Annotated in this window: 98 protein-coding genes, 2 pseudogenes and 2 riboswitches (1 of these 102 running past the window's edge); of the genes and pseudogenes, 75 read left to right on the forward strand and 25 right to left on the reverse strand. The window is 38.0% G+C overall.

Annotation, left to right across the window (positions count from 1 at the left end):
* Nucleotides 1-544 precede the first annotated feature (544 nt).
* Nucleotides 545-652, reverse strand: coding sequence for a YjcZ family sporulation protein (locus FZF09_RS00005; protein WP_158734532.1), 108 nt, complete (start codon nucleotides 650-652; stop codon nucleotides 545-547).
* A 374-nt stretch (nucleotides 653-1,026) separates the two neighbouring features.
* Here FZF09_RS00005 and FZF09_RS00010 point away from each other — a divergent pair, with 374 nt between their 5' ends.
* From FZF09_RS00010 to FZF09_RS22720, 13 genes are all read left to right on the forward strand, one after another.
* The gene (locus FZF09_RS00010; RefSeq protein ID WP_233269348.1) at nucleotides 1,027-2,022 is read left to right on the forward strand and encodes a tripartite tricarboxylate transporter permease; all 996 of its coding nucleotides are present in this window, start codon (nucleotides 1,027-1,029) and stop codon (nucleotides 2,020-2,022) included.
* A 207-nt stretch (nucleotides 2,023-2,229) separates the two neighbouring features.
* Complete coding sequence (locus FZF09_RS00015; RefSeq protein ID WP_158734534.1) at nucleotides 2,230-2,847, forward strand: recombinase family protein; 618 nt, start codon at nucleotides 2,230-2,232, stop codon at nucleotides 2,845-2,847.
* 285 nt (nucleotides 2,848-3,132) lie between these two features.
* Nucleotides 3,133-3,870 (forward strand): GntR family transcriptional regulator, encoded by a 738-nt coding sequence (locus tag FZF09_RS00020; RefSeq protein ID WP_158734535.1) that lies wholly within the window; start codon nucleotides 3,133-3,135, stop codon nucleotides 3,868-3,870.
* A gap of 172 nt (nucleotides 3,871-4,042) precedes the next feature.
* Complete coding sequence (locus FZF09_RS00025; protein ID WP_158734536.1) at nucleotides 4,043-5,203, forward strand: mandelate racemase/muconate lactonizing enzyme family protein; 1,161 nt, start codon at nucleotides 4,043-4,045, stop codon at nucleotides 5,201-5,203.
* Between the two features lie 133 nt (nucleotides 5,204-5,336).
* A complete protein-coding gene (locus tag FZF09_RS00030) occupies nucleotides 5,337-6,128 on the forward strand; it encodes a fumarylacetoacetate hydrolase family protein (protein ID WP_199256734.1) in 792 nt (263 codons plus the stop codon).
* A gap of 312 nt (nucleotides 6,129-6,440) precedes the next feature.
* On the forward strand, nucleotides 6,441-7,721 hold the full coding sequence (locus FZF09_RS00035) for a dicarboxylate/amino acid:cation symporter (protein WP_199256735.1): 1,281 nt from the start codon (nucleotides 6,441-6,443) through the stop codon (nucleotides 7,719-7,721).
* Between the two features lie 140 nt (nucleotides 7,722-7,861).
* Nucleotides 7,862-8,095 (forward strand): SLC13 family permease, encoded by a 234-nt coding sequence (locus FZF09_RS23240; RefSeq protein ID WP_370514404.1) that lies wholly within the window; start codon nucleotides 7,862-7,864, stop codon nucleotides 8,093-8,095.
* Nucleotides 8,096-8,659: 564 nt separating this feature from the next.
* Nucleotides 8,660-9,301: an NAD(P)-dependent oxidoreductase gene (locus FZF09_RS00045; RefSeq protein ID WP_483296077.1), complete on the forward strand. Its 642-nt coding sequence runs from the start codon at nucleotides 8,660-8,662 to the stop codon at nucleotides 9,299-9,301.
* Between the two features lie 435 nt (nucleotides 9,302-9,736).
* Nucleotides 9,737-10,756, forward strand: coding sequence for a Gfo/Idh/MocA family oxidoreductase (locus FZF09_RS00050; RefSeq protein ID WP_158734537.1), 1,020 nt, complete (start codon nucleotides 9,737-9,739; stop codon nucleotides 10,754-10,756).
* Between the two features lie 86 nt (nucleotides 10,757-10,842).
* Nucleotides 10,843-11,850: a LacI family DNA-binding transcriptional regulator gene (locus FZF09_RS00055; protein ID WP_158734538.1), complete on the forward strand. Its 1,008-nt coding sequence runs from the start codon at nucleotides 10,843-10,845 to the stop codon at nucleotides 11,848-11,850.
* A gap of 66 nt (nucleotides 11,851-11,916) precedes the next feature.
* Complete coding sequence (locus FZF09_RS00060; protein WP_158734539.1) at nucleotides 11,917-12,747, forward strand: sugar phosphate isomerase/epimerase family protein; 831 nt, start codon at nucleotides 11,917-11,919, stop codon at nucleotides 12,745-12,747.
* A 138-nt stretch (nucleotides 12,748-12,885) separates the two neighbouring features.
* Entirely contained in the window at nucleotides 12,886-14,337 is a 1,452-nt protein-coding gene (gene xylE, locus FZF09_RS00065; protein WP_158734540.1) for a D-xylose transporter XylE, read from the forward strand.
* Between the two features lie 1,330 nt (nucleotides 14,338-15,667).
* Nucleotides 15,668-15,799, forward strand: a complete 132-nt coding sequence (locus tag FZF09_RS22720) for an HTH domain-containing protein (protein WP_233269379.1) — start codon at nucleotides 15,668-15,670, stop codon at nucleotides 15,797-15,799.
* 265 nt (nucleotides 15,800-16,064) lie between these two features.
* On the opposite strand, the gene FZF09_RS00075 is transcribed toward FZF09_RS22720, so the two are convergent.
* A complete protein-coding gene (locus FZF09_RS00075; RefSeq protein ID WP_158734541.1) occupies nucleotides 16,065-16,709 on the reverse strand; it encodes a glycosyltransferase in 645 nt (214 codons plus the stop codon).
* Between the two features lie 299 nt (nucleotides 16,710-17,008).
* Here FZF09_RS00075 and FZF09_RS00080 point away from each other — a divergent pair, with 299 nt between their 5' ends.
* Entirely contained in the window at nucleotides 17,009-17,344 is a 336-nt protein-coding gene (locus tag FZF09_RS00080) for a hypothetical protein (RefSeq protein WP_158734542.1), read from the forward strand.
* Nucleotides 17,345-17,381: 37 nt separating this feature from the next.
* Here the strand turns inward: FZF09_RS00080 and FZF09_RS00085 are convergent, their stop codons facing one another.
* Nucleotides 17,382-17,798, reverse strand: a complete 417-nt coding sequence (locus FZF09_RS00085; protein WP_158734989.1) for a MerR family transcriptional regulator — start codon at nucleotides 17,796-17,798, stop codon at nucleotides 17,382-17,384.
* A gap of 375 nt (nucleotides 17,799-18,173) precedes the next feature.
* On the opposite strand from FZF09_RS00085, the gene FZF09_RS00090 reads away from it, so the two are divergent.
* A complete protein-coding gene (locus tag FZF09_RS00090) occupies nucleotides 18,174-19,214 on the forward strand; it encodes an NAD(P)-dependent alcohol dehydrogenase (RefSeq protein WP_158734543.1) in 1,041 nt (346 codons plus the stop codon).
* A 420-nt stretch (nucleotides 19,215-19,634) separates the two neighbouring features.
* Here the strand turns inward: FZF09_RS00090 and FZF09_RS23245 are convergent, their stop codons facing one another.
* A complete protein-coding gene (locus tag FZF09_RS23245) occupies nucleotides 19,635-19,709 on the reverse strand; it encodes an Arm DNA-binding domain-containing protein (RefSeq protein WP_158734990.1) in 75 nt (24 codons plus the stop codon).
* Nucleotides 19,710-20,048: 339 nt separating this feature from the next.
* On the opposite strand from FZF09_RS23245, the gene FZF09_RS00100 reads away from it, so the two are divergent.
* The 6 genes and pseudogenes from FZF09_RS00100 to FZF09_RS00120 all read left to right on the forward strand — a co-directional run bounded on the left by FZF09_RS00100 (nucleotide 20,049) and on the right by FZF09_RS00120 (nucleotide 29,342).
* Nucleotides 20,049-20,957 (forward strand): AraC family transcriptional regulator, encoded by a 909-nt coding sequence (locus tag FZF09_RS00100; protein ID WP_158734544.1) that lies wholly within the window; start codon nucleotides 20,049-20,051, stop codon nucleotides 20,955-20,957.
* A 362-nt stretch (nucleotides 20,958-21,319) separates the two neighbouring features.
* A complete protein-coding gene (locus tag FZF09_RS00105; protein WP_199256743.1) occupies nucleotides 21,320-22,285 on the forward strand; it encodes a sugar phosphate isomerase/epimerase family protein in 966 nt (321 codons plus the stop codon).
* Nucleotides 22,286-22,357: 72 nt separating this feature from the next.
* The gene (locus FZF09_RS00110; protein WP_158734546.1) at nucleotides 22,358-23,536 is read left to right on the forward strand and encodes a Gfo/Idh/MocA family protein; all 1,179 of its coding nucleotides are present in this window, start codon (nucleotides 22,358-22,360) and stop codon (nucleotides 23,534-23,536) included.
* 1,083 nt (nucleotides 23,537-24,619) lie between these two features.
* On the forward strand, nucleotides 24,620-26,065 hold the full coding sequence (locus FZF09_RS00115; protein WP_158734547.1) for a sugar porter family MFS transporter: 1,446 nt from the start codon (nucleotides 24,620-24,622) through the stop codon (nucleotides 26,063-26,065).
* 182 nt (nucleotides 26,066-26,247) lie between these two features.
* Nucleotides 26,248-26,442, forward strand: a pseudogene (locus FZF09_RS23250) (inositol 2-dehydrogenase); the annotation flags it as partial.
* Between the two features lie 431 nt (nucleotides 26,443-26,873).
* Nucleotides 26,874-29,342, forward strand: a complete 2,469-nt coding sequence (locus FZF09_RS00120; RefSeq protein WP_158734548.1) for a penicillin acylase family protein — start codon at nucleotides 26,874-26,876, stop codon at nucleotides 29,340-29,342.
* 318 nt (nucleotides 29,343-29,660) lie between these two features.
* Here the strand turns inward: FZF09_RS00120 and FZF09_RS00125 are convergent, their stop codons facing one another.
* Complete coding sequence (locus FZF09_RS00125) at nucleotides 29,661-30,443, reverse strand: ZinT family metal-binding protein (RefSeq protein WP_158734549.1); 783 nt, start codon at nucleotides 30,441-30,443, stop codon at nucleotides 29,661-29,663.
* A gap of 212 nt (nucleotides 30,444-30,655) precedes the next feature.
* On the opposite strand from FZF09_RS00125, the gene FZF09_RS00130 reads away from it, so the two are divergent.
* The 13 genes from FZF09_RS00130 (at nucleotide 30,656) to FZF09_RS00185 (ending at nucleotide 43,493) form a co-directional block, all read left to right on the forward strand.
* Nucleotides 30,656-31,015, forward strand: a complete 360-nt coding sequence (locus FZF09_RS00130; RefSeq protein WP_158734550.1) for a DUF1516 family protein — start codon at nucleotides 30,656-30,658, stop codon at nucleotides 31,013-31,015.
* A 223-nt stretch (nucleotides 31,016-31,238) separates the two neighbouring features.
* Nucleotides 31,239-31,703 carry a nucleotide-binding domain containing protein gene (locus FZF09_RS00135; RefSeq protein ID WP_199256736.1) on the forward strand — a complete coding sequence of 155 codons (465 nt, stop codon included), beginning with the start codon at nucleotides 31,239-31,241 and terminating at the stop codon, nucleotides 31,701-31,703.
* A 142-nt stretch (nucleotides 31,704-31,845) separates the two neighbouring features.
* Nucleotides 31,846-32,355 (forward strand): AEC family transporter, encoded by a 510-nt coding sequence (locus FZF09_RS23255; protein WP_370514405.1) that lies wholly within the window; start codon nucleotides 31,846-31,848, stop codon nucleotides 32,353-32,355.
* A 28-nt stretch (nucleotides 32,356-32,383) separates the two neighbouring features.
* Entirely contained in the window at nucleotides 32,384-32,746 is a 363-nt protein-coding gene (locus FZF09_RS23260; RefSeq protein ID WP_370514411.1) for an AEC family transporter, read from the forward strand.
* A 265-nt stretch (nucleotides 32,747-33,011) separates the two neighbouring features.
* The gene (locus tag FZF09_RS00145) at nucleotides 33,012-33,236 is read left to right on the forward strand and encodes a hypothetical protein (RefSeq protein WP_158734551.1); all 225 of its coding nucleotides are present in this window, start codon (nucleotides 33,012-33,014) and stop codon (nucleotides 33,234-33,236) included.
* Between the two features lie 344 nt (nucleotides 33,237-33,580).
* Nucleotides 33,581-34,504: a 5-dehydro-4-deoxyglucarate dehydratase gene (gene kdgD / locus FZF09_RS00150; RefSeq protein ID WP_158734552.1), complete on the forward strand. Its 924-nt coding sequence runs from the start codon at nucleotides 33,581-33,583 to the stop codon at nucleotides 34,502-34,504.
* 23 nt (nucleotides 34,505-34,527) lie between these two features.
* Complete coding sequence (gucD, locus tag FZF09_RS00155) at nucleotides 34,528-35,991, forward strand: alpha-ketoglutaric semialdehyde dehydrogenase GucD (protein WP_158734553.1); 1,464 nt, start codon at nucleotides 34,528-34,530, stop codon at nucleotides 35,989-35,991.
* A gap of 164 nt (nucleotides 35,992-36,155) precedes the next feature.
* On the forward strand, nucleotides 36,156-37,238 hold the full coding sequence (locus tag FZF09_RS00160) for a tripartite tricarboxylate transporter substrate-binding protein (RefSeq protein WP_158734554.1): 1,083 nt from the start codon (nucleotides 36,156-36,158) through the stop codon (nucleotides 37,236-37,238).
* Between the two features lie 215 nt (nucleotides 37,239-37,453).
* Nucleotides 37,454-37,867 carry a tripartite tricarboxylate transporter TctB family protein gene (locus FZF09_RS00165; protein ID WP_158734555.1) on the forward strand — a complete coding sequence of 138 codons (414 nt, stop codon included), beginning with the start codon at nucleotides 37,454-37,456 and terminating at the stop codon, nucleotides 37,865-37,867.
* Nucleotides 37,868-37,880: 13 nt separating this feature from the next.
* Nucleotides 37,881-39,386 (forward strand): tripartite tricarboxylate transporter permease, encoded by a 1,506-nt coding sequence (locus FZF09_RS00170; protein ID WP_158734556.1) that lies wholly within the window; start codon nucleotides 37,881-37,883, stop codon nucleotides 39,384-39,386.
* A gap of 46 nt (nucleotides 39,387-39,432) precedes the next feature.
* Nucleotides 39,433-40,782, forward strand: coding sequence for a glucarate dehydratase (gudD, locus tag FZF09_RS00175; protein WP_158734557.1), 1,350 nt, complete (start codon nucleotides 39,433-39,435; stop codon nucleotides 40,780-40,782).
* 112 nt (nucleotides 40,783-40,894) lie between these two features.
* Nucleotides 40,895-42,421, forward strand: a complete 1,527-nt coding sequence (gene garD / locus FZF09_RS00180) for a galactarate dehydratase (protein ID WP_158734558.1) — start codon at nucleotides 40,895-40,897, stop codon at nucleotides 42,419-42,421.
* Between the two features lie 370 nt (nucleotides 42,422-42,791).
* On the forward strand, nucleotides 42,792-43,493 hold the full coding sequence (locus FZF09_RS00185) for a FadR/GntR family transcriptional regulator (protein ID WP_158734559.1): 702 nt from the start codon (nucleotides 42,792-42,794) through the stop codon (nucleotides 43,491-43,493).
* Between the two features lie 432 nt (nucleotides 43,494-43,925).
* Here FZF09_RS00185 and FZF09_RS00190 read toward each other — a convergent pair whose 3' ends face one another.
* From FZF09_RS00190 to FZF09_RS00215, 6 genes are all read right to left on the reverse strand, one after another.
* The gene (locus FZF09_RS00190; protein WP_158734560.1) at nucleotides 43,926-46,697 is read right to left on the reverse strand and encodes a sigma 54-interacting transcriptional regulator; all 2,772 of its coding nucleotides are present in this window, start codon (nucleotides 46,695-46,697) and stop codon (nucleotides 43,926-43,928) included.
* Nucleotides 46,698-46,769: 72 nt separating this feature from the next.
* Complete coding sequence (locus FZF09_RS00195) at nucleotides 46,770-47,849, reverse strand: SIS domain-containing protein (RefSeq protein ID WP_158734561.1); 1,080 nt, start codon at nucleotides 47,847-47,849, stop codon at nucleotides 46,770-46,772.
* A gap of 15 nt (nucleotides 47,850-47,864) precedes the next feature.
* Nucleotides 47,865-48,689 carry a PTS system mannose/fructose/sorbose family transporter subunit IID gene (locus tag FZF09_RS00200; protein WP_158734562.1) on the reverse strand — a complete coding sequence of 275 codons (825 nt, stop codon included), beginning with the start codon at nucleotides 48,687-48,689 and terminating at the stop codon, nucleotides 47,865-47,867.
* The gene (locus FZF09_RS00205) at nucleotides 48,689-49,441 is read right to left on the reverse strand and encodes a PTS mannose/fructose/sorbose/N-acetylgalactosamine transporter subunit IIC (RefSeq protein ID WP_158734563.1); all 753 of its coding nucleotides are present in this window, start codon (nucleotides 49,439-49,441) and stop codon (nucleotides 48,689-48,691) included. Before FZF09_RS00205 ends, FZF09_RS00200 begins: the two co-directional genes overlap by 1 nt.
* Nucleotides 49,442-49,471: 30 nt before the next feature.
* On the reverse strand, nucleotides 49,472-49,942 hold the full coding sequence (locus FZF09_RS00210; protein WP_158734564.1) for a PTS sugar transporter subunit IIB: 471 nt from the start codon (nucleotides 49,940-49,942) through the stop codon (nucleotides 49,472-49,474).
* Nucleotides 49,943-49,958: 16 nt separating this feature from the next.
* A complete protein-coding gene (locus tag FZF09_RS00215; protein WP_158734565.1) occupies nucleotides 49,959-50,360 on the reverse strand; it encodes a PTS sugar transporter subunit IIA in 402 nt (133 codons plus the stop codon).
* A 732-nt stretch (nucleotides 50,361-51,092) separates the two neighbouring features.
* Here FZF09_RS00215 and FZF09_RS00220 point away from each other — a divergent pair.
* The gene (locus FZF09_RS00220) at nucleotides 51,093-51,305 is read left to right on the forward strand and encodes an FAD-dependent oxidoreductase (RefSeq protein ID WP_158734566.1); all 213 of its coding nucleotides are present in this window, start codon (nucleotides 51,093-51,095) and stop codon (nucleotides 51,303-51,305) included.
* A gap of 382 nt (nucleotides 51,306-51,687) precedes the next feature.
* On the opposite strand, the gene FZF09_RS00225 is transcribed toward FZF09_RS00220, so the two are convergent.
* Together FZF09_RS00225 and FZF09_RS00230 are read right to left on the reverse strand one after the other, a co-directional pair.
* On the reverse strand, nucleotides 51,688-52,245 hold the full coding sequence (locus tag FZF09_RS00225; protein WP_158734567.1) for an HD domain-containing protein: 558 nt from the start codon (nucleotides 52,243-52,245) through the stop codon (nucleotides 51,688-51,690).
* Nucleotides 52,246-52,270: 25 nt separating this feature from the next.
* Complete coding sequence (locus FZF09_RS00230; RefSeq protein ID WP_158734568.1) at nucleotides 52,271-54,208, reverse strand: EAL domain-containing protein; 1,938 nt, start codon at nucleotides 54,206-54,208, stop codon at nucleotides 52,271-52,273.
* A gap of 132 nt (nucleotides 54,209-54,340) precedes the next feature.
* On the opposite strand from FZF09_RS00230, the gene FZF09_RS00235 reads away from it, so the two are divergent.
* Both FZF09_RS00235 and FZF09_RS23265 read left to right on the forward strand, forming a co-directional pair.
* On the forward strand, nucleotides 54,341-54,994 hold the full coding sequence (locus FZF09_RS00235; RefSeq protein WP_158734569.1) for a hypothetical protein: 654 nt from the start codon (nucleotides 54,341-54,343) through the stop codon (nucleotides 54,992-54,994).
* A gap of 415 nt (nucleotides 54,995-55,409) precedes the next feature.
* A pseudogene (locus FZF09_RS23265) lies at nucleotides 55,410-55,748 on the forward strand (transposase); the annotation flags it as partial.
* 262 nt (nucleotides 55,749-56,010) lie between these two features.
* Here the strand turns inward: FZF09_RS23265 and FZF09_RS00250 are convergent.
* Nucleotides 56,011-58,047, reverse strand: coding sequence for a sigma-54 interaction domain-containing protein (locus tag FZF09_RS00250; RefSeq protein ID WP_158734571.1), 2,037 nt, complete (start codon nucleotides 58,045-58,047; stop codon nucleotides 56,011-56,013).
* 278 nt (nucleotides 58,048-58,325) lie between these two features.
* On the opposite strand from FZF09_RS00250, the gene FZF09_RS00255 reads away from it, so the two are divergent.
* From FZF09_RS00255 to FZF09_RS00300, 10 genes are all read left to right on the forward strand, one after another.
* The gene (locus FZF09_RS00255) at nucleotides 58,326-59,531 is read left to right on the forward strand and encodes a M20 metallopeptidase family protein (protein ID WP_158734572.1); all 1,206 of its coding nucleotides are present in this window, start codon (nucleotides 58,326-58,328) and stop codon (nucleotides 59,529-59,531) included.
* A 73-nt stretch (nucleotides 59,532-59,604) separates the two neighbouring features.
* Nucleotides 59,605-60,522 (forward strand): ABC transporter permease, encoded by a 918-nt coding sequence (locus FZF09_RS00260; RefSeq protein WP_158734573.1) that lies wholly within the window; start codon nucleotides 59,605-59,607, stop codon nucleotides 60,520-60,522.
* A gap of 14 nt (nucleotides 60,523-60,536) precedes the next feature.
* Nucleotides 60,537-61,472, forward strand: coding sequence for an ABC transporter permease (locus tag FZF09_RS00265; RefSeq protein ID WP_158734574.1), 936 nt, complete (start codon nucleotides 60,537-60,539; stop codon nucleotides 61,470-61,472).
* 4 nt (nucleotides 61,473-61,476) lie between these two features.
* Complete coding sequence (locus FZF09_RS00270) at nucleotides 61,477-62,451, forward strand: ABC transporter ATP-binding protein (RefSeq protein ID WP_158734575.1); 975 nt, start codon at nucleotides 61,477-61,479, stop codon at nucleotides 62,449-62,451.
* Entirely contained in the window at nucleotides 62,414-63,499 is a 1,086-nt protein-coding gene (locus tag FZF09_RS00275; protein ID WP_304503047.1) for an ABC transporter ATP-binding protein, read from the forward strand. The genes FZF09_RS00270 and FZF09_RS00275 overlap by 38 nt, the downstream gene beginning before the upstream one ends.
* 9 nt (nucleotides 63,500-63,508) lie before the next feature.
* Nucleotides 63,509-64,177 carry a hypothetical protein gene (locus tag FZF09_RS00280; protein WP_158734576.1) on the forward strand — a complete coding sequence of 223 codons (669 nt, stop codon included), beginning with the start codon at nucleotides 63,509-63,511 and terminating at the stop codon, nucleotides 64,175-64,177.
* Nucleotides 64,178-64,195: 18 nt separating this feature from the next.
* Nucleotides 64,196-65,773: a C45 family peptidase gene (locus tag FZF09_RS00285; RefSeq protein WP_158734577.1), complete on the forward strand. Its 1,578-nt coding sequence runs from the start codon at nucleotides 64,196-64,198 to the stop codon at nucleotides 65,771-65,773.
* Nucleotides 65,774-65,790: 17 nt separating this feature from the next.
* Entirely contained in the window at nucleotides 65,791-67,395 is a 1,605-nt protein-coding gene (locus tag FZF09_RS00290) for an ABC transporter substrate-binding protein (protein ID WP_158734578.1), read from the forward strand.
* A 68-nt stretch (nucleotides 67,396-67,463) separates the two neighbouring features.
* On the forward strand, nucleotides 67,464-68,981 hold the full coding sequence (locus FZF09_RS00295; protein WP_158734579.1) for a gamma-glutamyltransferase family protein: 1,518 nt from the start codon (nucleotides 67,464-67,466) through the stop codon (nucleotides 68,979-68,981).
* Between the two features lie 95 nt (nucleotides 68,982-69,076).
* Nucleotides 69,077-70,339, forward strand: coding sequence for a Glu/Leu/Phe/Val family dehydrogenase (locus tag FZF09_RS00300; RefSeq protein WP_158734580.1), 1,263 nt, complete (start codon nucleotides 69,077-69,079; stop codon nucleotides 70,337-70,339).
* Nucleotides 70,340-70,602: 263 nt separating this feature from the next.
* Here the strand turns inward: FZF09_RS00300 and FZF09_RS00305 are convergent, their stop codons facing one another.
* Nucleotides 70,603-71,532: a sugar phosphate isomerase/epimerase family protein gene (locus FZF09_RS00305; protein ID WP_158734581.1), complete on the reverse strand. Its 930-nt coding sequence runs from the start codon at nucleotides 71,530-71,532 to the stop codon at nucleotides 70,603-70,605.
* A 20-nt stretch (nucleotides 71,533-71,552) separates the two neighbouring features.
* Entirely contained in the window at nucleotides 71,553-72,548 is a 996-nt protein-coding gene (locus FZF09_RS00310) for a Gfo/Idh/MocA family protein (protein ID WP_158734582.1), read from the reverse strand.
* 310 nt (nucleotides 72,549-72,858) lie between these two features.
* On the opposite strand from FZF09_RS00310, the gene FZF09_RS00315 reads away from it, so the two are divergent.
* From FZF09_RS00315 to FZF09_RS00345, 7 genes are all read left to right on the forward strand, one after another.
* On the forward strand, nucleotides 72,859-73,779 hold the full coding sequence (locus FZF09_RS00315; RefSeq protein WP_158734583.1) for a helix-turn-helix domain-containing protein: 921 nt from the start codon (nucleotides 72,859-72,861) through the stop codon (nucleotides 73,777-73,779).
* Between the two features lie 447 nt (nucleotides 73,780-74,226).
* Complete coding sequence (locus FZF09_RS00320) at nucleotides 74,227-75,540, forward strand: extracellular solute-binding protein (protein ID WP_158734584.1); 1,314 nt, start codon at nucleotides 74,227-74,229, stop codon at nucleotides 75,538-75,540.
* Nucleotides 75,541-75,615: 75 nt separating this feature from the next.
* Nucleotides 75,616-76,566 carry a carbohydrate ABC transporter permease gene (locus FZF09_RS00325; protein ID WP_158734585.1) on the forward strand — a complete coding sequence of 317 codons (951 nt, stop codon included), beginning with the start codon at nucleotides 75,616-75,618 and terminating at the stop codon, nucleotides 76,564-76,566.
* Nucleotides 76,567-76,586: 20 nt separating this feature from the next.
* Complete coding sequence (locus FZF09_RS00330) at nucleotides 76,587-77,462, forward strand: carbohydrate ABC transporter permease (protein ID WP_158734586.1); 876 nt, start codon at nucleotides 76,587-76,589, stop codon at nucleotides 77,460-77,462.
* A gap of 39 nt (nucleotides 77,463-77,501) precedes the next feature.
* Nucleotides 77,502-78,521: an inositol 2-dehydrogenase gene (gene iolG, locus FZF09_RS00335; RefSeq protein ID WP_158734994.1), complete on the forward strand. Its 1,020-nt coding sequence runs from the start codon at nucleotides 77,502-77,504 to the stop codon at nucleotides 78,519-78,521.
* 39 nt (nucleotides 78,522-78,560) lie between these two features.
* Nucleotides 78,561-79,685 carry a Gfo/Idh/MocA family protein gene (locus FZF09_RS00340; protein WP_158734587.1) on the forward strand — a complete coding sequence of 375 codons (1,125 nt, stop codon included), beginning with the start codon at nucleotides 78,561-78,563 and terminating at the stop codon, nucleotides 79,683-79,685.
* A gap of 304 nt (nucleotides 79,686-79,989) precedes the next feature.
* Complete coding sequence (locus FZF09_RS00345) at nucleotides 79,990-81,003, forward strand: LacI family DNA-binding transcriptional regulator (protein ID WP_158734588.1); 1,014 nt, start codon at nucleotides 79,990-79,992, stop codon at nucleotides 81,001-81,003.
* A gap of 126 nt (nucleotides 81,004-81,129) precedes the next feature.
* On the opposite strand, the gene FZF09_RS00350 is transcribed toward FZF09_RS00345, so the two are convergent.
* From FZF09_RS00350 to FZF09_RS00360, 3 genes are all read right to left on the reverse strand, one after another.
* The gene (locus FZF09_RS00350) at nucleotides 81,130-82,005 is read right to left on the reverse strand and encodes a sugar phosphate isomerase/epimerase family protein (RefSeq protein WP_158734589.1); all 876 of its coding nucleotides are present in this window, start codon (nucleotides 82,003-82,005) and stop codon (nucleotides 81,130-81,132) included.
* Nucleotides 82,006-82,221: 216 nt separating this feature from the next.
* The gene (locus FZF09_RS00355; protein ID WP_158734590.1) at nucleotides 82,222-83,685 is read right to left on the reverse strand and encodes a CoA-acylating methylmalonate-semialdehyde dehydrogenase; all 1,464 of its coding nucleotides are present in this window, start codon (nucleotides 83,683-83,685) and stop codon (nucleotides 82,222-82,224) included.
* Between the two features lie 248 nt (nucleotides 83,686-83,933).
* Nucleotides 83,934-84,959 (reverse strand): LacI family DNA-binding transcriptional regulator, encoded by a 1,026-nt coding sequence (locus FZF09_RS00360; protein ID WP_158734591.1) that lies wholly within the window; start codon nucleotides 84,957-84,959, stop codon nucleotides 83,934-83,936.
* A 271-nt stretch (nucleotides 84,960-85,230) separates the two neighbouring features.
* Here FZF09_RS00360 and FZF09_RS00365 point away from each other — a divergent pair, with 271 nt between their 5' ends.
* The 8 genes from FZF09_RS00365 to FZF09_RS00400 all read left to right on the forward strand — a co-directional run bounded on the left by FZF09_RS00365 (nucleotide 85,231) and on the right by FZF09_RS00400 (nucleotide 93,649).
* Complete coding sequence (locus tag FZF09_RS00365; RefSeq protein ID WP_158734592.1) at nucleotides 85,231-86,163, forward strand: aldo/keto reductase; 933 nt, start codon at nucleotides 85,231-85,233, stop codon at nucleotides 86,161-86,163.
* Nucleotides 86,164-86,508: 345 nt separating this feature from the next.
* Complete coding sequence (iolB, locus tag FZF09_RS00370; RefSeq protein ID WP_158734593.1) at nucleotides 86,509-87,321, forward strand: 5-deoxy-glucuronate isomerase; 813 nt, start codon at nucleotides 86,509-86,511, stop codon at nucleotides 87,319-87,321.
* Nucleotides 87,322-87,401: 80 nt separating this feature from the next.
* Nucleotides 87,402-88,388 carry a 5-dehydro-2-deoxygluconokinase gene (gene iolC / locus FZF09_RS00375; protein WP_158734594.1) on the forward strand — a complete coding sequence of 329 codons (987 nt, stop codon included), beginning with the start codon at nucleotides 87,402-87,404 and terminating at the stop codon, nucleotides 88,386-88,388.
* Nucleotides 88,389-88,400: 12 nt separating this feature from the next.
* The gene (gene iolD, locus FZF09_RS00380; RefSeq protein WP_158734595.1) at nucleotides 88,401-90,314 is read left to right on the forward strand and encodes a 3D-(3,5/4)-trihydroxycyclohexane-1,2-dione acylhydrolase (decyclizing); all 1,914 of its coding nucleotides are present in this window, start codon (nucleotides 88,401-88,403) and stop codon (nucleotides 90,312-90,314) included.
* 15 nt (nucleotides 90,315-90,329) lie between these two features.
* On the forward strand, nucleotides 90,330-91,220 hold the full coding sequence (iolE, locus tag FZF09_RS00385; protein WP_158734596.1) for a myo-inosose-2 dehydratase: 891 nt from the start codon (nucleotides 90,330-90,332) through the stop codon (nucleotides 91,218-91,220).
* A 281-nt stretch (nucleotides 91,221-91,501) separates the two neighbouring features.
* The gene (iolG, locus tag FZF09_RS00390; protein ID WP_158734597.1) at nucleotides 91,502-92,539 is read left to right on the forward strand and encodes a bifunctional inositol 2-dehydrogenase/D-chiro-inositol 1-dehydrogenase; all 1,038 of its coding nucleotides are present in this window, start codon (nucleotides 91,502-91,504) and stop codon (nucleotides 92,537-92,539) included.
* A 1-nt stretch (nucleotide 92,540) separates the two neighbouring features.
* Nucleotides 92,541-93,380 carry a 2-keto-myo-inositol isomerase gene (gene iolI / locus FZF09_RS00395; protein WP_158734598.1) on the forward strand — a complete coding sequence of 280 codons (840 nt, stop codon included), beginning with the start codon at nucleotides 92,541-92,543 and terminating at the stop codon, nucleotides 93,378-93,380.
* 92 nt (nucleotides 93,381-93,472) lie between these two features.
* Nucleotides 93,473-93,649: a hypothetical protein gene (locus FZF09_RS00400; RefSeq protein WP_158734599.1), complete on the forward strand. Its 177-nt coding sequence runs from the start codon at nucleotides 93,473-93,475 to the stop codon at nucleotides 93,647-93,649.
* Between the two features lie 37 nt (nucleotides 93,650-93,686).
* Here FZF09_RS00400 and FZF09_RS00405 read toward each other — a convergent pair whose 3' ends face one another.
* The 3 genes from FZF09_RS00405 to FZF09_RS00415 all read right to left on the reverse strand — a co-directional run bounded on the left by FZF09_RS00405 (nucleotide 93,687) and on the right by FZF09_RS00415 (nucleotide 95,744).
* The gene (locus FZF09_RS00405; RefSeq protein WP_158734600.1) at nucleotides 93,687-94,460 is read right to left on the reverse strand and encodes an SDR family NAD(P)-dependent oxidoreductase; all 774 of its coding nucleotides are present in this window, start codon (nucleotides 94,458-94,460) and stop codon (nucleotides 93,687-93,689) included.
* Between the two features lie 111 nt (nucleotides 94,461-94,571).
* Nucleotides 94,572-94,961, reverse strand: coding sequence for a tautomerase family protein (locus tag FZF09_RS00410; RefSeq protein ID WP_158734601.1), 390 nt, complete (start codon nucleotides 94,959-94,961; stop codon nucleotides 94,572-94,574).
* Nucleotides 94,962-94,973: 12 nt separating this feature from the next.
* Nucleotides 94,974-95,744: a DeoR/GlpR family DNA-binding transcription regulator gene (locus FZF09_RS00415; protein ID WP_158734602.1), complete on the reverse strand. Its 771-nt coding sequence runs from the start codon at nucleotides 95,742-95,744 to the stop codon at nucleotides 94,974-94,976.
* A gap of 221 nt (nucleotides 95,745-95,965) precedes the next feature.
* Between FZF09_RS00415 and fba the strand changes: the two genes are divergently transcribed.
* The 3 genes from fba (at nucleotide 95,966) to FZF09_RS00430 (ending at nucleotide 100,278) form a co-directional block, all read left to right on the forward strand.
* On the forward strand, nucleotides 95,966-96,820 hold the full coding sequence (fba, locus tag FZF09_RS00420) for a class II fructose-1,6-bisphosphate aldolase (RefSeq protein WP_158734603.1): 855 nt from the start codon (nucleotides 95,966-95,968) through the stop codon (nucleotides 96,818-96,820).
* A 410-nt stretch (nucleotides 96,821-97,230) separates the two neighbouring features.
* Nucleotides 97,231-98,142, forward strand: coding sequence for an AraC family transcriptional regulator (locus FZF09_RS00425; RefSeq protein WP_158734604.1), 912 nt, complete (start codon nucleotides 97,231-97,233; stop codon nucleotides 98,140-98,142).
* A gap of 726 nt (nucleotides 98,143-98,868) precedes the next feature.
* On the forward strand, nucleotides 98,869-100,278 hold the full coding sequence (locus FZF09_RS00430; RefSeq protein WP_158734605.1) for a sugar porter family MFS transporter: 1,410 nt from the start codon (nucleotides 98,869-98,871) through the stop codon (nucleotides 100,276-100,278).
* 76 nt (nucleotides 100,279-100,354) lie between these two features.
* Here the strand turns inward: FZF09_RS00430 and FZF09_RS00435 are convergent, their stop codons facing one another.
* A complete protein-coding gene (locus tag FZF09_RS00435; protein ID WP_158734606.1) occupies nucleotides 100,355-100,585 on the reverse strand; it encodes a hypothetical protein in 231 nt (76 codons plus the stop codon).
* Nucleotides 100,586-100,811: 226 nt separating this feature from the next.
* Here FZF09_RS00435 and FZF09_RS00440 point away from each other — a divergent pair, with 226 nt between their 5' ends.
* The 7 genes from FZF09_RS00440 (at nucleotide 100,812) to FZF09_RS00470 (ending at nucleotide 110,303) form a co-directional block, all read left to right on the forward strand.
* Nucleotides 100,812-101,000: a hypothetical protein gene (locus FZF09_RS00440; RefSeq protein WP_233269349.1), complete on the forward strand. Its 189-nt coding sequence runs from the start codon at nucleotides 100,812-100,814 to the stop codon at nucleotides 100,998-101,000.
* The gene (locus FZF09_RS00445; RefSeq protein ID WP_158734608.1) at nucleotides 100,997-101,953 is read left to right on the forward strand and encodes an AAA family ATPase; all 957 of its coding nucleotides are present in this window, start codon (nucleotides 100,997-100,999) and stop codon (nucleotides 101,951-101,953) included. The genes FZF09_RS00440 and FZF09_RS00445 overlap by 4 nt, the downstream gene beginning before the upstream one ends.
* A 3-nt stretch (nucleotides 101,954-101,956) precedes the next feature.
* Nucleotides 101,957-103,165: a DUF58 domain-containing protein gene (locus FZF09_RS00450; RefSeq protein WP_158734609.1), complete on the forward strand. Its 1,209-nt coding sequence runs from the start codon at nucleotides 101,957-101,959 to the stop codon at nucleotides 103,163-103,165.
* Nucleotides 103,165-105,309 (forward strand): transglutaminase TgpA family protein, encoded by a 2,145-nt coding sequence (locus tag FZF09_RS00455; protein WP_158734610.1) that lies wholly within the window; start codon nucleotides 103,165-103,167, stop codon nucleotides 105,307-105,309. The genes FZF09_RS00450 and FZF09_RS00455 overlap by 1 nt, the downstream gene beginning before the upstream one ends.
* Nucleotides 105,310-105,343: 34 nt before the next feature.
* Nucleotides 105,344-105,443: riboswitch (purine riboswitch) on the forward strand.
* Nucleotides 105,444-105,685: 242 nt separating this feature from the next.
* Nucleotides 105,686-107,224 (forward strand): glutamine-hydrolyzing GMP synthase, encoded by a 1,539-nt coding sequence (guaA, locus tag FZF09_RS00460; RefSeq protein ID WP_158734611.1) that lies wholly within the window; start codon nucleotides 105,686-105,688, stop codon nucleotides 107,222-107,224.
* A gap of 95 nt (nucleotides 107,225-107,319) precedes the next feature.
* Nucleotides 107,320-107,420: riboswitch (purine riboswitch) on the forward strand.
* A 157-nt stretch (nucleotides 107,421-107,577) separates the two neighbouring features.
* Nucleotides 107,578-108,891, forward strand: coding sequence for an NCS2 family permease (locus tag FZF09_RS00465; RefSeq protein WP_158734612.1), 1,314 nt, complete (start codon nucleotides 107,578-107,580; stop codon nucleotides 108,889-108,891).
* Nucleotides 108,892-109,313: 422 nt separating this feature from the next.
* Nucleotides 109,314-110,303 carry a S8 family peptidase gene (locus FZF09_RS00470; RefSeq protein ID WP_233269350.1) on the forward strand — a complete coding sequence of 330 codons (990 nt, stop codon included), beginning with the start codon at nucleotides 109,314-109,316 and terminating at the stop codon, nucleotides 110,301-110,303.
* A gap of 63 nt (nucleotides 110,304-110,366) precedes the next feature.
* Here FZF09_RS00470 and FZF09_RS00475 read toward each other — a convergent pair whose 3' ends face one another.
* Nucleotides 110,367-111,242: a YitT family protein gene (locus FZF09_RS00475; RefSeq protein ID WP_370514406.1), complete on the reverse strand. Its 876-nt coding sequence runs from the start codon at nucleotides 111,240-111,242 to the stop codon at nucleotides 110,367-110,369.
* A gap of 245 nt (nucleotides 111,243-111,487) precedes the next feature.
* Here FZF09_RS00475 and FZF09_RS00480 point away from each other — a divergent pair, with 245 nt between their 5' ends.
* The gene (locus tag FZF09_RS00480) at nucleotides 111,488-112,480 is read left to right on the forward strand and encodes an NADPH:quinone oxidoreductase family protein (protein WP_158734614.1); all 993 of its coding nucleotides are present in this window, start codon (nucleotides 111,488-111,490) and stop codon (nucleotides 112,478-112,480) included.
* A 225-nt stretch (nucleotides 112,481-112,705) separates the two neighbouring features.
* Here the strand turns inward: FZF09_RS00480 and FZF09_RS00485 are convergent, their stop codons facing one another.
* The gene (locus FZF09_RS00485) at nucleotides 112,706-112,843 is read right to left on the reverse strand and encodes a hypothetical protein (RefSeq protein ID WP_158734615.1); all 138 of its coding nucleotides are present in this window, start codon (nucleotides 112,841-112,843) and stop codon (nucleotides 112,706-112,708) included.
* Between the two features lie 180 nt (nucleotides 112,844-113,023).
* Here FZF09_RS00485 and FZF09_RS00490 point away from each other — a divergent pair, with 180 nt between their 5' ends.
* Together FZF09_RS00490 and FZF09_RS00495 are read left to right on the forward strand one after the other, a co-directional pair.
* Complete coding sequence (locus FZF09_RS00490; RefSeq protein ID WP_158734616.1) at nucleotides 113,024-114,322, forward strand: Zn-dependent hydrolase; 1,299 nt, start codon at nucleotides 113,024-113,026, stop codon at nucleotides 114,320-114,322.
* 86 nt (nucleotides 114,323-114,408) lie between these two features.
* Nucleotides 114,409-115,343: the 5' portion of a type III polyketide synthase gene (locus FZF09_RS00495; RefSeq protein WP_158734617.1), read on the forward strand. 127 nt of this gene lie beyond the right edge of the window; only the first 935 of its 1,062 coding nucleotides appear in the window; its start codon is at nucleotides 114,409-114,411; its stop codon lies off the right edge, out of view.

A 115,343-nucleotide genomic window follows, 5' to 3' on the forward strand; every position in this document is an offset into this window, starting at 1 on the left:
TCATCTGAAATCGTTTCCACAACATCGTTGACGGCATAAGCTATATCATTTTCTTGAAGTTTCATTTCCAAATCTAACGGCAAAATGACTTGATTCATGGTATAATGTTTAAACATAAGGGATACCTCCGATACTGTTTTTGTGTCGTTACTTTAACTTTATCAGAAGGTATCCTTTTTGCGTACTTTATTTTAGCATTTTATTAAAAAGAGTGGTCCTCACCAACGTATTGGCGAGGACCACTCTTTTTAATTACTGGGTTTTGTCCCAGCCTCTGTAAGAAGTTATCCAATAGGATGGTTAGGCTGTCAATTGTTGTCTTGTTCATTTGGCTCATTATTGTAGGTGTAGTTTAATATATGACTTTAAATAAGAAAAGTACTTGAAAAGGGCATGTCAATTCAAAAAAACACGTTTTCACTAGATTACTGATATAGTTTAATATTCTCCCTGCTATGATAAGTTGTTTGCTGACTCTCTTCTTCCAAAATATCCCTCATGATGAAGGAGGCAAAAGACGACGTCCTTTGCCTTAAAAAGTTTTTTAATATTTCACAAAGCTAACACCTACAATAATTAAAAGAATAAACAAGACGACAATAAGCGCAAAGTTACTCCCGCGTCCGAATCCACCACCATATCCGTCAGACATATATACCCTCCTCTCTTTTCATGTAATTTAATGAGGTAAAAAAATACAGCATAGTTGGCAATTCAAATTTAAAATTTCATTTGTATTTGGAACAACTAAACTAAAGAATTGCTTATTTTAGCTGACAGTAATTGTATATGTTAAAAAACTGATAAAGTTTGGACTAATGAGAAACACAAGACACAAATTTTCTGAGTTTTGGGAAAAGGTATAGCCGAGTTCACTCTGAAAGTTTTGCGAGAGATTTTATAATTGAAAGGGATATTAGAAAGGGCTTCTCATGAGTTCGCTGAACTTGTGGGAAGCTTTTTCTTCCATTTTTTTGGTCATGTGTGCATAAATATTCATGTATAGGAAGCTTAGCTGGTAACTCAATGTTAAAAGGCATTACCGGAGGCGTTTTCGGTTTAATCTTAGGAACAGTAGGGATAGACGCTTTTACTGGAAATCCTAGATTTACGTTTGGTGTCACAACTCTTGAATCTGGCATGCCTCTTATTCCTGCTATGATTGGTCTATTTTCTATCTCTCAAGTATTGATTCAATCAGAAAAACGGGGACATAAAGACGTTAAACAGGTGATTCAGAAAGTAACAGGAAAAGTCCTTCCGACTTTGAGAGAGTTTAAAATGATTTTCATTAATATAATACGCTCTTCAGGAATAGGAACCTTTGTTGGAATGCTTCCGGGTACTGGAGGAGATATTGCTTCTTGGATTAGTTACAATGAGGCAAAACGGTTCTCAAAAAACAAAAATGAATTTGGGAAAGGGTCTATAGAAGGTGTGGCAGCCCCAGAGGCTGCAAATAATGCGGTAACTGGTGGTTCACTAATTCCTACATTAACTTTAGGAATACCAGGCAGTGCAACGACTGCCATTCTTCTAGGTGGTTTTATGATTCAAGGACTCAATCCAGGTAGAGAGTTGTTTACAACTCATGCAAATACCACGTATTCTATTATTTTCGGTTTTATTATTGCAAATATATTCGTAGGTATAATTGGGTTACTAGGAGCGAAGTATTTTGTCAAAATTTCTAATGTTTCGTTCAAAGTGTTAGCCCCTTTAATTGTGGTGTTTAGTACTGTTGGTGCTTTTGCGATACGAAATAATATGTTCGATGTATGGATAATGGTGATTTTTGGGCTGATTGGTTATTTGATTAGAAAAACGGGTTTTCACCCTGCTCCTATTATTCTAGGTATTATCTTAGGACCTATAGCAGAAGACGGTTTTAGACAGGCTTTAATAATGAGTAACGGCAACATGATAACCTATATATTTTCAAAACCAATCTCAATTGCTCTTGTCATATTGATACTTATAGCAATGGTGTCACCTTTTTTCTCAAAAAAAGTGAAATTATAGGATGAACAGGTATATTGAAACCTAAGAATGTAAAAGCTGGGTCATCCTCAGCTTTTTTTATTTGTTTTGATTATTATTTTGATTTTAAATGAGCTTCTTTAAAAATTGTTTAAATAAAGTACACCCTGCACAAACAAATCGGAATCTGATAAAATCAGGGTATTCACGTGTTCAAACAGACTTGTTCAATGACTAGGAGGAAGGAGAATGATTTATGGGTACGCCAGAGTGAGTTCCAAAGATCAAAATTTGTCTCGGCAGATAAAAGAGCTCGAGGAATTTGGCTGCGAACGTATTTACGAAGAAAAGCAATCCGGAAAAGATCTAAACCGGCCTGTTTTTCACGATATGCGATCTAAAATGCGTTTTGGAGATGTACTCGTCGTTCACGATCTTAGTCGTTTTGGCCGAAATAAAGAAGACATTCGAAATGAATGGAAGTCTTTAATGGAAGAAGAAATTGATATTGTGGTTTTAAATATGCCGATTCTTGATACAAGAAAGTACAAAGATTTGGAAGGCGTAGGCCAGCTGGTGTCTGATATCGTACTTACTTTGTTATCATGGATGGTGGATGAAGAACGAGAACGCATTAGAGCTGCCCAACGAGAAGGAATTGAAATTGCAAAAGCGCAAGGGAAGTTTAAAGGCGGAAAGAAACGTTACCATGCCGGTGCTACGGGAAAAGACAAAATAATCTATGATCAAGTGGTACAATTGTTGATGACCGGTAAGAGTGTTATGGATATACATAGGGAAGTGGGCATCTCAAGGAATACTGTTTACAGTATCAAAAACGACTTACCATATGACATAAAAAAGTGATTCCTTTATTTAATGCTCTATTTCATATACTTATGTTTCCATTTGCTTAAAGGGTAAGGAGTTCCCATCTAAGCGCAACACGATTTTTTTTAATAAAATAAATCGTGTTGGTAGACAGAGGGTTAGATGTTTCTGTTAATGTATTTTAATGTGTCTTGTTAACGATTATCTCCCCACACCTGGACCAAAAAAACGATTGCAGAAAAGGTCTAGATTGTTGAGGGGGGGAAATAAAAGGTAATAATACTATTAAAAGATTTAATTAATTGAAATTTGGTGAGATCGATGAATGAAAAAAATGGAAATAGCAGCAATGAAAATGATTTAAAGAAAACCTTATTATCATATAAAGAAGAAGTAAATGAAGGTCGTTTGCCACAGCGAGCTTATATAATTATTCGAAAAGCGATTAGAAATCTTCAGTTACAGCCTAGCGAAGCTTTTTTAGAACGTGAAATAGCGGAAATGTTAGAAATGAGTCGTACTCCTGTTCGTGAAGCATTAATACGATTAGAAATGGATGGTTGGATTAGGTTAATTCCTCGAAAAGGGTTTAGTGTTGAACCAATAATAAAAGAAAATATTGAACAAATTTGGAAAATAGCTGAAGCTCTAGAAGGAGTGGCTGCTGAGCTAGCCACATTAAATATGGACGAGGGACATCTCGAAATACTTGATTCACTTATTGAGAGCCAAGAAAAATATATGCTTGAAAATAATCTTAAGGCTTATGCGGATGTAGATGATCAATTTCACAATTTAATAGTAGATTACTCTCAGAATAAACGGCTGAAAAGTGTAATGGATAGTCATTCTGACCAGTTATATCGTGCAAGGCTGTTTACCATTAATGATCGAGAGCTCCCTGTTCGTTCCATTAAGGAACACCGGGCAATAGTTGCTGCAATGAGAGCGCAAGATAGTAAGGCGGCCCAAATCCTAATGCATTCACACAGGCATCGAGGAGGCCAGGAGATTTTAGGAATTATTGAAAGTAAGTCCAAAAATAATAAAAAAATATAAAAAACATTGTATGACGTTTCTTAAAAAGAGGCGTCTTTTTTTATGGGATAACAGCAATAATGTATACATTATAATTAACAATTAGCTTTTTTATTTAAATTTTACACTTTTATTGACATTAACGTATACGTTAATGTATTCTTTTCTTAAATAAACTATTGGAGGTTTTAGGATGAAGATATTAGATATCAAAGAAAGAGCCGTACCAATTAGTAGTAATATCAGTAATGCATTCATTGATTTTAGTAAAATGAATGCTTCCATTGTTGCAGTCGAAACAGATGTGGTTCGTAATGGCAAACCTGTAGTGGGGTATGGATTTAATTCCAATGGTCGATATGCGCCAAGCGGTTTATTGAGGGAACGATTCATCCCCCGTCTATTAGAAGCGTCTTCGGAAGAAGTTGTCAATGATGCAGGCACGAACTTATCCCCAGAGAAAATACATCAAGTGTTGATGAAGAACGAGAAGCCCGGAGGTCATGGTGAAAGAACTGTTGCAGTGGGTACCTTGGATATGGCTGTGTGGGATGCGGTAGCGAAAATAGAGGATGTCCCTCTTTACAAACTTCTTGCGGATCAGTATGGAGATGGAACTATTGATGAAAAAGTATTTGTATATGCGGCAGGTGGGTACTACCATCCAAACAAGGGACTTACTGAATTACAAGAAGAGATGAAATCCTATTTGGATATGGGGTATTCAAAAGTGAAAATGAAAGTTGGAGGTGTCCCTCTCGAAGAAGACCTTAAACGGATCGAAGCTGTTATTGATGTTGTCGGAACTGGACAAAATCTAATGGTCGATGTGAATGGGCGATTTAATTTGGAAGAAGCTATTCAGTTTGGTGAAGCCATTAAAGACTATGATTTATTCTGGTATGAAGAAGTTGGTGATCCACTGGATTATCACTTACAAGCAGAATTATCAAAAGTCTACCCGAATGCCATTGCAACGGGGGAAAATCTCTTCTCTGTTCAGGATGCCACCAATTTAATTCGATATGCGGGCATGAATCCTAAAACAGACTTTTTACAATTTGACTGTGCACTCAGCTATGGGCTTGTAGAATACATGAAGATTCTAAAGATGCTCGAAGAGAACGGCTGGTCTTCTAGAAATTGCATTCCGCACGGAGGTCATCAAATGTCATTAAATATTGCAGCAGGTTTGAAGCTATTTGGGAATGAATCCTACCCAGGTGTTTTTCAACCCTTTGGAGGCTTTGCGGATGGTCACGCTGTAGATAATGGTTATGTTAGTCTTCCGGATGCTCCAGGTATTGGATTTGAAGCAAAAGAGGACCTATATCAACTATTAAAAACACTATAATTCAAATGAATAGATTGAATTTTTATTGAAATCTAAGTAGGGGTATATCTTCCGGGTGTGCCCCTTTTCACCTCCTTATAAAAATTTAAATAAAATTACATGAATTTGCGTAGATCAAAAAGGAGATGGTAATTTGTTTAAAACAAAAACGCATACAGTTGTTCGTTATTTAACCGACGATCGATCACATTACGGATTATGTGATGGTGACCACATCATACAATTATCAAGTGATTTTTTAGAAATTACAAAAGGAAATCTTAAGGAAGATGGAGTCGTGCATCAATACAGCAATGTGAAAATATTAGAACCTGTTCAGCCAACCAAAATTGTGAATTTTGGTTGGACATATGCTGAACACGCCATTGAAACAGGTGGTAAAGCACATCTTAAAGAACCTTTTCTATTCTTAAAACCATTATCTGCGTTAATTGCAGATAAAGAAGAAATTGTCCTTCCAGATAATAACATGACTTCCCAAGTTCAGTTAGAAGGGGAAGTGGCGCTGATCATTGGAAAGCGTGGAAAAAACATATCAGAAGAGGAAGCGATGAATTACGTTTTTGGGTGTACCATTTTTAATGATATTACCGCAAGGGACCTAACTAGAGATGACCCGCAATACACAAGGGGGAAAGGATTTGATACATTCGGCCCAATCGGTCCACATATTGTAACGGGCCTTGATCCATCCAATTTGCAAATTACAACAAAGCTAAATGATAAAATTGTGCAGAATGGTAATACAAGTGAAATGACGTTAAAAATCCCATATTTAATTAGTTGGTTATCGCAAATTATGACATTAGAACCTGGGGATGTTTTAGCAACGGGGTCCCCTTCTGGCAGCTGTACAATGCAATCTGGTGACACTGTCGAAATCGAGGTAAGCGGTATTGGAAAACTACAAAATTATGTCCGATGATCGTTTCTTATGTTGTGTTTGGGGATAAGAACAATTTTAAATAGTTGGCATGAATGAAAGGTTTATTGCTGTTGTAAGCAAGGTAAAGTGCAAGAATACTTTCCTCTATCACTTAAAAGCGTGCACATTGGCGTTTTTCATAGTCAAATTTGCCCCCATATTATATACGTTGACTATATAGACACAAAAATGTAAGCGGTTTCGAATGAAAGTAAGGAGGCCAAAATGTTTTTTGTTAACGTATATAAAAAATGTTTAATTAAATGTTGGATAATGGATTATTAACTCATTATATGAAAGGAGAGAATCATTATGGGCGAAAAGAAATCTGATGAAAAAAAGAGTTTATTTAAAAAGATTATGGAAATGAATTTATTTACGAAAATCATGATTGGTTTTGCCTTGGGTATTATAGCAGGTCTTATACTCCAAGAAAAAGCGGCAATGTTTGCGTTCTTAGGTACTATTTTAACGAATTTACTAGAGATGGTCGTTGCCCCTTTAATTTTCTGTGTGATTGTAGGTGCTATCGCAAATATAGGTAAGGGGAATAAGGTTGGTCGAATAGGATTAAAAACCGTCATGTGGTTCTTAGGAACAACGTTATTTGCAATACTTATAGGTTTATTCTTTGCTAATCTGCTGAATGTGGGAACAGGAGTAACTATTCCAACACCGGGTGATGCAGGGGAAGTAACCGAATCTGCTGAAGAATTTTCTATAGTAGATACAATCGTGAATATTGTTCCAGTTAGTATTTTTGAAGCTTTAGCAGAAAATAATTTACTTCCAATTATCTTTTTTGCACTTCTACTTGGTTTTTCAATCCACGCATTGGGCGAAAGCAAAAAAAAAGTACGAGATTTTTTCAATACAGGGCAAAATCTGATGACGAGATTAACAGAAATCGTTTTAGAATTTACTCCGATTGGAGTATTTGGCTTAATGGCAGATGTTGTGGGGAATGCTGGTTTAGATATACTTTTCCCTTATGCTAAAGCAATTATCGCACTTTTCCTGGCTTGTATTTTATTTTTAGTAATTGTACAAGCAGGAATTTTAGTAGGCGGAGTTGTTAAAATATCTCCAATAAGATTTCTACGAGAAATGAAAGATGCAATGGCTTTCGCTTTTGCAACCTGCTCTAGTGTTGCAACTCTACCTTTAACTTTAAAAGCTACTTTAAGATTAGGAGCAGATGAAGATACTACAAACTTTGCTGTGCCTTTAGGAGCAGTTATAAATATGAACGGTACAGCCATTTATCAGGCGGTTTCTGTTATTTTTGTCGCTCAAATGTATGGTGTAGAACTGTCTATAGCAACTCAATTAATGGTAATGCTTACCGCGACGTTAGCATCTATAGGTACTGCTGGTATTCCTGGATCTGGATTGATTATGTCTGTAATTGTACTTGAGGCTGCAGGTTTACCATTGGCAGGTGTAGCATTATTAGCTGGTATCGATCGTATTATGAATATGGGTAGAATTGTACCGAATATTGTTGGAGACGCTACAGCTGCTTTACTAGTTTCTAAATCTGAAGGTACTTTAAATGTTAATAATTTAGAAGAAAATAAAAAGGTAGGATGAACCAAAGTTGATGATGGAGGATTCTAAGGAAATTCCCTGGGGTGTTCTGCTTTTGTTCGGGGTGGTCTTACCATGGCTGCAGGTTTCACTGCGACCGGTCTTTCCGGTTGGATTGACAAGCAATTACAGGTATTTGAAGGATGAACTCTATTATTATTGTTCTTGTATCTACCGCTGTTGTATTGTTCCTCACAGAAATTACATCGAACATGGCAACAGCTACAATGATTCTTCCGGTGGTAGCTTCATTAGCAATTGCATTAAACATTCACCCATATGCACTGATGGTACCGTGTGCGATGGCTGCAAACCTCGCGTTTATGCTTCCAATTGGAACACCGCCGAACGCTATTATATTGGAACAGGGAAAATAAGAATTCTTCAGATAGTTAAAAATGGATTTTGGATAAACATGATTGTAGTTGTGCCAATTGTTTTATCAGTCTATTTTATCCTTCCTGTCCTCTGGGATATCAATTTACAAGAAATCCTGGATGGAATTCAATAAAATCTGTATATCAAACACATCTGATGATGTTTTGGCAACACGGTCATTTTCGGGTAAAAGATGATAGATCAGTCTTGCAACGATAGCAGTCACAAAACTCGCTTAAAATTAAAATAACGAAAGGAGGAACAGGAATGAAGATGTTTGAAATTGCAGTGTTATCCCTGGTGACGGTATTGGTAGAGTGGTAGTTCCTTTCGCTCTAAATGTTCAGAATACTCTTTCATAAGTGCATGGAGGTTTGCGATTCGAAACGACTCAATTTGATTGCAGACTCACATTAATTAAGTGAGCAGAAAGGAGAAAAAATGAGTGAACCACGATTTTTCGTACCCAATCGGATTGATGAGGAAGTCATTCAATTTTTGCAGCAAAATATGGCAACGTAGAATATCGTAATAAGGAAGAAAAGATATCTGAGGGGGAGTTTTTGGACGGTTTGAGCAAAGCAAACGCTCTTTTATGTTATTCGAGACAAAAGATTAACGATAGAATTCTTGAGCGAACTCCGCTACTCAAGGTAGTATGCAACATCGCTGTTGGCTACGATAATCTTGATCTTGGAGAATTGACAAATCGGGGAGTAATGGCAACGAACACTCCCGGCATTTTAACGGAAACGACAGCCGACCTTACTTTCAGTATTCTGATGGCAGCTGCTAGAAGAGTAGCTGAAGCGGATCATTATGTTAAATCCGAACAATGGCAGGAGTGGTTTCCTAGTTTGATGCTTGGCAAGGAAGTATTCGGGGCAACAATAGGGATTATTGGCATGGGAAGAATAGGGAAAGCAGTAGCGCGCAGGGCAAAAGGCTTTAATATGAAGATCCTTTTTTATAACCGTTCACACAAGACGGATATTGAAGAGAAGTTAGGAGCGAAGTACGTTTCACTCAAGCAGCTTCTTCAAAAATCGGACTACGTTGTTGTTTTGACCCCGCTTACCGAAGAAACAAAAAAAATTATAGGAGCAAAAGAGTTTGCTTTAATGAGGAGGGATGCAATTCTAGTCAATGCCTCCAGAGGTGCTACGATTGATGAAACAGCCTTAATCCATACCTTGCAGGAATGACGATGGATCTGTGAAAGAGGCGTTAATTAAGAAAGAGGGAACGGCAGTGAGGCGGGAGAAAGCTACTGCTGGAAAAATTGAAGAATAAGAAGAAAGAGCAGGGCTGAGGCCTTGCTCTATTTATTAATCGTACCGATATTTAGCAGTTTTTAAGGGAGCTTCTAAAGATAACAAAAGGTAAGAAGAAGGGCAGTACTTGCAGAAAAAAGGAAAGCCCTTTCTTATTTTTAAAATGGTTTAAAAAAGACATTTATCTGCTAATCCCTATAGTATAAGGAGTGTAAGAAATGGTATGCATGGGAATGGCACCTAAATTTATCAAATAATTTTAAAAACCGTTTGACTAATGAAGTGTAATGGCTTACACTCCTTAATTAAGGAAAGAACTTTCCTTTTTCATTATCAATTAAATATTCAAAATTCAGGAGGCGGGTTATGAGTGAACTTAACATAGGTTTGATCGGTGCTGGGAGAATGGGAGCTTTTCATGGAGAGACTATCACTGATCGTATTCCACAGGCTAATTTGTATGCGATTGCAGACCCAATGCTGGGCGCAGCTGAAAAGTTAGCACAACAACTAAATAAAAATTCAAAAGCATACACGGCTCCGCTTGATTTAATTAATGACGAAAATGTCGAGGCAGTAGTGATTGCTTCCCCTGCTCGTACACATGCCAGCAATGTGCTTGCTGCGATTAGACAAGGGAAAGCGGTATTTTGTGAGAAGCCGATGGCTGTCAATATGGAGAAAGCCGATGAAATTGTACAGGCTTTAGAGAAAAGCAACACGTTGATGCAAGTTGGGTTTAACCGAAGATTTGAAAAAGGTTATAATGCTGCTCATGAGGAGGTGAAAGCAGGTTATATTGGGACTCCGCAATTGTTGAAATCAATTACAAGAGACCCTAAGTTAAACGGAGCTGAATCGATTCCTGAATGGACCATTTTCTTAGAGACATTAATTCATGACTTTGATGCCTTAAGATACTTAAACCCCGGGGCAAAACCTGTAGAAGTTTACGCTGCTGCAGATGCATTGGTCCGGCCGGACCTAAAAAAGAGCGGGTTATTAGATACTGCTGTCGTGACAATAAAATTTGATAACGGAGCATTAGCTACAGCGGAAGCTAATTTCCAGGCCGTTTATGGTTATGACGTTAGAGCGGAGGTCTTTGGTTCAGAAGGCATGATGACGGCAGGAGGAATACGGGAATCTAGTATGACAAGGTATAACAAACAAGGCATCAGCTATGATACGAGCCGTTATGACCAGAATCTGCTGTTCGATGCGTATGTAGATGAATTGCGATCTTTTACAGATTGTGTCCTTAACAATAAGACACCATATGCAACGGCTGAAGATGCCAGATGGGCGTTGAAAATCGCACTGGCAAGCATAGAGTCGGTACAAAACGATCGTCCGGTTAAGATCGAAAATTATGCGTTAATTTAGTAGCATAAACTAGAACGCTGCTTTCTCCATATAGCCAAACCATTGGTTGAATGAACAAGGCAGCAAATGAAAGGGGGAAGCTTATTATGAAAGTAACGATCTATGATGTAGCGGAAAAGGCGAAGGTGGCCATATCGACTGTTTCCAAGGTACTCAACGAGAAAGGAAATATTAATGAAAAAACAAAGCAGCGGGTGTATGACGCGATAGAGGAATTAGGTTACAAACCTAGCGTTGTTTTGTCGGTAAAAAAAGCCATGAAAACAATTGGGGTATTAATACCTGATATATCTAACCCATTCATGGCTGAAGTCACTCGGGCGGTCGAAGACAGTGGGCGAAAAAGAGGATTCAACGTCATCATCTGTAGCACGGATAATGACCCTGATAAAGAAGAGGAGCATATTGCCATGCTCCAGCAAAAGTATCTAGATGGGATCATCATCGCAACAGGCTTAAAAAATAAGCGTGCACTTCAAAAGTTGATAGACAGTAAAACTCCGGCTGTACTGCTTACACGGGATGTTCCGCATCTTCCAGTACATGCGGTAATGGTTGATGACTTTCAAGGAGGGTATGAAGCAGGGACATTTTTAGCACAATCAGGCCACACAGAAGTTGCTATGATCGTTGAAAATATAGGTGTTCCTTCGATAGAGCAGCGTCTAGTAGGATTCAGAGAAGGATTGCAATCGTTAAATGTACCATTAAATGATGAGCGTGTCGTCTACTCTTCTCACAGCTTAGCAGAAAGTAAAGAGGCAGGGCTTCAATTATTGTCTGAAGCAAAGAGGCCGACTGCAGTTTTTACTTCTACGGAAATACTGGCCGTTGGCGTCATGCAGGCAGCAAAGGAATTAGGGTTAAAAATACCGGAAGATTTATCGGTTATTGGATTTGATAATAGTATCCTAGCTCAAATTACTAATCCGCAGTTGACAACTATTGCCCAGCCGGCTCAGCAAATGGGTGAGAAAGTTATTGAGTTATTTGTAGAAGAAGTGATTAATACCACTAAAACAGATAAAGTGATACAGCGCATCGTATTATCCCCATCACTCATTGTGCGGGAATCCACTGCAGAAATTGAGTGAAGCTGAAAACTTACTCGAATACTTAATTTATCGATTTAAACACTCTTAGGTGCATGGAGGGGAAAAATGATTAGAGATTATGGTCTTTGTTTATGGACGTTTGGTGAAGAAATATCCTTTGAAGAGAAATGTAAGGCTGCTAAGGAAATTGGCGTGGACGGCGTAGAAATCCAGGGGGATATATCACAAGACCCCGAAGAAGTGTTAAAAATTTTAGAAAAATATGAGCTGAAACTATTATCGGTAACGCCAGACAACGTAGACATCTCAAGTGATGATGAGAGCATTCGCTCTGAAGCAGTCCAGTATTTCCTGGATTTACTCGAGTGGGCAGCAAAACTCGGTGCTAAGAGAATTTGTTTACATGGGGAAGTCGGTAAAGTACGCGGATGCGGAGACGCAACAAAAGATTGGGATCTCCTGGTTAAAAGTTCATCGAAAGTCATGAGTAAAGCAGAAAAGCTGAAAATAGAAGTGGTATTTGAAGTATTAAACCGCTATGAAAACCACCAAATCGTAACAGCCCAGGAAGCATTAAAGCTAGTTAATGAGGTTAACAGCAAGCATCTTTATGTTCTGCTGGATGCTTATCATATGAATATCGATGAAGCATGCCCTATCCAGGCCATCAAGGATGTTGGAGAAAAACTAGGTGTTTACCATGTAGCGGATTCTAATAGACAAGCCATAGGTAACGGGCACTCCGATATAAAATGCCAAATGGATGCTTTAAATGAAATCGCTTTTGAAGGACCAATCATCATGGAAATGACGGCGGAAGGATCAGACCCATTCACGCCAATGAAGGGAGGGAACTATTTAGAAGTAGTGAAAGGATACTATAAAGAATCTTTAAGAGAACTCAAAGAATGGGAGTCAGCGTTAGCTAAAGTGTAAGAACGTCTCCATTGAAGCAGCTCTTTTAGTTAGCTGGTATAAGCTCATGGCATCCATGGCACTAGAAATCTTGAAAGGAATGTGCTAGTGCCTTCCTTGCCACAAGGGAGTTATTATAAGAAGGGAGATTGATGAAGGATGAACCAGCAAAATATGAGATATATCATATTTCTGTCTATAGTTGCCGCACTGGGTGGACTTTTATTTGGTTACGATACAGCTGTGATTTCCGGTGCAGAGCAGTCATTAGAAGTCTACTTTATAGATAGTCTTGGTTTAAGTACATTATTCCAGGGTTTAACTGTGTCTAGTGCTCTTATTGGCTGTATTATAGGCGGGTTAATTAGTGGGGTACTTTCGAATCGAATAGGCCGCAGGAATTCTCTTATCGTTGCGGCTGTTTTATTTTTTATTTCCGCCGTACTTTCAAGCTACCCCGAATTTTTATTCTTTACAAAAGGTGACCCAACGATTGGTCTTTTCATTATGTTTAACATCTATAGAATTATTGGTGGTATAGGCGTTGGGTTGGCTTCCGGATTAGGACCATTATATATTAGTGAAACATCTCCAGCAAACGTTAGGGGAAAATTAGTCACCTTAAATAATCTAGCTATCATATTTGGAATGCTGGTTGTTTATATTGTGAACTGGAGAATCGCTGCCGGGCAAAGTCTTAGCTGGATCCAAGATATTGGTTGGAGATACATGTTTGCCTCCGAAGCAATTCCAGCATTATTATTCTTTGGTCTTCTATTTCTAGTACCTGAAACTCCACGTTATTTAATAATGAAGAATAAAGATGAAAAAGCAATAAACATCTTAACGAAAGTGAACGGATCAAAAGATGCAGCAAAAGCCATTTATCAAGAAATAAAACAAACAGTGGACACTCGTAACCCTTCTAAAACCAATACTTTTTCATATGGAAAATTGGTTGTTTTAGTCGGTATTTTATTAGCTGCTGCACAACAGTTTGTAGGGATTAACGTAATTCTCTACTATGCTCCGCGTATATTCGCTAATATGGGAGCAGCGGCAGATAGCTCCATGCTGCAAACGATCCTCATTGGAGTAGTAAACTTTATTTTTGTATTGATAGCGCTGACACTTGTAGAGAAGTTGGGAAGAAAGCCCTTGCTTCTTATAGGCTCAGTTGGAATGGCTGTAGGGATGTTTGGAATAGCAGCTTTATCGTTTGTGGAATCGATGGGGTTAGGTGCTTTGCTATTTATTTTAGTGTATGTAGCTTTTTATAATTTATCTTTTGGTCCACTTGTTTGGGTGCTGGCTTCTGAGCTTTTCCCTAATAAAATAAGAGGGCAAGTGATGGCTATAACAGTGGTTGCTAACTGGGGAAGTAATTTACTAATATCATCGACATTCCCTTCTTTACTGGAAGTAGGAGCAGGAGTGGCTTATAGCTTTTATGGTATAATGTGTATTCTTTCTTTCATTTTTGTCTGGAAATTAGTTCCGGAAACAAAAGGAAAGACACTCGAAGAAATTGAAGAGTACTGGAAGGGAGCAAAAGAAACGACTTTCGTTACGAACGATAAAGGCATGAGCCAGAAAAAAGCTTCTTTGTAAGCGTATACAAATAGTGGCTCACACAAGGAAATTTCTAAGGTGGGATTACATGTATTCATATGGAGAGGTAACTCACTTCTAATGAAAAAGATAGTGAGAATGACCTGAATGAACCCATCTTCGTATGCCAGCTTCGACCAAAAAACTTGCAAACAGAAGGATTCATCCAGTGTCAAAATAATTTTAACACATGAAAATAAAAAGAAACAAAGAGTATGTGGTGAAGGAAACTAAGTCACAGTTAAACAGGTATTTAAGTAACAAATCAATCATGAGGGGTTATTATTAACCATTTGTTACGAAATGGAAGTATTAACCACAGAGGGAGCGCTCAATAATATTCGTCAACTTGGCTCTAATAGTAAACAGATTGAGGATAGGCTCAGACAGGTGAATATTCTTAATTTACCCATGCTAAATGCAGATAGAGCCATGGGGGATGTGAATTTCTCTTTAGACGATCATGTATCAAGCTCTCGTCAATCTGTTTGAAATGAGAAGGATGTCTGATACCAGCTATGAACCATGTGTATTAGGTTTAAAAATCTAACGGTGACTGACTAAATAAGCTTATTTAGCTATCAAACAATACCTGAAGCTTATTGCGGATGGGTCTATTGTAGAAGCTGATGGGTCATATAAGATGATTTACCTGAACAAGATTATAATTACTAGTGAAGTAAAGACTCAATTTCAATCTTAGGGATTGGGTCTTTTGTTTTAGAGAAAAGTTAGTCATATAATAAAACACTTCTCTAGAAAACTAAATTAGAATGAAAAAATATAAAATCACACCTTTTAAACCAATGGGTAGAGGTATAACTTTACATTCTTAAATTATTAGGAATAGTCTACTTTTAGTTTAATATCCTGCGGGTGATCCCCAAACTCCTTCCCAAAAAAATTAATCTCTCCTCTATAAAAAGCATCTTCTTTTATGCCGATCTTAAAGGTTAAAAAGTTCTCTTCTTCTAACCCAAGATCCTGAATGGTGACATCAGAATTGGAAAATAGTCGTTTTGTATATCAATAATAATTAAAGCAGTGCTCCAATATATGACAATTAATATAAATTTAGGAATTAACTTTGATTAGTATCAATTTCAAATTGAAGTTCATCATAAATTAATGTCTTTTGTGTGGGTACACCGATATGCTGCGCTTATATATTTCCGACCTTTTCATATGCGTAAGAATAAGGATTTTGTGTAACAAAATACTGAATCAGAAAGAGCTGATCCAAATAATGAAGTGGAGATTATCCTTAAAAGGAATATAACAAAATGTCTAAAGCAGACAACATGCTTGCTATATGAAAACAGAAAAACAGATGACAGCGAAGCAATTAGCGGAAAAATTGGAGACTCATATCCGGAGTATTTACCGTTATATTAATGCTTTGTGTGCAAGCAGTGTTCCCATTATAGCTGACTCAGTTTGCCGGAGTTCCATTATTTTTTGATCTGGTCGAGCAAAAAGAAGTTGTTCATGCGGTCAGATTTGCAGAAGAGGCAGGGTACCCCTTTGGTGACACATTAGATGGTTCCATCTCTAAGCTGAAAAGATATGCCAATACCGAACAGTTGAATAAAATTGAACTCCATTCGGAAGGCTTTGATGTCATCAGCCCTTTAATTGATCCGGCTTTGGAGTTTTATCAAAAAGTTGAAGGGGCTGTATCAAAGCGTCATTTTTTATAACCTTTTGATACAGCCCCTCTCTCAAGATTATTTTTTAAACTTCTCTGGAAACTGTTTCACAACTCCCTCAGATATAGCATCTGCCATTAAGATTATATGTGTAATCCCTTCATCAATCGCAACAATTCTTTCATCCCATTTTTTTTCTAAGCTTGCTAATAAGTCATCTGTTACCAATTCTAAATGCATATACAGCAATTTTTTTAAATCTTCATTTTTGAAATTTGGGTTGGCACCACTAAGGAACGCCGCTATATCATCAGCATTTCTATACCATTCTTTGTTTAGCTGATTTACCATGTCTTCGTTTCCATTTTTAGCGGCATCTACGATTTTGCCAGCAATAACAATATGTTCTTTGGGCAAATCTGTAAGTTTGTTCCCTGCGTCTTCTCCGTATACCGGTTTCACAGCATTTCCTATATCATCCTGATTTCTCAGAAGTCTTGATAGAACTTGTTCTTGATCCTCCGCTCCTGCTGTTGTTGCACTTGTAATATAATTACTGGTCCACAATACATGATCAATCCAAAGTCTCCTGAATTCATTTTTGAACTTCACCTCTGATTGACTAATACATTGTTCTTGTGTGTTAGCAGTGACACTAATTGCCCCAGGCAGCATGTTTAGCATAAATACTAAAATTAATGACGTAAACAAAAATCTTTTCATCAAATTTACTCCTTCCAGCATAACAAGTTCCTTCCTATTATTGTTTTAATGAATTTTTTCATTCGTCAAAGTCACTTTATTGGAAAGAATAATTATATATAAAATTTATTTACTATTAGAAAACTTAATGGGGTGTTCAAATATTATTTATACTAATTCTAGTAAAGGGAGCGAATATTCAATAAGGAGTTGTTTGCCTTGAGCACCATATAACAAAATAAAAATTTTTACGAACGAACAAATAGATTAGCATTCGTCTTTTTAAAAAGGGAAGAAAGCATAAATTTTTGGCGTTTTACATGTCTAGCGCAAGCGCCTACTCGCTCGAGATTCCTTCGGTCCGTCAATGGAAAGCAAAGATCAGCTTTCCATATGCAGCCTCTCCAGGACTTGTCGCTCGTGAGCAAGGCGCTTGCGCTTTTCTTATTAAAACAAGCAATTATGAAATTGATTCTAATAATAATTCTTTCTCGCTAAGATTGTCCTTATCTGGTCCAGTTCTAGGAATGTCAAAAATTTGTTGTTTTGCTACACATAAATATTTAAACAATGTAGAGAAGACATTTGATGGGAGGTTTTTAGTTCGATTTAGTTATGTAATCATTAGTAAACGGTACAAAAAGCACCACCGGTAATTCATGCACACATTTATGAATTACCGGTGGTGCTTTGTTAATTAGTAGTAGGAATTTCTATTTTTTCGTTTTTATGAATATCTTCCGTTCCAGCTTCCAATGCCGTCTTGTAGTACCAGCATTTATGCTTGATGAGTTCCATTGTCTTGTTTAGTTCTTCAAGTTGAGATTCCACCGTAGCTTTACGTTCTATAAACATCTCATACCTTTGCTGCAACGTGGAATCCCCATCAGAACACCAATCAATGAAATGTTTAATCTCCTTAATAGGCATCCCGGTGGATTTCAGACATTCAATAACTTTTAAAGCTTCGATATCTGATTCTTTAAACAATCGTGTTCGGCTGGCCGTCCGTTCCACAAAAGGCATAAGTCCCTCCTTGTCGTAGTAACGTAAAGTATATGCTGTAAGATTCAATTCTTTTGCAACTTCGCTGATAGAATACGTCTTCAACATTTATCACCCTTTCTTAATATTATAGACCTCGAGTTAACTCTATTGTTGTATGGGGATATTAGCATGGCAGTTGCTGAAAGTCAAAGTCTTTAGAAGATAGTAAAAAATCGGTCCGGTTTAATAGAGGCATACTTGTTCTTTAAAATAGCTATAGGCTAGATTGATAGATGATTTGGAACTAACGGCCGTAAAGATCTTCTAAAGAAATAATTTAATCACTTGACCTAGAGTTAACTATAAGGATTAACATGGTTTTGCAAGAGAAAAAATAAGAATAGAAATGAATGATGGGAAGTTTAATTTGAGTGATGCATTTACCTCATACCAGCATTTTCTCTTGAAAATTATAAATTTTGATAGGAGGTTTTAGGAATGATAACTGCTAAAGCAAGAGCTGTTAACGGTCCGGAAAAACCCTTTCGAGCTGTGGAAATTAAAAGACGCGATCTTGATTTTCATGATGTTCTGATTGAAATTAAATATGCAGGGATATGTCATTCAGACATCCATACTGCTCACGGCGAATGGGGTGAGGTAAACTATCCTCTCGTGCCTGGACATGAGATTGCGGGAATAGTGACTGATGTTGGAGCCGAGGTAACAAAGTATAAGGTTGGTGACCGGGTAGGGGTCGGATGTATGGTTGATTCCTGCGGTGAATGTGAGAACTGCCGTAAAGGAGAAGAGCAATACTGTCTTAAAGGAAACGTCCCTACCTACGCAGGTGTTGACAAATACGGCGAGCCCACTCAAGGTGGATATTCTACCCACATTGTCGTACAGGAAGATTTTGTACTGAAAATTCCTGATAGAATAGAGCTTGATGTTGCAGCACCATTACTTTGCGCAGGTATTACGACATATTCTCCACTAAATCATTGGGAGGCTGGACCAGGTAAGAAAGTAGCTGTTGTGGGCATGGGCGGTCTTGGTCATATGGCTGTCAAGATTGCAAACGCCATGGGTGCAGAAGTTACCGTTCTTTCACAAACATTAAATAAAAAAGACGATGGCTTGCAATTCGGTGCAGACAACTACTATGCCACCAGTGATCCAGATACATTCGAGAAACTTGCTGGCACTTTTGACCTCATCATTAATACGGTAAGCGCCGAAATTGACATTAATGCTTATTTCTCGTTGTTGACGTTGGATGGAACTCTAGTAAATGTTGGTGCGCCTGCAGAGCCATTGTCCGTAAACGTGTTCTCTCTTATTCCTCATCGCCGTTCCTTTGCAGGGTCAATGATTGGAGGCATCCGTGAGACTCAGGAAATGTTGGATTTTTGTGCAAAACATAATATTGTTCCTAAAATTGAAGTTATTTCAGCCGACAAAATTGACGAAGCCTACGAACGAGTTTTAGCTTCAGATGTTAAGTATCGGTTTGTAATTGACATTAGGACAATGTGAGTTGCGTAAGAGAATACTAATATCGAGGATATTCAAAAAGCTATGGGACGTTGCAGTTATAGTCCGAGATCCGCTCAATCCCCTTGATATATAATCTCCTGTTTGAAGATATTATTGGAGGCTTCTCATAGTTGACCAAACTTTTGAGAAGCCTCTTTTTCATTTCTTTTGTGACGTGACCGTACTTCCTCTGATTGTTTTGTCATCTGAGCGGCCAAGACGGTTCATAATATCCTCTCATGCCACCTTAGCTTCTGGGAATAAAAAAAGTGGGTAGTGAGTTCTTTGTTTAAGCCGGCCAACATTAATAAACGCCTCATTCTGTTCTCAATTATTGGATGGCAAAGTTTTTGAACAGAAAGTTTTGTTCCTCTACATAATTTCCGTGTTTTAACTCATATAGAAATCCAGTCACTGCCCCTACACATCCGATTTAGTGGTGAATCCACTTCTTTGTTTCTGCCTTCTTTTCCCTGTTCTTGAATCTGGACCAATTTCTAAAGTAAACGAAGCTTATTTATGAATTTAAAGTTTAGCATGGGGAAACTGCAGCTTCTTGTTAAAAGGCTTGAACAGTTACAAAATGGAAATTGGACGAAACAGAAGCACATGAGCAAACTTTATACTTTGTTTGAGTATTTTTTTGTTTTATCTATACTTAAAAAGAGAGTTTGTATTTATGAATTTATTTGATATTCTGATAGGTAATCAAGAATCGTCATGCACATAACTGGCAGGTACTCAATATCGTAGGTTTACCACTTTCGGCGCTATATATGAGTAATGGTGCTTCTCTTAGATGGCAATTACAATTATATGGTAGGGAGTGATTTTTTGGCACTAAGAAATTTTGTATCTGGAAAAATCTTTTTGAATGAATATGTTCATCGTTTAGAGCAGAACGGGGCTGTTTTTAACATCCACTATTGGGGAGGGATGCCTAATCATTATAATACGCTTCGTCATAAACATTCTTTTTTTGAAGTGTGTTATGTCGTAGAAGGAGAAGGGACTTATATCGATGGAAACGACGTCTACCCGCTTCAAGAACAGACAATATTTCTTTCTAGACCAGGTGTTTCGCATCAAATAAAAAGTGAACGAGGATTATTCCTTTTATATGTCGCATTTCAATTGGTTGAACCAGAATCAAGTGATGAATGGATAACGATCCTAGAGAATGCAAAGCAATGCCCAAAAATAATCTTTGAAGTAAATGAGGACACGGTTCCTGTACTACTATGGAAATCTTTACTCATCCAAGCGACAAAGCCGAAACATGATTTGTTAAAAGAGGCACTAACAAACTTAGCAGGGAACCTCATTTTTTCTATTATTCATTTTTTTGTACCTATTTTTAAGAAGGAAGAATCGGTACATTTACCTGCACCTTCTTCCCAAATTCTCAAACAGGTCATCATTTATATCCGTGATAATCTATCAGATTCATTAAAAATGAACGATATAGCCGAACATTTCCATATATCCAGAAGACATTTGTCACGTCTATTTGTATCTGAGATGGGGGTAAGTTACTCTGATTTTGTACAAAATGAAAGGATAGAAAGGGCGGCAATACTGCTTAAATCAACAAGCTTATCCATTAGTGAGATTGCTGAAGAAAGCGGTTTTTCGGAGGTTCATTATTTTACTCGTGTATTTACTTCTAAAATGCGTAATCCCCCAGGGCGTTTCCGTTCACTTTATTCCAACTTAAAAACGAAGGACTTCACAGAATATTGATTCTTTTATCGATTTTTTAATGACGTCATCTATTAAGAATTAGCAAATGATAATCTAGTCTTCATAGTATAAATCGTTACTATAAAAATGAAGAACGATTGTTCACGTATAGTAACTTTGTAATTGATTTCACATTTTTCTAAGGTTCATTGAATCACTTTGCAATATGGCCTCAAAATCCAAAATAGAGTCATCATATTTCAAATACATGTGTTTTTAATTCTCTTACAATTTAGGTATAAGTTAATGAAAAAACATTTTTTACATCTGAAAGAAAACGATTACAAAGACGATTGGGAGCTATAAAAAAGGATGATCGTTTTCTTGGGGAAATGAAATTGCCTTACGGAGGGATGGCCATGATGAAAACGGGTCTAGTCACTGATATTTTGGACTACATGACTTTTGAAGAAATGCTCGATACCTGTGTCAACCAAGGAATCGAAACATTAGAGTTTGGTTGTGGGAATTGGTCAAACGCACCGCATGTTGATTTAGATGGTTTGTTAGAAAGTGCACCGAAACGTCAGGAATTTTTAGATGAAATCCAAAAAAGAGGATTGGAAATCGCCGCTTTAAACTGTTCGGGTAATCAATTGGAACCCACAGAACGTGGAGAAGCTCACAAAGCAGTTGTTGAGAAAACTTTTAAGTTGGCAGGGTTATTAGGAGTTGAAACGGTCGTTATGATGTCTGGTTGCCCGAGCGGCGGGCCGGATGATGTGACACCGAACTGGATTACTCATCCAATATTGCCCCCGCACTTTGAGACACTAGATTGGCAATGGAATGAAGTCGCTTTTCCTTATTGGGAGAAGGCCGTTAAAGTTGCGAAAGAGTATGGTGTTAAAAAGATCGCGATTGAAAATCTAGGGTTTAATTTAGTTCATAATCCTGAGACACTTTTTAAATTAAGAAATGAAATCGATAACATGATTGGAATGAATTTTGATCCAAGTCACTTATTTTGGATGGGTGGAGATCCTATTGCAGCTGCAAGAGAATTAGGTCATGCGATGTATCATGTTCATGCGAAAGATGTAAGAATCGAAAGAGGAGTAAATGATATTCATGGCCTTATTGACGTGAAGCCTATGGAAAGGTTTACCACCCGCTCATGGAACTATGTAGCGCTCGGTCACGGTCATGATATTGGCTTTTGGAAAGAATTCTTTACAGTCGTTAAGATGAGTGGTTATGAGGGACCAATTGTTCTTGAAATGGAAGATTTAACAATGGATCCTTTTACTGGTGTGGAAAAATCAATGAATGTTTTAAAAGAATCCTTACCTAGAACTTTTAAAGAAAAAGAACTGATTACTAATTAAAAATCTTTAGATAGAAAATTTCCAATACTCAAAAGTTAAACTTGTTCATATGAAGAAAGAGAGGAATTTACTATGCTAAATGGGGAAAGATTGATTTCAAGACCACTACGTTGGGCCATGGTTGGAGGTGGACGTACTGGTCAAGTGGGGTACAAACATCGCACTGGAGCACTTCGAGATAACACAGCTTTTGAATTAGTGGCAGGTGCGTTTGATATCGACGCTGAAAGAGGCAAGGATTTTGGTGTTAACATCGGTGTTCCTGAGAATCGATGCTATTCTGATTATCAGACCATGTTTGCTGAAGAAGCGAATAGGGAGGATGGTATTGATGTTGTCTCTATCGCTACTCCTAATGCAACGCATTATGACATTTGCAAAGCTGCATTAGAAGCTGACCTGCACGTTATTTGTGAAAAACCATTGTTTTTTACTACTGAAGAAGCACAGTTTATCAAGGAGTTAGCAGAGGAAAAAGGAAAAATTGTCGGTGTGACATATGGTTTTTCCGGCCATCAGCTGCTCCTGCAAATGCGTGCAATGATTGAGCAAGGAAAAATAGGAGATGTACGTGTAGTGGATTTACAATACACCCATGGTTTCTGTGCAACGGATGAGGGAGACCAAAAAAATGATGCACAAAAATGGCGCGTTGACCCAAAAGTTGCGGGACCAAGTTTTGTTCTAGGGGATCTGTCCACTCACACATATTACATGTCTCAACTAATTTTACCTCATATGAAAATTGAAAAATTATTATGCGACCGTCAAAGTTTTGTTGGAAGCCGTGCACCATTAGAGGACAATGCTCACGTTCTGATGCATTATGATAATGGAGCAGTCGGAACGATGTGGACTTCATCTATAAACGCTGGATGTATGGATGCTCAAAGAATTCGTATCGTAGGGTCAAAGGCAAGTTTAGAGTGGTGGGATAGCAGACCAAATGAATTAATATATGAAATTCAAGGGGAGCCTTCCCAAACGCTGGTACGTGCCATGCCATATTTAGATGAGAGCTGTAATAGAGATGAACGATTAGGCGCATTACATGCTGAAGGGTTATCGGAGTCTTGGGCCAATATTTATCTTAAGTTTGCTGCTGCCATTGATGCTAAAGATCGTGGTGATGAGGAAACATTGAAAAATTTGGTGTATCCGGATATTGACGCTGGGCTTGAGGGTGTTCGCTGGGTTGAAAATTGTGTACGCTCTGCTGATCAAGGCGCAGTATGGGTAGATTTTGAATAGTATTGTAAATTTTCACGTTACTTTACGAAAAATTAAGGCTGTCTCTTTTGCTTAAAGGCAGCCTGACTTCCATTGATTAGCCATGATACAAAAATGGCCAAAAAGCGATGAACTTGCTGCTCCAATTGATTAATAAGGAAAAGATTGAAAAACATTCTTATGTAATGAAAGATAATCTTATGGTTCTAGTATATTCCACATCACATATTTGCTGTAAAGAATGATAGGTATTATTTTGTTCTATGTCTTTAAAATACAAAATGATGTCTTTATAATTCAAATACAAATTGTCTGTTATTTCTTACAATTTAAATATATTTAGAAAAGGAACTGAGCTTGTGAGAAAGCGTTTATACAATAGTTAAAGAAATATATACAGTATCACATACCTTTTGGCTCCCTCATAGGAGATCATTTTTCGTTCTTAATAGGTAAGTTAGTATTTCAACTTAGTTTATTTTAGACATCAATGATTTTAAAATAGAAAAAGGAAAACGATTACATTTGATAATTAGCAATGGAATGAAGTCGTTTGGTCTTATTGGGAAGAGGGCCTTATGACACCGAAAGAACATGGTGGGATAAGAGTGGATCCCAATTATATATTCCACCCTTAATGAGGATCCAGACGAATATAGGGGATTACGTAAACAGCACATATACTGAGAAGGCACTCAGTTTAAGTACGTACCTGCAGTAAGGCCTAGATGAGTATTTTGTAAAGTCCTAACCCCGTATTGAATGAGTTTTTCTTAATTTTGGATGGGAGGTGAACCTATTAGGCAACAAGAGAATTAGACAAGACTATGTATCATACCCAGCAAAAGATGAGAGAAATTAAAAAATTATTATACACTATCGACATATTTTTTTATATGCTTTTGAAAACGATTACAAATACTTATCTGTTCTTAATTAGTGCTCAAATTAATTTAGTACCCGCACGAAAGTCAAACGGAGCAGTCGTAAGAAATGGTTACTGCCCGCTGGAGAAATGCTCAAGGGTGCATAAAGACGTGCTCTTCCCCTTTTCTACTATGTGTACGAAAATAACTTTTCATTTAATAAAGGAGGAATAAATTTATGAAACTAAATAGCCAACTATATTATATTTTATTTATAGCAGCAGTAGCTTCTTTAGGTGGACTTCTGTTCGGTTATGATACAGCGGTTATTGCAGGGGCAGAACAATCCGTACAATTATACTTAGTGGAAAGTTTAGGGTTAAGTTCGTTTGTTCATGGTCTTACTGTATCTAGTGCATTGGCAGGATGTATTATAGGGGCATTAATTTCTGGATTGTTGTCCAATAGAATAGGACGACGTAATGCACTAATTATTGCTGCTGTTTTATTTTTTCTATCAGCTCTAGGCTCAGCTTACCCAGAGTTAATATTCTTCACTGTAGGTGAACCTAATTTTTCATTGTTGGTTACTTTTAATATTTATAGAATATTAGGTGGTATTGGTGTAGGTTTAGCTTCAGCCATAGCACCAATGTATATTAGTGAAATGAGTCCTCAGAATATCAGAGGGAGATTGGTAGTCTTATATAATATGGCTGTTGTATTTGGGCAAACTGTAGTATATGTTGTCAACTGGCGCATATCTGTAGGCAGGTCCAGTGAGTGGATTAATGAAATTGGATGGAGGTATATGTTTGCTTCAGAATTGATCCCAGCTGCATTATTTTTCTTCCTTCTCTTATTTATTCCGGAAACACCTAGATATATGGCCCTTAAACGTGACTATGATAAAGCATATAATTTATTAGAAAAGATAAATGGATCGAAACAAATAGCTAGCGAAACCCTTCAACAAATTAAACATTCATTAAATACTCAAACAGAAAAAGTAAACATTTTCTATTATGGAAAACTAGTTTTGGTCGTAGGTATGACATTGGCTGTTTTACAACAATTTATAGGCATAAATATTATTATGTATTATGCGCCGCGGATCTTTGCAACTCTTGGTGCTGATCAGTCAACATCAATGTTTCAAACTATACTTGTTGGAGCTATAGGTGTTGTTGTTTCATTAATAGCTGTAAGACTCATTGATAGACAAGGAAGAAAGTTCTTACTGCTTTTTGGTTCGGCAGGATGTGCCATTTGTTTACTTGCAGTAGCGTCACTTTTCTTTTTGGGTATCCAAGGAATTAGTACACTGATATTTATTTTAGGATTTGTAGCTGTATTTCAGATGACTTGGGGACCAGTTGCCTGGGTTGTAATCTCGGAATTGTTCCCTACTAAGATTAGAGGCCAAGCGGTTGCTATTGCTGTCACTTTAGTATGGGGGGCTAATTTAGCAGCTTCATCTACATTTCCGCCACTAAATGATGCTTTAGGTACAGGAGCTTTTATCATTTACGGTCTTATTAGCACTTTCGCCTTTTTCTTTGTATTGAAATTTGTTCCAGAAACAAAGAATAAATCACTTGAAGAAATTGAAAAGATATGGTTCGCTGGAAAAAAAGTTGAACTAGAAACAACAGATATGGTTTCTGAAAAAAAGTTGAATTAGAAATGCGTAGAAAACGCGAAAACCAAGCAGTAGGCAGGGAGGTTGAGTTCAACGTACGAACGATGAGTATATACCGCAGGGACTGCGGAGTTAGCCTGCTAAAATTACTTTCGGTTACGAGAGTGTTCGCAGGAATCCATCACTTCAAGCGTTAGCTAAGGTGGTGGTAGTTCAATGATGCATTTAATGTTGAATTTCAAGAATGGATTGATTCAACGAAAAAAGGATTAGTAAATGGTCCGTCAGCTTGGGATGGTTATGTTGTAGCCGTAACTTCGGATGCTTGTGTTGAAGCAAAAAGAACAGGACAGATTGAGCCGATCTCGATGCCTAAGCGGCCAGCGTTTTATGATAGAGGACAAAAAGTTACATTATAGTTTAAGTTTAATATCCCTATTAAATATCAACTTTTTTACATGATGATGAAAAATTGCTTTCTAGGGGCCATCCTAAAATGAAGGGATGGTCCCTTTGTTTGTTCGTCATGGGTTAGGTTGAAATTATATAGTTAATAATATATGATAAAGTATATGAATTGTTAGAATATTATTTAAATGGTTACATTAAGGCTTCGTAAGTTAGGTGAAAGTATTAAAGGGGATAAAAATATTTATGGATTCCACTAATTTTAGATGCAGATGAAGGGGGATACTTCATGATTAAACAGTTATTTTGTAAACAAAAAAGACTTAAATTAGCTTCAGCAGGAAATAGGTTTTTAGGTTCAAATCAGTGATGGAGAAAAAGCAACGTAGTTTCACGCTGCTCTTCGTATAAATGTAAGTCTAAGATATGAATGGAGGAAAATATGAGGAAATTGGTGTGTTTATTAATCACTGGACTTATGATGCTTCCCGTGATGGGGGTACAGGCAAAGGATTCATCGTCCTTTAGCCTGCCAGATCAAGAAGATCGTCACGAGGCTGCTGAGAAATCTGAGAGCGTAGGTGAAGTGGAGGTCATACGGGACGAGTACGGTGTTCCTCATCTTTATGCTAAAAACAAAGAGGATTTGTATAAGTCATATGGGTACGTGATGGCGAAGGATCGTCTCTTTCAGTTGGAAATGTTTAAGCGCGGGAATGAAGGAACAGCGTCAGAAATTTTTGGTGAGGAATACTTTCTCAGGGATCAGCAAAGCAGGCGGGATGGTTATACGGACGCAGAAGTTAAGGATATGATTGCGATCTTGGAACCAAAAACAAGAGAGTTAATTGAACAATTTGCTGACGGAATTACAATGTACATACAAGAAGCTCTACAAGCTCCCGACGAGAAGTTATCCAAAGAGTTTCATGACTATAACTTTCTGCCTGAAGATTGGACTGCTGTAGATGTGGTGCGCGTCTATATGGCTTCCATGACCTATTTCATGGATAGCCACCAAGAGTTAACAAATGCTGAGATTTTAAAGACATTGGAAAATGAATATGGAAAAGATCAGGCGAAAAAAATGTTTGATGATTTAATTTGGGAAAACGATCCGAAAGCCCCTACTAGTATCCAAGGCAGTAAAATGAACGCAGACAACAATGTGATTTCTAGTTCCATGCAGGAGATTTCACCAGGAGTAATACGTGCTGCCGAAGATGTGGAGACAGAAAGAAAAGACTTTGTAGAATCATCAGAAGAGCTTGGTCTACCTTTAAAAATTGGCAGTAATGCGGCAATTGTAAGCCCTGACAAATCAGCAACAGACAATGCTTTATTATTCAGCGGGCCTCAAGTCGGTTTCGTTGCGCCTGGGTTTCTGTATGAAGTAGGCTTGCATGCTCCAGGGTTTGATATGGAAGGCTCTGGTTTTATAGGCTACCCTTTCATCATGTTTGGTGCGAATAATTTCTTTGCTTTCAGTTCAACGGCAGGTTATGGGAACGTAACCGACATATTTGAAGAACAATTAAATCCGGAAAACCCTCACCAGTACCGTTATAATGGTGAGTGGAGGGACATGGAAAAAAGAACGGAAACCTTTTATGTCCAACAAGACAACGGGGAAAAGAAAAAGGTAGAAGAGAGCTTTTATCGTACTGTTCACGGGCCCGTTGTTAGTATAGACGAGGAAAATAACGTTGCATACAGTAAATCATATTCCTTTCGCGGCACTGAAACGCAAAGTATAGAGGCGTTTATGAAAGCCAATTGGGCAAAAAATATTCATCAATTTGAAGAGGCAGCTAGTCAATTTACGATGTCTTTAAATTGGTATTATGCCGATAAAAGAGGAAACATAGGTTACTATCATGTCGGGAAATACCCGAAAAGAAATGATGAAATGGATACAAGATTCCCAACACCAGGAACCGGTGAATATGAGTGGGAAGGTTTCTTGCCATTCCATGAAAATCCACAGACCGTCAATCCTGACAGCGGATATGTGGTGAATTGGAATAATAAACCTTCCAAAGACTGGACAAACGGAGAATTAAGCTTTAATTGGGGACAAGATAATCGAGTTCAACAGTTTATCAAGGGTATGGAAACAAGAGATGAAGTCACATTGGAGGACTTAAATGAAATCAACTACACAGCTAGTTTTGCTCAGCTTCGTACCCACTACTTTAAGCCATTATTAATAGAAACACTGGAGAAAAACGAAGATGAACAAGAATACTATTCCTACTTGAAAGAAGAACTGGAAAAGTGGAACAACCTAGAAGAGGACGTAAACAAGGATAGGGAGTATGATGCGGGTATTGCTACGTTCTTTAATGAATGGTGGAAGCTTGTTCACGATAAAATATTTGAAGCCGAATTGGGACTCATAAATGAATTAACAAAAGAAATCACTGATCATCGTTATGGGGCTACATTAGCTTATAAGGTCCTAAATGAAGAGGAAACGAATGTGGACTGGGCAGATAAAGATTCTGAAGAAATTATCCTAGAAAGTGCTGACCAGGCTTTTGACAAAATGCAGCAAGAAAAAGGATCGGCCGTGGAGGATTGGCGTTCTCCAATTCGTACCATGACATTTGGGGAAGAATCTTTAATTGGTGTCCCACATGGGTTAGGGGATGAAACACCAATCATTAGTATGAATCGAGGCAGCGAAAACCATTATATCGAAATGAAACCCAGGGCTCCACAAGGGTACAATGTCACCCCTCCAGGTCAAATAGGTTTTATCAAAAAAGATGGAACGCTCAGTCAACATTATAATGATCAACTAGACCTTTATGAAAACTGGGAGTTCAAAAAATATTTATTTAACAGGAAGGATATCCAAAAAGCCGCTTCTACTACAGAAAAAATAGATGTTCGATCGGAGAATTAAAGGTGGTTCTGTATTGTTGGGATGTTTAGTGCAATACAGCAGCAAAAGCTGCAAAGGAACTAACTGGCGGGATCGCTGCATGGAACAAGATGGAGTTTCCAACAGAAACCGTGGAAGGCGTTACGAAATAAAAAAATTGTAGGTAGATGAGAAAACGACACTCTGCTAAAGGAGTGTCGTTTTCTCTTAGTTATGGCCTTTTATCCCAAAATCTTATTTATGATAACTTTGCATAATGAGTGGTTCTCATTTACGTTATACTTAACCGTTTAAGACCTACTTACTTGTCAATGTAATAGTCACATCGTGACTTCTAATTTAATGCGCCATCATCTCATGGGCAATATCATGTCCACCCATTTCTGAAGGGTAGTAAGTAGGCCAATTTACCACTTCATCTAATAAAGCTTCGCGGTCGTCACCCCAATACAGGTGGTAGTGATCAGCTTCATTCGGATAGATACTATGATCACTAAATTGAATATATTGAGGAAGTCCTTCAGCTTCTTCTTCTAGTTTAAATATGTATCTTACTCCTCTATTTCCCGCATCATAGGTTAGAATTTCGTAACCATCATAGATATACTCACCAGAAGATTCCTCTCCATTTTTGAAGAAGGTTACAGTATTCTCTTGAATCACGATACGGTTAACATCGGTTTGGTATCCCTCGTTATAATACTCCTTGTACTCTTCAGCTGTCTTGTCACCTTCATGTTCCGCTTTATGGTCAAACACCTCGTCGAGTGTACCATCCTGTAGATATGGATATACAGATTGCCAGTCTCCTTCCCAATCGGAGAGGGAACGATCCTTCACTTGGCTGTCTTCAAAATAGCCGTCATAAATTTGTTCTGTTTCTTCATCGTGTGCATGGCTATGATCGTGCTCATGATTGTGATCGTCTTCCCTTTCATGTGTATGACTTTCTGACGTTTGCTCTTGCGTTTCAGAAGAGTCTTCTGAAACGGATGAGGATGATGATGATGATGTTTCATTCTCACTTGCCTCATCTTCGGTTGAATCTGATGTCTGGCACCCAACTACTAGCAGTGAACTGATAGCTAATATACTTACCCCTTTTGCAAATAAAATTTTCATTTGTAACACTCCTTAAATCGTAATGATTACGATTAAATATTATATATGTACTCTGTGAGAACGTCAATTAAAAATTACCAATTTTTCTTCTCGAATTTGGAGAACATTGGTCTTATTCTTTCTCATTCTTTACAAATCGTCACTATTTTCATGTTCTTTCTAGCCATAAAAACGTTAAAATAATAATATTCTTGAAGGTTTTGGAGGTATGTATGATTGTACACTACCATCTTGGCGCAATTACTCTAATTATTTTCCTTTGTATCATTGTCAATCACTTGTACACACGGCAAAAGAATAGAACAGCAGTTATTCTCCACCAAGTGCTTCGTCTCCTGTATTTGTTTGCTGCCCTGACTGGTCTTATGCTGCTTGGAATACTGCCCGTGTACTTGGGAGGCTTATTCAAGGCGTTTTTAGGCCTTGGCAGTATTGGATTAATAGAAATTTACTTTATTCACAAATTAAAAAACGACGCCCCTAAATACTTACACGTTATTCTTATTGTCATTTTACTTATTACAGTAATTATGGGATTAATGCTCCCTCAAGGTATCTCCATTTTATCTTAGAGCCGCTCGTTAAACTGTTTAAAGGCGTACTCATTTCTTTAGAAGTGAGCAGGGAAGGAAAAACCACAGTGAATGGAAAAAATAAAAAAGTTCTTTAGATGTGAAAGCAAATAAGCAAACATACATAAAGGAAAGGAAGACCAATGACTATTGCTATAGTTCTTGCCGCAATTATTTGTACTCCTTGCTCCAGCCCGTGATAACCTTAAAGTTAACTGCAGTATTGAATACACGTGCTCTATTTAATCAATCAAATAAACAAGAAATGAATGCCATCATAAATCAAGCACAACAACTTATAAGTGACGGAAAAGATTTGCTCGTATTAGCAGATAACAGGGAGGAAAGTGTTAAAGAAACAAAAGAAGCGGGTTCTAAATTAGGTATGGGTGAGCTGGCTATTAGTAAATTGGTTTCGGCGACCCTCGCTGATATAACCAAAAAAGTAGTAGATCATACTGGTTTAAAAAGGTTAATTATCGCAGGAGCCGATACATCAGGAACGATTTGCAGGGAATTAGGGATAAAAGGAAACTATGTTTTGAAAGAGATTGAAACAGGATTGCCGTCGGGTCTTGCCATAGGAAAGGAATTGTTAATTGTTTTGAAATCAGGAAGTTTTGGAGGCGAAGAATTCCTTAGCAAAGCAATTCGTCATTTAAAAGAAATATCAAATGAAGAAAAGTAACAATAGAATTACTTTTTTCTTATAATCACCCCTCTATAAATAAGGAGCATAAACCATGCGAAACATTGGTTTGTGCTCCTCTTTAGACATGTGTAGGTATAGAAGGGTACATAAATCACCAATATAGAAGTAGTGATATAATATGGAGCTGCTTTTTCAAATCTTATTACAAATTATATTTCCCGTTTTTCTCTTATTATTTATTGGTGCTTTCTTACATAGAATCTTTCAATTCGATTTAAGCACTCTTTCAAAAATGTTAACATACATATTTTTGCCGGCTGTGATTTTTTCAAACATTTACCAAAATGAAATGGAAGGAGGACTGTTACTACAAGTTGGAGGGTTTTTGGCAGTGCAGTTAGTAATACTTGCTGTCATCGCCCATATCATAGCTAGACTATTAAAAATGGATCGTAAATTGACCTCTACTTTTAAAAACAGCTTGGTATTAAACAACTCCGGAAACTTTGGTCTGCCTGTCAGTCAATTAGTATTTCAAAGCAATCCAATTGGTGCTTCTATTCAAATCATTGTGATGATGTTCCAAAACATTTTGACTTATACATATGGTTTAATGAATGCCGCTTCAGCGAAACAAACAGATTTAAGTGCATTAAAGGAACTTTTTAAGACCCCTATTCCTATTTAATCGTTTTGATATTTCTATCCCTTCTTTTATATGGTCCCCTCTTGAAAATGCAGCAAATGCTTTTCTAGCGTTTGCTCTGCTTACACTTGGAGCACAAGTTGCTTATCCTGCCCTTAAAAACTTCACCTTCATATTTTATCTCAGTGTGTTGGGGCGGCTTGTTTTTTCACCAATCCTAGCCTTGTCTATATTATTAATACTAGGGATGGATGGCACGATCGCTCAAGCTTTATTTATTGCAAGCTCTTTCCCAATGTCCCGGAACAGTGCGTTGTTTGCATTAATCTATGACAACTATCCCGATTATGCAGGACAAGGAGTGCTTGTTTCTACCTTGTTCAGCAGTATCACTGTTACTATTGTGGTTTATTTAGCAGAAGTTATTTTTTAGAAGGGCATATTTCCGTTAATGTTTGTAAATTTTAGTACAAAAAGATTGCGTTAGCAACATGCTAACGTCTTGCTAACATTGAAGATTATTATTGGAAGCTTCTCATTAGTCGACTAAACTTTTGAGAAGTCTCTTTTTTAATTTTTTTGTTACGTAATGGTAATCGTTTTTTGGTTGTTTTGTCAGAAAGCCCTGCAAAAATTTTTCGCTTAGAACCTTTCGTTTTTGAGGGAGCAATTGATACGGAATTAGTGGCAGATATGCGATGGATGAAGCAAAAATAGTTACAGCTTTAATAGATAAAGAGAATTTATCCATTGTTTCTAGAAGCTTTTTTTGGGTGGCTGGATATTGGAATTATTTTTGTATCAATCAAAACCAACCTCGACCACATTTCTCAACCTTCTGCCTTGTATTTTTCCAGAATGTTTGGGAGGAAAAAAATTATGCACTGTACAAAAAGAAGAAAGATTATGAATTAATTTCATAAGTGCTATTTTGATTATCAAAAACGGACATTATATCGATTTTTTCTCCAGGGACGACATTTATTTTATTTGTCGGACAAAAAAATAAATTTACAATTAAGCGTTGACTTATATGTTTATTTGTCTTACAATTTAAATCATCAAACAAATAAAACAATTTAACAAAAGAGGACGGATACGACCCATTAGAAGATAAAGGTTGAACTATAAATATAGAAGTCTATGAAATATTTGAAAGCGATACCATCGGTAGATCAAATAATAATTTACTGAGGAGTGGTGCTAAAACAGACTTATCCGTCCTCTGAAGAAGAAAGAAAATAAATAATGGAAAGGATTTAGTAGTATGACGAACAGACAGTCTCCTACAGGTATATCAGGGTTTCCAGTTTCGCCGTTTGATGAAAACGGAAACATTGATGAAAAAGCATTAACTGTAAATATCGAATTTTTACTTGATGAAGGTTTAGAATCAATTTTTATTGCTTGCGGTGCCGGTGAATTTCATAATCTCAGCAATCAAGAGTTCGAAAACGTAGTTAAATTAGCCTCTTCTGTTGTAGATGGCAAAGTGCCGTTTTATACCGGAGTGGGCGGGAATTTAACAGAAGCACTAGAAAAAGCAAAGATTTCAGAAAAATATAGAGCAGATGGATACTTGATCCTTCCGCCGTACTTGATTGATGGCGAACAAGAAGGGATTTACGAATATTACAGAGCCATCATAACAAGTACCGACTTAAATGCTATTCTCTATCAAAGAGCAAATGCAGTATTGCAGCTGGAAACATTAAAAAGATTGCTAGAATTCCCACAGGTTGTAGGGTTAAAAGACGGTATTGGAAACATCGAAATGAACATCGAATTCACTCAGGAAATTGGTGACCGTCTTGGATGGTTAAATGGTATGCCGATGGCAGAGGTGACGATGCCAGCTTATTTGCCACTAGGGTACAAATGCTATTCATCAGCGATTTCTAATTACATTCCGCATATTTCAAGAAAGTTCTACGATGCCCTTCTTAACGATGATAGACAGACCGTAAATGAAATCTATGAAAATGTTATTTTGCCTATTAATCGTATTAGAAGAAAAAGAAAAGGATATGCAGTTGCATTAATAAAAGCTGGAATGGAAATTGTCGGTCTTCCAGTAACAAATACGGTAAGGCCACCTGTTGTACCAGTGGAAAAAGAGCATTATGAAGAATTGAAACAAATTTTAACTCGTGCTCTTGAAAAATATCCATCAAATAAAGTATCTATTTAATTCTATATTTGGAGGGATTTATAATGGCAGTTCAAACAGAAACAAGCAGCAAATTCTTGAACTACATAAATGGAGAATGGGTTGCTTCTAACACAAATGAGGTAGTGACAAATACGAACCCAGCCAATACAGACGATGTGGTTGGACAAGTGCAAAAATCTTCGAAGGAAGATCTCGAAAAAGCAGTAGCAGCTGCAAAATCAGCAAAAAAAGAATGGAACAACTTAGCGGGTGCTGCAAGAGGCCAATACCTATTTAAAGCAGCAGACATTCTTGAAAGCCGTATAGAAGACATTGCAGAATGCATGACAAGGGAAATGGGTAAAACTTTCCCAGAAGCAAAAGGAGAAACAGCTCGTGGTGTAGCTATTCTTCGTTATTACGCAGGAGAAGGCATGAGAAAAGTTGGAGATGTTATTCCTTCCACTGACAGTGATGCGTTAATGTTTACAACAAGAGCTCCTTTAGGAGTTGTTGGTGTTATCACTCCTTGGAACTTCCCGGTGGCGATTCCGATTTGGAAATCAGCTCCTGCCTTGATTTATGGAAATACGGTAGTTCTAAAACCAGCTTCAGAGGCTGCTGTAACATGTGCGAAAATCTTCGAATGTTTTGCAGAAGCAGGAATTCCAGCTGGTGTTGTCAATATGGTTACCGGACCAGGATCTGTGATTGGACAAGGACTTGCAGAACATCCTGACGTAAACGGAATTACTTTTACTGGTTCTAATACAGTAGGTAAGCAAATTGGACAGGCTGCTCTTGCACGCGGTGCAAAGTATCAGCTCGAAATGGGCGGTAAAAACCCTGTTATTGTTGCAAATGATGCAGACATTGACCTTGCTGTCGAAGCTACCATCAGCGGGGGACTTCGTTCCACTGGCCAAAAATGTACAGCAACAAGCCGTGTGATCGTACAAAGTGACGTGTATGATAAGTTTAAAGAAAAACTTGTTGCTAAGGTTAAAGAAATTAGTGTAGGTAATGGATTAAACGATGGAATCTGGATGGGACCCAGCGCAAGCGAATCACAGCTAAATACAGTACTTTCCTACATTGAAAAAGGAAAAAAAGAAGGTACACTTCTTTGCGGCGGTAATAGACTCACTGGTGAAGAACATAATAAAGGTTATTTCGTGGAACCAACTGTTTTCGAAGATATCCAATCAGATACAGCTATTGCTCAAGAAGAAATCTTTGGACCAGTTCTTGCTCTTATGAAAGTAGATACAGTTGAAGATGCTTTAGAACTTGCAAATGACGTAGAGTACGGGTTAAGTGCATCCATCTTCACTACAAACATTCAAAAGATGCTTTCCTTCATTAATGAAATGGATGCTGGTCTTGTTCGTATCAATGCTGAAAGTGCTGGTGTGGAACTGCATGCTCCATTTGGAGGTATGAAACAATCAAGCTCCCATTCCCGTGAACAAGGGGAAGCAGCAAAAGAATTCTTTACCTCTATTAAAACAGTATTTGTTAAATAAGGGGGGACTTCCCCCTTTCATCTAAGTTATTATATGAAAGGGAGGTTATATAAAAAATCCATTGATGAAAGCGTTTTTTTATGGGGTTTTATTAACTATTTCATAATTTTTGCAAAAATGTAAGGGTTGTCATTTTAATAATAGGAAGAAGAAGAGGTGTTGATATGAAGAAATTGTTGATGGTCTTAATAATCGCATTTCTAGGTGCAATTTTGGCTGCATGTGGATCTAGTTCTGAAGAATCTTCTGGAGATGAAACATCAGAAGCCAATGAACAAAATGGAGGAGAAGAAGCCAGCGTTGATTTAAATAGAATTCGAGTATTGATCGGTTCATCCTCAACAGGCGGGGATACCTATCAAAATGCAGATGCTGTTAGCAGATATACAGAAGAAGTTTTGGATACGAACATGAAAGTAGATGCAGTTGGTGCACTCCGTGCATTTGACGAACTGGGTAAAGCAAAAGATGATGGCAGTACGATCATGTTTTTCCATGACATGGCTTATTTAGGTGTAGAATATGGAAGTTTTGATGAAAAGGACGAACTTGACAACTGGACGATTGGTCCAATGGTTTCCATCAATCCAGGGAACGCATTCTTAACTAGTGCAGACGCTCCTTATGATACAATGGCTGAATCGGCTGAATGGTTAGAAGAAAATCCGGATGAAACCATCACCGTAGCAGTTGAGGCCGGTGGTGTATCAGAAGTTACATTTGATGCTTACTACTTATGGGTAGAGCAGGAATTTGGAACTGAAATATCTGATCGTATTCATGCTTACGTAACAGGATCTCAGGAGGACAAAGACCAAGCTTTATGGGATGGAAATGCTGACATCATACATGGCTCTATTGGTGCTAATAACCAATACACGGAAGATGGGGTAGAAGATAAGATTAAAATGAAGTTTTTGGGTGTATCAGCGAGTGAAAGAGTAGAAGGATTTGATGTACCTACATTTAATGAGCAAGGAATTACAGTTGATGGCGAGGAGTTTGTGTTTGACAAAGAATTCTTCTTCTTAATGCCAAAAGACGTAGATTCTAACTTTGCAGCTGCCTTAGATAATGCAGTAGCTGAAGTTGTGGAAAACCCAGATTATGAAGAGGATTTAAATACAAACACATACATTGTTAACCATAGGCCAGCAGAAGAAGCAGAAGAATATTTACTTGAAAAAAGAGACAAAATCCGTTCTGTTATTGAACAGGCGCCAGACTTAAATGATATCGCCAAATAAGTTATTGGAACATGGGCCTGTCTCAAAAGGTTAGTTGGGTCATCTAACAACTGGGATATACTAAACTTCAACGTGATAGGCGGCACTGTTAAAACCCTGCAGTGAGCGAGTTTTCTTAAGAGGAGCTTAATAGCGTCTGTGGAAAACGAGTATATCCCAGTTGTGTTGGTCGAGAACTGCTTATGGGACAGTCCCTCTATTTTCAGAGGAGGAAGGTGAGGGATGTGAGTGATCTCTTAACTATTGAATTATCATACAACAATTATCATCTCCTTTTCCCGAGAATTATTATAAGTATTCTTCTTATTTTAGGCATGGTTCTTTTAATCACGAACATCATAAAAAGAGTAAAAAATGGGAACTTATCAACCTTTAACTTTAAGTTTTTTGTAGATAATTTTGATAAAGTAAAACTATTTGGAACGGCAGTATTATTAGTTGTCTATGCTTCAACGCTTGAAATAATTGGTTTTATACCAGCTAGTGTGATCTTTATGTTTTTAGTCACGCTCTTATATATCGGAAATATAAGAAAAAGAACTATAATGATTTCGATATCAAACTCACTGGCTACTACGATCATTGTTTGGTATGTATTTGGACAGTTGTTTGATATAACTTTGCCATAAAGGGGGGACGCCAATGTCAATCTTTGAAATACTAACCCCGTTGTCTGTTTTACTATGTTTTTTAGGTGTTTTTATAGGAATCGTGATGGGTGCCATCCCCGGGATGACCGCTACGATGGCCATTGCTATCTTTTTGCCCCTTACATATGCCCTGGACATGATTGACTCCATTGGTTTATTAATTGGTTTGTACGTCGGTGGAATTAGCGGCGGTTTAGTACCCGCTGTTTTATTAAATATTCCAGGTACTCCTTCCTCTTTATGTACAACCTTTGACGGATACCCAATGACCAAAAAAGGAGAAGGGGAAAAAGCGTTAAAAGTAGGGATCACGGCTTCTATTATAGGTGGATTTTTTAGTTTAACTATTTTATATTTTTTTGCACCGGTACTAGCGTCTGTGGCCATTGATTTCTCTTCGGTGGAAAAGTTCTTAATTATTGTTTTTGCCTTAACGGTTATTGCTTCTATATCAAAAGGAAGCTTACTCGGTGGAATTTTCAGCGGTCTTCTCGGTATGTTTATCAGTCTCATTGGTACATTTACCGATAACAATGAAATGCGGCTTGTACCCCCAGGCTTAGAAGATCAATTGGTCTACGGTTTTTCTCTTTTGCCCGTGTTGATTGGTTTATTTGCGATCGGGCAAATCTTACAAGAGTCTGAAGAAGGGATGAAAGCAGCTTCTCATCAGAAAATTGACCTTCAAAAAGGAAATAAGAACACTCAATTTAGTTTTAAACTTTTTAAAAATCAAAAAATAAATGTTATACGCTCTTCTATTATCGGAACCTTTGTAGGGATGCTGCCGGGTGTAGGTGGAAGTGCGGCTTCTATCACGGCTTATTCTCAAACCAAAAACTTCTCCAAAAACCCTGAGAAGCTTGGAACAGGAGAACCGGAAGGACTGGTATCTAGTGAGTCTGCGAACAATGGTTTAATTGGTGGTGCTTTGATTCCGCTGCTTTCTTTAGGCATACCTGGAGATAGTACCACAGCTATTTTGATAGGAGCATTTTTATTACAGGGAATTGAAATTGGACCACTATTTATTACGTCCAACCAAGATCTATGGAGCGGGATTGTTTTCTCTCTAGTTATTGCAAATATTGTTATGTTTATTTTGATGTTTTTCTCCATCAAATATTTTGCAAAAATCGTTTTCATTCCCAAGTACCTCATTTTTCCGATTATCGTTGTAGCTTGTGTGGTTGGTTCCTATGCTATTAACAACGGTGTGATGTTTGATGTTTGGACCCTTTTATTATTTGGTTTATTAGGTTACATTTTCCCTAAAATTGGTGTCCAGATTCCTTCTTTCTTAATTGGTTTTATATTAGGAACGGAAGCAGAAAAATATTTCGTTGATAGCCTAAAAGGAAGCAGTGGAGACTTAACGATCTTTTTTACAAAAGGACCTATTGCCTTAGTATTGTGGATCTTGATTATCGGATCTGTAACTTATGCCATAATCGACAGTCGCAGAACGAAAAAGGCGGCTGAACAAAACGCCTCGTAAACCATGTTTCCAAATAATAGAAAATACAAAGTAGGAGAGATTAGTTATGCAATCTCATATGAAAACAAAGAATGAAACACCGAAACTAGTTGATCTTTCTGTTTATACAGTCGCTGGAAGTGACAGTATGCTTCTTAATTTAAGCGGTGCTCATGGCCCGTTTTTCACAAGAAATGTTGTTATTTTAAAGGATAACAGCGGAAACGTTGGGGTTGGTGAGGTTCCCGGCGGGGAAGGCATACGCAAAACATTAGAAGATGCAAAAGCATTGTTGGCTGGCGAATCAATCGGTAACTATAAAAACATTCTAAAAAAGGTAAGAGAAACGTTTGCAAACCGTGACTCTTCAGGGCGCGGATCCCAGACTTTTGATTTACGAATTACGATTCATGCAGTAACTGCATTGGAGGCTGCATTGCTCGATCTGCTCGGAAAATATTTGAATGTTCCTGTTGCTGCACTGCTTGGTGACGGTCAAGAGAGAACAGAAGTGGAAACACTTGGTTATTTGTTCTATATCGGTGATCGTAACAAAACGGATTTGCCGTATGTAAGTGATCCAAATCCAGATAATGACTGGTTCCGTCTGCGTCATGAGGAAGCATTGACTCCTGAAGCTGTCGTTCGACTGGCTGAAGCGGCATATGACCGTTACGGATTCCGTGATTTCAAGCTTAAAGGCGGAGTACTTCGCGGAGAAGAAGAAATCGAAGCGGTGAATGCGTTGTCTGAAAGGTTTCCTGAAGCACGCATCACCTTAGATCCAAACGGTGCTTGGTCGTTAGATGAAGCAATTAAACTTTGTAAAGGTCAACACAATGTGTTGGCATATGCAGAAGACCCATGCGGCGCGGAAAATGGTTTTTCTGCTCGTGAAGTAATGAATGAATTTAGAAAAGCAACCGGCCTTCCAACAGCAACGAACATGATTGCGACCGACTGGCGCCAAATGGGACATGCCGTGCAGCTGCAGGCTGTAGATATACCACTGGCTGACCCCCACTTTTGGACGATGGAAGGTTCCGTTCGTGTTGCCCAAATGTGTAATGATTGGGGACTAACATGGGGCTCTCATTCCAATAATCACTTTGACATTTCGCTTGCAATGTTTACACACGTAGCTGCTGCGGCACCTGGAGACATTACGGCTATCGATACTCATTGGATTTGGCAGGACGGCCAGCGTTTAACCAAAGAACCATTAAAAATTGAAGGCGGTAAAATTAAAGTGCCAGAAAAACCTGGTCTTGGTGTGGAAGTGGATATGGAGCAAATCGAAGCTGCTCATATGGTTTATAAGAAAGAGGGGCTTGGAGCAAGAGATGACTCCATCGCAATGCAATATCTTATTTCGAATTGGACATTCGACAACAAGCGTCCATGTCTCGTAAGATAACAAGGTTCTTGCATTAATCATAATTGATGGCGGCAGCTGTTAAGGCTGCCTCATTAGTCGTTTGATAGTTGTTGCAGGTAAGTACAAACAATGACAAAAGGAGAGTGATCCGGTGTCTGATAATACAAACAACCCACGGTATATTAAACTAAATGACAAAGACAATGTCGCTATTATTGCTAACGCTGGCGGGTTGTCGGAAGGAACACTTTTTTCGTGCGGCCTTACATTAACCGAATATGTCCCGGAAGGACATAAAGTAGCTTTAATACATCTGGAAAAAGATGAACCTATTGTACGCTACGGTGAAGTGATTGGATTTGCTCATAGTACAATCAAAAAAGGCAGCTGGGTGAAAGAATCTTTAGTGGTTATGAACACTCCGCCAAAATTAGATGACCTGCCTATCGCTAATAAAGTGCCGGAGCAAGCTGAAGCGCTTGAAGGTTATACTTTTGAAGGCTATCGTAATGAAGATGGCACAGTCGGAACCAAAAATGTATTAGGAATTACCACTAGTGTTCAATGCGTTGCCGGTGTATTAGATTATGCTGTAAAGCGAATAAAAGAAGAAATTCTTCCGAAATATCCCAACGTTGATGATGTTGTTCCTTTAAATCATAATTACGGATGCGGGGTGGCTATAAATGCACCGGAAGCTGAAATTCCTATTCGGACCGTTCAAAATATGGCGGTGCATCCCAATTTCGGCGGGGAAGTCCTGGTAGTTGGATTAGGATGTGAAAAGCTTGTTCCGACCAGATTAACCCCCGATGGAAGTACGGAAGATATTGTATCCTTGCAGGATCAAATTGGCTTTACAAATATGATTGACTCTATTATGGAAATGGCAGATGAAAGACTTGCCAGATTAAATAAGCGTAACCGTGTCACATGTCCAGTTTCAGATTTAGTTATCGGAATGCAGTGCGGAGGAAGTGACGCATTTTCAGGAGTAACAGCAAATCCAGCATTGGGGTATGCTGCAGATCTTTTGGTGCGTGCAGGTGCCACCGTTTTATTTTCTGAAGTGACCGAAGTCCGGGATGCCATCCACCTGTTAACGCCAAGAGCTGTAAATGAGGATGTTGGAAAAGCCTTAATAGAGGAGATGAGATGGTACGATCATTATTTACAAAAAGGAGAAGCAGATAGAAGTGCTAACCCGTCCCCTGGAAATAAGGTAGGCGGCCTTACAAATGTTGTGGAAAAATCTCTTGGATCCATTGCTAAATCCGGAAGCAGTCCAATTGTGGATGTATTATCCCCAGGAGAGAGAGCGACGAAAAAAGGGTTGAATTTCGCTGCAACACCAGCTAGTGATTTTGTTTGCGGAACACTGCAATTAGCGTCAGGTATGCATCTACAAGTATTTACGACTGGACGAGGTACTCCTTATGGTTTGTCTATGGCTCCTGTGGTTAAAGTCGCAACTAGGAATGCATTAACCCAGCAATGGCATGACTTAATTGATGTAAATGCAGGCACCATTGCCACAGGTGAGGCTGCTATTGAAGAAGTAGGCTGGGAAATATTTGATTATATCATAGATGTAGCCAGCGGCCATAAAGAAACGTGGGCGGATCATTGGGGTATTCACAATGATCTCAGTTTATTTAATCCAGCTCCTGTAACATAAAAACAGTAATAACGCTTTTATTTGATACAATTTACGACAAGTTGAACAGCCTAATGATATAATAAAACTAGAATTAATGCAGTAAGGACAAGAATTAAGGTAACTGTGACATTTAGAGTATACGGATGGTATATACTTATAAGAGGGGGGAACTGAAGACGAGTTACCAGTTTACTCCTCTTTGTTTAATTATCGATGTCATTATAGAGAAGTGTGTTATATATATGAACCACATACCTTTTTAGGGGGTTCAGCTTACCTTGTTAAACGGTTGAGAACAAACTTGGCATGTGATGTAATAAAAATGGCTTAAAACGTATAAGAACTGAAACAAAGCAAATAGAAAATTCGAATGTTAGGAGGAAAGGATATGACTAACAAAGAGATGATGATGGATATGAAATCTCTTAGTCGAAAATCCCTTTCAAAACAAGTAATAGATGAAATTATAAATCTTCTTGTTACAGAAAAGCTTAAACCTGGGGATAAAATCCCAACAGAATTAGAACTTATGGAGATATGTAATGTAAGCAGGCCGGTCATTCGTGAAGCTCTAACTTCCTTAGAAGTTTTAGGAATTGTGAACCGTGGAACCCGTAACGGTACTTTTTTTTCTGATAAAGTAGGCAGTCAGCCTTTTGCAATGATGTTAGCTTTGTCTGCTGGTGATGTGCGGTCTATAATTGAGATAAGAATAGCCTTGGAACTTGGTTTAGTGACATTAGCAGCAGAGAAAATCACGGAACAAGAACTTGAAAAACTATGGGAAACAATTGAAGAAATGAAATCCTTGCCAACTGATGACTCTTCAAAAGTGGATAAGCAATTTCATAAAATTATCGCTCATAGTGCTCGAAACCCTCTGTTTGAAGGGATAATGGATCCACTACAAAACTTTCATGATAAAGTGTTAGATCAAATTCCTTTGGAAGATAGAGAATTAGAAAAAACAGTGAACTATCATGTTGACATCTACCATGCATTAAAGAAAAGAGATCCTATAGAAGCTTATACTAGCATGTATCGTCACCTTGACTTCGTACGAAATAAAGCACTTAAAAATATTAAATAGCACGCAAGAAAATACTATTTATCCTGAGAATATATTACATCCACCCTTCCCGAATTATTGAGTGGATGTTTTTATTTGCACTTTATCTTTATAGTGCGTGCTATGCTTTAACCGAATAACGTCTTTTAAACAATACTCAAAAGGTTTGTTGTTTCTAATTTTGAAACAACAAAAGCTATATTCCCGAGTACTTAATTAATCTGTAAAAACTTTATACTATCGTGTCTTAAACATTTCAGTTGAGACTTAGGTAGTGTCATTTACACTGCTACCTGTACAATAAGGAGTGTCTCTGCTATCAAAATATTTAAATATAATTTTATGGTAATATAAGATGTTGTAGCGTAATGGTTGAAAGCCACAACGAGCTAAAATCAACATAAAAAGCTGCCAAGCAAAACAAGGCAGCCAAAATAAAATTTACCAATAAATTTAATATTGAAAATTTAAGTTAGTGTTTTTGATAATATCATAAATATAACCAATCTCACTTGTAGGAACAGTAACTCCATAAGTAAGTTCGATGTTTTTGAAAACGTCATTGATTTTATGAATAAAGTATTGGTGTTTTAACTCTAACGCTTCCATATCGTGATACGTTTCAATAGGCTGTTTCTTTACTAATCTTTCGATTAGGCAACTTAAGTGAACGTATAGACTGATTTTGGATGAGTTCGTTAACGTCATATCTAACTCTTCCTGAAGCACTGTAATGGTTTCGTCTACATGATGAATGATTTTGTCCGGGTTAAGAATTGTTAAATGATCAATAACACTTTGAATGGAAAATAATTTTAATATATTCTTATTCAAATGTGAAATGGTTTCTTTGGGGAGTATGGGGTCTAATATTTGGTACCACTTATATTGGTTTTCCCCAGTGATAATATCTTCAATTGCCACAAATGGAATACCATGTACCTCTGGATTTACTGTACCAACGATGCCCAACACGTTGTATTGTTGAAATTGCTCTGCACTTAACCCCTTTTGTTTTAGACTTAAAAAATCATGGGCTAAAATTTTAATATTTTCGCAGTTTTCAAATCCTTTTTCCAATAACTCTCTAAACTTTACTGCTGTTCCAACTCCAGTATCGCAGGTCGTTACAATCACGTTCATTTTCTTGTCAGAAGACTTTATATACTGATAAGTTGGTACTTGGTTTACTGTTATTTTTTCTACAATTTCTTTTAAAGGCTTTTCCTGCACAATATATTCTCCGGCTTCAATGGCCATAGATGTCGTGATATTATTAACAAGTCCGATCGGCCCCATGGATACATTTTCCATACGTTCAGATAATTGTGTGAGTGACCCCATGTCAACAAAGACAATGACACCTTTACTTGTATCAACGCTTTTTAAAAATTGATTGATTTTTTTTGTGATATCCAGCATAGATACTTCCGTTGGCATATCAAAGCCCTGGAAGATGTGCCTGTTTAACAGGCGATTAGCGACACCTGCTATACTGCTTGCAGTTTTTTCCCCATGACATACAATAACTGCTTTCATTTTATTATTATCTTTTGCAGTTTCTAAGCTTCGTAAATATAAAGCTGTAATACATTGATCAAAAATATTCATTTCTATACCAAGGGCATTTTCTAATTCTTCTGCCAGTAGAAGGGTTTGATTGATTTCTCTAGGGAATAATTCATAGATTTCTTCAAATAAATTATAAAATAATTTATTGTCTATATTGACATTCATTATATATTCTGTTGAATACAAAAGATAACGGGCTAACTTAGTGACTGTTTTATTAGGGTATAATATATAGTCGGAAATTTCCATTACTCCAGATAATAATTTTTCAATAATAGTCAGACGTTGCTTGGAATCGTTTGTTAAGGATAATTCTAATAGAGCTTCTAGATGATTTTCTACTTCTTCTAATAATAGGGGCATTTTAAGCTTATCTTTATCTTTCATCCTATTTTCCAAAAGTGCTTTTAAATTATTTAAACAGTTTTCTGCTTCTGATAAAAAGCTTTCTATTGTATTTTTAGAGTAGCTTGGATCAATCCAGACATTATCGGAAATCACGCCTTGATATTGATACCTTGTCATATTCTGCTGTTCTATATATTCATTAATAAGTGACTCTGGAAGGTGTTTAATTCTTACCGATATATACGGGTTTTTATTAGTTTCTTCATCATCCTGAAATGATCTGGCGCAAGAGTACATAATAATATTCTTTAATTCTCCTGTATTACCGGGAGGGTTATAGTTAACTAATGTGTTAATAACATTTTTTTGCACCTTGATTTGTTTTTTTAATTTCTCGCTTTCATCTTTATAGAATTTCACGATCATTGATATCTTTTCACTCAAAGAGCGTTGGTCAAATGATGGTAAATGTATAACGACAGGTATTCGTCTAAAAAAGGTAGGTAAAAAAGCGTTTTTTGGAGCTTCAGTCGTAGCTAAAATAATTCGTACATTAACGTTTCTTTCAATTTGGTTATTTCCTAGTGGGTTTAACACACCTTTATCCATTAATAAAAAAAGCTTTTCTTGACTTTCTGCTGAAAGTCTATGAGCTTCATCCAGAAATAATATTCCTTCATCTGCTTCTTCAATAACTCCAGTTTTATTCGTATCAGCTCCAGTAAAAGCTCCTTTTTCATATCCGAATAACTTGGAGGTGATTAATTCAGGATTATCCGCATATTCTGCACAGTTAAAAGTAACGAACTTAGCTTTATCGGGAATTAATTTTTTATTTAATGCATATTCGTAAATAAGCTGGGCCAAATAGCTTTTTCCCACACCCGAATCTCCAGTTAGAAGTATTGGAAGTCCATTAGGAGGATAACTAATAGCTGTTTTACATTGTTCTACTATATTTATGATGTTACTTGAAGAGCCAATAAACTTTTTAAAAGGGTCTTTCATTTTCTGCTCTGGTAAGAAATAATGATGAAACTCTTCCTCATTTTTAAAAGTCGAGTGGCTGCATTTTATATCGAAAACACTTTCTAGTGTCTTTTTATCGTAAAATAGAACTGGCCGGGAATTAATCTTGATAGCTTCTCCTTTATGAACAAATTCATTCAAAAGACGGCTTGCTGCACTACGGTCAAGTTGAAAATGGTCTACAAGATAAGCTGCTGATGTCCCTTGTGGAAAATTCTTATTAGCATTGACAATCGAGTTTTTTATTAATACATTTTTTAAATGTTCTTTGTTCACTTGTATCAACTCCATATAAACAATAAACAATTCCGCATACCTGCCAAGAGGCAGGTATACGGCAAAAACCGTTTATACTTTACTTTTCATTTTTTGATGGAAATCAGGAAATTTTGGGACAGCTGGATCTACGCCTTTTTTGTTAGAAAGTAACGAAGCAAGAACTTGTAATGGTACAATATATTCAAATACACTGAAAAATGGGTCATCCTCAATCGACAATGCTAAATCTCTTTTTGAATGATTAAATGTGCTATTCTTACCAATCACATAACAATGATTAGTTATATTACCTAAAAAGTTCCGCAGTTGCAATATTCGTTCTTTATCTTTATGGTTAGCAGCAAGAAATATCAGATAGCTGTCAGCGTTAATACAATTATAAACGCCGTGCATATACTCTTCCATTTCATAGCCGATAACGGGACAACGAACTGTCTCTAATAATTTCAAAGCCCCTTCCATAGCTGTTGCATAATTAGTGCCGTAGCCAACTACCATGATTTCTTTTGCTTCTAAAAAATCATTTCCAATATCACCAAACCATCTTTCTGAAGAAGTGATAATACGATTAATATTCTCAACACTAGCTTCAATTCTATCGATAAGTTGTTGGTAGGTACGGTTATCAATGATCTTCCGGTGTTGACCAGTTTCTGTCCCTAATACCATAAGTGTTAAAACAGTAGCAACATATCCTTTTGTTTTCGCACCAGCATTTTCTCTTGAACCAACTGATATAGGTATATACTGATCTGCTAATCGGGCAAGATCGCTGTTTTCATATTCCGTCATTCCTATTGTTTTTATTCCTAATTTTTGAGCCTTTTTCAAGCCATTGATAGTTGATAAGCTTTTTCCTCCCTGAGATATTCCAATCACCACAGTACTTTTAGGAGACGGGATATTCTCTAACACAAAATGTGTTGGATACATAGTAAGAATTTGTTTTCCAGTAGTAAATCCTAATACTTCTTTTGCCGCAATAGCAGCATGATACGATGTACCCGAACCAATAATATAAATTTGTTCTACTTGTGGATCTCTTAAAATGTCAACACCATTTTTCGAAACATTCTTTCTATTTAAAATAATATTTTTTAAAATATCTTTTTCTTCTAATATATATTGATGCATTAAATTTACTGCCATTTTGTCTTCACCTCTTTAAAAAATTCCTAATGCAGATGTCAAAACACCAACAACAATAATACTTAGCATGATATAGTTTACTTTCACGTTACGTTTCAGCAAATAAAGCATAAATAATGTTAAACTAAGCGGTAGGAGTTTAGGCAATATTTCGTCTAATGTTTCTTGAATGCTTACTTCTGCTCCTTCCATGTTAAATTCAAGTGGTGTTGTTAAATCTATTAATGTTCCTGTCATTGCTCCTATTACAATAAGCCCTAAAACGGAAGCACTAAATGATAATCGTTCAAATTGGCCTTTCTCCTGCATAGTATTTAATAAATCTGTTCCTTTATTAAAACCAATAAAAGTCCCATGGTAACGAGCTAAAAAATGAGGAATGTTAAATAAGAGTAAAAATAGAATTGGGCCTAAGATATTCCCTTGATTTGCGAGAGAAATTCCAATACCTGCCGAAACTACTCGGAATGTACCCCAGAAAAAAGAATCGCCAATTCCTGCAAAAGGTCCCATTAAAGCCACTTTTATTGAATTTATGCTCGACGGATCAAAATTCTCCCTATCCTTTGCGTTTCGCTGTTCCATCGCTCCTGAAATGCCCATAATAAAACTTGAAATTGCAGGAGTCGTATTAAAAAATGCGAGATGCCTTTGATAAGCTTCGGCTCTGTCTCTTTTTTTGGGATAAATCTTCATTAATATGGGAATAAGGGAATAAAGGTAGCCTAGTGCTTGCATTCGTTCATACGTAAATGATCCCTGCAATGTAAAAGATCTCCAGAATACTTTTCGTAGATCCTTTTTTGTAATCTGTTGTTTCTGTTTTTTTTGAGAATCCATTACAAAGCGACCTCCCCTTCATCATCTTTAGACTGATCGATTTGATAGAGGATAACTGCTACAATCGCACCAATTATTGCTATCGCAGTGATATCAACCCCAAAATACACTGCCAGCACAAAACCTAGAAAGAAATAAGGTGACAGTTTCATAGAAAACGTCATTTGAAGGAGTAAAGCAAAACCTAGTGCAGGGAACATAGCTGCGGCCACTTCAAGACCTCCGGTAATAAATACGGGTATACTGTTTACAAACCGTTCTACAGTTTCAGAACCTACCATAATTCCTAAAAAGTTTGGTATAAAACCATTTAGGAAAAACAGTGATACCCCAAGCCAATGCATTAATGTAATTTTTCCAGTGTCTCCTTGTTTCGCATACGTATCTGCTCGGTGGATAAAAAAAGTGTTTACCGTTCGAACAAGGATTCCAAGAGATTGAGCTAAAATGGCAATAGGAACAGCTAAAGCTAAAGCTACTTCTGGTCCACTATCTGTCATTATTGCAAAAGCCGTACCCAAAACGCCGCCTGTTGTAACATCAGGTGGTGTTGCCGAACCAATCCCAACGATTCCCATCCACACTAATTCAAGAGTTGCCCCTACGATAATTCCGGTTTGCAAATCCCCTAAAATTAGTCCAACGACAGGGCCAAGCACTAATGGTCTTTCTATCATTGTCTGACCAAAAATTCGCCCATCTAAAATTCCAATAGCTCCTATCAGGCCTATTAGTATAGCTTCTAATAACATAAAATCCCCCTTGTTCGCTAAAAGTCTTTTTTACACTAAATCTTTAAATATTTGTTTTTTATCATTAGGCACCTGACGAATTTCAACTTCGATACCTTTATTTTCTATCTTTTGTAAAAATTGAATATCTTTTTCATTTACAGCAACAGCTCGAGAAATCATTCTTTTGCCCTCTGCCATTCGTATACCTCCTACATTTACACTAGTAATAGCATCACTAGCTAGCACCAGCTCTGCAGCATCTACTGCTGATTCTACAACTATTAACGCATTAAATTTGGGATCTAAAAGTTTTGGAAGAATATCAATCGTTTCCTTGACAGATTTTATATACAGTTTTGCACCTGTTGGTTTAGCCATTTTCAAAGCCATTTGTTTGGTAACATCCTCTGCTGCATTATCATTTGCTACAACAATAATATTGATACTGTAGTGGCTCGACCAAGCAAAGGCTACTTGGCCATGTAATAAACGATCATCAATTCTTACTAGTTTAATCAATGAAAATTACCTCCTTTTACTGATTTTTTAATGCATGATTAATATAAACGATCCCATTTTTCCCTTGAGCAACGCTATTTTCTATAAGCTCTTCTGTACTTATCCATTCACTTCCACTCATTAGTTCAATGACCATTGGAAGGTTTATCCCGGTCACTAAATATACACCTTTTTGGGTAATAAATTCGGCCATTACATTAGTAATACTTCCTCCCAAAATATCTGTTAAGACAATACAATCGGTTTTTAGAGGTTTTTTTTCAATAATCTTAACAAAAGATTTTTTGATATCTTGTATACTTGTCTCAGGTTCCATTGTGATATAATCCAAATTATCTTTTTTTCCAAGTATCATTTCCACAGAATACATCATAGCCTCAGATAAATGACCGTGGGTTGCAAATATAAAATGTCTCACTCACTCACCTCCTTTACTATTTATTAATGCAAATAACATGCCAGTTTAGTGTGATCCAATAAATGATATTGAAGTTGAGGATGAGTTATATAATAAAAGGAATCGTAAAAAGTAGGGGATAAACAAAGGTGAGAATCAATAAGTTTTTTAAGTATAAAAGCAATTAAATAGTTTGAAATGAATTGAATTTATTTATTTATAGTCATTTTATATCTGTGTATAAGGATAGATAGAAATACAAGATAGCTAAGTTATGTGCTAGGATCAAATAAATTATTAGACTTTAAAGGTTGTCTAACACACTTTTTGATTTTTGTGCTTACCTTACACCTTCATGAATGATTTTGTTAAATCCATCAAATTAAACAGGGGAGGGAGAAAGTGGATTTTAATACCTACCGAACATAGAGGTGGGAGAGCATAACTATATCGTTTTTTTAAACCTGAGCATTATTTGTTTTTAACGTGTATAAACTCCTTTAAAAACAATAATAATATTCAGAAAATATTTTAGAAAAATGACAGAACCTGGAGAATGGGAATCTGAGTAAAGAACTGTCAACACAATTTTGATGTCAGCAACATTACTGTGAAAAGGACATTTGAACTTGTAAACGAGTGGGTGCTTTATCGCCAAGACAGCAAAGGGACTCTGGTAGAAAAAGAGGAACAGGATAAATCAAAATTAGGATCCCTAAGAAATGACTAAGAAATCTATAGGGGATTGTGCTCATGAAAGTCATGGTGATTGGCAGTGGAATTGTTGGAGCGAGTGCAGTCTACCGTTTGGCTAATAAGAAAATCGAAGTCTTATTATTAGAGCAACAAGGAAATGCCAAAGCTGCTGGTGCAGGGATTGTATGTCCATGGATATCTAGAGTTGAAGATAAAAATTGGTATGAAATTGAAAAAAATGCAGAGTATTATCCAGAGCTCATGTCCTAGTTGTAAGACAATGGTGAAAAGAATGTCGGCTTTATTAAATCCACCTATTTGGAGAGGCTTGTCAAGGCCGACCAACGCGATAGCGTAAGTGGTCCTTGACAACACGGTGATCCTCCCCGAAGACAAAAGAAGAGATAAAGTATGGATTATGCTAGATAAATAGAGTATGTGTCCAAAATCAAGGGGGTTAATCCGGAACCCAACTCGAAATTGTTATTCGTCTATTGGAAAAGATAATGTTGGAGAAAACCGTATTTTTCTACAAAGAATTTAGGCACATTTTCAATTTACTATTCTTACATAAGAGCATAAATAAATGAATCTCATGTTGCCTTTATCGTTAACATCTAAAGACCAAGATTATCCTAAAGCTTATACCGTATTATTTCTTGTTAAAAAGTTTCGCCACTTCTTCTATGAGTAAAGGGTACAAAGGAAATGCCATTAATCGGTTTTCTAATACATTCACAAGGCTTTCATAATACCATTTCTGCTTCTCTTTTCCTCTGTTAAATTGGTTCCAAATGTTTTCACCAACTTGCTCAAAATCTGTAACGGTCTCTCTGATGTTATGTAATTTGTCCGCACATGTAACCATACACACTTCAATCGGGGCTGTGCTTAAAAAATCAAGCGTTTGTTGTTTTCTATCCTCCCACATCAATGATTTATTTTCTGTGCATCCCTCGACAATAGAAGTCACACGCTCACCAAATTCTCTTTGTACATCACTTTTCGTGATGGAAGTATCTTCTATCGTATCGTGCAAAATGCCCGCTATAATAATATCCTCTTCGCAGCCTGATTGACTAAGAAGCATCCCCACTGCATAAGAATGTGTAATATACGGTAACTTATTTCCTTTTCGTACTTGATTTCGATGCGCTTTAGCAGCAAAGTGAATAGCTGAATTAAGTGTATCCAGCTTTAATAAATCCATAATGACCACAACCTATTGTTTTTTATTATGATTTTATCAGTTTTGAGTGAAACCCTTTCACCCATTCCTTTACAGGTATTTCATCAACTAAACAAGGGCGAGAGAAATAAAAGCCTTGTCCATAATTTATCCCCAAGTTTATTGCTTTCTTGATTTGATCAGGATTCTCTATTTTTTCAACAATAAACTCTATCTTTTCAAACGTACTCAGGTTACTTTCTTTGTTTTGTTCTATATAATGTTTTATAGCCCTAGGACCATACTTATCAATATCATCAATAACAACTTTAATATAATCAGGTTTCATTTTTAAAACTTCTTCCATCGAAGATTGCTTTCTTCCAAAATCATCAATTGCGGTCGAAAATCCTTCTTCATCAGCCATTCCCCGCCAAATATAGGCCAGGGCTTTACGCTCATACTCGGTAACTTCAATAACAATTTGTTCTCCGCTTTTTAATAACTCTTTAATTGACTGCTCTAAGATCGGCAATGTTAAGTCTGCTTCTAAATTTACAAATATACCTTTATTTACAAAAGGTTTAATGTAATCTACTTTATCAATAAGCTTCTCACATCCAAGTATTGTTAGAGAAGAAAGTTTATTATGGTCTCTGGCTATTTGAAAAATTTCATCAGGCATAAGTATTTCCTCTGGGTCCCGGCATAAAAACTCAACGGCATCCACTTGACCCGTTTGTAAATGAACGATTGGCTGAACAGCAAAGTTAAGGTCTCGAGTTTTTAATATTTCAAGCAAACGATTTACTTTTTTGCTGTAAATATCTTTTTGCATAGAATTATCATTAGTTGGTGCCGGCTTAGGCCAATCCAACGGAATTCCCTGTTCATTAGGCAAATCTAAGTCAATTTGTTCATGTTTAATGGCAGCTTCTAAATTATAAGCTGTATATATAAATGCTGCAAATTTCTTAAGTGGATCAGGCGTTTTACGAACGAAATTCAACCCAGCAGCCACACCTGCTAAATAATAAGAAGGTTCGCATAAGGATAGGAAATGTTCATCAGTAAATTGGTGACGAAGTGCTTTTCTGATGGAAGTAAAAAAAGTCCTTAAAATGAGGCTCCCTTTCATATTCGGAATATATGGATCTTCATTTAATTTCTTCGTTAACCCAGAACATAATTGATGCCAAAATTGTCTTTCTGCCTCTGTGTTAAAAGATAAATAATCCATTAATAAATGGAGTTCTAAGTATCTTTCATCATAAAATATATTGGTGTTATTTTGGTACTCAGCAAAATCAATAATGGAAAAAGATTTATTGTTTAAAATAATAATGTTATTTCCATGAAAGTCGCCGTGACTATCAGCAATAGTACATTCAATCCAAGAGTTCTGCCATAATGATTCATGTGTAAAAAATTTAGCAGGGTTAGGAAAAATCATTCCTGATTCATTAAATTTAATAAAGTTATCGTCTGTACTGATGTTTAATTTTTTAAAAGCCTTTAATAGTTTATGGTCCATAAACCTATAACCCATTGTTTGCTTAACTAGATCAAAAGGTTTCATACTATCATCATTATGTTCTTCGTTCCAATTATATATAAATTCGGAAATTATTGGGGTTACTGACTCGAGATATTCGTCGTTTTCTTCAGTTAAAGCATTATTTAACGTATAACTTTTACTATTTCCTGCAAATTGATATAACACTCCATGCCAATTATCTACTTTTTTATAATCAATAATTTTGGGAATAAATAATTCTTTATTATTTTTTTTGGCGACAACATTTCTTGCTTTATTATGTACCTCTGCTTCTATGGTTTCATCGCTTTGTTGCTTTTCTATTTTAACAACAGCAGTACTTCTTTTCATTCTTACAATATAGACTTGGGCGCCGGATTTACCGTCGGTTAATGGAGTAATAATCCTCCTTGGTTTTGGATCAAAATTGAAACGGTCTAAAAACTCCTGCTCTTTTTCATACGGCACACCTTACACCTCCAAATTGCTCCAAATTAAAATTTATTATTAAAGATTTTTCGTGAAAAACGTTTATCTCATCATATATAATACATTAAGAGACTATAAAAATAATAAAAAAGACATATAGGAGGGGGAAAAATGGCAAAAACAACGACGATGTTTATCGAACACATTATTAATGGCTTTCATTTTTTACTATCTTTAATCTTATTTGTCCTTACCATTACAGGGTTTCAATTGATTGAACTGAACACTATTAAATCTTTTATGATGAATGGGGGACTTATTTCTCATTTCATTTTTCTTCTGCCTACCATTTATACACTAGGACTGATAATAGATAATTTAGTGGACGATAAAATTTTTGAAAAGCAAGAAAAAAAGTTGAGAAATAAGTACATTTCCGATAAATCACATTCAGGCAGAAAATTAATTATGCTGTCCAAAGATGATAATCAAAGGCGGCAGTTAGATTATATCAGAACGAAAATTAGAATTACTAGAACAGCAAGCTTTAATTTTGGTTTGCTAACATTCCTCTCGCTCTTATTTACGACCATTCATTTACGGGGGGTCCTGGATGGGTATTTAGTATTGTTTATTGGGTTAGAAGCAATAGTAGGTGGTTTATTGACCTATTTAGCTTATTGGTCTTGGAAGAGTAATACAAAAACATATTGTAATCGAGTTGTTGATGGTTTTAAAATACTCCAACTAGAGCAGCCTAAACGAGAACATAAACAAATGGAGTCAGAAGATGAAACAGATAGCTATAATTTGTTTGACGTATAAAATTTTTTCATAGGAGTAGGATAAAGCTTCTCATGAGGTTTACTTACACTTGTGGGAAGTTTCATCTTTTATTTCTTTGTTTATTCGCTTCATATTCAAAACCAAGCAAAACTTTTACCAAAGTTTATAATATAATTTACACAATTTTCTAATTCTCTAATGTTTCCTTTCCGTTTATGAAAATGATTTAAGAAACAAAATACATATTCGAACGAGACCGTTGATCATCTATCTGCAAGAAAAAGAGAGAAGGCATTTAAAGAGGATCTGAAAGGGTTACCCCGCAAGATCTCCTCTTAAAATGCTGGGGATGCGGTAAGCGTATAAAGTACAACATGATCTGGAAAAGAATGAACGCATTCGAATGAAGCGAAGCAAAAAACTATTGTGGAATTGAGTCTACAAATTATCAGAAGAAGAACGACAAAAGGTCAATCAAATACTCCAGAGCGATTCACGGTTACAGGAAGCTTATGAGGTAAATTATAGGAATGATAAATTAATGAGAGCAATAAAAACACTGCAGCACAAGGGCTTGAGGAATGTCTGTTCCCTAATGAAAGCTTCAACTATTGAGGCATTTTACAAGGTGATAAAAACATTTAAACGTTGAAAGCAAGAGATTCTACAGTCATTTATGTACCCGTTCAATAGCGGGTACATGGAAGGTTTGAACAACACCATTAAAGTGGCAAAACGTATGTCCTATGGAATTAAAGTCTTTGAACGATTGAAAAAGAAAATATTGTGGTGACAAATGGTGAGAAAGATTCTAGCCTAAATAGGAATAGTTTACCTAGTAGAGGAAATATGCGAGACTCCTGCGGAAAAATGGGTGGCCGAGACCTCGCAGCGTGGTGGTTTTTCGCGAGGAGGCTCGGGCGTTCGTCCGCGGAAAGCGAGATATTTCCCTCTGCGGCCTATATGAAATCACTATTTTTATTAAAAGAGCCTTTTAAAAAGAGATGGTCGAGTGACAATCACACCAACACATTTGACAGAAAACTAAACACTTTTCATTTCTTTATTGCTTGTATCCCTTTTTTTGTGATTGTGGTTCCGGCTCTGCCTTTTCCCACTTCAACTAAATCATCTTCTTCCATTTCTTTAAGATAATTTCTCAATTCCTGCTCAGAGATAAAAAGCTGATTTGCAAACGCTTTTTCCGCTATTTTTTTTCTTCCCATTCTTTTTTTGTTGAGATATGCTTGATAAAGCACATCTAAAATAAAATTTATTTTTTCTCCAAATTGCATCGGTTCCATATCACTTTCCATAGGGATAGATGGATCATCAACGGAATCTATCCATTCTTTGTAAATAGGTAAGTCTTTGCATTCGATAAATCTTTTTCCAAAGTTCATAATGTAATTCGCACAATTTTCTAATTCTCTAATATTCCCTTCCCATTTATGATTTATTAAAAAATTAGATGCGTCTTCACTTAATGTAATATCATGACCTTGCGTAAAAAAAGAGAATAGAGGAAGAATGTCTTCCTTTCTTTCGCGAAGAGGCGGTATATCTAATGGTAATACGTTTAATCGAAAGTATAAATCTTTACGGAAGGTCCCTCTTAATACCTCATTTTTTAAATTTCTATTCGTTGCAGCAATGACTCGTATATCTATTGGGATAATGGAGTCTCCGCCTACTCTCATGACCTCTTTTTCCTGAAGAACCCTTAATAATCTTGATTGAAGAGCCATTGGCATTTCACCAATTTCATCTAAGAAAATTGTTCCTAAATGTGCTTGTTCAAATAACCCAGGCTTGCCGCCCTTTTTAGCTCCGGTGAATGCTCCTTCTACATATCCAAACAATTCGCTTTCTAATAATTGTTCTGGGAGTGCTGCGCAGTTAAACGCTACAAATGAATACTGTTTTCTAGGTGAGTGGTTATGAATGGCTTGAGCAAACAATTCTTTTCCTGTACCGCTTTCTCCTTTAATTAGCAAAGAGGCGTCCGAATGAGACATTCTTTGTGCGATATCTTTCGATTTTAATATGGATGGAGAATTTCCAAGTATATTGAAAAAATGATATTTTGCAGCAAACCCTTTACCCGCTACTTTCGTTCGCAGTCGATGCTGCCGTTTTTCTGTTTCCTGAAATGGCACAAGAGTAGCGATAGCTCCGGTTGTTTCTTCGTCTACTTTTATAGCGTTCATTGTTAGTACCGTAGACGTTTGGCCAATTTGCATGATTTCTTCCACTGTGTCCTGTTCCTCCGTTAGAATGGTGCCAAATTGAATATTTGGAAGAACATCTTGAAAGTGGTGGCCAATTACTTCTTCTGCTTTTCGATTAATCAGCTGCTCAGCGGCGTCATTATAGGTAGTAACGATACCAGAAGAATTAACAGCAATTATTCCGTTTTGTACGATCTGAAGAAATAAATCTAATTGGTTTTCGAGGTAATCCTTTTTATCTAATATTCTCTCTAGCCCATAACTGATTGGTATGATATTAGAAAAATGCCGTTTAATCTTTCCTTCGAATTTATGATGGTCTATATCCAATTTTGCGATGATATCCATATAGGTGGTCATGTCTAAAATACGGTTTCCGATATTAATAATTTCTTTATTTTCGAGATGGTAATCAGGTTCTTCATTTGGACTGATGATCAAATCAACGTCTGGAAACGGACTCATTCCTTTATAGGCGGGAATCAGATTAATTTGTCTAACATCAAGCTGGTGAATGGTAGAGATGGTCTCTAGTGACATTTCAAGTGTTGCGTTATATAAAATGGCATTTGTTCCTTTACGTAAATTTTTAATCTTTTTCAGTCCGGTTTCGCTTAACGTTCTCTTGGCAATAATGACAGCGGCATTTACATTTTTTATATAACGACGGACTTTTTCAAATACCTTATAGTTGGGAATTAATAGTAAATCCCCTTCAATTCCTTCATAAATCGTTTCATCCTCAAAACAATAAAGGCTGGTTGTTATGTCCTTCCCAAACATATTGGTCACTTCTTCATGAAATGAAAGCATAGTGTTTTTATAAAGAGAAACAATCGTTAAATTTTTATTGCTGCTCATATTTTGCTCCTCCTCTTTTAACTAGTTCGAATTTTATAAAAAAAATGAAAAGAAAGCAATAATTATTCAAACAAAAAAACCAAAAATAATTGGTTAATTTGTAAATTAATTAACCTATTTAACCAATTGTTTTTTTAAATTGTATTCAGGGATGTATCTTTTTATTTTATATTTTTGACTATGACACTAGGATCCCTCGTTTATTTTTAATAAATTAATTACATTTGGCATGGATATTGCAATAATACTATCGCAGATAACAATAAGGAGCTGAAACCATGAGTACACTACTTACTAAAGCTATGAATCTACAAAATGAATTATCTAAATGGAGACGCCATTTACATCAATACCCGGAACTGGGCTTTGAAGAATATAACACAAGTGCCTTTATTAAAAAGAGACTGAAAGAGTTTGGAATTACTGAAATTACAAAAATGGCTGGAACAGGCCTGATGGTTTTTCTAAGAGGAAAAAAACCTGGACCGACCGTTATGTTAAGAGCAGATATAGACGCATTGCCTATTCAAGATGAAAAAACAGTGGAGTATGCCTCAAAGATAAAAAATGTAGCCCACTTGTGCGGCCATGACGCTCATACTGCAATGATGCTTGGAGCTGTGAAAATATTAAAAGATATGGAAATAGAAAAAGGTAATATTCAGGTAATCTTTCAGCCGGCTGAAGAAGGATTGAGCGGTGCTAAAAAAATGATTGAAGAAGATGTCCTTAATATTCATAATGTAGACGCTGCTGCCGCTTTACATGTTCAGCCAACATTGCCTACTGGTGAAATATCTGTATGCCCAAATTCTAGTACTGCTAATTCTGATCGATTTGTTATTAAAGTAATAGGCAAAGGCGGCCATGCTGCTCACCCTCACGTAACTGTAGATTCCGTAGCAGTAGCGGCTGAGCTCATTTCTTCGATCCAGCATATTGTTAGTAGAAAAATTAACCCGCTAGAAAACGCCGTTATATCGATAGGAAAAATCAGCGGCGGGTCCGCTAGAAACGTCATAGCCCCCTCCGTCTCCTTGATTGGGACTGTCCGAACATTAAAAAAAGATGTGCAAGTGCATGTGAAAGAAGAAATGGAACGAATAATTTCAGGGGTATGCCAAGCATTTGGCGCAGACTATCAATTTGATTATGAAAAAGGGTATCCTTCTGTAGATAACGACGAAGAAATGATTGCTATTTTTAAATCGACCGCTGCAAATATTTTAGGAGAAAATAAATTATCCGTCGTCCCTCCGTCAATGGGTGGGGAAGATTTTTCATATTATACTAAAAAAGTTCCTAGTTTGTTTTTTAGATTGGGAGTCCGTCCTAAAAACAAAGAAACGATGTATTCTCACCACCACCCGTTATTTGATATTGATGAAACGGCTATGACTTATGGGACAGCGCTCTTATCTCAGTTCGCACTTGATTTTCTGCATCATAAAAAGGTATTAAAAGAAACTGTTTTATCTAAATAATAAAGAAGTCTTCTATAATTTTTGTAATTTTTATTATAAAATGAAAACTACATTTCTATAAGGAGGGTCTTGAGTGAGCAATTATATTAGGCGAAGAATAATTCAACTGCTCCCTGTGATGTTTATCATTGTATTTATTGTTTACTGTTTAGTCTATCTTGCTGGCGATCCTGTACTGCTCATGCTGCCTGAAAACGCTACAGAAGAAGACATTGCCCGCATGAGAGCTGCATTAAACCTGGATCAGCCATTCTATATTCAATTTTTTACTTACATATCGAATGTCATTCAGGGGGATTTTGGTGAATCTTTTCGCTATAACCAACCAGCATTAGGTTTAGTATTGGAACGTTTGCCTGCCACGATTGAATTAGCTGTTGCATCAATGATTGTAGCTATTGGTATTGCTATTCCACTCGGGATATGGTCTGCTCTTAAGCGTAACTCTATCACAGATGTGTTTATAACTGGCGGTACTGTACTAGGGCAGGCGATGCCAAACTTCTGGCTGGGTATTATGCTTATTTTAATTTTTGCAGTTAACTTGCAGATTTTCCCCGTCTCAGGAACAGGTACTTACGCGCATTTAGTGTTGCCTGCCATCACTTTAGGAACAGGGATAGCAGCTCAAATTGCACGTTTAACACGTTCGAGCATGTTAGAAACGCTAAATCAGGACTATATTCGAACTGCTAAAAGTAATGGAATTAATTGGTTTTCGGTTGTGTATTTGCACGCTTTTCGGAATTCTCTGATTCCTGTGGTTACCATTACAGCAATGCAGACAAACGCTTTAATTGGCGGTGCTTTAGTTACAGAAATGATTTTTGCTTGGCCGGGTCTTGGGCAGCTGCTCATTCAAGCTATTCATGCCAGAGATATGGCTATTGTGCAAGCATCCGTCTTTATCATTGCCATAATCGTTATATTAATGAATTTTATTGCTGACATTTTATACAAAGTCCTCGACCCAAGAATTGAATATAAGTAAGGAGGTAAGGTGTTATGGGTTTACCACTTAAGAATAAGGAGCTGGAAACGGCTTCTGCCCCGTCCGAACATAAGAGGCTTTCTTCATTAAGACGATGGATTAGACTGTTATTACAAAGCAAAACAGGGACAGTTGGGCTGTTTATTGTTCTTAGTGTTTTTTTAGTAGCTGTATTTGCTCCGTGGATCGCACCGCATAACCCAGCAGAAAATAACCTGGCTTCTATGCTGCAGCCTCCTTTCTGGATGGACGGTGGATCAACCGATCATATTTTAGGAACAGACAACTTAGGAAGAGATATTTTCAGTCGAATTGTCTATGGTGCTCAAGTATCCTTGCTCGTTGGCATAACTGCGGTGTTAATTGCCGGTGCAATCGGTCTGGTAGCTGGTATTGTGGCAGGGTATTACGGAGGTTTTATAGACAATGTCATTATGCGGTTTGTAGATGCTTTTTTAGCAATACCAAGCATCCTTATGACGCTGGTTATTCTCGGAATTGTTGGTCCTGGAATGCTTACTTTGATCCTTGTACTAGGGATAACGAACTGGGTTAATTACGCCCGCATTGTAAGAGGGGAAGTTTTATCGGTTAAAGAAAGGGATTTTGTAAAAGCAGCAAACATGATGGGGGTAAATGATAAAACGATTATGTATCGTCATTTAGCGCCTAATATATTTTCTTCTTTTATTGTTATTTCTACATTAAGTGTCGCTACGACAATTATTTCTGAAGCTGCCCTTAGTTTTTTGGGAATGGGAATACAACCTCCACAAATATCCTGGGGAGGTATGCTTAGTACTGGCCGCGATTATCTAGCTGACAGCTGGTGGGTGGCAACATTTCCTGGCATTGCGATAACGATAACCACTTTAGGAATTATTTTTCTAGGGGATTGGCTTCGCGATGTACTTGATCCAAAAACGAATGTAGGCCGGAAAGGTGGATAATCCAATGGCAAATGATCAAACACTGTTAGAAGTAGAACACCTAAAGACTCACTTTTTTACAGAAAAAGGGGTAATCCCTTCTATTAATGATGTTTCTTTTTCGATAAATAAAGGGGAAATCGTAGCCTTAGTTGGCGAATCCGGTTCTGGCAAAAGCGTGACCTCCATGTCAATTATGGGTCTTATTGAATCTCCTGGAAAAATCGTCAATGGCAGTATTATATTTGATAACCAGGACTTAACTTCACTAACGCATAAAAAATATCAGAAGATTAGAAGAAATGATATGTCTATGGTTTTTCAAGAACCATTAACAGCTTTAAATCCTGTTTTCTCGATAGGATTCCAATTAATTGAAACCATAAAAGTTCAACAAAAGACAAATAAGAAGAAAGCGAAGGAAATTGCATTTGAATGGCTGGAAAAGGTGCGCATTCCTAACCCGGACAAAGTTTTTGCTTCGTATCCGCATGAATTAAGCGGAGGCATGCGTCAGCGAGTGATGATCGCTATGGCTCTTTCCTCCCGTCCGCGATTATTAATTGCAGACGAACCAACGACAGCGCTCGACGTTACTATTCAAAAACAAATATTGCGTTTGATGAAAGATCTAACAAAAGAATTAGATACAGCTATTTTGTTTATCACGCACGATCTTGGTATCGTTGCTGAAATGGTTGATCGTGTCATGGTGATGTACGGGGGTGAAATCGTAGAGAAAAGCGAAGTCAAACAGTTGTTTCATGCGCCGAAACATCCATATACAGAAGGGCTATTAAAAAGTACTCCAAAGATCAACCAATGGGGTGAAAAATTACACGCCATCAGCGGCACCGTTCCTACACCATCTAATCTGCCAAAAGGATGTAAATTTCATCCAAGGTGCCCTAAAGCATTTGATCGATGTGAATCGGAACATCCTCCATTAATAGGTCACAAGGATGGAAGCCAAGTCCGTTGTTTATTATATGAAAGATAGAAAGGTTGGTGATCCAATGGCTGCTGAACATTCTCCTCTACTAGAAATCAGCGGAATTAAAAAATATTTTGATGTTTCCAAAGGAATTTTCAAGAAAAAAAAGCAGTATTTAAAAGCAGTAGATCGGGTGAATTTAACTCTTAATAAAGGAGAAACTGTTGGCATCGTGGGAGAGTCAGGATGCGGTAAATCAACTCTTGCAAATATTGTCATGGGGGCGCTGCCTCCTGATGAAGGGAATATTATTTTTGATAACACAGATATTTATTCTCTTTCTAAAAAAGAATTAAAAGAGAAGCGAAGAGGCTTTCAAATGGTCTTTCAGGACCCTTCTTCTTCCCTAAATCCAAGGATGACTGTTTTTGATATTATCGCAGAGCCGCTAAAGTCATTCAATATAGTGAAAGGGAAGCAATTAATAGAGGAAGTAGAAAAGCTGTTATCCATTGTAGGGCTCGACATTAGTTACAAAAAGCGTTATCCGCATGAATTCAGCGGCGGGCAGCGTCAACGCATTGTTATTGCAAGAGCCCTGGCTTTAAAACCTAAATTAATAGTTTGTGATGAACCTGTCTCGGCTTTAGATGTTTCCATTCAAGCCCAAATATTAAATCTGCTGCGCGAATTACAAGATAAATATCATTTGACTTACTTGTTTATTGGTCATGGCCTTCCGTCTGTTCATTATATTAGTGACCGTATTGCTGTTATGTACTTGGGAGAGATAGTAGAAACCGGCAAAAAGGATATTATTTTTCAAAAACCTGCTCACCCATACACGAGAGCTCTTCTGTCGTCTGTACCAGTTCCGGACCCAGACTATCAAACGGAAAAACGAGAGAATACAGAGATTCTAGGGGATTTACCTAATCCTATCGATCCGCCTTCAGGATGTAAATTCCATACGCGCTGCCCTATTGCTCAAGATATTTGCAAACAAAAGCCGCCAGTTTTGTCATCTATAAGAGACAACCAACAAACAGCCTGCCATTTCCCAATAACGGAAAGCTTGGAAGAAGCAAAGGAATATAAAGCATTTATTAACTAGGAGGAAAACATGAAAAAAACACAAATACTAAATTCTTCTATGGCAGCGGAATTAGAAAAAACATTTGCAAACAATAATTATACCGGCATAACGGAAGCTGAACGACCTTTTCATACCGAAACAGGAAGTTTACCAATTTTGGTCTCAGCTCCCCATTCTACCAAACATAAAAGAAATGGTTCTATTAAAGAACAAGATGATTACACAGGAGCAATTGCATTGCTTTTGCATCAATTAACAGACTGTCATCTGATTTATACAACCAAATTAAGTGATGAAGATCCTAATTATACGAAAGGTGGTGGTGTATATAAGAAAAAAGTCGTTGATATAATTCATCGTTTTAAAATTAAATATTTAATTGATTTGCATGGGGCGTCTGAAAAAAGGCCATTTAGTATCGACATGGGGACTTGCTATGGCAAAACAATGAAAGGTGACACGCTTTGTATCATTGAAAACGACTTGGTTTCTTCATCTATGCAAGGTGTTAAACAGAATCATCATTTTCCGGCTTGTAATCCGAATACAGTTACCCATTACGCAAATGCTCAAACAGGAGTTGAATCCGTTCAATTGGAAATCAATAAAGTTTATCGTGATCCAATATGTACGGAAGAATTATTTTTAAGGTGTGTCAATGGTTTGCGGCAATCTATTATCAATCTATCAACATAAGAGGAGGAAATACTTTTTATGAAAAAGGTTATGGGTGTGTTTATGGCTTCTTTTCTTTTGGCAGCTATGACGTTTACTACTCAGCCCAACACTGGTTATGGGTCTAGTTCAGCTATTGCTACAGGAGATTCTACTGTAGATGGAAGACCGGTCGCTTGGAAGAACCGTGATCATTGGTCTACACCTGATGGATGGAAAGTGTATCCCTATTATTATGAAGCGGACTCTTCTACTTTTGGTTCGGATGACCAATTTACATCGCGATTTAATTATGTCGGAGCGACAGCGAGAGGAGAATCTGGAAAAGATCCTATAACAGAAGAACAAGTGCCTTGGGCAGGTGCAAATGAACAAGGTTTGGGACTTGTGCAAGTGCATGGACATACATTAACATCTGATTTTGCCCAAGACCATGGTTTTCCGGTGTCTCAAGACCTTGATAATGGTATTGCTGCTGGGATGATGAATCACATCATATTATCGCGAGCTGAACATGTAGATGAAGTCGAACAAATATTGCGAGACACCAATGATGGAGGCGGGTTCAATAATAGCTTCGCAAGAAACACATCAACGATTATAAGTGTATTTGACCGATTGGGAAATGCGGCTATTTTCGAAATAGACGGAGATAGTTTCACCAGGGACAATATTACAGATGAATATTATCAAGATGAAGATGGTTATTATACTAAATCACACGAAGACAGTAAAAATCTTCCTAATCCAAAAGACGGCGAGTACAGCGGTTATGATTGGCGAACAAATTTCAGTAAAGTCGATTGGACAAAGTCTAATGGATTTCCTTACTTTGTTGATGAAGAAACGACAGAAGTTGTGGATAATGAAGTAACTGCTACAGGCGATACACCAAACGGAGTACATGATTGGAATTATTCAACAAGTGCAGTAAAAAGACATACGAGGGCAGGAATTAGAATGGATGATCCTTATCCGATAGATTACCAATACTTTATTCAAAAAGATGTTGGTTCACACGCTCTTCCAACGGAATGGTATATGGAAACATTATCTAGAAATATAGGGAATCTCCCCGCTGAGGATAAACCCGTTGGCTGGCATCTTAATCGTCACGTGAGTACTTTTGGTTCCGTCATTACCGGCGCCAAACAAGATGACCCGCACGAAGGAAAACTCACAACGATGTGGATCGCCCTGGGTGAACCGTCTGTCAGTATATTTGTTCCTGTCTTTCCGTTTGCAGGCGATCCTCCAGAAGAGTTAGATGATATGTATCTAGAAACAGATGAAAAAAGACAGCAAGTATATGAATATGACGGTGTTGAGGCTTGCGGTTACAGCTGCGGCAGAAATAACAACAGCACCATAAATATTGAAGCACTTGTTGGAAAAGAAAGTGAAGGAGATGGATACTACGGAGAAGGGGGGATTCAAAAGAATATTTTTGAGGTTGAAAATTGGGTTTTTGAGGAGTATGAAGACTTCATGGATGATTTAAGAAGTAATGAATATACAGATGCAGAATTAAAACGAGAATTGTCCGATTGGCAAGCATGGATTGCCGAAGAAGCTAAAACCCATTACAGAGAAGAAACCTCGCCAATAAATAATTAAAAAAGGGGTCTGATTGTATGAAACAAAAAATATTTTTCATGTCCATTTTCTTATTATTGACGATTATGATAAGCGGTTGTGTGACTGCTAATCAAAGTTCAGGAGATGAGCCTGAGCAAGAATCATCAGCCGAAGAACAAGAAAATCAATCATCTGATTCAGAAAGTTCCCAATCAGATGATGACACCTTAACCATTGCTGTTGGAGTTGACATGGACACATTTGATATTCATGATCACAACAATACACTAACCGAAGCAATGCATATTAATATGTTCAATTATTTATTTATGAGAAACGATGAAACCGGCGAAATAGAACCTGATTTAGTAGAAGACTATGAAAATACGGATGATTTAACTTGGAAAATGACATTAAAAGAAGGCGTTACGTTTCATAATGGTGATGAACTAACTGCTGAAGACGTGAAGTATACATTAGAACGTGTTATAGAGGATGAAAGTTTAACGGAGCATGCTCAATATAACCAAATTGATGAAATCAATATTATTGATGATCATGAATTTGAAATTGTTACACACGAACCAGAACCAGTGTTGTTAAACCGTCTTTCCCGAATCGGTTCTAGCATCCTTCCAAAAAATTATATTGAGGAAAACGGCTGGGACCATTTTCTTGAAGAACCAATTGGAACCGGACCATTTCAATTTGAAGAGTGGAACCGTGACAGTCAAGTTGTCTTCTCTCGTTATGATGACTATTTTGAAGGTGCAGTGGAAGATTGGGAACAATTAGTGTTCCAAGTTATTCCTGAAACATCTACAGCGGTCGGTGAATTGCTGACAGGCGGTGTCGATATTGTCTTTGATGTACCTGACAACGAATGGGATCGTATTGATGGAAATGAAGGTACTTCTGTTGTTACCGGTCCTTCTCAACGAGTAGGTTTGCTTGGAATCCGTCATACAGAAGGTTATCCGACTTCAGATCCGCTCGTTCGGGAAGCTATTGAGCTTGCTATTGACAACGAAGCTTTAGTAGAGCATGTGTTAGGCGGGGCTGGCGTACCCACAAGAACACGGGTAACTCCTGGTAACTTTGGGGCAAACGAAGAATTGTTTAACACCTCTTTATATGACCCAGAAAAAGCTGAAGAACTTCTTGAAGAAGCAGGATATGAAGATGGTTTAGAACTAACACTTCATGCCCCGATCGGCCGGTACACAAAAGGAGAAGACATAAGCGAAACAGTAGCGGCAATGCTTGGTGAGGTAGGCATTACAGTAAATGTTGATTTTATGGAATTTAATGATTTCTTAGCAACACGCAGAGCCGGAGAAAATGAGGATATGTTTTTTGCCGCTTTTGGGAATTCCTTATTTGACGGTGATGTTGCCTTAGATGTATACAGGTCCGAGCGATCAGAAGGTGAATTAGATTATGCAAATGAAGACGTGGATCGCTTACTAGAAGAAGCATCTTCTGAAATGGACCCGGATGTTCGTAAAGAAAAATTTGAAGAAATTCAGGAAATTGTAGCAGAAGAACGACCGCATGTGTTCCTCTACCTGCAAGACAACGCATTCGGAGTATCTGATGGAATTAATTTCACCCCGAGACAAGACGAGATGTTCTATGCTCCTGATATAACCAAACAATAAATTGAAAGTTGGAGGCTGTTGGACAGCAGTCTCCCTCTTTCTTATTAAAACTGGAAAGGAGAAAAACGATGAATAATCACTACGCTGTTAGCAGTGCTCACCCACTGGCTACAGAAGCAGGAATGGACATTTTAAAAAGTGGTGGAAACGCGGTCGATGCTGCAATTAGTGTAGCTTATACTCTTGGCGTAGTTGAACCGTACGCCTCAGGGATTGGTGGAGGTGGTGTAATGATGATCTTAAAGAAGAATTGGAAAGAACCTGTTGTTTATGACTATCGAGACAAAGCTCCCCTATATAAAGAGAACATCACCTCTGAAGCAGCTGTTCCCGGTTTTATTAAAGGAATGGAAACATTGCGGAAGAGTTACGCCTCTTTGTCTATTGAAAGAATTATGAAACCAGCTATGGAATTGGCTGAAAATGGCTTTCCTATTCATGACATCTTTCAAAACAACTTAAGAAAAGCAGACCATCTAAACAAAAAAGAACTTACACACTTTTATATTGATGGCGAGCCAATAAATAAAGATAGTATTCTTATCCAAAAAAAATTAGCATCTACCCTGCGAGTTATTTGTACAGAAGGAGAAGAGTCTTTTTACATTGGAAGATTAGCCAAAGAATTAACCCAAGCTGTTCCGCAAATTACAGAAGAAGATTTGCAAAACTACAGCGTTAAAATTAGTAAACCAGTTAAAGGTTATTTTCATGAGCAATCTATTTTTTCACCTCCTCCGCCATTATCTGGTCCAGTTTTATTGCAAATTTTAAAAATGGCAGACTATTTTAAGCTAGATGAATTAAACAAAACAGACTATATGGATTATCTAGCCATAATTGTCGCTGTCGTTTCAGAAAATTACAAAGCATGTTCAGGAGATCCTGACTTTGTATCCATTCCTTCTCATTGTTGGCTGGATGAAGAAAATATGTCTTCCCTTTATGAGAAAATAAACAATCATTTAAAAACAACTCCTTTTTCTTTACAAGGAGATATCAATGATTTTAATAGCACTACTCATTTTTCTGTTATGGACAGCGAAGGAACCGTTATTGCTGCTACCCATACCATTAGTGATTTTTTTGGCTGCGGCAAATACATAAATGGATTCTTTTTAAACAATCAATTAAGAAACTTTAATGATGATGGCATTACCCTTAATTGCTATGAACCAGGAAAAAGGACACACAGTTTTATTTCACCAGCCATTATTCGGAACAAAGAGAATGATATGGTTCTCTCACTAGGATCTTCAGGCGGCAACCGAATTCCAATGATTTTAACCCACTTTCTTATTCAACTCTTAAAAAAAGAAAGGTCAATTCAAGATATTTTACATGATCCACGATTCTTCTATAAAGATGGAAAGCTTTTATTTGAAGAGCCGCTCAATAAAGAGCAGCTGCTTGCTTTTTCCAAAAAATATGCAAAAGTTCAAGTGTTAAATAATAGCCTGTATTTTGGTGGTTTGCATATGCTTTTAAAGCAAAATGGAACGATAGAAGGGGGCGCAGATCCAAGAAGAAAAGGCAGTGTTAAATTCGGAAATAGCATGACGCCTTATACATTGGAGGAAAACTAACAAAATCGGAAACTTATGGTTTTTTCAATCGTTTTTTCATAGAGTTATTTTCTTCATAAATAAATATTGAGTTTTCTTTCAAGGAGGAAGCAGTAATGACTGTTACTAGTGATAAAACTTCTTCATTATCTTCATTTCAGGCCACACAAGCACGTTTAGAAACAGCAATCGATACACTTGGTTACTCACAAGAAATGTTTGAATTGCTCAAGGAACCAATCAGGGTGATTACAGTTCGTATTCCAGTACGAATGGATAACGGCAAAACTCAAGTCTTTACAGGCTTTCGCTCTCAGCATAACGACGCAGTTGGCCCGACAAAAGGCGGTGTTCGTTTTCATCCCTCTGTATCTGAAGATGAAGTGAAATCGCTCTCCCTTTGGATGAGCCTAAAGTGTGGCATTGCTGACCTTCCATATGGAGGAGGAAAGGGAGGAATTATTTGTGATCCCCGGCAAATGTCATTTAGAGAACTAGAGCAATTAAGTCGCGGGTACGTCCGGATGATCAGCCAAATTGTCGGCCCGACAAAAGACATCCCCGCCCCGGACGTTTATACTAACTCTCAAATTATGGCATGGATGATGGATGAGTACAGCCGTATCCGTGAGTTTGATTCTCCCGGTTTTATAACTGGAAAACCTTTAATGCTCGGAGGCTCTCACGGCCGAGAAACGGCAACGGCCAAAGGAGTACTCGTGTGTATCGAAGAAGCAGTAAGCGTGTTAAATAAAAAGATTGAAAATGCTCGTGTGATCATTCAAGGCTTTGGAAACGCCGGCAGTTACATAGCAAAGTTTTTATATGACAAGGGAGCAGCAGTAGTCGGAATTAGCGATGTTCTAGGGGCTTTATATAATCCAGACGGATTATCGATTCCAGATCTGAGTGATCAGAGAGACAGCTTTGGAATGGTGACGAACCAATTTAAAAACACAATAACGAACGAAGAGTTACTGGAAAAAGAATGCGATATACTTATTCCAGCAGCTATTTCTAATCAAATCACCGCCCGTAACGCTGACTGTATTCAAGCAAAAGTAGTAGTTGAAGCGGCTAATGGTCCGACAACTCCAGAAGCCACTGACATTTTAACGAAAAAAGATGTTCTGTTGATTCCTGATGTTTTGGCAAGTTCCGGTGGTGTAATTGTTTCCTACTTTGAATGGGTGCAGAATAACCAGGGATATTATTGGTCCGAAGAAGAGGTTGAGCAGAACCTCCACCGCAAAATGGTTCAATCATTTCATAAAGTACATGAAACATCCACTCGTTATAAAACTGATATGAGAACAGCTTCCTATATTGCTGGAACAAGAAAAATGGCGGAAGCTGCCCTTTTTCGCGGGTGGGTGTAATTTCACTTTTTTCACAAGAGGGAAGTTAAACAGTTCATTGCACTACTTCAACTTTTGAAAATAAAATCAGATTAAGAAGTTTTTAACAAAACCCTTATGAGTGACCAATGAGGCTGTCTCAAAAGATTAGTCTAGGTTATGAAAATCATTTGTTGAGAACTGACTTATGCAAAAGCTCCATTGGCCCGCTTTTTGCTCATTATAAATAGATAGTTATTATAAGATTTCCATTCAAACCCTTTCAGCAATGTATAAAATTTTGATCATAGAACTTCTTTTAGTACATTCGTTGATTTATAAAAAGCAGTCAGCGGGTCCATCGTGTAGTCTTCTAATTCCAGACTGACAGGGCCGTCGTAACCATTCATCCGGAGAAGGGTAAAAAACTCTTTCCACCATGTCACATCATGGCCATATCCTAATGCTGTAAAATTCCATGATCTACCCGAAAAGGAATGAACGGATTTCGTATCAAGAGAGCCTTCCGTTTCTAAAATTCCCTTTTCAAGTCGTGTGTCTTTGGCATGAACATGATAGATGGCATTTCCTAAAGAACGTACAGCCATGATGGGATCTCCTCCCATCCAGAATAGATGGCTTGGATCAAAATTCATTCCTATCATTTCACCTACGTGATCTCTTAAACGCATTAATGTTTCTCTGTTATAAACGAGCTGTGAGCCATGGTTTTCCAATGCGATTTTTTCAATTCCATGGTTCTTTGCTTCTTGAACAGTCTTTTCCCAATAGGGAAGCGCCACTTCTTCCCATTGCCAGTTTAAGATTTCGGAGTTGATAGGAGGCCAGCTGGTTGTGATCCAATTGGGCGTTGTTTCACCAGGACCTCCTCCAGGGAGCCCTGACATCATTATTATAGTATTTATGCCTAGAAGTTCTGCAAGACGAAATGTTTTTTTTACTCCTAGCTGGTGGTGTTTCCCACTATCGTTTGGAGCTAATTGATTGCCAGAACAATTTAGAGCTTCCATTTTTAATCCACGTTTATTTAACTCATTTACAAATCGCTCTCTTTGAATGGAACTGTTAAGCAGCTCATCTACATTAAGATGAGGTGCCTCTGACCAATTTCCAGTTGCAAATTCTAAAACTTCGTAGCCGGCTGCTTCAGCCGTATCTATCATTTCTTCAAATGACATGTAACCTAAACTATCCGTAACCAAACTCATCCGCATTAGTAAAACTCCTTATATATTTAAATCGTTACTGTTAATCCTGAATCTATTGATTGGTGGCAAGCTTCAAGTGCTTTCATATTATTTATACTGCTAGATGTTGAATAAGAAGGTTTCGTACCTGTTAAAATACAATCGGAGAAATGTTCTACTCCCAATGTATATTGATTTTCAATAATGATTTCCTTCCTGCTTCTGCCGTCTTCGGTGTTAACAAGAATAACACCTTCTCCATCTGACTGAGGAACGTAAGCTTTTGTCACTTCAATCTTTCCTTTTGTCCCTATAACTTCATATGAATGCCGTTCAGCCATATTCATACTGCAGTCAAAATAGGCTTTAACTCCATTTTCTAATTCCATCATTACCACTGCTGATTGATCAACATCATAATCTTGGTAGCGTTCTTCTAAGGCAAAAACACTCTTAGGTTCCTGCTGCAGCGTATTTCTTATGGCATGTATACAATAGCCCCCAAGGTCAAATAAGCTACCTCCGCCAAGTTGTCTGCTCATACGGATATTTCCTTCTAACTGATGCAGCATAAAACTAAGACGCGTATGCATTAATTTTACGTCACCAACTTCACCTGACGCTATAATATCTTTTACTCTCTTATGCTGCGGGTGAAATTGATACATATAAGCTTCCATAAACAAAACGTTGTGATGGCTGCAAACCTCGATCATTTCTTTTGTTTCCTCCGCTGTTAAAGCAGCAGGTTTTTCACAGAGAACATGCTTTCCGTGTTTTGCAGCTTCTCTTACCCATTTAGCATGAAGGCTGTTTGGAAGTGGAATATAAACTACATTAATATCGGGATCCTGCAGCAATTCCTCATAACTATTATAGGCTTTTGGAATATTAAACGAAGCAGCAAATTCATCCGCTTTTCCGCTTCCACTTGCAATAGCTGCCGCTTTGGCATTATTTGCGCTATGCAAGGAAGGTATGACTTGTTTGCGAGCAATCTCAGCGGTGCTTAAAATTCCCCAGTTGACAGTTGATTTTTCCATTATAAAACCTCCTAATTTTGTATAATGATTTATCTTTTTGCCGATTTTCTAGAGGATGCATGAGCCCTGCACGGCAAAGCCGAATTACTGTAAATCAAATAACTTCATTAAACGTGTCTATCTTCTAGTGTGAAAATTCCAAATGTTATGGAATCAACTTAACACGTTACAAAATTAACTAAAATGCAAATCTGTGAGTAAATTTTGCACAATTGTTAGATTGATTTTGGTATTGCAAACTAAAAGAAAAAAACAATGTTATAATTTGGTTAACCGCTTTCACAGATTGGAAGGAAAGGAAGAAAATTGTATGGCTCACTATTCTCTTTCTTCGCTTTATAGTGCTATTCGAATTATGGATATTCAATTAGATTTAATTAATAAAGGGTGGAGTTGTAATAACCATCGGCATTCTTATTTTGAGTTTTTATATTGTGTATCTGGAGAAATGGAACAATGGTTGAATGGGAAAATGTATGTGTTAAAACCTGGTGATGCTGTGGTTATTAAATCTGGCATGTACCATCATACTCATACAACGGAAAAGACCAAATATTTAGACTTCCATTTTGATATTGAGATGAAAGAAATACATTCGATTTTTCAATTAGCGTCTGAACCAATTATTTCTAATAGTGAAACGATGAATGATACATTTTCTATTTCCCTTTGGGTCAAAAATTTTATTGAAGAGTTTCAAATAAAACCGCAAAGAAAAGTTCCTTACTTAGTTCAAGAGGATTATTTAGACATTGATTCGACCGTGGATATCCTTCTTCTGCATTCACGAGTCCTGGAGTTAATTAGTGTCCTGGCTAGACACTTCTTAACGAAGCAATCTCAACAGCTAACAGGTATCTCACCTTCGCAAACAAGAGTTGCTTATGAAGCTGCCAATATATTAGAAAATAGGCATAATAGTAAATTTAAGATTGAGGATTTAGCAAATGAGCTAAACTTAAACCGATCTTATCTAAGTCAATGTTTTACAAAAACGTATGGTATGTCGCCCTCAGAATACCTCATGCGTATACGAATACGTGAAGCAAGGCAGTTATTAATGGAAACAGACCTTTCCGTTGAACATATCAGCCAACATCTTGCATTTTCTTCAGCCGGACATTTCAGCCGTACCTTTCGTTCGATCATGGAGGTATCTCCCTATCAATTCAGAAAGGATAAAAAAAATTCAATCCAAAAATCTATTTCTTATAAAAACAAGATCAATTAAACTAGTTCAAAAGTATTATTAGCATAAGACAGAATGAAGAAAGAATCATTTGATGTCTTAATATCTAATAAAACTGTTAACCGCTTAACCAAAACGTTTATAAAGCAGTATTAGCGTTAATCGGCCCTTTCATAGGGTCATTGGGAAACATTTGTCAAAAAAGTGTTGCAACTTTTTGAAAATATATGCTACTATTAACTCACATAAGTGAAAGCGCTTTACCTATTTTAGGAGTGCTTGTCTTCTAGAATCAACCTCATTTTAATAGAAGGAGGGTTAAATCTTTCATTTATATTATTATGAAAGCGCTATTTTAATGTAAAACTTTTAAAAGGCAGTTTATTAAAAATTTTCTTCTATTATTTTTTTGGAATTTTTCACAAATTTTTAGTTTTTGAGAAAGCGCTTTTCTTGTTTACTGTTGATATTTTTAAGGGGGAAAGTAAAGTGAAAAAATTTAAAAAGTGGTTAGGTGTATCTTTTCTATCATCTTTACTGATTGCAGCAGGTTGTGGAGGAGACGACGATTCAGGGGCTTCCGGTGAAGGTGAGTCTGGATCAACAGAAGGTGAGTCGATTTCCGTTGCCATGGTGGCAGGGGCTGAATCGAGCTCATTAAAACAACTCGTTCCGGAATTTGAAGAGGAAACGGGTATTGAAGTGGAATGGAATGAATTCGATTACAATACGCTTTATGAAAGAATCTATAACGACTTGCGGACAGGCACTGGAACATATGATGTAATTTTTGCCGATGATCCTTGGATGCCGATGTTTGCAGGGGGTGGATTTTTAACACCGCTTGATGAACTAGGCTATGAATTAGATGAAGATTTTGCAAAGATGTCGCGTGAGGTAAGTATGTGGCCGGCACCGAGCGGACCTCGTCTTCCTGATTCTGATCCGGATGAAGAACCGCGTGCTTACGGTATACCACAAGTAGGTAATGTGCAGTTGTTCTTTTATAGAAATGATATTTTAGATGAAGCTCCAGAAACTTGGTCAGATTTACAAGCAGCTATTGAAGAAAATCAAGATGAAGTAGATTATGGCTTTATACATCGAGGTGCACGCGGTAATGCAATTGCAACCAATTTTAACGCGTTTCTTTGGTCACATGGAGCAGACTTCTTTGATGAAGAGTGGAACGTAACATTAGATAGTCCAGAAGCAATTGAAGCGCTAGAATTTTATGTTGATTTGACAGAACATGCCCCAGACGGCATTGCCAACTATAATGCCGATGAGATAGGTCGTGTAATGAGTAAAGGAGAAGGGTTAGCGTCAATTGTATGGCCGGTTTGGGGAGAAACAATGGAAGATCCTGAAAAATCCGACGTCGTTGGGGATATTGGATACTCTCTTGTTCCACGTGCAGAAAATGGGGATTTCTCCCCTATGATTGGAAACTGGATTTTAGGTATTCCACAAGCTTCTGAAAAGAAGGAAGCTGCATTAGAATTTATGACTTGGGCTTCTTCTGAAGAAAATCAAAAGCAAATGACAAAAGATGGCGGGCTTCCTAGTCGTACTAGTGTATTGACAGATCCTGAACTGACGGAAGATAAACCATATCTTGAAGCAGTGAACGAAGGTCTTGAAAACGCTAATTTCCGTCCGCGTACTCCGCTTTACTCTGAGATTGAAAATATTTACGGCACATATTTAAATCAAGCATTAACTGGAGATTTGACACCAGAAGAAGCATTGACGGGAGCAGCAGATGAAATTGAAGCACTTATGGAAGACAATGGTTACTAATAAGTTGTGGCACAGAGTCCCTCGGACTCTGTGCTCTCCCGATATATTTAATACAAACATAGGGAGTGTAAGACGATGAGTAATAATACAAATCAAGCGGCTTCTGACTTGCAGCGAAATGAATTACCGGCAAAAAAGCCGAAAAAAAGTAAAACGTTACAGCAAAGTGATAAAAAGCTTCCTTTTCTATTGTTAACACCGACATTTATTTTATTGGCTGCAGTTACTATTTTTCCGATACTATACGCATTATACGTATCCGTGATGAACTTTGATACATTTGGAAATTCTTCCGGGTTCGCCGGTTTAAAGAATTACATGGATATATTTGCAAGCAGTACGTTTTGGAATGCAATCTTTATTACTCTTCTTTATACTGCTCTTGCTGTATCCATTGAAATTTTTCTCGGGTTTAATCTAGCTCTTATGGTATCGAAAGACGGTAAAGCAATGACATACCTGCGCTGGCTGCTGATTATACCAATGATGTTATCACCACTTGTTGTAGCCGTTGTTTATTTATTGATGATGAATACAGATATGGGAATTCTCAATTATATGCTGCAAAGCATTGGTCTTCCGAAAATTAACTTTTTAGGAGAGCCAACGACTGCTTTTCTATCGTTAATATTTGTCGATGTTTGGCAATGGATGCCAATGTGTTTTTTAATTATTCTTGCTGGTCTTCAGGCACTGCCGAGAGATCCGTTTGAAGCAGCAGAAATTGACGGGGCATCTAAATTTCAAGTTGTTCGTTTTGTTACATTGCCAATGTTGAAACCGATTATAGTGGTGGCGCTTGTTATCCGGACTATGGATGCTCTTCGTACATTTGACCAGGTATTTGTCCTAACGCAGGGCGGTCCAGGCCGAGCAACAGAAACGATAAGTTTTCTCATGTATCGCGCCTCGATGAAAAATTCAGATTTTGGATTTGCATCAGCAGGGCTATTCATTGTTTTAATTATTACGATTATTATTTCGACCATGTTAATTCGATTTATGAATCGATCTCAGAGTGCTTAACTGAAAAGGGGTGACGCAGTATGGATGCTTCAGTAAAGTCATTTAAACGTAAAGAACTCGGTATGAAAATTTTCCGTGCCTGCTTTTTGACGGTGACAGTTTTATTTGTATTATTCCCTCTTTACTGGATGTTTATTACTAGTTTAAAAGGTGAAAGAGAACTGTTTTCAGATGTGCAGACATTTTTCCCAAAAGAGATTACTTGGCAGTACTATTTTGATCCAGTAAACGGAATTTTTGGTGCAAACAGTCCATTTTTAAGTTTTTTTATTAATAGTATGATTGTTTCTTTTGTTTCGATGGTTCTTTGTCTTGTTATTGGGTCGTATGCTGCCTACGCATTAGCTAGATTTAAAATGAAAAATAACAGAAATGAAAAGTTATCCTTTTTAATTTTAACGGCAAGAATGCTGCCGCCTATTGTTGTCGTTATTCCAATGTATTTGATTATGCAGAATATTGGCTTGCTCAATACTCTCTGGTCCATGTTAATTGTGTACATCGGGTTTAATTTGCCATTTGTTATATGGATGCTAAAAGCTTTCTTCGAGGAAATACCAGTGGAGTTGGAAGAGTCCGCTATGGTAGACGGATCTTCAAGAATGAGAGCTTACCACAGTATTATTTTACCGCTTGTCATTCCAGGATTTGTGGCAACATCCATTTTTACAGTTATTCTTACATGGAACGAATTTTTATTTGCCATGTTTTTGCTGAATTCCACTGACAAAATGACGCTGCCAGCTGGTATTTCCACTTTTATTACGCAGTATCAAACGAACTGGGGAGCGCTCTGTGCTGCTGCAACCGTTTCGGTTATACCGGTGCTTTTCTTCTCGCTTCTAGTTCAAAAACATCTGGTTAAAGGGATGACGCTCGGAGCAGTGAAAGGATAATGGGGCACCGTACAATGAATAAAGAGAGGGGTTAGAATGATGGACAAAGCAGTTGTTGCTATAGTTGGGGCTGGAAAAATTGGACAGATCCATATTGATAATATTCTTGGCATGAATAATGTTGAATTGAAGGCAATACTCGATGTATACACCGATCATCTGCAAGGAACGGCATATGAAAAAGCCGTTCCTATCATCACGAATAACCCGGAAGATATCACAAATGATCCGGAAATCGACGGGGTGCTCATTTGTACAAGTACAGATACCCACGCAGCATTTATCGAGCTGTTTGCAAATGCAGGAAAACATATTTTCTGTGAGAAGCCGATCAGCTTTAAGACAGAAGAGACAAAAAGAGCACTCGACGCAGTCGATAAAGCCGGGGTGAAGTTTCAAATTGGGTTTAACCGTCGTTTTGACCGTCATTTCCGCAAAGTTCAGGAAACGGTCAGAGAGGGGGAAATCGGAAATCCACATATTATTAAAATCACATCACGTGACCCGCAGCCGCCTCCGGAAGAATATGTTAAACGATCAGGCGGAATGTTTATGGATATGACGATACATGATTTTGACATGATACGATATCTTTCTGGCAGTGAAGTGAAAGAAATTTCCGTGAAATCTGCTAATCTTATAGACGATCGTTTTGAAAGAAATAACGACGTGGATACAGCAATCATTACGCTTACGTTTGAAGATGGTTCACTCGGTGTGATTGACAATAGCAGACAAGCCGTTTATGGATATGATCAGCGTATTGAAGTGTTTGGCAGCAAAGGATCAGCTGAAGCTGAAAATGAACGGCCAACCAATGTAAAGATTAGCACGAAAGAGGCCATTACTGTGGATCATCCGAAATATTTCTTTTTAGAACGATATAATGATGCATATATAGAAGAAATCAAACAGTTTGCCATAGCCATAATGAAAAACAGCCCGGTTGCTTGCAGCGGTGAAGACGGATTAAAAGCAGAGCTGCTTGCTAGGGCTGCCCAGCTTTCATTAGAAGAAAATCGGTCTGTGCCTCTAACTGAACTAACTGCAAAAGCTTAATAGAATTATAGAATATAAGATAACGGAGGAGTGACTGATATGAAAGTGAGAATTGGACTTATTGGAGCGGGTTGGATGGGGAAAGCCCATTCCAATGCTTTTCGCCACGCATCGATGCTGTTTGGACCTGAAGCAGGAGAGCCAGTATTTGAAATCGTTCAGGACATTGAGGCTGAAGCAGCACAAGCAGCCTGTCGTAATATTGGTTTTTCACGTTGGACAGAAAACTGGGAAGATGTAGTCAGAGATGAGAATGTAGATATGGTTGATATAGCAACGCCAAATGCTTTTCATTATGATGTGGCAAAAGCAGCTTTAGAAAACGGCAAGCATGTTTACTGTGAGAAGCCTCTTACTATTTCTTCGGAACAATCAAAAGAACTTGCAAGCTTGGCAAAAGAAAAAGGTGTAGTCAACTATGTTGGATTTAATAATGTCATGAACCCGGCAAATAATTATATTAAAGAGTTGATTGATTCTGGAAAATTAGGAGAAATAAAAAGATTTTCCGGCACTTATGACCAAGATGCTCTGCTAGATGAAACTATCCCAATTTCCTGGCGTCATATTAACAAATTTTCAGGATCCGGATCGTTAGGAGATCTTGGTTCTCATTTGTTAAGTGTTGCTCAATATTGGTTCGGTGATGCAAAAAAAGTTAATGCAGTTTCTGAAACCATTATTAAAGAACGTCCAAAAGCACCGAATTCCACCGAAAAAGGAAAAGTCGAAAACGATGACTTTTTCTTTTCTATGATTAAATATGAGAACGGAATCATCGGAACCATCGGATCAAGCCGAGTCGCTCCAGGAAGAAAAAATCATTTAACGTATGAGATCCAAGGTACACTGGGTACAGCTTACTATTCATTAGAAAACTTAAGTGAAGTTCATGTATATTTTCACTCTGATGAGAGTGCAGATCGAGGATTCAGGAAAGTGCTGCTAGGAACAGATCATCAAGGATATAGTGCTTTTCATCCGCAGTCGGGGATAGCCATAGGATTTAACGATTTGAAAGTGCTAGAGGTTCATGAAATCTTTACCGCCCTTAAAAAAGGAAAAGACTATACATGTAATTTTGAATTCGGCTGGAAAGTGGATCGTACAATTGACGCGATTCTCCAGTCTGCTGCTGTAGAACAATGGGTCCCTGTGGAGTAATCAATAGAGGACCTGAGGACTGAATCCACGTTTAGATAAAAAATCTCTATTTTATTTTTGAAAAATATGTAAGCTGACACTAGCCAAGTACTGGTATTTAATTTTAATAACGAAGTTCAAGTGTTACATTTTAATAAAGTAAAAAATAAAGGTATAATAGTAGAATCTAAAAAACAATAAAAATGAATGGCAATATCAAACTATTTTAAGTAATTAGTTGAGAAAGCGTTGAGTTAAATTGTATTTTCATAAAAGTATGGGGTGAACGGAATGCAGAATACAACAAACATGGATGCGGTTAATTATGAAAACAACCATATATGATGTTGCAAAAGCATCAGGTGTATCTATTGCAACAGTTTCTAAAGTTATTAATAATTCTGGGCGTATTGGTGAAAAAACAAAGAAAAAAGTACTAGAAACCATAAATGAACTAAATTATCACCCAAATATGATAGCGACAGCTTTGACTGGAAAATCTACTTTTAGTATAGGTCTTCTCATCCCGGATTTAGCGAATCCTTTTTTTGCAGAATTAGCAAGAAGCGTCGAAGACCGTGCTCATGAATTAGGATATAACCTTGTAATCTGCAGCACAGATTATAATCCGGCTAAAGAAATGAAATATGTTGATTTATTAAAAAGAAAGAACGTCGATGGCATTATTTTTGCTTCAGGTTTTGAGCAGCTAGATAAAATTGAAGAATTAAATGAATCTCTTCCTATCGCAGTAGTAGCACGAGACTTTCCTTCTTCTAATGTGAATACTGTCTCTTTTGATGATTATTTAGGAGGATTTAAAGCGACTTCCCATTTAATTGAACTAGGCCATGAAAAAATAGCGTTAATAGGACGCGATGTATGGAGCAACCGAGAGAGAAAACGAGGGTATGAAGATGCCATGCACAATAATGATTTGAACTATAAATTTCGGTTTGAGTACATCGAAGAATCTAATGTAGAATGGGGAAAATACATGGCTGGAAAGTACATGACCTCGGAAGATCCTCCAACAGCTATTGTGGCTTGTAATGATCTGCTGGCATCAGGAGCCATTCAGGCTGTTAAAGAATATGGGTTGTCTGTTCCGGATGATGTTTCTATAGTCGGATTTGACAATACAATTATTGCAACCTTGACAGATCCTTTGCTGACAACGATTGCTCAACCGATCAAAAGCATGGGCAAACATGTCATGGATTTAATGAGTAACGAAATTGAAAATAACGTCACGGATAAGTCAAGAATTACTCTTATCCCTAAGCTTGTAACTAGAGGTTCAACCAAGCAAGTAAATAAACGAATCGTTCAATCGTAAAATGAGAGCCTGCACTTCGTTTTTGTGTAAGGCTCTTATGCTTGCTTATCTGGATATAAAAAATGTCGAACTCTTGTGCCTTTTTATCTAGCTTATACCCTGGGATGAAACCCAGGGTATAAAAAACTATGAATATTGTTTTTTGTTAATGAGTTCTTCTGTTAAGCGTTCAAGCATGAAACGACTGGATTCTTCTGCTCGGTGTTCCTCTCCGAATACAGCTGATGTAACAATGCCATCGAAGTTAATGTCACGAAGTTTATTAAATAATGTATCCCATGGGATATCTCCTTTGCCGATATCTAAGTGCTGGTGAACGGTAGCGTGAACACCAGGAGGATTCACGACATAACGCAGGCATGAAGACGCTTTATGGTTAAAAGTATCCGCTATATTGATATGGCGCAATTTTTCTCCTGCGTAATCAAGCATTGCAGGAATATCTCCTTTTCCGTCATCATAGAAAAACGTATGCGGTACAGAATAGAAGTAACCGATCCAGTCCTTATCGAAGGCGCGAAGCATATCTACTGCCTCATAATTATTTTCAATAAAGTCATAAGGGTGGGCTTGAATGTGTAAATTTAGTCCTTCTTTTTCAAAGAAAGGAATCAGTTCGTCCATGGATTTCACAAATTGTTGTTCACATTTGTATGGCATGTCATTTTGACCTGTGAATTCAGAGTTTACGACGTCTACCTCTAACTCTACGGCGATTTCAATTGCACGTTTCCAATTACGTACAGCAGCTTGACGATCGTCTTCTTCTGGGCCAGCCCAATGCTGCATAGGAAGGATAGAAGAAAGTTTAACACCAGCGTCTTTACATGCTTGTTTTAGTTCTTTAATACGCGCTTTATCAACGCGCGGGTATTTATAAAAAGGCAAAAAGTCATCGCGAGGGGAAAGCTCAATGTATTTATATCCCATTTCAGCGACCTTATCAACCATTTTAGGGAGCGGTAAATGTCTAAACATATGTGGATCTAGTGTTAATCTCATAGATAATTCCTCCTTTAATAGAATAGATTAGGAGTATAAAACGTATAGGCTGTGAGAGGGACAAACTATTTTAATAGATATAAACATAATACTGTTTTTTATTTTTAGCGCAAGCGACCAGCGTTTATTCCAGGGCACTTGCGCTTTTGTTCACCTTTAGAAAAATTTATTTTCTAAAAAATTGCTATAAGAATGCGGCGGCAAACCGTTTTCTAATTACCAGCGAGCTGTTAGCATTTTCTTGCGAGTGTAAAATTCTACGCCGTCTGTTCCGTTGGCATGAAGATCTCCATAAAAGGAATTCTTCCAGCCAGAGAATGGAAAAAATGCCATAGGTGCTGGTACACCAAGGTTAACCCCGAGCATTCCTGCATCGATTGTTTGACGGAATTGACGTACAGCGCTGCCGCTGTCAGTGTAGATACACGCACCATTTGCAAATTCAGACTCGTTAGTAAGAGCAATAGCCTCATCAAGTGTGTCTACGCGTACAACAGAAAGTACAGGGGCGAAAATTTCATCTTTCCAGATTGTCATATCGGTTGTTACGTTATCAAAGACAACTGGGCCGATGAAGTAACCTTCATCTAAGTTAACAGTTTTTTCTCTTCCGTCGTATGTTAGAGTTGCACCTTCTTCTACTCCTGTTTTAATGTAGTTTTCCGTTTTTTCTTTATGAGATTGGCGAATAACCGGACCGAGGAATACTCCATCATCAAGACCATTTCCAATCGTAATGTTGTCGACTTCTTTTTTCAGCTTATCAACAAATTCGTCAGCTACGTCTCCAACTGTTACTACAACAGCAGCTGCCATACATCTTTCGCCTGCAGATCCATAAGCAGCGCTTACTACTTGAGATACTGCGTTATCAATATCAGCATCTGGCATTACGATGGAGTGGTTCTTTGCTCCAGCTAGAGCTTGTACACGTTTGCCGTTTTGAGCGCCTGTTTTGTAAACGTACTCTGCAACAGGTTGAGAACCAACAAATGAAATACCTTTTACTTCTGGATTTTCAAGAAGTCCGTTTACTACGTCATGTGCACCGTGAACAATGTTAAGTACACCATCAGGAAGTCCAGCCTCTGAAAATAGTTCTGCAAGGCGGTTAGCTAAAATAGGTGTACGTTCAGATGGTTTCAGCACAAAAGTGTTTCCGCATGCAACAGCTAATGGGTACATCCAGCAAGGAACCATCATTGGGAAGTTAAATGGAGTAATACCTCCAATTACTCCTACTGGATAACGGTACATACCGGATTCAATTCCTGCAGCAATGTCAGGAAGCTGTTTGCCCATCATTAAAGAAGGGGCCCCTGCTGCAAACTCAACGCATTCGATGCCGCGTTGCACTTCGCCGTATGCTTCGTTAAAACTTTTTCCATTTTCAAGAGTTACAAGACGAGCAAGCTCATCCCAGTTTTCGACTAAAAGCTGCTGGTACTTAAAAAGAATACGAGCACGCTTTGGTACTGCTGTATTACTCCATGTTTTAAATGCTTCTTGTGCAGTTTCTACTGCTTTATCTAAATCTTCACGGCTTGAAATCGGCACATGTGCAATAGTTTCACCAGTTGCAGGGTTAGGTACTTCATCAGACTTACCAGATGTTGCTTCTACCCATTGTCCTCCAACGTAATTTTTAAGATGTTGAACTGCTTCTGTCGTATTTGCCATTTTCTTTTCCCCTTTCAGCTTAATATATATTCATGTATGTCAGGCTGAAACAAAAAAACCTGACAGTGATACCAACTTAGGAACTCAATTGAATGAAATCGATTTCAAACAGTGATAAAAATTTACATGTCTTAGTGTAAGATATTTTTTTTGTTTTGTAAACGCTATTTTTAAAATTTTTCTGAATGTAAAAGTTGAAATCCTTCCAAAAATACTGCTGCCAAAGCCTTAAAGGAAACCTATTAAATTTAAAGACTTGCTTTTGGCGGCATAGTAGAACGAGCTTTTCCTCCACAAGAATCGCGAATGATAAGCTCATCTTTCATTACAAAAGAGCGTTTTTTAATTTGTTCTTTATTAATCATTTGTACTAAGAGGTTCATTGCTTTTTGACCAATATCATATTTAGGCTGGTCGATAGAGGTTAAGTGAGGTTCTATTACCATCGACATTTTTAAGTTGTCAAAGCCGACAATTGCAATATCTTCAGGAACTTGAAGGCCGCTTTCTTTCACAGCTTTGATTGCTCCCATCGCCATTTCATCATTGTAAACGAAGACACCGGTTGGAGGTGTTTCTAATGCTAGCAGTTTCGTCATCTGATTATAGCCTGATTCAATGGTTAACCCGCCTTCTTGTATAAAAGAGGGATCTACATCTAAATCATGACTCATCATTGCTTGGCGGAAACCGCGCAGACGGTCTCGGCTTAAAATAACATTCATTGGCCCGCAAATATGAGCAATTTGTTTATGACCAAGGTGAATCAAATGCTCTGTTGCTTTTCTTGCGGCACTTATGTTGTCGATTGATACGGTTGGAACATTTAGCCCGTCGATATATTCGCAGGCCAGGACGATAGGAAAATGTTCCGCAAGCTCTTCCAATCTTTCTTTTTCGAGTTTTGCAGTGAGAAGTACCATGCCGTCAACTTGCTTTTGAAGCAGCAAATTAACATAGTCGCTTTCTCGTTCTAAACTGTGTTCTGTGTCTCCTAAAATGACTTGATAGCCTTCATTGATTGCTACGTGCTCAATTCCCCGCAGCACTTCAGAAAAGAAATCACTTGTAATATCAGGAACCACAGCAAGAATCGTTTTTGTTACTTTCGTTCGAAATTGTCTTGCAACGATATGCGGTTGGTAATTCACTTTATCAATAACCTCTAACACCTTGTCTCTGGTTTGTTTGCTAACCAAATCCGGATTGCTTAGAACCCGGGATACCGTGGCAGGCGAGACATTGGCCATTTTAGCTACATCGCTCATTTTCATTGTAATATTCCCACTCTCTTCACGGCGATTTACCTACTTTTCAGATTAAAAAAAGTATTACATGTTATCTTAAACGTGACTGAAAGAAATTTCAAGAATAAATGTAATCGCTTTCGGTGCTGGTATTATGTAGTTTGTTAAAAAAAACGGCTCTATAAACGTAAGAATGAAAGAATTATTCAGATTATATGCTATTAAAAATTTGAAAATTCACTAATGTTATTTTAATCTAAAAGGGCATTGAAAAATATAGACGAACGAAGGAGGACTCATGATGAAAAAAGTTCAAATTGGAAAAACCGACTTACGTGTCAACCCTATAGGACTTGGAACAAATGCGGTTGGTGGACATAATTTATACAATGATCTCGATGAAGAAAAGGGAAAAGATCTTGTTCGCACCGCGCTAGATAACGGAATAGACTTTTTTGATACGGCATTTATCTATGGACCAGAGCGTTCTGAAGAATTGGTTGGAGAGGTCATTAAAGAATCTGGAAAAAGAAATGAAATCGTTTTAGCTACGAAAGGTGCACAAAAATTTGTAGATGGCGAAGAAGTGATAGACAACTCTCCGCAATTTTTACGTCAAGCTGTAGAGGACAGTCTGCGTCGTTTGCAAACGGATTATATTGATATGTACTATTTGCATTTTCCAGACGAAGAAACACCTAAAGATAAGGCTGTTGCTGCTTTACAAGATTTGAAAAAAGAAGGGAAAATTCGCAGTATTGGTGTATCAAATCTATCTTTTGAACAGTTAAAAGAGGCAAACAAAGATGGTTATGTTGACGTTTATCAAGGAAATTATAATCTTGTACAGCGGGAAGCTGAAGAAGATTTTCTTCCATACTGTGCTGAAAACAACATTTCCTTTATTCCTTTCTTTCCATTAGCATCAGGGCTATTAGCTGGTAAGTATACAAGTGACATGATTTTTGATGATCTGCGTGCTGATTTCCCGCATCTTCAAGGGGAAGAATTTAAAAAGAATTTGGAAAAAGTGGACAAGCTTCGTCCAATTGCAAAAGAAAAAGGAGTAGAAGTCGTACATGTAGTACTTGCATGGTACTTAACCCGAGAAGGAATAGATGTTTTAATTCCAGGAGCTAAACGATCTGAGCAAGTCCTCGATAATTTAAAAACATTGGATGTGACTTTAACAGACGATGAAATCGATCACATTGATCGCACCTTTCAATAATAATTAACCCAGCTGGTTATCGTTGTACAGCCAGCAGTATTTCAAAAATTATAAATTAAGTTTAGCAAAAGTATAAACAGCAAGACTCAGCAAAAATGGAAAAAACATTTGCAAAAAACACCAAAAGTTTTACAAATGTTAAAAAACTAATATTGACTGAAACCGCTTAACATATTATTCTTAACAAAGAAGATATTATTCAGTTAGACATTGGGTGTATAGACAACATGAAATATGGTCTTTGGTTTATGCTACAGACCTCTCTATTCACCCACATTTTTTTCTCATTGATGAAATCGATTTCAGAATTCTGGCGTTAATTTTTAAGAAGGAGGCAGTTAACGAATGGCTAAATTGTTAAAAAAACCGTTAAATAAGCAGTTGGAAGAAGGGGTGTCACTTGTTCACGAAGTAACATCCGAAAACTCGGAACTAGAATATGTCAGCTTCAAAATGATCGACCTAGCGGACGGCGGGGCGTACAAAGAAGAGTTAGGCAAACTCGAGGTTTGTGTTGTAGCGGTCACGGGGAAAATTACTGTCTCAGACGGCAGCGAAACATTTGAAAATATTGGTACTAGAGATACTGTTTTTGAAAAGAAGCCCACAGACAGTGTTTATATTTCAAATGATCAAACGTTTGAAGTGAAGGCTGACTCAAAGGCACGGGTTGCTCTTTGTTACTCGCCGTCAGAAGAACAGCTGCCGACGAAGCTAATTAAAGCCGATGAAATTGGTGCAGAACATCGCGGCAAAGGAAACAACAAGAGAATGGTACACAATATATTGCCGGACGACAATCCATCTGCAAATAGTCTTCTTGTGGTAGAAGTGTTTACAGAAAGCGGAAACTGGTCAAGCTACCCTCCGCATAAACATGACCAGGAGAATCTCCCTAAGGAGTCAATGCTAGAAGAAACGTATTATCACGAGCAAGATCCTGGTCAAGGATTTGTTTTCCAGCGCGTATATACCGATGATCGTTCCCTGGACGAAACAATGACTGTTGAAAATGGTGATATGGTGATTGTGCCAAAAGGCTACCATCCAGTAGGGGTGCCAGAAGGATATACATCTTATTACTTAAATGTCATGGCAGGACCAGAACGTATATGGAAGTTTCATAATGATCCAGACCACGAATGGATTTTAAAATAAGACATAAATCATGTGGGCGAAGCGGCTGCTTCGCTCCCGTTTTAAATGTACCAATAGATATAAAGGAGAGACCTCATTTTATGACTATTTCATTTTCTACAGATAAAGAATTTGACGTGATTGCTTTTGGCAGAGCATGCATCGACTTGAACGCAGTAGAATACAACCGCCCGATGGAAGAGACGATGACATTTCAAAAGTATGTCGGCGGATCTCCTGCAAACATTGCTATAGGAAGCTCTAAACTAGGCTTGAAAGCAGGATTTATTGGGAAGATTCCCGATGATCAGCATGGCCGCTTCATTGAGCAGTATATGAGTGAAAAAGGAATAGACACATCTAATATGGTTGCCGATACAGAAGGCCGCAAAACAGGACTGGCGTTTACAGAGATTTTGAGTCCGGAAGAGTGCAGTATTCTTATGTATCGTGAAAATGTAGCGGACCTTTATTTAGAGCCATCTGAAGTTCATGAAGATTACATTAATCGTGCGAAAATACTATTAATTTCTGGAACAGCTTTAGCTCAGAGTCCTTCTCGAGAAGCGACTTTAAAGGCGGTCAATTTAGCAAAGAAGAATAACATCAAAGTGGTATTTGAGCTGGATTACCGTCCTTACACGTGGACGTCCTTGGAAGAAACAGCAGCCTATTATTCTCTTATAGCTGAAAAAGCTGATATTGTGATTGGTACTCGTGATGAATATGACGTTATGGAAAACCTTTCAAGTGAAGGAGATAATCAAACGACGATAGATTATTTATTTCAGCATGAACCAGAATTAATTGTTATTAAACACGGTGTTGACGGTTCATATGCGTATACACGTTCTGGAGAAACATACCGAGGCAGAGCTTATAAAACAAAAGTATTGAAAACATTCGGAGCTGGTGACTCTTATGCATCTGCTTTCCTTTATGCTCTTGTTTCAGGAGAAGACATTGAAAAAGCGTTGAAATACGGTGGGGCATCTGCCTCTATCGTAGTTAGTAAGCACAGCTCTTCAGAAGCTATGCCGACGGTAGAAGAAATCGAAAAATTGATTGAAGAAGATAATACACATTAAGGGGTATGAGCGATGGGAAAAATTAGATTAACAACAGCACAGGCTTTAGTTAAGTTTTTAAACCAACAGTACGTTCATATTGACGGTGAAGAATTTCCTTTTGTTGAAGGCATATTTAACGTTTTTGGACACGGGAATGTATTGGGAATTGGGCAAGCTTTAGAACAAGATGCAGGAGACTTAAAAGTCATTCAAGGAAAAAATGAGCAAGGAATGGCGCATGCAGCAATCGCCTACAGTAAGCAAAAGCTGCGCAAGAAAATTTTTGCGTTAACTTCATCCAGCGGACCGGGATCTGCAAATCTAACGACAGCAGCAGCGACGGCACTCGCAAACAATATTCCCGTATTACTTCTTCCAGCTGACACATATGCAACCCGTCAACCTGATCCTGTACTGCAGCAAGTAGAGCAGGAGCACAGTATGGCGATCACAACAAATGATGCGTTGAAGCCAATGTCTCGTTATTGGGACCGTGTGCAGCGCCCGGAACAATTAATGACAAGCTTAATTCGTGCTTTTGAAGTAATGACTGATCCGGCTAAAGCAGGACCGGCAACTGTCTGCATTGCCCAGGATGTAGAGGGAGAAGCTTTTGACTTTGATAAAGAATTCTTTCAAAAGCGTGTCCATTATATTGATCGTAAATTGCCAACAGAACGGGAGCTTAACGGTGCAGCTGCAAAAATTAAAAAGAGCCAAAAACCACTTATTGTTGTCGGCGGCGGGGTAAAATATTCCGAAGCCAGAGGGGCTCTTATGGACTTTTCTGATAAATACGAGATACCACTAGTTGAAACGCAGGCAGGAAAATCAGCGGTAGAGCATTCATTTAAAAATAACCTCGGCGGCTTAGGAATCACAGGGACACAAGCTGCTAATAAAGCTGCAAAAGAAGCAGACCTTGTTATAGGGATTGGAACGCGCTATACCGACTTTGCTACATCATCCAAAACGGTTTTTAACTTTGCAGAGACAGAATTTCTTAACATTAATGTCAGCCGTATGCAGGCGTATAAATTAGATGCTTTTCAAGTGATAGCAGATGCTCGGACTGCTTTAGAGAAGCTTTACCCGCTGCTCGAAGGGTATAAGAGTGAATATGGATCTTCCATTCAAACGCTGAAAGATGAGTGGCAGGAAGAACGTAAACGGTTACGTTCTGTAACATTTAATCGAGAAAACTTTGAACCAGAAATTAAAAATCATTTCTCACAAGAAACAATGAATGAATACGCAGATACATTAGAAACGGAGTTTCCGCAAACCAATGCGCTTCTCACAGCGAACGAAACAGTAGATGAAGATGCAGTAGTCGTTTGCGCTGCCGGTTCTCTTCCTGGTGACTTGCAGCGTTTGTGGGAATCAAACACTCCAAATACGTATCACCTGGAATATGGGTACTCTTGTATGGGTTACGAAATCGCTGGAACATTAGGCGTTAAGCTGGCTGAACCAGATAAAGAAGTATATGCTGCCGTAGGAGATGGAAGCTTTCTTATGCTTCACTCTGAGCTTGTAACTGCTCTTCAATATAATGAAAAAATTAATATTCTACTATTTGATAACTCTGGCTATGGATGTATCAACAATCTGCAAATGGACCATGGAGGCGGAAGCTATCACTGCGAGTTCCGTACAGCAGATAATAAAGTAATGAATATTGATTATGCGAAAGTGGCAGAAGGATACGGTGCAAAGGTTTATCGTGCTAATACAGAAGAAGAGTTAAAAGCAGCGATTGAAGATGCGAAAAAACAGGACCGCTCTACATTGATTGAAATGAAGGTGCTTCCCAAAACCATGACTGATGGATATGAAGGAAGCTGGTGGAACCTAGGAGTAGCAGAAGTTGCTGAAAAAGAAAGTATTCGTGAAGTTTATGCATTTAAAGAAAAAATGTTAGAATCCGCGAAAAAATATTAAGAAAGGAGGGCTATCATGGGTCATCAAAATATTGACTGGGGTATTGCCCCAATTGGGTGGCGCAACGACGATATCCCTGAAATCGGAAAAGAAAACACGTTATCTCATTTGTTAGGGGATATATACATTTCAGGATTTGACGGAACAGAGGTGGGTGGTTTCTTTCCGGAAGCTGACGTATTAAATAAAGAACTGCAGCTTCGAAATTTAAAGATTGCTGGGAAATGGTTTTCAAGCTTTATTGTTGAAGACGGAGTGGAAGAAGCATCGAAAGCCTTTCATGAACATTGTGCTTACTTGAAAGAAGTAGGAGCAGCTGTTGCTGTCGTATCGGAACAATCGTACAGTATCCAAAAAATGGATAAAAATGTTTTCGCAGAAAAACCTGAATTCAATGCTGATGAATGGGATAAATTAACAAGCGGCCTCAATTCACTGGGTGAGATTGCTAATGAGTATGGCTTGAAACTTGTGTTTCACCATCACATGGGAACCGGTGTTCAAACGCTTGCAGAAGTTGATCGTCTCATGGAAAACACAGACCCTGCTAAAGTACACCTCCTTTATGATACGGGGCATATTTACGTTTCTGATAAAGAATATATGCCGCTGCTTCAAAAGTATATTGACCGGATTGCCCACGTGCATTTTAAAGATGTACGCGATTCCGTCATGAATGAATGTGAAAACGAAGGAAAATCATTTCTCGACTCCTTTTTAGCTGGGATGTTTACTGTTCCAGGAGATGGCGACCTTGACTTTGGAGAAGTATATGAAGAATTGTTGAAGCATGACTACCATGGCTGGATTGTTATCGAAGCAGAACAAGATCCGGCAATAGCACATCCGCTCGAATATGCTTTAATTGCTCGAAAGTATATAGATAATAACCTTTTAAACAAATAAATAGTTGGGGATGTCTCAAAAGCTTGGTTTACATCTAGAAACTTGAATATGTGTGAGACTCTAGAGGGAAATAGAATAGGGTAAAGCCCTTGCGGTAAGCGTTTTTTGTTCACGGGCAGGCTGAACCGCCGCCCGCGGTAAAACTACGCGAATGAACAAAGAGAGTTAGAGTGGATGTCTCTATTTGTGCCCTGGGTAAAAGCGAGTATATTCCATTTGCGTAGAACTGACTTTTGGGACAGCCCCAAAACCTATTAAAATATTAAAGTGAGGGATTTTGTATGGCTCTAGGATTTGGAGTAGTAGGAACAGGAGCAATAGGCCGGGAACACATGAAGCGTATTACGAAAACGCTTACCGGAGCTGAAATTGTCGCCGTAACAGATGTGAATCAGGATACAGCACAGAAAGCAATAGAAGAATTAGATTTAAAAGCGAACATATATGCTGATGATACAGCTCTCCTCCAAGATGAAAAAGTTGAAGCAGTACTTGTAACTAGTTGGGGACCTGCTCATGAAAGTACCGTTCTTAAAGCGATTGAAGCAGGTAAATTTGTCTTTGTAGAGAAACCTCTCGCGACGACAGCAGAGGGCTGCATGCGGATTGTAGAAGCAGAACAAAAGCATGGCAAACGCCTGGTTCAAGTCGGCTTTATGCGCCGTTATGACAGCGGTTACCGTCAAATGAAAGATGCGATCGACAACAATTTTATAGGAGAACCGCTTATGGTGCGCTGTGCACACCGTAACCGAGAAACAGGTGAAAACTATACAACGGACATGGCAATTTTAGATACTCTGATCCATGAAATCGACACACTGCATTGGCTTGTTGGTGACAATTATAAGTCTATTCAAGTAACGTATCCGAAAAAAACAAGTAAAGCATTAGAACATCTAAAAGATCCTCAAATTGTGACTTTCGAAACAAAAAGCGGAGTAATCATTCATGCTGAAATTTTTGTCAATTGCCAGTTTGGTTATGACATTCAATGTGAAGTGATTGGAGAAAAAGGAATTGTAAAGCTTCCAGAAGTTCCAACAGTAGAATACCGTAAAGACGGTGTACTAGGTTCACGTATCCTGCAAGATTGGCGGAACCGCTTTAATGATGCTTTTAATAACGAATTTCAAGACTTTATCGATTCAATCAGGAACGAAGGGGAACCAAAAGGGCCGTCTTCTTGGGACGGATACATTGCAGCAGTTACAGGAGATGCTGGGGTGAAGGCTCAAGAGTCCGGGAAAGTAGAACCTATTGAAATTCCAGAACGTCCTCTCTTTTATCAACTAAACATAAAATCGGAGGTGAAGTAATATGAAACTTTGCTATAATGAAGCGACAACCCTTGAAAACTCGAATCTCGAAAAGGACTTAGAGCTTTGCGAAAAGCACGGTTACGATTACATTGAAATTCGTACAGAAGATAAGCTTCCGGAATACTTGGAAAATCATTCTATTGAAGAGCTGGCCGGATTTTTTCAAAATAATCATATAAAGCCGCTGGCCATGAATGCTCTTGTTTTCTTTAACAACCGTTCAAAAGAAGATCACCAAGCTAATATTGAAGAGTTTAAAGATACTTTAGAAAAAGCGAAGAAGATTGGTGCCGAGTATATCGTTGCAGTACCGCTCGTTACAGAAGAAAAAATATTGAAAGAAGATATTAAGAAAAGCGCGGTGGAAGTGTTAACCGAACTTTCCACTCTTGCTGATGCTTACGGTATTAAAGTAGCATTGGAGTTTGTCGGCCACCCGCAATGTACGATAAATACTTTTGGACAAGCGTATGATATAGTAGAGACGGTAAACCGCAGTAATGTAGGGCTTGTGCTGGATTGCTTTCATTTTCATGCAATGGGCTCTGATATGGAAGATTTAAAGAAAGCAGATGCTGATAAAATTTTTATCCTTCATATAGATGACACAGAAGACTTCCCAATCGGCTTTTTAACAGATGAAGACCGTGTATGGCCGGGGCAAGGAGCCATTGACCTTGACGGAATTATTTCAACAGTAAAAGAAAAAGGATTTGATGGTGCAGTATCCGTCGAGTTATTCCGTCCGGAGTATTACAAATTAGAGGCTGATGAAGCAATTAAGACTGCAAAAGAGACAACCCTAGAAGTGCTAGATAAGCTTCAAGTCTCCATTTAGGAAAAAATATGTTTAATTAAAAGAACCACTTTGACATTGTCGAGTGGTTCTTTTTGAAAAAGGTAAGAAATTATAAATAGTTGGCGTTTTACATGTCTAGCGCAAGCGCCTACTCGCTCGAGATTCCTTCAGTTCGTCAATGGAAAGCAAAGACCAGTTTTCCATATGCCTACCCTCCAGGACTTGTCGCTCGTGAGCAAGGCGCTTGTGCTTTTCTTATGAACACATACAGATCAGAGCAGTCATACTACGGTGCTTGGAAACAGTAGAAGACTGTGTTAAAAGAATAACACAGCCTTTGAGATATTATTGAGCTGATAGATGGCCGTTAACAAGCCAGCCGCCGTCTACTTTTAAAATGACACCTGTTACATAATCGGATTCGCTTGAGGCTAAAAATAATGCAGGCCCTGCCATATCATCTACATTTGCCAGTCTCCCAAGTGGAATGCGGTCCTCTAGTTGCGAAGGATCATGAACACCTTTTTTCACTAAGTCATCAAATATGGGAGTACGGACATATCCAGGACTAATTGCGTTTACTTGTATGTTGTGTTTTCCCCATTCTAAAGCTAACGTTTCTGTGAGTTGGCGAACGGCACCCTTGCTGGCGGCATAAGCTGCACGTTTTGGAATGCCTGCGTGGGCCACGATTGATGTAATATTAATAACTTTACCGCCGGTGCCTTGCTCGATCATCTTTTGGCCGGCTTGTTGAGACATAAGAAATGTGCCGGTTGAATTAATATCCATGCATTGATTCCATTCATTCAGGCTTAGCGTTTCAGCGGGAGATACTTTCGTCATGCCTGCTGCGTTCACAAGAATATCGACGCTCCCAAACCGTTCTTTTGTCGTTTGAACGATGTGACGGGCTTCTATTTCTTTTGAGACATCTCCTGCAATATAGTCTGCTGAGGGGCTTAAATCAGCCAGCTCTTCTCTTTTTTCTTTTAGTGCAGATTCTGTTCTTGCCGTTATCATTACAGAAGCACCTTCTTTGGCAAAAGCAGTGGCGATAGCGCCGCCGATCCCGCTGCTTCCCCCGGTAATAATAGCTGTTTTGTTTCCGAGCCGCATAGAAAACTTGACTCCTTTCTTGGCTAAAGTAATCCGTGTTTCTATCAGAAAAGGTGCTGTTATCTAAAGTAATAAATTTTTATTGTAATACCATCTAAATAAATTCGAACGTCAAAGCTTTCCTGTTAAAAACTGGGCTTCTCCCTTTCCAAAGCTCCAATCGGCATCATTGTTTTCTGAGATATTCACCATAACATCCTCAGGTGAGATACCGCATTCTGTTTCTAAATTTTCGGCGAGCAAACGATAAAGCGCTTCTTTTTTCTCATTTGTTCTTGATTTACTCACCACGCTGATGACTACGACATTTTCTGATCTTGTCAAGCCAAGACCAGTGTCTTTGATGATCATTTCATTTGGTTTATGCTGGTGTACAATCTGATAACGATCCGAGTCTGGTACGTCAAAAGCTTTAACCATTGCATTATGAGCAGCATCTAACATCCTTTTCAGATCTTCCTCACTGCGTCCTTCTATAACGTCAAATCGTAATAACGGCATGATGCTGCCTCCTTATAAATTGTTTGTATTTTCAGTGGTACATAAATAAACATTATGATTTTTCAGCTCGTTCATAAATGTACTCGATGGACTGGTGTTGGTGATAATGCAGTCTACTGCTTTAAGCGTGCAATAGGTGATTAAGGCGTGTTTATCAAATTTAGTGCTGTCTGCTAAAACATAGACCCGTGTACTTTTCTTTACGATTTCTTTTTTTATTTCACTTTCTAGCGGGGAGGCGTGTGTCACTCCATTATCATTAGAAATACCTGTTGTAGCCATAAATGCTTTATTTATGTTGTATGAAGTGAGAACATCAGAGCTTTGCAAGTTTATAAATGAATTCGTAGCGGCGTCAAAAAGGCCGCCAGTTGAAATTACCGTGATATCTGGTTCTCTTTTGGACTGAATGATAAAGTCAAGATTATTTGTCAGTACTGTAACCTTTTTTCCTCGTAAATATTCTGCCATGTACACGGTTGTAGTTCCCGTGTCTACAAAAATAATATCTTCGTCCTCTACCATTTCCGCGCTGGCTTTAGCAATCTGCCGTTTTGCCGATTCATTGACGATTTCTCTTTCCTCGTACTGGGCTGGCTGCGAGTCATACACCGATACACCGCCGTGTACCTTTTTTAATTGTCCTTCATTTACTAGTTTTTGTACATCGCGGCGAACGGTATTCACTGACACTTTGAACGTTTTTGCCAGACGATCAAACGATACGACTTGATGGTGCTTCACGTACCGTCTTATTTCTTCAATTCGCTGCGTTTTGATCATACAAGACCCTTCCTCGCTTTAATTTATCTGTTTCTCGTCTATATTATCAATTGTTATGCGAAAAATCATCAAATGCAATCCTAGAAAAGACACATATTACAAAGTATTTGTTAATACTAGCATAAAATTTTAAAAAAACACACCTTTTTTAACAGAATATAATCAAAAGTTATCAAAAGATGATAAAATACAAACAAATAACAAATAAGGAGTGTTACATAATGACATTAGTATCAATGAAAGAAATGCTGCAAGAAGCAAAGCAAAAGGGGTATGCTGTAGGTCAGTATAACATTAACAATCTAGAATTTATCCCCGCATTCTTACGTGTAGCCGAAAGCGAACAATCCCCTATGATTATAGCTGCCTCTGACCGTATGGTAGATTTTCTTGGCGGATTTAAAAATACTGCGAGGATGGTAGAAACACTTTACGAAGAATTAAACATTACAGTGCCTGTTGCCTTGCATCTTGACCATGGCCAGACTGTTGATCGGTGCAAGCAGGCGATTGATGCTGGATTCAGTTCTGTAATGATTGATGGTTCTCATCATCCTATTGATGAAAATATCGCAATGACGAAGGAAGTGGTGGCTTATGCAAAGCCTCACGGTGTATCTGTAGAAGCAGAGGTGGGAACGGTTGGAGGTCAAGAAGATGGCCTTGTTGGCGGTGTGCAATACGCAGATGTACATGAATGTTTTCGTTTAGTGAAAGAAGCTGAAATTGATGCATTAGCAGCGGCACTCGGTTCTGTTCATGGACCTTATCAAGGGGAACCAAAGCTTGGTTTTGAACAAATGGAAGCAATCTCACAGGAAACGCAAGTGCCCCTTGTACTACACGGAGGAACCGGCATTCCAATACATCAAATCGAACGTGCGATCTCGTTAGGACATGCGAAAATCAATGTGAATACGGAAAACATTCAAGCATGGACGAAAGCAGTTCGGAAAAAACTTTCTGAAGACGAAAAAGTTTATGAACCACGGCTTATTCTGCTTCCAGCTATAGAAGCCGTTGGAAATTCCGTGAAAGAAAAAATTCGCGAGTTTGGCACCAATAACAGAGTATAGTACTTTTTATACTTTGGGGCTGTCTCAAAGCTGACGTTAATTAAAAAATATGATCCGACTTATGGGACAGCTCCATTTATTTATTTTTCCGTCACCAAAAATACCATTTCATTTGGTATTTGGTGGTATTTTTCTTTTGATTGAATCAATTTCATAAGTGCTATTTTTATTATCAAAAACAAACATTGTTCGATTCATTTAAGGTTATTTTAAAAAAGGTCAAGGAAACAAACTCTGAGATATTTATCATCAACGAAGCTTCATTTGAAAAAGAAGTGAGTTGAATAGTAAAAAATAATAAAATGCAAAGTAATCATTGGGAAGTTCGGCAAAGATATTTTCACGCGCTTAACCGAGGATCGTTTAAGAGTCTCATCAATCTTATTATCATTTAACTCGGAGGGGTTTTTTTGAGACCATCACATTTTGTATCAGGGAAAATTATCTTAAACAAAACGGTAAACCGTATAGAGCAGAACGGTGCCGTTTTTAATATCCATTATTGGGGGGCGATGCCTGAACATTTTAATACACTGCGTCATAAACATTCTTTTTTTGAAGTGTGTTATGTAGTGGAGGGTGAAGGGGTTTATATAGACGGCGATCGTACCTATCCGCTTAAAGGGAATACGATATTTCTTTCCAGACCGGATGTTTCCCATCAATTAAAAAGTGAAAAAGGGCTGCTTCTTGTACATGTTGCCTTTGAGTTAATAGAATCTGAATCGAGTCAAGAATGGATAAAGATAATTGATGATGCCAAGCAATGTTCTGAAATAATAGCATATGTAAATGAAGAAAATGCTGCCGCGATGTTATGGAAATCCTTGTTCATTCAAGCAGCAAAAACGGATCATTCTTTTTTGCAAGAGATGTTGACGAACTTGGCCGGTAATCTTATTCTTTCATTAATTGGAACGTTTGTTTCACTATCAAGAAATGAGAAATCAAAAGACCTTGGGGCGTCATCGTCTTCACCGCTTCTTAAACAAGTGAAACTTCACATCCGAGATAATCTTTCAGGTCCATTAAAACTAACAGATGTAGCGAGTCATTTCCACGTTTCCAGTCGCCATTTATCACGTTTATTTGTTTCTGAATTAGATGTAAGTTACTCAGAATTTGTACAAAATGAAAGAATACAAAAAGCTGCGTCTCTTCTAAAAACAACCGATCTATCCATTAGTGATATTGCAGAGGAATGTGGTTTTTCAACGGTTCATTATTTCACCCGTGTATTTACCTCCATTATGCGCGATCCGCCAGGACGATTTCGATCTCTCTATACAAACCTAAAAACAACCGAATTTACAGATTATTAAAAACCATTTCAAGTGCGTGAAATGGTTTTTTTGTATGGATTCCCCGTCCCTCTTTTTCAATAGCTCTTCCCTCTGCTTTCAACTTAAATAATGATTATAAAATAATTTTAAAATCTGTCTTCATAATATAAACAGTTATTAAAATCAAATTAGCAGCATGTATCTCTGGGAATAACCGATGAAATTGTTTTCATATTTTATTTAGATGTATACATTAAATTTTTTCGCGTGTCTTAAAAATGCAAAAATGAGTCTTTAAATTGTAAATACAAATATTTCGCGTTTACCTACAATGAATTGTAAGGCAGAAAACGATTACATTGTGAATATTCTGTAAATAGAATGGAGTATCGGGGGTGCTTTTATGAGAACTAGTTTAGTAACAAATATATCAGCATACTTGCAGGACTTGGATTTTAACACTTTTTAAATGAAGAAATGAAACCGGTAACATGATCGGATGAACTTTGATATAAGCCATTTACTTTGGATGCGAGGTTATCCTGTACCAACTGCAAGAACATTAGTTTAATGAAAAGTAAATAAAGAGCTATGTCCGCTCTTGGACACGAAGGGCCTGTTGTATTACCCAAACAGGTGTAAAAAATCTATTTTAAGGAATCTTTACCACGAATTTTTGAAACTTAAACGTAATTCAAATTATATTTTTTACCAATATAAAATATCAAAATCTCAAAACATTATTCATTTAGAAGGGAGATATATATGAATAAGGTATCTCATAGAAAGTATTTAATTATGGTTATGGTTATTTCTACATTCGGGGGTCTTCTTTTTGGGTATGACACTGGTGTCATTAACGGTGCACTCCCTTTTATGTCTCAGGAGAGTCAGCTTAATCTAAATCCTTTTACTGAAGGTCTTGTGGCTAGTACTTTATTGTTGGGAGCCGCACTAGGTGCTATTTGCGGCGGAAGGTTGTCTGATCGTAACGGCAGGCGTAAAACTATTATTCATCTCGCTGTACTATTTTTTTTAGCTACAATCGGTTGTACATTAGCACCAAATGTCGGTGTTATGGTTATCTTTCGTTTTATGCTAGGTTTAGCTGTTGGGGGTGCCTCTGTTACGGTACCGACCTTTTTAGCGGAAATGGCGCCAGCGGAACGAAGAGGCCGTATGGTTACTCAAAACGAATTAATGATCGTTACCGGGCAGTTATTAGCCTTTACTCTTAATGCAGTCATTGGAAACACCCTCGAAAGTGCGAATGCTTGGCGTTATATGCTTATCATTCCAATAATTCCTGCAGTTATATTATGGATTGGTATGCTGTTCGTGCCAGAGAGTCCACGCTGGTATGCATCTAAAGGCAGGTTTGGAGACGCTTTCAACATTTTAAAAAAGGTACGTGAAGAAAAAGAGGCTAAGTCAGAACTTAATGAAATCGAATCTAACATTGCCGAAGAGTCCAAAATTAAAAAAGCTAGCTTTAAAGACCTAACTGTTCCGTGGGTACGCCGCATCGTTTTTCTAGGAATTGGTATCGCTGTCGTCCAGCAAATTACTGGTGTTAACTCGATTATGTATTATGGTACTGAAATTCTCATAGATTCTGGCTTTGAAACGAATGCTGCATTGATTGCAAATGTTTCTAATGGCATCATTTCAGTGTTAGCTACCTTTGTTGGTATCTGGCTTCTTGGAAAGGTAGGCCGTCGTCCAATGTTGTTGACTGGTCAAGCAGGTGTGACTACTGCACTTTTGCTTATTGCAATCTTTTCCTACACCCTTCAAGGGACTGCTGTACTTCCTTTTATAGTGATGGCATTAACCGTTACTTTTCTTGCTTTTATGCAGGGAGCCATTGCACCAGTAACATGGCTGATGCTTGCAGAAATATTCCCATCGCAGCTGCGGGGAATGGGGATGGGTGTAAGTGTATTTTGTCTTTGGACTATTAATTTTCTTATTAGTTTGGTATTTCCGGTTGCACTCAGCAGTCTTGGTTTAACTACGACGTTCTTTATTTTTGTAGGGCTTAACGTTTTGGCAATCGTTTTTGTGATGAAATTTTTGCCAGAAACGAAAGGGCGTACGTTAGAGCAGTTAGAACAATATTTCCGTTCGTATGATGAACAAGCACTTCAATCAACTGCTAAAAAAGCAAATTAAAGTCCCCAAGATTATATGAAGGTTGAGACGTATGAAAGTTTAGTACTTTATGAAAGAGGGAAATGTATCGTTTAATCTATAAGGCCATTACTTGTCCATTCGTGTTTATTGAGACAAGTAATGGCTTTTGTTGAAAGGTAAGAAATGATAAATAGTTGGCGTTTTTGATGTCTAGCTTCAGCGCCCAGCCGCTCAGGTGTACACGATAAAGAGGAACTTTTGCTAAAACCGCGACGTCCTGTTGCAACGCAAAAGTCAACACCTCCTGTGCAAGACAGTTCAGTGTTGTCACAGGACGTACTTCCACACGATGTGGTGACTTCTACGTTGCACACTCGTCGCCAAAAACGCCACGTCCTGTGGCATTGGCGACATTAGCACATCCTATGCGTCGACGTGTGCGATCTTAGTAGAAGTTCATTAAAATGAGCTGAACGTCTTTATGTCTTCCCTTTCGACTCCGGGCCGAAGGCGACCCTGCGCGAAAGCTCCAGAACCTGTCGCGGGCTCCCAGGATGGGAGTCAGTTCGGCGTTGTCACAGGACGTGACGCTCGTAGCCGAACTTCCTTCTTTTAAGGCGCTTGCGCTTTTCTTATACTGTATTTTCTTTTTTCTCTCTGATATGATTGGCCGTCCTCTTCCATCCCAAAAAACGGCTAGATATGATAATATGAAAGGTAGTGAAACGATGCAGCTGATTATTGGAGGAATTCTACAGTGAATGAAAATCGTTCTGCCTTGCAAACTGTTATTGAAAACATTGAACGCGTTGTAGTGGGAAAACGCGAAGAAATAGAATTAAGTTTAACTGCTTTATTAGCCAAAGGCCACGTTTTACTTGAAGATGTGCCAGGGGTTGGGAAAACAATGATGGTTCGAGCAATTGCACGTTCCATCGGAGCAGAGTTTAATAGAATTCAGTTTACACCTGACTTACTGCCTTCGGACGTAACTGGTGTCTCAATTTATAATCAGAAGACACTCGAATTTGAATTTCGGCCAGGTCCGATCATGGGAAACGTTGTACTTGCAGATGAAATCAATCGTACTTCTCCAAAGACACAAGCTGCTTTATTGGAAGCATTGGAAGAAAAAAGTGTGACGATTGATGGAACAACTCGTCCTCTTCAGGATCCATTTTTTGTAATGGCCACACAAAATCCTATTGAATACGGAGGGACATACCCGCTTCCGGAAGCCCAGCTTGATCGTTTTCTATTAAAATTAAAAATGGGCTATCCAAGTTATGAGGAAGAATTAGAAGTACTAAATCGTGTGGCTGAAAAACATCCAATTGAGGATTTAACAGAAGTACTTTCACTTGAAGAAGTCTTGGCTATGCATAAGGAAGTTACAAAAGTGTATGTAGATGCTTCCATCAAACATTACATTATAGCTATTATAAACGAAACGAGAACACACAGGGATATTCATTTAGGTGTTAGTCCGCGTGGGTCGATTGCATTAATGAAAGCAGCTCAGGCATACGCTTATCTTCAAGGAAGAGAATACGTTATTCCAGATGACGTGAAGTATTTATCACCTTTTGTTCTCTCGCATCGCCTTATTTTAAGACCCGATCTGGAAATGGTGGAAAAATCGGGAGAAGACGTCATCAGTGAAATTCTTAACACTTTGCGAGTTCCCTTATCTAAAAAGGAAGCGGTGCGTTAAAGCATGAAGTTATGGGGAGCATTTATAAAAACCATTAAGCTTCTGTCCATATTTGTAATGGCAGGAGCTTTGTATGCTTATGCGATGTTTCAGGGAGGATATGTGAGCTGGTTTTTGTTTTATAGTGTTATAGTGATTGTTTTATTTAACGCTGTTTTTATTCTATATCCGCTTCGCTTCATAGAGGTGGAACGGCGGATAGATAGAAAGCTGCTTTCTTATAATGATACAGTAAAAGTGGACTTGATTTTAAAAAAGAAAGTACCGTTTCCCCTCCTCTTTTTAAGTGTTTATGATGAGGTTCCATATGGTTTAGGAGGGCAAGGCCAAACTTCAGGTACGGTCTTTTTCTTTGCAGCAGCAAAAAATTTAAGTTATACGTATGAGGTTCGGGGAAACAGACGGGGTGAATACGATTTTTCTCTTATTCACCTTCAGGCAGGGGATTTATTTGGCTTTTTTCAAAAAGAAAGAACAGTAAATTTGCCTGTTACGTTAACTGTTTTCCCGCGGCTTCTACCATTAAGAAAATGGAATACTGCTCAACGAGATGAACAATTCGATAATTTTCTTGTTTCCTCAAAGTCAATAGAGGATACATTATCAGTTGCTGGAGTAAGAGAGTATAAACCGGGCGATAAAATGACAAGTATTGATTGGAAAGTGTCGGCGCGAGCTGCTAAATTAGTTACTAAAGAATTCGAGTCACAAGAGGGAAAAGGATTTCTAATGATACTTGAAAATGACAAGATAGATCATTGGACAGAACCTTTTGAAAGTGCAGTAGAATTTGCCGTTTCTTTTGTTGATTACTGCTATAAGCAAGAGATACCTGTTGGTTTTACCCTTTTGGCTCGGAGCGAAATGCTGATCGAAGAAGAAGCAAAACTAAGCCATTTCCAGCAGATTTATAAGGAACTGGCTAAAGTAAAAAAAGAAAAAATGGCTCCAAATACTACAAGTTTTGCTAAGCGGTTTTCCGGCCGTTCTATAGTCTGGATTTCTCCTGGATTAACGCTTCAAACATTAGATGATCTCCAGCGCTTAGCCAATCTTGGCAAAAAGCTTATCGTTTTTTACGTTCCGAATGAAACAAATAACAACTTGGAAAATGAACGTCTTTATCATTTACAAAGGCAAAAGGTCAATGTTTATGCTATTCAGTTAAAGGAATCTTCGTTTGAAGTCACTTCTTATAGGGGGAAACCATAATGGAAAGCACAAAGCGAACACCGCGTCTGTTTCTTCTATATATGCTTGGCTATTTGTTATTAATGGAGTGGCTGATTCCTCTGCCGGAAGTAACAAAAACGGGATTTGTACCTGTATTTATGGCTGTCGCTGCTTTCTTTTTTTTAATTATGTTTTTAGGGTTTTCTTGGTGGGGAACATTACTGCTTATATTTGCAGGGATACTGTTCGGTCTTCATACGATTTTTTTTGATTCCGCTTTTTTAGGAAGAGAATGGTGGAACACGCTATTTACCGATATTGGTCATAATGTCGGTTTTATGTTTGGCGGGCAGTGGCATGGTTTGAGTGACTTGTTTCGCAGTCTATTATTTCTGGTTTTATTAGCAATCATGAGTTATTTAATTTATTTTTGGGTCGTGCATGCGAGGCGTATTCTATTCTTTTTCGTTTTCACGGTGATTTATATAGGGGTGATGGATACGTTTCTCCCGTACGATGGGAGTCGTGCAGTGATACGAATATTTATCATTGGCTTTGTGTTAATGGCGCTGCTTCAATGGGACAGACTGGCTGCGTTTTTTCCAGGTGCGAAGCGAAGGTCTTTATGGCTGCGCTGGTTTTTTCTTTCCATGGTTATATTAGTCATTGCAGCTGGTGTGGGAATGGCAGCTCCTAAAGCTGACCCACAATGGCCGGATCCTGTTCCATTTCTTGAATCCAAAACAGTTTTAGATGGAGAAAACGATTTAGGAAACAATAACACACGGAGGATTGGTTACGGCAACAATGACGAACGGCTTGGCGGCGGCTTTGAAATGGATGAATCTGCTGTTTTTACAGCAAAAGGTGAAAAGAGCGGGTATTGGAGAGGTGAATCAAAAAACGAATATACAGGGCATGGCTGGAATTCCGATACCCCTGAGGATTTTGCCGAACGCAGTATGTTTTTGGAAGACACCGTCCAAACGGAAGCTAAGACAGTGGAAGTAGAAATGGCAGATAACAGGACATTTGACTTTGCTTTTTATCCAGGAGCTTTTCATTCAATAGATATTCCGGGTGAGGAAAATGTTCAACCCCAGGTGGATAGATATTCTGGTAAGGCCAATATATTAGTTAATGAAGAGTCTCATGAAACGGGGGCTTACACTTTAACTTATGGAGATCCTGAATTTTCTATAGACAAAATGCAAAATGTTTCAAGCGAAGATCCAGAAGAAATTACAGAATACTACCTATCGTTACCAAATGACCTGCCTTCTTCTATTCATGAACTAGCGGAACAATTAACAGAGGAAGAAGACAACCGCTATGATAAGGTTCGTGCTGTAGAAGATTATCTTAAAGGACCTGACTTTGTGTATGATACGTCTAATATTGCTGTACCCGAAGAAGGCCAGGATTACGTAGAACAATTTTTATTTGAAACGCAAAGAGGTTACTGCGATAATTTCTCTACCAGCATGGCTGTCATGCTGCGCACCCTTGATATTCCAACAAGGTGGGTGAAAGGATTTACAGAAGGAGAAGAGTTAGACAGCGGTAATGAAGAAACACTTTATGAAGTGACAAACGCCAATGCCCATTCTTGGGTAGAAGTGTACTTTCCAGATGTAGGCTGGGTACCTTTTGAGCCAACACGCGGCTTTACTTCTGAATTTGATTATATTAGAGAAAATACAGAATCTGACAATGAACAAGAGGAAGAAGAAGAGGAAGAGGAAGAGCAAGAAGAAAAGGAAGAAACAGAAGAAAACAACGAAGAAGAAGAGGAAGATGATGTTTCGTCTGCTGGTTCCGGTATGCCGGTTTGGCCTTTTTTGGCGGGCGGTATTTTCGTAGTAAGCATGGCATTTATCTTCCGCTTTTATTTAATGAAAAGGATTCTTCTCTATCGATTTAAAAATGCAAGTAGTACCCCAGCGTTCACCAATGCTTTTCATTCTCTTTTATGGCTGCTTGGCTATGCAGGGTTTAAAAAAGAAGATAGTGAAACACTGCGGGAATACGCATGTAGAATTGATAAATTATTTCAAACAAATGACATGTCCTCCCTCACATACGAATATGAAAAAATGCATTATGGAATGCAATCTAAGACAGTGAAGACATCTTTTTCCTTGTCCACTTGGGAAAACATGGTGAATCGAATAAAAGCTTGACCGCCCTATGTGCTACTGCTAGAATGATAGGCATGTTTTAGTCGCTATATCTCTTCGTATATCCTGGGGATGGGCCTGGGAGTCTCTACCTGGTCACCTTAAATGACTAGACTACGAAGGCAGTTCTTGTATTTGATATCTAAAGGTATCAACCTTTGTTCCCGGACCTGTCTTCGTTTCCCTAAGAAACAAAGACAGGTCCGGATTATTTTGCACTACTATAAAAATAGAAAATACAGCAGCATTTTTCTAACAACGGTAAATATCTTCATCAAAAGAATACAGAAAAGCCATTTTTTCTATGTTATAGGTTTCAATTTGAATATGTTGTTTACACTTTTAAATATAATAAGACTTTAATTGAGGTGGAATAGACATGGAACAAGACAATGAAATGATTGTTGTTCTCGATTTTGGAGGCCAGTATAATCAATTAATTACACGCAGAATCAGAGACTTGGGGGTCTACAGTGAACTCCACCCAAATTCTATCAGTGCTGAAAAAATAAAAGAATTAAATCCTGCAGGTGTTATTTTTTCTGGCGGGCCTAACAGCGCTTATACAGAGGGAGCTCCTTCCTGTGATCCGGAAATTTTTAATTTAGAAGTTCCGATTTTAGGTATTTGTTATGGAATGCAGCTTTTAACCCACCACTTTGGCGGTAAAGTAGAGGCGGCTAATCATAGGGAATATGGAAAAGCCGTCATTAAAGTTGAAAATAATTCTGCTTTATACCATGATCTTCCTGATGAACAATCCGTTTGGATGAGTCACGGAGACCTTATTGTTGCTCCCCCTGAAGGGTTTGAAATTGATGCCGTCAATCCATCATGCCCGGTCGCTGGTATGAGTGATAAAAATAGAAAAATGTACGGTGTACAATTTCACCCAGAAGTTCGTCATACGCAATTTGGAGATGACCTATTAAAAAACTTTGCATTCGAAATCTGCGGCTGTGCTGGCAATTGGACGATGAGTAACTTTGTTGATGAACAAGTAGAAATTATTCGTGAACAAGTTGGAGATAAAAATGTTTTGTGTGCATTAAGCGGGGGTGTTGATTCATCAGTAGTAGCTGCTTTGATACACAAAGCCATTGGAGATCAGCTTACTTGCATGTTCATTGATCATGGTTTGCTGCGAAAGAATGAAGCGGATAGTGTAATGCAAACATTCGGTGAAGACTTCAATATGAATTTGGTGAAAATTGACGCACAGGATCGATTTTTAAATAAACTCGAAGGGGTATCAGATCCTGAACAAAAGCGGAAAATTATTGGGAATGAGTTCATTTATTTATTTGAAGAAGAAGCCGGCAAGTTAAGCGATATGGACTTTTTAGCACAAGGGACTTTGTATACAGATATTATCGAAAGCGGCACAGATACAGCACAAACTATTAAGTCCCACCATAATGTTGGCGGTTTGCCTGAAGATATGAATTTTGATTTGATTGAACCGTTGAATAGTTTATTTAAAGATGAAGTTCGGAAACTGGGGACAGAGCTTGGCGTACCAGATGAAATTGTATGGCGTCAGCCTTTCCCAGGACCAGGATTAGGTATTCGAGTACTTGGTGAAATCACAGAAGAAAAGCTTGAGATTGTTAGAGAATCGGATGCAATTTTGCGTGAAGAAATCAAAAATGCTGGGTTGGACCGGGAAATTTGGCAGTATTTCACGGCTTTGCCTGATATGAGAAGTGTTGGAGTCATGGGTGATGCTAGAACTTATGACTATACAGTCGGAATCCGAGCAGTTACTTCTATAGACGGAATGACATCAGATTGGGCGCGCATTCCTTATGAGGTATTGGAAAAAATCTCTACACGGATTGTAAATGAAGTTCAGCACGTTAACCGGGTTGTGTATGACATTACTTCTAAGCCGCCTTCGACGATTGAATGGGAGTAAAATATTCTGTAAGCCGAATAATTTTGTGGAATAATCTATCAATGTTCGGTTATTAGTTGACTTATGTAAAGTCAGTTGCTAAACTATTGATTAGGTAATAAGTAATATAAGCATTTCGTATAATCGCGAGGATAGGGCTCGTGAGTCTCTACAGGCTACCGTAAATAGCTTGACTACGAAAAATCTGCGGCTTGGAATGTATGAAAACGAGAAAATTCGTCCATTATATTCTAAGGGTTGATTTTTTGTATCAAAGAAGCTCCGGGTAGTTCATACTGCCTGGAGTTTTTTTGATGTGAATTATTATTCGCAGATTGTATTACAGAGACCAATATGAAATGGAGGAGCTTATTGTGAATCGCTATTTTGAGTTTGAAAAATGGAAGACCAATTACCGTCAGGAAAGCGTTGCTGGATTAACGACATTTTTGTCTATGGCTTATATTTTATTTGTAAATCCTCTTATTTTATCTGATGCGGGAATGGATCAAGGGGCGGTTTTTACAGCAACTGCTCTTTCCGCTGCAATTGGTACGCTTATTATGGGGCTTATTGCTAGATATCCTATTGCACTAGCACCGGGGATGGGGCTGAATGCATTTTTTGCTTATACAGTCGTCCTAGGAATTGGCATTGAATGGCAGTTAGCGTTATTTGGTGTATTACTTTCAGGTATTATATTTATTTTAATTACGTTATTTGGCATCCGAGAAAAGATTATTAATGCTATACCCGCACAGCTTAAATATGCAGCAGCAGCTGGTATAGGTTTATTTATTGCTTTTATAGGGCTTCAAAACGCGGGAGTAGTGGTTCCGGATGAAGAAACCGCGGTTGCTCTAGGTAATATGACCAGTCCTGCTACCATCCTTGCTTGTTTTGGATTAGTTGTAACGGCAATATTAATGGTATTAGGTATCAAGGGCGGTATTTTTTACGGAATGGTCATTACTGCTGCTGCAGGTGTGATAACTGGTTTAATTGGGTTGCCTGAAGGTATCGTAGGATCAGTTCCAAGTTTAGCTCCAACGTTTGGATCTGCTTTTTCGATTCTTGGTGAAATGGAATGGACAAGTCAGTTAATTGTACAAATGTTAATTGTCGTATTAACCTTTTTGTTTGTTGACTTCTTTGATACCGCGGGTACGCTGTATGCAGTGGCAAATCAAGCAGGTTTTGTGAAAGACAATAAACTGCCGCGTGCTGGAAGAGCATTACTGGCCGATTCTTCAGCCACTTCTATTGGTGCGATACTCGGTACTTCTACAACAACAGCATATATTGAATCTTCCTCAGGTGTTGCAGCGGGCGGAAGAACAGGTTTTGCATCTATAGTTACAGCTGCCTTGTTTCTTTTAGCTATGTTTTTTTCACCGCTTTTAATTGTTGTTACAGAAGAAGTGACAGCTCCAGCACTTATTATTGTAGGGGTGTTAATGGCTTCGTCTCTAAGACTGATTGAATGGAATAAGCTTGAAATCGCTCTGCCTGCCTTTTTAACAGTAGTCGCTATGCCTTTGACATACAGCATTGCAACAGGTATTGCACTCGGTTTTATTTTCTATCCGATAACGATGCTTCTTAAAGGCAAAAGCCGTGAAATTCATCCTGTAATGTATGTATTGTTCTTTGTTTTTATAGCGTATTTTGCTTTTTTAGGAGAATAAAAAAGTTTTGTTGTATGCCCTTAATATGCAAAAACACATGATCATTTTTTATAAATAGCCATGTGTTTTTTTAGGACTTTACATAAGTTAGTTTAATAAACTCGCATTCATCCTCAGGGCACAAATGAAACATCTATTTCAACTCTCTCTGCTCAATTTCGTACTATCTTTTTGTTCCGGCGGTTGTTCAGTCTCCTTGTGAGCATCCCTTCACTGCGGGGTATCCATACTGCCCCTTGTCCCCTTCCCTTTGGAGTCTCTCGTATTCCAGTTGATAGATGGCCGTCATATCTAAAAAAATCTTTTGAGAAAGCCCCGTTTAAGTGGGGTAATTCGTACAGAAACAAGAATAAAGACGGAGTGCAGTTGGTGGAAAATAGAGGTAAAATAAAATTAAAATATTCACGTAAGGAGGAATTGTTGTGAAAAAACAAGTACGGTTAATTCCTTATCGTGTCGAGGAAGTGTTGAATGCATCCGAAGAGAATATTCCTAAAGGTGTTGAAATGGTACGAGCCCCTAAACTTTGGGAGGAAGGGTATAAAGGAGAAGGAAATGTTATTGCGGTTATAGACACAGGGTGTCAGCCGGACCATCCCGATTTAAAAGATCGTATTATCGGCGGAAAAAATTTCACTGATGATTATAATAGTGATCCTGAAAATTTTTCAGATAACCAGGGTCATGGGACTCATGTAGCAGGTACAATTGGTGCTGCTTTAGATGAGTCAGGAGTCGTCGGAGTTGCACCTCAAGTGAATCTTCTTATTTTAAAAGCTCTTTCTGGAGAAGGATATGGATCGTATCAAGGCATTATAGATTCTATTCATTATGCAGTAGACTGGCGAGGGGACAATGGAGAAAGGGTCCGTGTCATCTCTATGTCACTAGGCGGTCCGAATGATATTCCAGAAATGCATGAGGCGATCAAAAGAGCAGTTGAAAACAACATCCTGGTTGTCTGCGCCGCTGGAAATGAAGGAGATCAGGATGAAAACACAGAAGAAATTGCTTACCCCGGATACTACAAAGAAGTAGTTCAAGTAGGAGCGGTTGATTTTGATGGAAATTTGGCTGAATTTACTAATTTCAACGATGAAATTGACCTGGTAGCCCCAGGTGTTAATATTCTATCCACTTATCCAGATAATAAATTTGCAAGACTGTCAGGTACATCAATGGCTGCTCCTCACGTGACAGGTGCAGCCGCCCTTATTATTAATCAATGTGAAGATGACTTTAACAGGGAGTTAACGGAGCCGCAAATCTATTCACAAGTAGTAAAAAGAACGGAATCTTTAGGGAACAGCAGGAGTATGGAAGGAAACGGTTTGATTGTGCTGACAAATTACGTTACAAGCTCTGAAGATAAGAAAAGACGTCAGAAGAAATATGCATCAAAAAAATCATAAAATTCTTTGTTTGAAAAGAAAATATATAAAAGCGCAGCCTCTTTTATAGGGGCTTGCGCTTTATTATGTTTTCCGGGTTTCTGGGTCAAAGGTGAACCCTTCACCCGCTACTTCTTTTACGTCATGAACAGCTACGAAAGCGTACGGGTCCACGTCATTAATAATGGATTTTAGCTGAATCAACTGATTTCGATTGACAACACAATATAACACATTACGCTTATCACGGGTGAAACTCCCTCTTCCGGTTAATACGGTCGATCCCCGATGCATACGTTTAATAATTGCATCTGATATAGCATCAGTATGATTGGAAATAATCATAGCAGACTTTCCAGCATTTGCCCCTTCGATAATAAAGTCGATAACTCGTGCCGCAATAAAGACAGCTACAAGAGTATACATCGCTTCAGGCAGTGTTAAATGAATTAAGGAAAACGTAATAACAAAGGCGTCAAACATAAACATAAATGTACCGAGCCCCATCCCGAAATATTTCTCTGCCAGCCGGGCAAGAATATCTACGCCTCCTGTTGTACCGCCTGCACGAAATATGATTCCAAGTCCAGTTCCAGCAAAAACCCCGGCAAATAAAGAAACGAGTATCATATCGTTTTGAAGAGCTACGTTCATATGCCAGTATTTTTCGAAAAAATGAAGTGAACCGGAAAGCATCACTGTGCCAAATACGCTATATATAAAGACTTTTCGACCTAGAAGCTTATACCCTACAAAAAACAAAGGAATGTTTAATACAAGATTTGAGATCGAAGGTTCAATGGTAAACAAATAATAAATGACGAGAGTGAGACCAGTAAAACCACCGTGAGCCAGCCCGTTTTGCAAATTAAAATGAATAAGCCCGAAACCGAAAACTATTGTGCCTAGAAATATAATCAATATATTGGTTAAGCGAATGCCTTCAAATAGATTTTTCAATCCGGGTATCCTCCTATACTTTGTTATTAAAAACTTTAAAAACGCTGTTAAATACACAATCAGGCCAGTATAAAAAAATCATCCAATAAAGAGCTTCTCTTTTCAGTATGGCCAATTATAAACGAAACAGCCGTTTATCGACGCAGTGATTATTGGAAAGAGTGAGAAGGAATAATTAAAAGGAATATAAATGATTTTGTAGAAGATTGTCAGAGCAATACGACTAATAAGGAGGAACCTATATAATGACCAATTTTCAAGCAATGATGGTAGAAGAGACAGGCAATAAGGAAGTAGAAAAATGTATTCGTACGCTTACACTAGATGATCTGCCAGAAGGAGATGTTCTCGTAAAAGTTCACTACTCCAGTGTGAATTTTAAAGACGGTATGGCTTCTATGGCAAACGGAAACATTGTAAATGAATACCCAATGGTTCCTGGTATAGACTTAGCAGGGGTAGTAGAAGATTCGTCAGATTCTCGCTTTTCTAACGGTGATAAAGTCATCGTAACAAGTTATGAATTAGGAGTTTCTCATTATGGAGGTTTTGCTGAATATGCAAGAGTTCCGGCAGAGTGGGTTGTAGCGCTGCCTGAAGGTTTAGATTTAAAAGAAGCCATGATCTATGGCACGGCTGGTTTTACAGCAGGTTTATCTGTTATACGGCTTGAGGAGGAAGGTATTACACCAGAAAGCGGCACTGTACTTGTAACAGGAGCTACAGGCGGTGTAGGAAGCATGGCGGTTGCAATGCTTGCTCAACTAGGATACAACGTGGCGGCAAGTACTGGTAAATCCTCTGAACATAATTATTTAAAAGAGTTGGGGGCAAAAGAAATTCATTCACGAGAAGACGTACAGCCGGAGAAAATCCGTCCGCTTGATAAACAGCGTTGGGCTGGAGTTGTTGATCCAGTAGGAGGCGAAACGCTGGCATATGCGTTAAGCACGCTTTCCTATGGCGGTGCTGCTGCGGTCAGTGGGTTAACAGGGGGGACAAAGATTCCAGCCACAGTGTTCCCATTTATTTTAAGAGGTGTGAACCTTGTAGGTATTGATTCTGTCTATTGTCCAATGGATAGAAGAAAGCAAGTCTGGAATCGTCTCGCATCAGATTTAAAAGTCGAAAATTTGCTCGAAACGATCGCAAGTGAGATTTCCTTAGAGGAGCTTCCGGAAACATTAGAACAAATTCTTCAAGCGCAAGTGCGGGGGAGAAAAATCGTTCGTTTATAAAAATATAGAAAAAGAGGTGAAGTTGTCTCAAAAGGTTAGTTTCGGGTATGAAAATTGTCGAGCAACCGGAATATCCAAATAAGGCAGAGTGAAGAGTTTGCTCACGAGGAGACTGAACCGTCTCCTGTGGCAAAGAACAAACTGCGAAAACGAGTAAAGAGAGTTGGAGTAGATATCGCACTAGTGCTCTGAGTGTATATTCCGCTGCGTTAGCTGAGAACTGACTTATGGGACAGCTCCACCTTCTTCTGTATTTGAATCCCACTTTATTGCAAAATATTCTAATGGTTGTTCTAGAGTAGAAATTCCCATTACTTCTTCATATGGGAGAGCATGATTGCTAAGCCGAAAATAATTGAACACGTTCACCTTCTATTGTTATCGAAATTTTCTTACATATTAATTTTTGTTAAGGTAAAAGCCAATAAAGAAATCGAAAGAAGGAAAAAACTTTCTTCTCTAGAAACTAGGGGAGGAAAATCTTATGCTGTTATCGACACCATTTTTAGTGTTAACAGTGTAATAAAAGGGGTATGGGTACGTATGAATGTATTTTCTAAGGAAAGATTGCTGGCTTCTAACGATATTTTTACTCTAACTGAATCTCTCAACCCAGAAATTTTGGCAGATAGACTAGCTGCCTTAGCAGAAATAGGGAAAACAGAAGAAGGTGGAGTTACACGCTACGTCTACACGGAAGAAGAAGCAGATGCTAAAAAGTTATTTCGTTCCTGGATGGAAAACGCGGGACTAAAAGTAAGGGAAGATGCAGTTGGAAATATGTATGGAAGATTAGAGGGAAAAGAGCCCGAACTTCCTGCGCTGCTTACGGGATCGCATTTAGACACAGTACCTAATGGAGGGGCTTTTGATGGATCCTTAGGATGTGTCAGCTCATTAATGGCTATAGAAGCAATTATTCAAGAACATGGACAATTGAGAAGAGCACTTGAACTAGTGGTGTTTGTTGATGAAGAAGGGGCTAGGTTTGGAAGCGGATTGTTTGGAAGCAGGGCTGCCATGGGAGAAGTGAGTAAGGAGGATCTATTTCAGCTTCGAGATGAAAATGGAGTTACAGCAGCAGAAGCAATGAAGCGACAAGGCTACGCTCCAAATAAGCTGAAAAAATGTGTATATCCGAAAGAGGAAATTTACGCATTTTTAGAACTTCATATAGAACAAGGTAAAAGCTTAGAACAACAACAGCAAAATATAGGCATTGTCAACGGAATTGCGGGCCCTTCTTGGCTTGAGGTGATATTTGAAGGAGAAACGGATCATGCAGGTAATACACCTATGGATATGCGGTCAGATGCTGCAGCTGGAGCAGCTGATTTAGTTTTATCGATAGAAAATATTCCCCGGGAAATTAGCTCGACTGCTGTCGCTACAGTAGGAAAATTGCAGCTTTTTCCTAATGGATCGAATGTTATCGCAGGAAAAGCAGAGATGACGGTCGATGTTAGAGATATAGATGAAGAAGTGCGCGATAATATGTTAATTGAAATAAAGAGAGAAGCAGAACGGATTGCGGAAAAAAGAGATTTGAAAACAGAAACGAAGATTCAGATTAAAATACCTCCTGTCCCTGTTCCTAAGTGGATCCAGCAATATGCACAACAAGCAGCAGAGAAACTGAATTTATCCTACAATAATTTACCAAGCGGAGCAGGTCATGATGCAATGATTGCAGGTAAACACGTAGCTTCTGGGCTTATATTTGTACCAAGCTATAAAGGGAAAAGTCATTCACCGGAAGAATTTACCTCATTGAAAGATTGTTTTAACGGAGTATTGGCGCTAAAAGAGATATTGGAAAATATAGGAAGTGAGGAAGGGTAGAGTTAAAGATTTAACTCCTTGAAAATAGAGTATTATTTAGCAGCAAAGGAAAAACTATACTTGACGATTATAGAGAAGGTGAAACAATGCCATTTATACAGCATGTAGAAACAGCAGATGCTCCTTACCGAGTAACTCAGCAAGAAACGGTAGAAGTGGTTCGTGAATTATTCGGTGATTCTTTTCCTGACATCGATCGTTTATTAAAAGTATTCGGGAATGGTCAAATTGAAAGCCGTTTTTTGGCTGCGCCGCTGTCTTGGTTTCAACAAAATCATGATTTTGAAGAGAAAAACCAGCTATATATAAAACAGGCACTTACGTTAGGAAGCGAGGCTGTAACGAGGTGTTTGCAAGAAACAAACACGTCAAAAGAAGAAATCGATGCCTTTTTCTTTATTTCAAGTTCTGGAATGGCAACACCGACGATCGATGCACGGATTATGAATGAATTAAATTTCCCTTCTCATATAAAAAGAATTCCAATTTGGGGGCTGGGGTGTGCTGGAGGAGCCTCAGCCTTGAGTCGTGCCCATGAATATTTACTTGCTTATCCTTCTGCTAAAGTACTTGTACTTTGTCTTGAATTATGCAGTCTTACTTTTCAACCTAATGACAGATCTAAAAGTAATTTAATCGGTACCTCACTATTTGCAGACGGTGCTGCTTGTGTCCTAATGACAGGGGAAAAAATAAAACATAAAAATACTCGCCCTCGCACGATAGATACGATGTCTACTTTGATGCCCCATTCGGAAGATGTGATGGGGTGGGATATTAAAAATGAAGGATTTCATGTTATTTTCTCAAGAGACATACCAGCTATTATTGAAGAATGGTTAAAACCGAACGTAACTGCTTTTTTAAAAAAGCTAGATAAGTCACCAGCCGATATTAACCATTTTGTTGCTCATCCAGGCGGTAAAAAAGTTCTTCAAGCATACGAAAGAGCACTGGGTTTTTCAGAAGAAAAAACAGAGCCGGCAAGAGAAGTTTTAGCTGTACAGGGAAATATGTCTTC

Origin of the sequence: Alteribacillus sp. YIM 98480 (genome assembly GCF_009765375.1) — a bacterium.
Taxonomy (GTDB): Bacteria; Bacillota; Bacilli; order Bacillales; family Marinococcaceae; genus Alteribacillus.

What these genes read in the sequence shown, in the direction of transcription:
- FZF09_RS00005 (WP_158734532.1), bottom strand. Translation starts at nt 652, where the DNA reads ATGTCTGACGGATATGGTGGTGGATTCGGACGCGGGAGTAACTTTGCG.
- FZF09_RS00010 (WP_233269348.1), top strand. Translation starts at nt 1,027, where the DNA reads ATGTTAAAAGGCATTACCGGAGGCGTTTTCGGTTTAATCTTAGGAACA.
- FZF09_RS00015 (WP_158734534.1), top strand. Translation starts at nt 2,230, where the DNA reads ATGATTTATGGGTACGCCAGAGTGAGTTCCAAAGATCAAAATTTGTCT.
- FZF09_RS00020 (WP_158734535.1), top strand. Translation starts at nt 3,133, where the DNA reads ATGAATGAAAAAAATGGAAATAGCAGCAATGAAAATGATTTAAAGAAA.
- FZF09_RS00025 (WP_158734536.1), top strand. Translation starts at nt 4,043, where the DNA reads ATGAAGATATTAGATATCAAAGAAAGAGCCGTACCAATTAGTAGTAAT.
- FZF09_RS00035 (WP_199256735.1), top strand. Translation starts at nt 6,441, where the DNA reads ATGGGCGAAAAGAAATCTGATGAAAAAAAGAGTTTATTTAAAAAGATT.
- FZF09_RS23240 (WP_370514404.1), top strand. Translation starts at nt 7,862, where the DNA reads ATGAACTCTATTATTATTGTTCTTGTATCTACCGCTGTTGTATTGTTC.
- FZF09_RS00050 (WP_158734537.1), top strand. Translation starts at nt 9,737, where the DNA reads ATGAGTGAACTTAACATAGGTTTGATCGGTGCTGGGAGAATGGGAGCT.
- FZF09_RS00055 (WP_158734538.1), top strand. Translation starts at nt 10,843, where the DNA reads ATGAAAGTAACGATCTATGATGTAGCGGAAAAGGCGAAGGTGGCCATA.
- FZF09_RS00060 (WP_158734539.1), top strand. Translation starts at nt 11,917, where the DNA reads ATGATTAGAGATTATGGTCTTTGTTTATGGACGTTTGGTGAAGAAATA.
- xylE (WP_158734540.1), top strand. Translation starts at nt 12,886, where the DNA reads ATGAACCAGCAAAATATGAGATATATCATATTTCTGTCTATAGTTGCC.
- FZF09_RS22720 (WP_233269379.1), top strand. Translation starts at nt 15,668, where the DNA reads ATGACAGCGAAGCAATTAGCGGAAAAATTGGAGACTCATATCCGGAGT.
- FZF09_RS00075 (WP_158734541.1), bottom strand. Translation starts at nt 16,709, where the DNA reads ATGAAAAGATTTTTGTTTACGTCATTAATTTTAGTATTTATGCTAAAC.
- FZF09_RS00080 (WP_158734542.1), top strand. Translation starts at nt 17,009, where the DNA reads ATGTCTAGCGCAAGCGCCTACTCGCTCGAGATTCCTTCGGTCCGTCAA.
- FZF09_RS00090 (WP_158734543.1), top strand. Translation starts at nt 18,174, where the DNA reads ATGATAACTGCTAAAGCAAGAGCTGTTAACGGTCCGGAAAAACCCTTT.
- FZF09_RS00105 (WP_199256743.1), top strand. Translation starts at nt 21,320, where the DNA reads ATGAAAACGGGTCTAGTCACTGATATTTTGGACTACATGACTTTTGAA.
- FZF09_RS00110 (WP_158734546.1), top strand. Translation starts at nt 22,358, where the DNA reads ATGCTAAATGGGGAAAGATTGATTTCAAGACCACTACGTTGGGCCATG.
- FZF09_RS00115 (WP_158734547.1), top strand. Translation starts at nt 24,620, where the DNA reads ATGAAACTAAATAGCCAACTATATTATATTTTATTTATAGCAGCAGTA.
- FZF09_RS00120 (WP_158734548.1), top strand. Translation starts at nt 26,874, where the DNA reads ATGAGGAAATTGGTGTGTTTATTAATCACTGGACTTATGATGCTTCCC.
- FZF09_RS00125 (WP_158734549.1), bottom strand. Translation starts at nt 30,443, where the DNA reads ATGAAAATTTTATTTGCAAAAGGGGTAAGTATATTAGCTATCAGTTCA.
- FZF09_RS00130 (WP_158734550.1), top strand. Translation starts at nt 30,656, where the DNA reads ATGATTGTACACTACCATCTTGGCGCAATTACTCTAATTATTTTCCTT.
- FZF09_RS23255 (WP_370514405.1), top strand. Translation starts at nt 31,846, where the DNA reads ATGGAGCTGCTTTTTCAAATCTTATTACAAATTATATTTCCCGTTTTT.
- FZF09_RS00145 (WP_158734551.1), top strand. Translation starts at nt 33,012, where the DNA reads ATGGATGAAGCAAAAATAGTTACAGCTTTAATAGATAAAGAGAATTTA.
- kdgD (WP_158734552.1), top strand. Translation starts at nt 33,581, where the DNA reads ATGACGAACAGACAGTCTCCTACAGGTATATCAGGGTTTCCAGTTTCG.
- gucD (WP_158734553.1), top strand. Translation starts at nt 34,528, where the DNA reads ATGGCAGTTCAAACAGAAACAAGCAGCAAATTCTTGAACTACATAAAT.
- FZF09_RS00160 (WP_158734554.1), top strand. Translation starts at nt 36,156, where the DNA reads ATGAAGAAATTGTTGATGGTCTTAATAATCGCATTTCTAGGTGCAATT.
- FZF09_RS00170 (WP_158734556.1), top strand. Translation starts at nt 37,881, where the DNA reads ATGTCAATCTTTGAAATACTAACCCCGTTGTCTGTTTTACTATGTTTT.
- gudD (WP_158734557.1), top strand. Translation starts at nt 39,433, where the DNA reads ATGCAATCTCATATGAAAACAAAGAATGAAACACCGAAACTAGTTGAT.
- FZF09_RS00185 (WP_158734559.1), top strand. Translation starts at nt 42,792, where the DNA reads ATGACTAACAAAGAGATGATGATGGATATGAAATCTCTTAGTCGAAAA.
- FZF09_RS00195 (WP_158734561.1), bottom strand. Translation starts at nt 47,849, where the DNA reads ATGGCAGTAAATTTAATGCATCAATATATATTAGAAGAAAAAGATATT.
- FZF09_RS00200 (WP_158734562.1), bottom strand. Translation starts at nt 48,689, where the DNA reads ATGGATTCTCAAAAAAAACAGAAACAACAGATTACAAAAAAGGATCTA.
- FZF09_RS00205 (WP_158734563.1), bottom strand. Translation starts at nt 49,441, where the DNA reads ATGTTATTAGAAGCTATACTAATAGGCCTGATAGGAGCTATTGGAATT.
- FZF09_RS00220 (WP_158734566.1), top strand. Translation starts at nt 51,093, where the DNA reads ATGAAAGTCATGGTGATTGGCAGTGGAATTGTTGGAGCGAGTGCAGTC.
- FZF09_RS00225 (WP_158734567.1), bottom strand. Translation starts at nt 52,245, where the DNA reads ATGGATTTATTAAAGCTGGATACACTTAATTCAGCTATTCACTTTGCT.
- FZF09_RS00235 (WP_158734569.1), top strand. Translation starts at nt 54,341, where the DNA reads ATGGCAAAAACAACGACGATGTTTATCGAACACATTATTAATGGCTTT.
- FZF09_RS00250 (WP_158734571.1), bottom strand. Translation starts at nt 58,047, where the DNA reads ATGAGCAGCAATAAAAATTTAACGATTGTTTCTCTTTATAAAAACACT.
- FZF09_RS00255 (WP_158734572.1), top strand. Translation starts at nt 58,326, where the DNA reads ATGAGTACACTACTTACTAAAGCTATGAATCTACAAAATGAATTATCT.
- FZF09_RS00265 (WP_158734574.1), top strand. Translation starts at nt 60,537, where the DNA reads ATGGGTTTACCACTTAAGAATAAGGAGCTGGAAACGGCTTCTGCCCCG.
- FZF09_RS00270 (WP_158734575.1), top strand. Translation starts at nt 61,477, where the DNA reads ATGGCAAATGATCAAACACTGTTAGAAGTAGAACACCTAAAGACTCAC.
- FZF09_RS00275 (WP_304503047.1), top strand. Translation starts at nt 62,414, where the DNA reads ATGGAAGCCAAGTCCGTTGTTTATTATATGAAAGATAGAAAGGTTGGT.
- FZF09_RS00280 (WP_158734576.1), top strand. Translation starts at nt 63,509, where the DNA reads ATGAAAAAAACACAAATACTAAATTCTTCTATGGCAGCGGAATTAGAA.
- FZF09_RS00285 (WP_158734577.1), top strand. Translation starts at nt 64,196, where the DNA reads ATGAAAAAGGTTATGGGTGTGTTTATGGCTTCTTTTCTTTTGGCAGCT.
- FZF09_RS00290 (WP_158734578.1), top strand. Translation starts at nt 65,791, where the DNA reads ATGAAACAAAAAATATTTTTCATGTCCATTTTCTTATTATTGACGATT.
- FZF09_RS00295 (WP_158734579.1), top strand. Translation starts at nt 67,464, where the DNA reads ATGAATAATCACTACGCTGTTAGCAGTGCTCACCCACTGGCTACAGAA.
- FZF09_RS00300 (WP_158734580.1), top strand. Translation starts at nt 69,077, where the DNA reads ATGACTGTTACTAGTGATAAAACTTCTTCATTATCTTCATTTCAGGCC.
- FZF09_RS00305 (WP_158734581.1), bottom strand. Translation starts at nt 71,532, where the DNA reads ATGCGGATGAGTTTGGTTACGGATAGTTTAGGTTACATGTCATTTGAA.
- FZF09_RS00310 (WP_158734582.1), bottom strand. Translation starts at nt 72,548, where the DNA reads ATGGAAAAATCAACTGTCAACTGGGGAATTTTAAGCACCGCTGAGATT.
- FZF09_RS00315 (WP_158734583.1), top strand. Translation starts at nt 72,859, where the DNA reads ATGGCTCACTATTCTCTTTCTTCGCTTTATAGTGCTATTCGAATTATG.
- FZF09_RS00325 (WP_158734585.1), top strand. Translation starts at nt 75,616, where the DNA reads ATGAGTAATAATACAAATCAAGCGGCTTCTGACTTGCAGCGAAATGAA.
- FZF09_RS00330 (WP_158734586.1), top strand. Translation starts at nt 76,587, where the DNA reads ATGGATGCTTCAGTAAAGTCATTTAAACGTAAAGAACTCGGTATGAAA.
- iolG (WP_158734994.1), top strand. Translation starts at nt 77,502, where the DNA reads ATGGACAAAGCAGTTGTTGCTATAGTTGGGGCTGGAAAAATTGGACAG.
- FZF09_RS00340 (WP_158734587.1), top strand. Translation starts at nt 78,561, where the DNA reads ATGAAAGTGAGAATTGGACTTATTGGAGCGGGTTGGATGGGGAAAGCC.
- FZF09_RS00345 (WP_158734588.1), top strand. Translation starts at nt 79,990, where the DNA reads ATGAAAACAACCATATATGATGTTGCAAAAGCATCAGGTGTATCTATT.
- FZF09_RS00350 (WP_158734589.1), bottom strand. Translation starts at nt 82,005, where the DNA reads ATGAGATTAACACTAGATCCACATATGTTTAGACATTTACCGCTCCCT.
- FZF09_RS00355 (WP_158734590.1), bottom strand. Translation starts at nt 83,685, where the DNA reads ATGGCAAATACGACAGAAGCAGTTCAACATCTTAAAAATTACGTTGGA.
- FZF09_RS00360 (WP_158734591.1), bottom strand. Translation starts at nt 84,959, where the DNA reads ATGAAAATGAGCGATGTAGCTAAAATGGCCAATGTCTCGCCTGCCACG.
- FZF09_RS00365 (WP_158734592.1), top strand. Translation starts at nt 85,231, where the DNA reads ATGATGAAAAAAGTTCAAATTGGAAAAACCGACTTACGTGTCAACCCT.
- iolB (WP_158734593.1), top strand. Translation starts at nt 86,509, where the DNA reads ATGGCTAAATTGTTAAAAAAACCGTTAAATAAGCAGTTGGAAGAAGGG.
- iolC (WP_158734594.1), top strand. Translation starts at nt 87,402, where the DNA reads ATGACTATTTCATTTTCTACAGATAAAGAATTTGACGTGATTGCTTTT.
- iolD (WP_158734595.1), top strand. Translation starts at nt 88,401, where the DNA reads ATGGGAAAAATTAGATTAACAACAGCACAGGCTTTAGTTAAGTTTTTA.
- iolE (WP_158734596.1), top strand. Translation starts at nt 90,330, where the DNA reads ATGGGTCATCAAAATATTGACTGGGGTATTGCCCCAATTGGGTGGCGC.
- iolG (WP_158734597.1), top strand. Translation starts at nt 91,502, where the DNA reads ATGGCTCTAGGATTTGGAGTAGTAGGAACAGGAGCAATAGGCCGGGAA.
- iolI (WP_158734598.1), top strand. Translation starts at nt 92,541, where the DNA reads ATGAAACTTTGCTATAATGAAGCGACAACCCTTGAAAACTCGAATCTC.
- FZF09_RS00400 (WP_158734599.1), top strand. Translation starts at nt 93,473, where the DNA reads ATGTCTAGCGCAAGCGCCTACTCGCTCGAGATTCCTTCAGTTCGTCAA.
- FZF09_RS00405 (WP_158734600.1), bottom strand. Translation starts at nt 94,460, where the DNA reads ATGCGGCTCGGAAACAAAACAGCTATTATTACCGGGGGAAGCAGCGGG.
- FZF09_RS00410 (WP_158734601.1), bottom strand. Translation starts at nt 94,961, where the DNA reads ATGCCGTTATTACGATTTGACGTTATAGAAGGACGCAGTGAGGAAGAT.
- FZF09_RS00415 (WP_158734602.1), bottom strand. Translation starts at nt 95,744, where the DNA reads ATGATCAAAACGCAGCGAATTGAAGAAATAAGACGGTACGTGAAGCAC.
- fba (WP_158734603.1), top strand. Translation starts at nt 95,966, where the DNA reads ATGACATTAGTATCAATGAAAGAAATGCTGCAAGAAGCAAAGCAAAAG.
- FZF09_RS00430 (WP_158734605.1), top strand. Translation starts at nt 98,869, where the DNA reads ATGAATAAGGTATCTCATAGAAAGTATTTAATTATGGTTATGGTTATT.
- FZF09_RS00450 (WP_158734609.1), top strand. Translation starts at nt 101,957, where the DNA reads ATGAAGTTATGGGGAGCATTTATAAAAACCATTAAGCTTCTGTCCATA.
- FZF09_RS00455 (WP_158734610.1), top strand. Translation starts at nt 103,165, where the DNA reads ATGGAAAGCACAAAGCGAACACCGCGTCTGTTTCTTCTATATATGCTT.
- guaA (WP_158734611.1), top strand. Translation starts at nt 105,686, where the DNA reads ATGGAACAAGACAATGAAATGATTGTTGTTCTCGATTTTGGAGGCCAG.
- FZF09_RS00480 (WP_158734614.1), top strand. Translation starts at nt 111,488, where the DNA reads ATGACCAATTTTCAAGCAATGATGGTAGAAGAGACAGGCAATAAGGAA.
- FZF09_RS00490 (WP_158734616.1), top strand. Translation starts at nt 113,024, where the DNA reads ATGAATGTATTTTCTAAGGAAAGATTGCTGGCTTCTAACGATATTTTT.